Source organism: Nocardiopsis codii, assembly GCF_036327455.1.
Lineage (GTDB): Bacteria > Actinomycetota > Actinomycetes > Streptosporangiales > Streptosporangiaceae > Nocardiopsis > Nocardiopsis codii.
In genome coordinates this window covers 1-104479 of the sequence record NZ_JAUZMY010000026.1, presented here as the reverse complement: position 1 = coordinate 104479, position 104479 = coordinate 1, and the positions used below count along the sequence as shown (strand labels likewise).

The following is a 104479-nucleotide window of genomic DNA, read 5'->3' as shown; positions in this document are numbered from 1 at the left end:
GGGTGCATCAGTCCCGGCCCGGGGTCACACCCACACCCGCACCCGCACCCTCCCCGAGCACCTGCACACCCCCACCCTCCACACCGTCTACGACGTCACCGAGACCACAACCCCCAAACCCGTCCCCTACGGGGTGCACACCACCCCAGCACGGGCCATCGCCCACCGGGACCGGCTGAACACGCAGGCCTCCGCCGTCCGGGAGGCGGAGGAACAGGAGGCGCGGGAGGAGCAGGAGAAGGCGCGGGCCCGGCGTGAGAAACGGCAACGCGAGGAAGCCGACCAGGCCGCGAAGGAGCACACCGAGGAGGAGGGGCGTTGACCGTCACCCTGTACCCGTGCGGGCGCGGCCACCGCTGCGCCCAGGTCACCATCGACCCCGACACCCACGAGAAGCACCCCGCCCGCACCCCCCACACGTTCTGCGACCCGTGCGCCGGCCACATCGCGGACCGTATCCGTGACCTGCCCACCGTCTACCGGGAGCTGCGCGAGCAGTACGGCATCCAGCGCACTGCGGCTGACGACGACGTTCGGGTGCACACCTCCCGGGTCAACCCCAGCATCCCTGTCCGCGAGGACCTGGACGCGTTGCTGACCGAGATCGAGACGACCGTCGCCGCCTACGAGGACCGTGTCCGCCAGGTGTTGGGCATGGGCCCTGCCCCCCGGGTGTCGTGGGCGCACCGGGCCGCCCGTGTGGACCAGGCGTGCACCCTCCTGGCCGCGAAGGTGGTGGTGTTGACCGATCTGCCCATGGAGTGGACGGCCATCCACGGCACCCACGACGAACGCGGCGGCCTGGACGCCGGCCTGGACCTCCTTGACCTCCACCGGCGTGCCGACCGGGCCGGGGGCAAGCAGCCCGCGAAGTACGTGGTGCCGGTGGTGTGCCCGTCCTGCCACATCCCGGCGGGAGTGACCCGGGAGGCCGGGAAGGACGGGGCCACCTGCATGTGCGGGTACGTGCTGGGTGAGGACGAGTACCGGCAGTTGACCGGGGAGCTGGCTGGTGTGGCGGGCCCGCTGCTGGGGGTGGCCGGGTGAAGGTCCGCGTGGTGTTCACCGTCGACCTTCCCGATCGGGACGGGCCGGTCACGGAGGAGCTGCGCACCGACATCGCCGCCGCCGTCACCGAAGCTGTCCCCGCCGAAGTGCCCGGCGCCCGCGTCCGCTGGTCCTCGATCGGCGGCCGGGTCCCCGATGTCGTGGAGACCGCCGAGATGAACGGGGTGACGATCGCCCGCCAGCAGGAGATCGACCGGTACGGGGCGTGGGGATGATGGCCCGCACCACCACGGCGGGGCTCCGGTGGGGTGATCACGGGGACGAGGTTCGCGCGCTCCAAGAGGACCTGATGTGGGCCGGGCATGACGTGGGGTCCGGGGGTGCGGACGGTGTCTTCGGGGCGGGCACCTACCGGGCGGTGGTCATGTGGCAGACGGTGCACGACCTGCGGGCGGACGGGATGGTGGGGGCGGCCACGTGGGCGGCCATGGACCGGGTGCGGGGCCGGAGGGTGGCCGACCGGGGGAAGGCGGCCGGTCCGCGGGTGGTGTGTGACCACGCGGGTGCGGTTCCGGTGGAGACGGTCGGGACGGTGTTGGACCCGCCGGAGTTGGTGGCGTGGCTGTGCCCGGGGTGCGACACGCAGCTCCCCGCCACCTGGAACTGTCTCCTCCCGGGGTGATCCTGGTGGGGTGCGCTACTTCGAACACCGGATGCGGCAGCCCGCAGACCCGACCCTGACCCCGCACGGGCTCGACGCCTTGTCACCCGACCGGCAACGAACCCTGCTGTGGCGGATCGCCCGCGACTTCACCCGGGACGAGGCGGCTGAGCACATGCCCGAGTGGACGGCCCGGCCCTGCCCGGTCTACCCGCGCGGGCCGTCCACGTACACGGGGGCGGTCCTCGGCGACGACGGCCGCCACCACCTGTGGCACGAGAACACCGGCATCGTGTGCACCGAGGAGGCCGCCGCGTCCCCGGAGGGCGGGCCGTGGGCGCACAAGGACACCTACGTGTGGAAGACCGCGGAGAAGCGCCTGCGGCAGCGCACGGTTTCGTGGCAGGTGCAGCCGGCGGGGGAGCCGGTGCACGCTGACCTCGTGCCGTGGGCGGAACGCTGCTGGGCCCAGGATTCGATCCTTCGGTGGCCGGAGTGGGTGGACATGTCGAGCCCGAAGACCCGCGAGCGGTGGCGGGTTGCTGAGCAGGCCGGGTTCGGGTGTTCGGTATGCGGGGGTGGGGGATTGGCGTTCATGGACCATGACCCGTTCACCGGGCTGATCCGGGGGATGCTGTGCACCCACTGCAACAACAACGTGGACCTGTGTCCGCACGCGGAAGGGTGCATGTGGGGGGAGTACCTGGACGACCCGCCAGCGGTGCACCTGGGGTTGATGTACCCGAGGTTGGCGAACACGCGGGCGCGGACGTTGGAGAGGGTGGCGTTGCGGGGGTGGGACCCGGGGTTGTTCGCGGATGTGCGGGCGTGGCGGGAGCGGAATCCGGGGCAGGGCGCGTTGTGGTGAGACCCTGGTCGGGTGTGACGGCCAGCTCGCCGCACGGTGGGCGTGAGGGCCTGCTGGGTGGGGGTTTGCGGCGTATCATGGAGTCCATGAGTACTGACGTGTTCCGGGTGTCCCGCGTTGTAGGCCCCGAGGGGGCGGCGGTCGCGAAGCTGTACGGGGAGTCAGCGGGGGTGGAGTACACCCAGGAGGCCCCGTTGGAGGTGCCGGCTGGGTGGTTGACGCGGTCGGGTGTGCCGTTGGGTGAGGTGGCGGATCGGCGTTGGGCGTTGTCGCCGGCGGGTTGGGTTCCGGTGGAGCGGGTTTCGGCCTAACCCCATCTTGCAAATCGGTTATGGTTCGTGCAATAATGGTGTTCGTCGGGAAGGGAAGCCCGACACCAACCACCAGAAAGGCACCACCTTGAGCGAGACCATAGCCCGCGAGATGCACGACGACCTCCACACCACCCTCGGACTCGTCGCCGCCGCATTCGCCCGCGTCGACATCCGCATCGGCGACACCACCCACGCCGACCTCCACGCCGACATCCACCACTGGCAGGGGCGGGTCTGGAACGCGGTGGGCGACCTCGCCGACCTGGACACCGGCAACGCCTGGTCCCTCACCGTGGGACTGGAGGACGTGGCCCGCCGGTGGGTGCTGGCGGCTGACGCCTTCGCCCTCTACCGGCAGATGGCTGCCCCGTGGCGGGAGGGCGCGTTCGAGGACGCGATGGGCCCGGTCCACTCCGGGCTGAAGCGGCTGGTCGACGGGGAGCGTTGGACGGTCCGGGGTTGATCTGAGGGGCCCCGGGCGGGTGTTCGGGGCCCCACCCCCAACTTGCTAACTGGTTAGGGTTCGTGTAGTGTTGGGGGTGTTGGGAGGGAAGCCCAACACCCCGCACGAACAGGAGCACCACCACCATGAACCCCAACCCCTGGGCCGCCAGCGACCGCCACACCGACACCGAGGCCGACCGCCTCACCTGGCTCTGGGGCACCCTCTACGACACCATCCGGGACATGCTGGCCACCCTCCCCACCCCCATCCGCATCCCCCACCTCACCACCGGCACCGAGAACACCGCCGCCGACACCCTCACCGCGATCCGCGACACCGACCTGTACACCCAGAACCTCCCCGCCGACATCATCAAGATGGCCGACCAGGCCCTCACCGACGCGATCCACGGCGTGGACGGCTCCAACGCCGAACGCCGCCACTACATCACCGAATCCCAGGCCCGCACGCGCGCCGTCGTCGCGTTCATGGGCATCGGCCCCGAGGACATGGGGGTCCCCGACACCCTGGAGGAACTGACCCTCTGACCAGGCCAGATACGCGAAACGCCCGCCCCCGGAATCCGGGAGGCGGGCGTTGAAGCAGAAGCGGGGCGGCCCCTGCGACGCTAGGCGTCGAAGACCAGGCCAAGGCCCGGAAACGGGAAGAGTGGCCGCCCCTACCACCAAAACCATGACCGCTCGCTCGCGCAAACCATCAACCGTTTGGAAAGACCCATGATACAGCCCTTGACCCTCATCGACTACGCCCGCACCCTCCAACTCGACCCCGCGAACCTCCTCGCCGAGTTCGCCGACAACCCCGACGCCCTCCCCGAACCCGCCGGAACCAAGGCCGGACAACCCACCTACGACCCCGACGAGCTCGACCACGCCCGCGGCATAACCACCATCGCGGGATTCGCGAAGCTGCGCCACCTCGACGAGACGCAGGTGAGGCGTTGGATCAACCGGCACCCGGCGCTGTGGCCCGAGCCGGTTGGCCAGGCTGCGAGTCGGACGACCGGGCCCGGGGCGATGCTGTATCCGCTCGACGCCCTGGACCTGGTGCACGCCGAGGACAAGGCCCGGGTGGAAACCCCGGAGACCCCGGCCGAGAACGTGACGATGGACGAGTACGCCAAGCACATAGGGGTCTCCCCGGCCACGGTGAAGAACCGGTGGCGGGTCAAGTTCAAGGAGATCTGGCCGGACCCAGCGGTGGGGGAGGACGGGAAGCCGTTGAAGCGCGGCCGGGCGGCCCTGTTCCCGTTCGAGGGGCTGGAGAGGGTGCGTCGGGCGGCGAAGGGGTTGCCGGAGCCGGTGGGGTCTCCTCACGATCGGCTGACCCGTGAGCAGGTGAAGGCGTACCTGGGGTTGACGGAGGAGCAGCAGTGGTGGAGGGAGTACCGCGGGCACTGGCCGGCCGGGGAGGTGGTGTCGGGGCCTGGTGGTGAGGTTGAGGTGTGGGAGCGGCGCCGGGTGGAGGAGTTGCACGCTGGATTGGTGGAGCGGAAGGGGTCGCGGGGGGAGTGATGTGGTGTTGAGGGGGTTGGTCTTCGGGCCGGCCTCCTCTTTTTTCATGCCCCCGAATTTGCAGTCTGGTTAGAGTTCGTGCAATAATGGTCATGTCAGGGCGGGGAAGGGAAGCCCCACCGACACCCACCGGAAGGACCCGACATGGCCACCATGACCACCGCAGACACCACCCGCCTCGCCGTTGAGACCAAGCTGGCCACCCTCCTCGCCATCGCCCTCGGCATCCCCGTCTCTGGCGTCCAGGTCGGCTACTTCGCCGCCGCAGGCCGCGCCATCATCACCATCCCCGTCGCCACCTGCTCGGAGGTTGGGGCCGTGAGCAGCAAGGCCAGTCAGGCCCTCATCGACGCCGGGAGCGGCATCCACTTCTTCGACAACGGCGACCAGGGGCCCGCCCTGGGGCGCACCGACTACCGGGCGCGGATCGTCCTCAACGTCCGCTGATCCACCACCCCACCAACGGGGGCGCGGAAGGGAAGCCGCGCCCCCGCCACCACTACCTGAGAGACCCCACAGTGAGCAGCAAGAACAGCAGCCAGGGCAACGAGTTCGGCATGAAAATCACCCCCGACACCTCCCTGTCCACCCTGGTCCTGGTGGCCCGCCTCATGGCGGAGATGGCCGCCGAAGTGATCATCGACAAGGTCGGCACCCCCTACCGGTTCCCGACCGTGGATGAGGTGTCCTGCGGCCAGCACGCGCACATCATGGCCGACACCGAACGCTACCTGCGTCGCCGTGTTGGGAACCGGTCTCACGTGGACACGTTCGTGTGGAACTCCATGTTGGCGGCGAAGGTGGCACGCGACTATGCGGCCCGCGCGGAGCAGTCCGGGAAGTCCACGGACCGGGTGCGGGTGTGGCGGGCCTACTTGGATGCGGCGCGGTGGTCGCGTCTGGCTCGGGCGTAGCGGGGCTTTGGGGGAGGGGGAATTCCTCCCTCCCCCGACTTGCAAACTGGTTAGAGTTCGTGCAATAATAGAGACATCGCAAGGGGGAGGGAAGACCCCGAACGGACCACCAGGAGGAACCATGACCGGCATCGAGCGTCGCCCCCAGCACGACTACGAAGCCTTCTCCCGCAAGCACCGCAACAGCACCCGCCCCCGCACCGCTGGTTCCCGCACCCCCCTCAAGGCCGAGAACGCCCGCATGATGCGCCGCCGCCGCCGCGCCGAGAACCGCGCCTACCGCACCGGCCGCGCCGACTGGTAACCCGCCCGGCCGCCCCCGCCCGCCCCGGGGGCGGCCCCCACACCCCACCCCGCACCAGGAAGGCCCCACCCCATGACCACCGCCCCCGCCTACGCCCCGTCCATCGACTCCCTGCTCAACTCCACCCTCTGGACCAAGCGCGAGGGTGCCCGCTACGCCTACCTCAACGCCCACACCACGTTCCTCTGGCACCGCGCCATCTGGCGGCGCAACCCCACCCCCACCAACCGTGCCGCCTACCTCGCGGCCCGTGACGCCGAGCTGGCCGCCCTGCACAAGCACAACCAGATGGACGGCGCGGTGTTCTCCAAGCTGGCGAAGCTCGGCGTGGACGTCGACCAGCTCCCTGCCGACCGCGACGACTGCCCCCGCTGTAAGACCGAGGCGGTCGAGGGCTACGGGTGCGACTGCACGAACGTCGTCCTCGCCGTCGAACTCGGCTAACCCCCACGACCGAACACCCCGGGGGCGGGAAGGGAAGCCTGCCCCCGCCCACCAGAAAGACCCGACCGTGCCGAACACCCCCGCCGCCCACATCGAATACCCCCGCCCCGAGTTCGTTGGCCGCGATGACGAGCTGCTGAGCTTCACTGAGGCCGCCCGCCGCGCCGGAATCACCAGCGGTGCTCTGGCCAACTGGCGTCGCCGTCACGACGACTTCCCGGAGGTCGCGAAGCTGGTCCACTTCGGTCCCAAGCGGGCCCAGAAGTTCATCCCGGTAGACGAGTTCGCCGCGTTCGTGGCCCGCCAGCGGGAGGGTCGTCCCCGCCGGTACACCGGCCGCCGCAGGGACTCCGCCGAGGTCGCTTCCGAGCAGCTGCGCTACTACACGGCCCGCTTGGAAACGCTGGAAGCCCGGGAAGCCGCCCTGCTCGCGCTGCACACCGAGACCGGCCGGGCGTCCGACGCGGCGAAGCTGGCCAACACCCGTGAGGCACTGGCGACGGCCCGCGCCCGTGAGGTTGAGGCCGTTGACCGGCTCACTGCCCTGATCTTCTAACCCACCTGACCAGGGGGTGCGGACGGGAAACCGCGCCCCCACCCACCACCAGAAAGGCCCCCGCCATGAGCACCGACGACAGCATGCACGCCGAGTACACCACCATCACCCGCGACACCACCGCCACCGCCTACGCCGACCTCGACCGCGCCGCCACCGACCTCCAACTGTCCACCGAACTCGTCGTGGCCCCCGGCCCGGTGGAGGACCGAGACCAGGCCGCCGCGATCCGGGGATGGTTCGAGGCCCGCGACGACTACCGGGCCGCCGAACTGGAAGCCGCGAGGTACACGTGCCGGTTCGCGATGGAGTGCGAGGATGCCGAGCTGGAGTTCGCAGAGGAGTTCGCCGACATCACCGACCGGCCCATGGTCGATCACGCCTCGGAGGCGCCGGAGGTGCCCGAGTTCTGGCCGCCCCGTGAGGGTGACGTATGGGCGGTCCGTGATGGGAGCGTGTGGACGGTTCGGGGGCTGGTGCTGGTGTCCGAGGCGGGGGAGGAGAGGGCCCCGGCCGGGTTCGCCAGTGACGGGGTGGTGTTGGTGTGGCGGGCCGGTGGGGCGTTCCTGTGGGTGCCGGTGTTGCGGGACCGGTTTCCGGTTGGGGCGCGTGTGACGGGCCCTGTGGGGCAGTGGGGGCGCGTGACGAGCCCTCCGGTGGGGGAGGTTCGTCCGTGGGTGGTGGGCCCGTGGTGGCCGTCTGGTGGTGCGCTGGAGGGGTCGCATGTGTGGGTGGTGGTGGACGGGGAGGCGTCGGGGGTGTGGGTGCCGGTGTCGCATCTGGGGTAGATGGGGGCAGTGTGAACAGAGTCCGGTTTACCCCCCTTTCTGGCTTGCAGTCTGGTTAGAGTTCGTGTAATATTAGGGGTGTTGGAAGGGAAGGGAAGCCCGACCAACACCCACCACGAACCCTCGCCGGAAGGACTCCACCATGGCCGCCACCCTCACCGCCGCCCCGATCGCCACCATCCTCGTCGTCTTCATCGGGCTCGAAGACGACTTCTGCCCCGAGTGCGAGGAAGCACGGGCGGAAGGCTACAGCGCGTGCGGTGAGTGCGGCGCTCCCGACGAGCAGTGGGAGGTCACCACCCCCTCTGAAGCGTGGGAGGTGTAACCCCCACCCCCCGGGCCGGGGGGACGGTATCCCTTCGGCCTCGGTTTGCAATTCGGTTAGGGTTCGTGCAATAATAGAGACATCGGGAAGCGGGAAGGGAAGCCCGCCCCCACCACCAACCAGGAGGACCACATGGCCGCCACCGCCCGCGAGATCGCCAACCTCATCACCGCGGCCTTCGACCGCATCATCGACAACGCCGACCCCTACGACTGGACCGACGCCACCCGCTACAACCAGTACATCGCGTGCCTGCGCACCGGCCGAGCCCGCGCCACTGGAACCCGCACCATCACCGTCACCGTGCACGGCCACTACGGGTACAAGGCGACCACCGCGATCGACTGCGCCACCGACAACATCCCCGAGACCTACGAAAACGGCATGATCACCGAGGTCAACCCCTCCACCTACGTCTTCACCTGGTAACCCACCCACCTCGGGGGCCGGAACCCACCGGCCCCCACCCCCCGGAAAGGCCCCCATGCACAACCTCAGCTACGACGAGCGCCACGCCATCCAGGACGCCTGGCACGAGTACCTGAACTCCTGCGAACTCCTGGACCTCGCGGACGCCGACCAGGACCCCGAGCGCATCCGCACCGGCCGGTACGGGGTCGCGGACGCCCGGGAAGCCGTCGAAACCGCGTGCACGCGGGCCGGGATCGACCCCCGGGAAGCCCACACCGTCAAGACGGTCTAACCCCCAGGGCCCCGGCCCCACCCCGGTCGGGAAGGGAAGCCCGACCCCACCACCCCACCTCACCCCACAGGAGAACCCCGCCATGAACCCGCACACCGCCGACCGCATCGACCGATACAACGAGTACGCCGCCAAGGCCCGCGCCCGCGCCACTGCCGCCTTCAAGGCCGGAGACGCCCACTCCGCCCGATTCGCCGGAGGACAACCCATCCTCGTCGGCCACCACTCCGAAAAGCCCGCGCGCCGAGCCCAAGAACGGGCCGACGCCGACATGCGCCGCGCCATCAAGAACCAGGACACCGCGAAGTACTGGGAGCAGAAGGCCAAGGCCGCGAAGCGCCGGGAGGAGCAGAAGCACGACCCCGGGGTGATCCAACGCCGCATCGACCGGTTGGAGACAGAGCGGCGCCGCATCACCCGACTGCTCGCCGATGCCGAGACCGAGGGCAACACCGGCTACGTCGCCCAGCTCACCGAGCGCGCGGCCGAGGTCGCCGAACAGCTCGCGGAGAACCGGGCCGAGCTCACCGAGTCCGGGGCGAAGGTGTGGGGGAAGGCCGACTTCAAGAAGGGCGACTACGTGTTCCGCGACGGCATGTGGTGGGAGATCAAGTCGGCTAACAAGAACACGGTGACGGTGGGTGCGGTGGTCGGGTTTGATCATGCCCGCGCCCGGGTCGACGGGAAACGCGTGTACCGGTTGGCGGACAACCCCTACAGCTGGACGGACACCATCTCGTACACCGAGATCACCGGCCGCATGTCCGCCGACGACATGGCCGCCCGCCTCGCCGCGTAACTCACCCATGGGGGCCGGGACCCACTGGCCCCCACCCCGGTCCGGGAAGGATGTCAATGAGCGACAGACGCCACAAGGCCACCGTCCGCAAGGTCACCGGTTCCCCGGCTACGAAGTGGGATCGGCCCGTTCCTACGGTGTGGTGGGTGCAGTGCGACACCTGTGGGTGGGTGGTGTGCGTTGATGGAACGTTCGGGGCTCGGAACGCCCGCGCCAGGAAGGAGGAGCACGAGAACGCTCGTTGAGGCCGGCCGGGGGTGTCGGTGGGGGATGGCTTCCTCCGACACGACTTGCATTCCGGTTAGGATTCGTGCAATAATAAGGGCATCGGGGGGCGGAAGGGAAGCCGCCCCCCACCACCCCAACCGAAAGGCCCACCATGCGCAACCTCATCGCCGCCCTCGCCAACTACACGATGACCCAGAAGGAGGCGTTCCGCGGCGACGACCTCGCGTGGGACCACCTCAACGGCCTGTGGGTGGAGGTGGAGTACCACGCTCGCGCCCAGGGGCTCACTGGCCCCCAGGCCCTCAGGGCCTACATGAGGCGGTAACCCGCCCCCCGGGGGCCCGCCACGGGCCCCCTCTCCGCCCCCCAGTTCCAACCTCCGGTGTCACGGTCCACGACTTGCAAACAGGTTAGAGTTTGTGTAATAATAGAGGCAACGGAAGGCGGAAGGGAAGCCGCCCCCACCACCAGAAAGGCCCCACCATGACCCGCACCCCCGTAACCACCGCCCCCCTCACCCCCGAAGACCTCCGCACCCTCGCCGGACTCGAGATCACCACCACCCGCCGTGAACTCGCCGAAGCCCTCGCCACCGTAGGCACCGCCATCGCCAAACGCCCGGCCATCCCCGTTCTGGCCGGTGTCCACCTCGAAGGACACCAAGACGGCACCCTCACGTTGACCGGGTTCGACTACGACACCGCCATCACCGTCACCCTGGAACAGGCCGTCACGAACCCGGGCCGGTGCTTGCTCAACCACGCCGAACTCGTCGGGATGCTCGCCGCCACCGCGAAGGGCACCCCGAAGAAGAAAGCCGACACCGCGCACGTCACCGTGGCACACAACAGCGGGAAGCCGACCGTCACGGTGGACGGGTACACCCTTCCCCTCACCGACCTTCCCCGGGAGGACTACCCGCTCCCCGACATGGCGGTACCCCCCACCCTCACCGTGGACGCGGCCCGGTTCGTGTCCGAGGTCGCTCGGGTCGTACCGGCCGCCGGTGGAGCGGACGCACTCCCCGTCTTCGCGAACGTCCACCTGGTCACGGACTGGTCCGGGCTCACCATGACCGCCACCGACGGGTATCGGGCGGCGCGTGCGAAGATCCCCGGCGCCCACATCCCCGAGCAGGGCATCCGCGCCGGGCAGGCGCTCGTGGAAGCGGCCCTGTTGCGCAAGCTCGTCAAGCACCTCCCCTCGGGCACCCTCACCGTGGGTGTGCACGAGGACCGGGTGATGCTGTCCAGCGGCCCCGTCACCGTGGTCACCCGCACGAGCGACCAGGAGGTCATCGCGGTGGACAAGGTCGTCCCCGAGTCCGCGCCCATGGCGGTGACCGTGGACCGTCAGAAGTTGGCTGCCGCCATCGTCAAGGCCACGAACATCCTGGGCGCGTCGGCTGAAGGCCGCGGCATGTCGTTGAGCGTGATCGTTTCCCCGGACACGGTGGCGGTCGCCCCGAAGATCGAAAGGGTGATCGCGCCGACGTTCCCCGCTGACACGACCGGGGTGGGCGAGGGACTGGCCGTCCACTTCAACCCGAAGTTCCTCGCGGAAGCGGTCGGGGCGTTCGCTGCCGAGGACACGGTGGCGTTGCATCTGACCGCGTCGGACAAGATCGTCATGATCACCGCTGGTGGTGAGGGGATGGGGTCCGCGCCGTACTGGCACATGTTGCAGCCCGTGAGGGTCCACTAGCCCCACCCGGGGGGCGGCCCACCACCGGCCGCCCCCGAGCCCCTGGGCGGGTGTCGGACCCGCCCGGTAGCGTCACCACCACGGGGCCACCACCCGCTCATCGCCCCTCTGAGGGGTTCACCGGCCGTCCAACCCGGGCGGCCGGCCAACCACACCTTGGAGGAGAGCTATGCCTGAGACCCCGAGCGACACGGTCGTGTACTTCTACCACCAGCACGGGCCTTCCATCGGCGGAGACCGTGTCGACTGGAACCCACCGGTCGGGCTCGGTGTGCTCCACGACTACTTCGACCCGGCCCCGGAACGGGTGGACGACAAGCTCATGGCAGCCGATTCCCGCCCGGAGTTCGCCACCCCGGAAGGGCACTGGGCCCAGTGGCGGGTGATTCCCCGCGACACCGCGCCCCGCGGCAAGGACCTCGCGGGCCGGTACCCGGGTGTGCAGGTGGACATGGCCGACCACCCGGAGTTCCTGGCTCGTTTGCGTCAGGCCATGCAGTTCGGTGAGCTGTACACCGAGGACACCACGCCGGACGTGGATGAGCCGCCGCTGTACACGGCCGCGCTTGGCTGGTTGGCGGACGGTGAGACCGATCCGGTGATGTGGGCGCGGATGGTGCGTCACGCCGTCGCGTGCGGGGTCACCCACCCTCGGGTGGCCCGGGAGTTGGGGGTGGGCCTGGGCGAGGTGTACGCCGTCGTTACGGACCCGTGGCGCGAGGACCATCTGGTGAAGGCTGCGCACGATCGGGCGAACGGGTTCGTGGAGGCGGCGGAGCAGGAGGAGACGGAGGCGCGGGAGTTGGAGACCATCATGGAACCGGTGTGATCGAACACACGTTCGACATGGCCCGGTTGATCATGTAAGGTGAGTGTCAGCGGAGAAAGTATGCCCTCGACCGGAAAACGGCGGGGGCATTCGTCGTTTCGGGAGACCCCATGAACCCCCTGCCCCTGATCCACGGCGACAAGGTCGACACCGCCGACGCCGCCCGCATCCTCGGCAAGACCACATCCGCGATCTACGTGTACACGTCCCGGGGCGTCAAGCTCGCGTCGGGCGAACGGTTCTACCTTCGCCCCGCCGGACACGACCACCGGGGCCGCCACCTGTACGCCCTCGCGGACCTACGCACCATCGCGCAGGCCGTTCGGGAACGCGGCCGGTCCCACAAGCCGGTCCTCGCCGCCGCGTGACACACCCATGCGGGTAGCTCAACTGGTAGAGCACCGGTCTCCAAAACCGGCCGTTGGGGATTCAACTCCCTCCCCGTGTGCCCACGAAACAGGAACGGCCCCCTCGTCCGAAGGCAAGGGGGCCGAACCTGCACTTAGCGACTGGCCGTGAAGCCAGCCCGCCCCCTGATCTAGACGACAGGGGTCGGAACCAGATTATGAGGTCCGTTGTGTTCTAGCCGATCTCACATTAGCAGCCTTCACACGCTGTGAAGGAACGATTCCAGGAACAACCCCCGCTAGCTCAGATTGGTAGAGCAGCCGGCTCTTAACCGGCGGGCCGCAGGTTCGAGCCCTGCGCGGGGGACCACCCCGGCCCTCACTGGCCGAGGGGAACACACCGCACCCCTGAGAGGGGAAGCGGAAGCCGTAGCGGCCGAACTTCCTGGGGCAGACCAGGACTCGGCCGCCGCGCACGGCCCGCACCGCACACCCTGTCCACTAGTCCCGGCGGGACGGTGCGGGCCCCACACACTCGCCCAGCAGACCACCAGGCACACCACACCCACACCACGCGGCCTGCGCTGATGTTTGCTGGGCGCCACACGTGCCCCGGCCTCGAAGCTCCACGCTCCTCAGGGGTGAGCGCGTCGAGCTCGGCCGGGGCACCACCTACTTCCCCAAATGCTCGACCTGCGCAAGAACCTCCGCCCGCCGCCCGGCGTACTCCTCCGGAGTGATCTTCCCCTGGTCGAGCTGCTTCGCCAGAGTCGCCAACGGCTTCTGCACCAGCGGGTGATCAGCGCCCTTCGGGGTCTGCCCCTCGGACGCCTCCACCCACGTTTTCACCGGACCGCCGGCCGGGTCGAGGACCGCCTTCTCCAACTCGCGCGCCCCGGAGATCACCCGGACCGTCCGGTCGCCCCCCGCGGTGTTCAGGGTGAGTTTCCCCCGGCCGCGCTCCACCCCGGCAACGGGAAGCACCACCGAGGACGTGGAGGTGCGCCCGAACAGGCCCGCGGACACGAACAGCACCCGGCGGTTCGTCGCGATGATCGCGCACGCCTTCCCGTCGAGGTTCCCGGCGCCGGCCGCGTTCACGGTTTCGGTGGGTGCCAGTTCGGTCTCGGCGGCGGCCAACGCCTTCTGGAGGCCGACGAACCCGCCTATCGCGGTGGCCTTTTTGAGGTCTTCACGCATGGTCTTCGCCTTTCTGGCGTTTGGGGGACTCCGGTCCTCATGATTCACCACCCCGACCCCTGGAACGGACAGGAGGCCCACTGTGGCCAACCCGGACACCCCACCTGAGGGGTTCCCCTCCGACCCGCGCACCGCGTTGATGTTCAAGGCCCAGGAGGACTGGAGTACGGTCCTCACCGTGCTTCGGGGTCAGGTCGAGCAGACCCGCCAGGCGGGGTTCACCGACGTGCAGGCGCACGCGATGGTCGCTGCGGCGCTCGTGAGCGAGGTAGCGGTGTCCGCGTTCGTCGGGGCTCCGAAGAGGGACGGTGACCGGTGAGTACCGCGTCCGTGCTCGGCCGGTACCGGGATGAGCTGGTGGAGGCGGGGTTCACCCGTGAGGAGGCCCTGGACCTGGTGGGGCACGCCGCCCCGATGGGCATGACCGACCTCGACACCATCTCCACGGCCAAGCCCCGCAACATCGGCCCGGACCCGTTGCGCATCGTCGTGCTGGCCGGGAGCCGGGAAGAGGCCGAACGGTGGAAGAACGACCAGTTCATTCGGAACCGGATCGACTCCCCGGACCGGTTCATCCTCGCGGCAGGGGACAGCACCGCCCTACTGGGCCTGTCGGGTCCGCTGGCGGTAGTGGCCCTGCCGGGGTTCTACCGGCTGCCCGCCGATGAGCGCGCCGCGTTGGAGGACGCCTTCCACCGCGCGAACGCCAAGGTGTAACCGACCGTAGTTGCAAGCCCCGGTATGGCGCTGACCTACCGGGGTTTTTGTATACCCACAGTCACCAAACCCCTGGGAGGCCCCCATGCGCCCCGCTGACATCGACCACCGGTACAAGTACCACCCCTCCAACACCCCCGACGCGATCACCGCCCACGAGACCGTCCGGGGTGGCGCATTCGGCTTCGCGCACCTGATCAACACGCATGTCCCGGACGGCCCGGACAAGGACCTGGCCCTGAACGCCCTGGACGATGTCCTGTTCCGCGCGAACGCGGGGATTGCCCGCCGGGGCCGCCCGTCCGGCCCGTGCCGGTGCAACCCCCGCCTGCGCACCAAGGGCCGCGGCTTGGACGAGGACACCAGGCCGGGGGCCGGAACGTGACCGCGATCGTTGGCCTAACCCACCAGGGACGGGTCCACCTGGGCGGAGACGCCGCAGCGGTCGCCGGGTACACCCTGGAGATCCGCCGCGACCCGAAGGTGTTCACGCTCCCGCAGCGGGAGTCCGGGAAGGCGGAGACCCCGGACGTGTGGGCGATCGGGTACACCACGTCGTTTCGTATGGGGCAGATCCTTCAGTACGGGTTCACCCCGCCCACCCTTACTGATGACGTCGACCTGGACCGGGTCATGCGCACGACCTTCGTGGACGCCCTCCGTTCCGCGTTCAAGACGGCGGGGTGGGCCCGGGTCGATTCCGGGGTTGAGGAGACCGGCCAGTTCCTCGTCGGGGTGAACGGCCGCCTGTTCACCGTGGATGCCGACTACCAGGTGGGGGAGCCCGCGGACGGGTACGCCGCTGTGGGGTGCGGGCAGGGTCTCGCGACCGGGTCGATGCACACCACCCGGGACCTCGACTGGTCACCGGATGATCGTGTCCGGGCAGCATTGGAGGCCGCCGCGTACCACTCGGCCGGGGTCGCGCCCCCGTTCACGCTCGTGGCCACCCGCGATGAGTGACCGCCGTGCCCGCCGGTGGGACGGCCACACCACCCCGGAGAAGTACCGCCGCCTGTCCGCGCTCACGAACGCGTTCGCGGCCCGCACCCCTGCGAAGGACACCCCTTGACCGACACCCCGAACACCACCGCCCGCACGTTCGCCGGGTACTACCGGGAGCTGCGCGCCTCCGGCGTCCCCCGTGGTCTCGCCGAGTCGATGGTGGCCACGGCCGCCGCGAAGGACTGGGTTCTGGACGTGCACCCGGACGCCCTGGCTGCTGTCGACACCACCCGGGACAAGGCCCTGGGAAAGACCGAGCCTGCCCCGATGGGCCTCGGAGCCGGCATGGTGTTCTACCCGACGGACCCCGCCCCCGCGACGCCCGGCATCAGGAAGGGGCCGAAGCCGAAGGGCATGGGCCCGTCCGCCCGGGAGCGCCGTGGGCCACTGCTCGACGCGCCCCTTCAGGCGGCCCGCACCCGGACGGTCCACTACATCGGCCCGTTCCTCGACGGCTCCTACCTGTGGAGCCGCCCGTGACCGCCGGCCACCCCACGGTGCCCGCCGCGTGGCGCACCCCCGGCCACCTGCCGGACACCATCCGCCTCGGCCCCCGGTTCCCCATGATCCGAGTCCAGCAGGCGGACGGAACCACCAGGTACAGGCACGTCGACCCCGACAGCATCGAGTGCACCCCAGAACGCGGGTTCCGCTTCACCGCCTACGACACCGCCCCGCAACCCGAGAGCGTGAGGGAAGGCGGTGCCCCCGAGTGGGGTCCCGACCAACCCCCGGCCGAGGTCGGCCCGGAGGTCACGATGACCCTCCCCGACACGGCGAGCATCGGCCCGTTCCTCCTCACCGAGAGGGACAGCTGATGCCCAGCGTGCACCACAGCCCAGTGTGGGCAGCCCCGTTCGGCACCGGCCCGGACGAACCCGGGTGGTCATGGCTCGGCACGATCAACAGCCCGGCGCCGGAGAGAACCGGAACCGTGGACACGACCCCGCCGACCGACATCGCCACCCTGTACACCCAAGCCCCCTTCCGTACCCCCGGCATGGACTACACCCCACCCACGGTGGAGCGCTACACCGAAGGCAACTTCGGAGGAATCAGGCCCCGCTTCGACAACAACTGGCACCCGCTCTCCCGGCTTCGGTGGTCGGCGGCAGTGGCAGAGCTCGACAGCGGCCTCCGCATCCGCGTCTACCTCGACGGCGGGAGAACCTACCTCAACGGCCGGCAAGTGTTCGACGGACGCGACTTCCACGTGGTGGTCGGGAACCGGTCGCGTGGCGGACTGACCTACGACGAGACGAACGCGTACCTCGACGGTGTTGTCCGGGGGGGTACAGGTACGCGGCGCCCTTCCTACCCCCACGGAGGAGACCAACCCCTGATGGCCCGACCCCCTGAGACGTACACCGTCATCGGCCGGTTCAACGTGACCCTCGGACGCCGTCTCCTCCCGCTCCGGCTCGGCCGGTACCCGATCCGGGTCCCGCTCGTCCTGGACCCGCACCGGCCCGGTTACCTGAAACCGGGGGACCACCGGCCAGCGCTCGCGCAGGCTCTTCGTCGTATGGCGGACGACCTGGACGCTCTCGCCCGAGAGGAACCGACCTGATGGCTGACCTTCAACGCCTCCCCACTCAACCCTCCTGGGCGCTGCACCTCACCAGCAGCGAACGCATGGCCCTCTACGGCGGGCTGTGGACCGCACTCAACGACGGCACCCCGCTACACAGCCCCGAACCCGTCCGAGACCTGGTCCCCGCGATCCTGCTCGCGTTGGAGCCCGTCTACTGGAACGAACGCGCCTACCGGGAGTTGGAAAGCCTCGGCGCCCCGCTGCCCCCTGACGGGCACCGGCAGACACACGTCCTGTCGGGTGGCCCGTGCGACGGGTACCGGGTGTACGTGGACCCGGTTCTTCCCGAGGTGAAGGTGTGGTGCCTGGAACAGCTCGGCGCTGGAACCAGGCACCGGTACGTCCGCAACCCTGACAACCCGAACCGGTTCGGGTACACCCCCGAGGAGGACATGTGAGCCGCGAAGACGCCCAGCTCCACCTCACCGCAGCGACCTGCTACCTGGGGGTCTTCACCACGATCTCTCTCCTCAGCGGCAACTGGGGGTACCTGGTGGGCGGGCTGATCATGGCCCTGGTCGTGGCCCCGCTGGCGTTCCTGGCCGGGTACGTCGTGTACCGGTTCTTCGGGTGGGTGCTGGAGGTGAACCGGTGACCGCCCGGCGTGGTGCTGTGCGTGTGGCCGGCGCCCGGGACATCGAACCCGCGACCGAGACGCCTGCCCCGCCTGTGCCCGGCCGCCGGGTGGTGCTCGAAGGCGGCCCCCTCCACGGTGACGTGTACACGGTGGCGGACAGCCTGCCCACGGTGGAGTTGCCGAAGGTCCGGCGGCGCACCCTCGCGGACATCATGCGCTGCGAAGAGCCGCCCACCGTCATGTACCACCGGGACCCGCGTAGGCCCTCGGTGTTCACGCACTTCGGGTGACCGCAACCCGACCATCCCGCATGGGTGAGGGCCGCAGCACCCATTCCGGCGCTGCGACCCGTATCCTGGATTCGGATATGTAGTGCTGTTGGCACTATTACCTGATGCTGGTTGCCGCCAGTACCAGGGCTGTCACTCCTCCTCCTACGAGGATGAGGAAGGCCAGGCGGGTGGTCTTCGGTCCGCTTTCCAGTGCTCCTTGGACCACCCGCACGCACTCGTGGAGCACGGGGCCCAGCCAGTTCAAACGCGTCACCTCCTCTCTCTTCTCTTGTCCGGCCACGAAAAAAGCCGCACCTTCCAGCGAGCAGTCCGGAAACTGCTAGAGGTTCCCCGAAGGAACTCGCTGAAGATACGGCTTGTGTCTGCCTAGTGTCGGTCCTGGTTGCTTCTGCACAGGGTGTTCCGGCACCCAGCAACCCGTGTTAGCGATGGGCTTCACCAACGCGATCAGTGTAGGGAATCCCACCGGTTTCCGCTACTGGAACACGAAGGGACGGTGCCCGGTGCCTGCCCGCCCCCAGCAGCCGTGCAAGACCCCCGGGTGTAAAGGGAAAGCCCGACCGGGGAGACCGACCTGTGGGGAGTGCCGCACACGGTCGAACCGGAACCTGAGGCAGCGCCGCGGCCACTCCACCGCCCAGGGGTACGGGCACGCCCACCGGACACGGTTCCGCCCCGGGGTGTTGAAGCGCGACCGCCAGTGCCGCATCTGCAAGAAGGCCGAAGCCGTCGAAGCCGACCACTGGCCGTTGGACCGCAAGACGCTGGTGGCCATGGGCCTCGACCCCGACAACCCCGAGTACGGGCGCGGGCTGTGCCACTCCTGCCACTCCTCGGAGACCGCCCGGTATCAACCCGGGGGCTGGTACCGGCACGCCCCCTGGTAGGCCCCACCCCGGGGGTACCCCACCCACCGGGGGAGGGCACCCCACACCACCCCGCACCAACCCGGCCCGCACCCCACCGCGTTCCGCGCCCCCGGGGAGACAGGAGGGAACCCCTGTGGTGCGCCACGCCTGCCCGACCCCGGGATGCCCCAACACCACCAGCACCATAACCCAACGGTGTGACCGGTGTGCACACCGAACGGGGAGAGCCCACCGGGTCACCCTCGTGTGCGGCCCCCCATGCGCCGGCAAGAACACCTACGTCACCCAGCACGCCCGACCGGGTGACCTCGTGGTGGACCTCGACGCGTTGTACACGGCGGTCAACGCCCACCCCACCCGGGCCGACCACGACCAACCCCCAGCCCTGACCCCGTTCGCCCTCGACGCACGGGACGCCATCCTCACCCGGCTCCTCCACGGAGACCACAACCTGCGCGCCGCCTGGGTCATCCACTCCGCCCCCGAGCCGCGAACACGGGCCGAATGGAAGCAGCGAGGCGCAACGGTCGTGATGGTCACAGCACCCCATGAGGTACTGACCCACAGGGCCCGAGGGCAGAGGCCCACACCATGGGTCGACCACATCACCGACTGGCACCGCCGCTACCAACCCGGGCACGTCGACCACACCATCACCACCGGGTAACCCAACGCCACCACCCAACACACTCCGACATAACCGCAGGTCAAAGCCCGAATTGTGGGCCCCCGGCACCCCACCCAGGGGGTAGGGGGGTCTACATCGCTCTGACCTGCGGAAACGCCGGGCGCGCGGGTGACTCGCCGTATCCGCCGACGAGATAGCCGAAAAATATCCGCCCCGGGGGAGGTGCGTCCTCGTGGCCAAGCCCGGCCCCCGCCCCAAACCCACCTCCCTCAAGCTCCTCGACGGCACCCGCCCCGACCGCGTCAACACCGACGAACCCCTCCCCGGGCAAGGCACCATCGCCCCACCCGCGTGGCTGGTCGCCCTCCACAACCAGGCCGACCCCGCGTCCCCCTACGAAACCGCCCTGGACGTGTGGAACCGGCTCGCCCCCGACCTCGAAGCGAAGACCGTCCTCACCCCGTGGGACGTCGACACGTTCGCGGTGTGGTGTGACGCCGTTGTCCGCCACCGCGAAGCCGTGGACGAGCTCGCCCAGTACGGGGTGATGGTCATCGGCCAGAAGGGCGAGCGGGTCAAGAACCCCGCCGTCCAGATCGCCCGCGACTACGCGGAAACCATGACCCGTATCGGCGCCCGCTTCGGCCTCACCCCCTCGGACCGTGCCGGTCTGAAGATCGACCGGGAGGAGGTCAGGGGTGGAGCCGAACGATTCCTCTCCTGACCTGCCCGCCTGCTCCTGGACCCACGACGGCCTGACCTGCCCCGAGCACGGCAACCACTTCTGCACCCCGCGCGCGAACCACGCCCAGGGGTTCATCGAAGAGGTCCTGGTGCACACCAAGGGCACCTACGCGCGCAAGCCGTTCATCCTCACCCCGTGGCAGCGCGACGACATCATCCGGCCGCTGTTCGGGGCGGTGCGCTGGTCCGACGAGTACCAGGACTACGTCCGCCAGTACTCCACGGCGTGGATCGAGCTCGCCCGTAAGAACGGCAAGTCCGAGATCCAGGCCGCGATCATGCTGTACCTGCTCGTCGCTGACGGCGAGGAAGAAGCCGAGCTGTACGGGTGCGCCCGCGACCGCGACCAAGCCTCGCTCGTGTTCAACGTCGCGAAGCGCATGGTGCAGCTCTCCCCGGTGCTGTCGCGCCGGTTGCAGGTCAAGGACGCCAACAAGCGCATCGTCGACCCGAAGACCGCGAGCTTCTACCAGGTGATCGCCGCCGACGCGGCCGGCGCCCTGGGCTACAACCCGCACGGGGTCGCGGCAGACGAGATCCTGGCGTGGCGCAAGCGGGACCTGTGGGACGCCATGGAGACCGGTATGGGTTCGGGTGCCCGCCGCCAGCCGTTGATGATCGCGGCGACCACCGCGGGCAACGACCCCGCGTCGTTCGCGGCGAACATGCACAACGAGATGCAGAGGATTTTCGACATGCCGGGCCGGTCGTCGCACACGTTCGTGTACCTGCGCAACACCCCGGAGGACGAGGACCCGTGGGATGAGGCGACGTGGAAGATCGCGAACCCCGCCCTGGGCGACTTCCTGTCGATCGAGAAGTTCCGGCAGGCCGCGTCGGACGCGAAGAACGCCCCGGAGAAGGAGAACGCGTTCCGCCAGTTCCGGCTCAACCAGTGGGTGCGCCAGTCCACGAGGTGGATGCCCATGCACCTGTACGGGGAGAACCCCGGCACGGTGTGGGCCCACCCGGACCAGGCCCGTGAGGAACTGGCGGGCCGGGAAGCCTACGGCGGCCTCGACCTGTCCGCGAAGTTCGACCTGACCGCGTGGTGTGTGCTCCTCCCCCCGGAGGAGAAGGGCGGCCCCGTCGACGTGCTGTGGCGGTTCTGGCTCCCCGAGGACGCCCTACCGAAGCTCGATGAGGAGAACGACGGCGCGTTCACCCGGTGGGCCGAACAGGGCTGGCTGACCATCACCGAAGGCAACATCATCGACTACGAGCGGGTGTACGAGGACATCGGCGAGGACGGCGACCACTTCGCGTTCCGCGCCGCGCACTCCGACGAGTGGTCGATGTGGCCGGTCATCAACAAGGTCGCGGACCTCACCGGGTTGGACCCGGAGGAGGGCGAGATCGTCGCGTACAAGAACACCTACGACCGGATGACCCCGGGGTTGAACGAGGTCATGGCGTTGGTGAAGACCCGCCGGTTCGCGCACCACGGCAACCCGGTGGCGTCGTTCTGCTTCGACAGCGTCGAGGTGCGCCGCGCCCCGTACAACCCCGACCTGATCCGCCCCGACAAACCGGAGCGGGACAAGTCCGGGAAGCGCATCGACGGCGTTCCAGTGGCGGCCATGGCCGCTTCAGCGTGGGCGCTCAATGACGACGACGAGGACAGCGGTTCCGCCTACGAAGGCCGCGGCCTCACCGTCGCGTGACCACCCGGCCCTTGCCCTGCACCACCGAGACGAGCCCGGCCCCTTCCAACGCTGCGAAGGCGTGCCGGGCCGTCGTCCGCGACACTCCGTAGGCGCGTTGAAGGTCCGACTCGGACGGTAGCGGGTCCCCCTCGGCGAGGTCACCGCTGGTGATGCGCTCGCGCAGATCACGGGCGATCAACCGGAACGGCGCCGGCACCTTTCCGGCCGGGCGGGCCCGCTCCTCGCTGGTGGACACGACCCGGCCCACCCCGGGCACCGCCCGCACCAACCCGGCCTTCTCCAACACGGCCAACGCCCGCCGCACCACCGTGCGGGACACCCCGAACTCGCGGCCCAGCGCCGCCTCTGACGGAACCGGCCCGCCGGCCGGAAGCCGCCCATCCTCGATCCGTCCGGTCAGCTCGGCGGCCACCTGCTTGTAGGTACCCCACCCTGCCCGCTGCTTCACCGTCGCGTGACGCTCAACAGCCCCGGACCGGACACGGGCTGAGGCAGGACGAACCCGTCGACCTCCACCGTCAGCTCGACTGACTGCCCGTCCTCGGCCACCGTCGCGGCAACGACCCGCCCCTGATGCCGCCCCTCTGGCGTGTTCACGGGGATGGTCTTCCCGATCACGCCATCGAACGCGCCTTCGGCGAACCGGGAGCCCTCACCTGCGGGCTGAACGAACGACATTCTCATGCGCCCAACCTACCGGGCCGACCCACAGAAAGGGGGTGGGCCCGTGTTCGCGTGGTTCCGGCTCCTGCTCCGCCGCGAGGTCATCGTGAACCTCCACAACGGCACCGGCTTCCGCGGAGTCCTCTACCGCAAGGCCGGACGTCTGGTGGAGTTGCGCAACGCCACCCGGCTCGAACCCGGCCTGGAACCCGCCGAGTGCGACGGCGCGGTCATCCTCGAACGCTCCGAGGTCGAGTTCTGGCAGGTGATCCGGTCGTGAGCTTCATCGTGTCCGGCGGCGAACTTGAGCACGTCCGTGACCGTGGCGGGTACGACCTGCCGCAGGCTCTCCAGCTCGGCAACCAGTGGGTGGAGTTCGGGGCGATCTTCGAGGCCCAACCGCAGGTGCAGACGGTCGTCAGCTTCCTGGCCCGCAACATCGCCCAACTCACCCTGCACGCCTACGAGCGCCGGTCCGACACCGACCGGCGTCGGCTCACCAACCACCCGCTCCCCAAGCTGCTGGACACCCCTCTCCCGGGCCGCAAGATCACCCGCTACCAGCTGTTCACCCACATCATCTCCAACAGGGCCATCTACGACGACGCGTTCGTAGCGAAGATCCGCGACCCCAACAGCGGACGTGTGATCGGTCTGCTGCCGGTCCCGCGCCCATGGGTGCACCCCGAAGGGGGGTCGTGGATCGAACCAGCTGAATACGTGGTGGGTGGGAGGGTGCGGGTCCCCGCCCAGGACATGATCCACTTCCACGGGTTCGCGGTGGACTCCCTGTGGCACGGCACCTCGCCGCTGTTGGCGCTGCGGAACATCCTCCTGGAGGAGTACGAGGCCAACCGGCACCGCCAGCAGATGTGGCGCAACGGGGCCCGCACGTCCGGGTTTATTCAGCGCCCGCAGATGAAGGGCAAGGACTGGTCGGACGAGGCCCGCGAACGGTTCCAGCGCGAGTTCCGCGACCTGTACACCGGAGACGGCGCCGACGCCGGGGGAGTGCCCGTCCTCGAAGACGGGATGACCTACGTCCCCGCCGGGCTCGACCCCAAAGCGGCCCAGTACATCGAGGCCCGCAAGCTCACCCGCGAAGAGGTCGCCGCCGCGTACCACATCCCCCCGCCGCTGGTCGGCATCCTCGACCACGCCACCTTCAGCAACATTCGTGAGCAGCACAAACAGCTGTACCAGGACACGTTGGGGCCGTGGCTGGTCGACATTGACGAGTCCCTTGAGAATCAGCTGGTTCCCGAGTTGGCGGACCCCGACCTGGTGTACCTCGAATTCGACATCAAGGCGAAGATGTCCGGGTCGTTCGAGGAGCAGGCCATTGCGGCGTCCACTGCCGCTGGTGCCCCGTGGATGACCGTGAACGAGATCCGCGCCCAGAACAACCTCCAGGAGTTGGAGGGCGGCAACGAGCTCGTGGTGCCGCTGAACGTCACCCAGGGCGGGCAGGCGTCTCCGCGCGACTCGGCTCCGCCCCCCGACCTGGGGAAGGCCCGCACGAAGACGCGGACCCTGCTGATCAAAGCCGCCCCGCCGGAACGCACGGTGACGCGGGCGACCGACGAACTGTCCCGGTTCTTCGCCCGGCAAGCCCGATCCCTTGGGGCGCTGCTCGGTGCCGCGAAGGCCCGCGGGCCACTCACGAAGGACTCGGCCGCGTCCGTGAACTGGGACCGGTGGGAGACCGAACTGGCCCTGGTCCTGGGGCAGGTCAACCTGTCCACGGCCGCGGCGTCCGCGCGGGCCGCCCTGGAGGAGATGGGGGAGGACCCGGCCAACTACGACCCGGAGTCCACTGCCGTGTGGCTGATGGACAACGCGGCCGAACAGGCGCGGGCGACCACCGACACCTCCCGCATTCACGTCGAGGAAGCCCTCGAAGCGGACGACCCGGCCGAGGCGTTGAAGGCCATGTTCGCGACGTGGGCTGCGTCCCGCTCCGTTGAGCTGGCGGCCCGCCAGACCCAGCACGTCGCGGGCTACACGTCGGTGAAGGAAGCGGAGCGGGTGTTCGGTGACACCGGCCGGAAGACGTGGCGGACCACCGCCCGCAACAGCCGTGCCACCCACGCCCGGATGAACGGCCAAACGGTCCCGCTCACCGGCAAGTTCTCGAACGGCGGCCGGTGGCCCGGCGACAGCATCCTGCCCGCTCGCGAGTCCGCGAAATGCAAATGCCAGCTCAGCATCACCGGCGTCCCGCAAATCGAAGACGACCCCGGCGGCACGCCGGACGAGGAGTAACCACATGATGCGCACGAAGTCCGTGCCCGTCCAGATCAAGGCTGCGGGCGCGCACGAGGGCACCGAAGACGGTGTTGTCGAGGCGATCGTGGCGACCTACGACAAGGACAGTGTCGGGGACAAGATCGCCCCCGGCGCGTTCGAGAAGACCCTGGAGGCGTGGAAGTCCTCTGAGGACCCCATCCCGTTCATCTGGTCGCACGACTGGTCCAACCCCGACGCGCACATCGGCGTGATCGAGGAGGCCAAGGAAACCCCCGAAGGGCTGTGGATCAAGGCCCGCCTGGACCTGGAAGAGCCGTTCGCCGCGAAGGTGTACCGGCTACTGAAGGGGCGTCGGGTCAAGCAGTTCAGCTTCGGCTACGAGGTGTCCGAGGGCGCGTTCGTGGACCTGAAGAACGACGACGGTTCCCGCACCGGCTACTACGAGCTGCGGGAACTGAAGCTGTTCGAGGCCGGCCCGTGCTTGGTCGGCGCGAACCAGAACACCAGCCTCGGCACTGTCAAGACCGCTGAGGTGGGGCTGACCGAGGAGCGGGTGCGCGCGATCGTCGCTGAGGCCCTGGCCTCCAAGTCCACCGCCCCCGACGACGGCCCCGAACCCGCCCCGGACCCGGCACCCACCCCGGCCGCCGCGGACCCCGAACCGACCGAACCCCAGACCACCCCGCCCGCTGAGTGGGACGCAATCGTGTCCACGCTCGCGGCGCTCTCCGACCAGGTCAAGCACCTCACCGACCAGCTCAGCCAGCAGCCCACCCCGGCACCGGCCCCGGACGCCACCGACGACACCCCCGAGGGTAAGTCGGCCGCGGACGAACCCCCGGCCCCGGACCCGCTGCGCGCCCAGCTCGCCGACCTGACCGCCCACCTGGCCGACCTGTAACCCACCACCCAACCCGCACGTTTTTGCAGGCCACACCAGCCCCGCCACCCCAACGAGGGTGTGCCCGGCATCGGTGCCGCCTCGCTCCACTTCCACGGAACGAGGAAACACCGCATGTCCCGGAAGACCCTGGACCAGCTCAAGGACGAGCTGAAGGCCCACGCCAAGGCCGCCACCGACATCACCGACACCGCCGAGGCCGCGGGCCGCGACTTCACCGAGGACGAGCGCGCCACCGTCCAGAAGCACATCGAGGCCGGCGCTGATCTCGCGAAGCAGATCAAGACCCGGCAGGGCGACACCGCTCTCCGCGACGCCCTGAAGGGTTTCGACGGTATCGAGTTCGAGCCGTCCAACGACCAGCGGCAGGAGCCCGGGAAGGCCGTCGACCTGGGCGGTAAGTCCCTCGGTTCGCACTTCACGGACTCGGCCGAGTTCAAGGACCTGCTGTCCCAGAAGACCGGCCAGCACTTCAACTCCAACCAGCGCATCACCTCCCGCCCGGTCGCCTACAAGGACCTGCTCACCGGCGGCGACCGCACCTCGGCGGGTGGCCTGGTCCGCCCGGACTACCGGGGGCTCCAGCTCGGCCTGGACCCGTTCCTGCGCCCGCTCACCATGCGGGACCTGGTGACCGGCGCGACGACCACCTCGGACACCATCGAGTACACCTACATCGACACCGTCACGAACCGGGCCGAGTTCGTCGCGGAGTCCACGTCGGTGGAGAGCCCCGCCACGCCGTCCCCGGCGACCGGTGTCAAGCCGCTGTCCGGGTTCACCACCCGATCCGAGTCGACCACGGTCAAGACGATCGCGCACTGGTTCGCGATGACCCGCCGCGCCCTCTCCGACGTGGCGCAGGTCCGTTCCCTCGTGGACGCCCTCCTGCGCTACGGCCTGGAGGAGAAGATCGACCGGGAGATCATCAACGGCGACGGGTCCACCTCGGACTCCCTGCGCGGTATCGCCCACACCCCCGGTGTGCAGGTCCTCACCGTGGACCCCAACGGCGGCAACGCGGTCAGCGCGAACATCGAAGCGATCCGTCGCGCGAAGACCATGACCCGGCTCGGCGCCCGCGCCCAGTCCAACGGCGTCGCGGTCAACCCCCTCGACCTGGAGTCCATGGACCTGGTCAAGGACAACGAAGGCCGCTACGTGCTCGGCGGGCCGGTCGCTGCTGGTGGCACCAACACGCTGTGGAACCTGCCGGTGGTGGAGAACGAGGCCGTCCCTCAGGGTGAGCTGTTCGTGGGCGACTGGTCGAAGGCCGTCCTGTACGACCGCGAAGAGGCGAGCATTACCGTCACAGATTCGCACAGTGACTTTTTCGTGAGAAACATGGTCGCCGTTCTCGGCGAGTGCCGCGTGGCCCTGGCTGTCCTCCAGCCCAGCGCGTTCGTTCGCGTCGAGCTGGCCGCGTAGGAGGAACCCATGGCAACTGAGGGTTACATGAGCGAGTTCCAGGGGCGTCTCCGGTCGGCCGGTTCCGCAGAGGAGCTGGCCGACCTGCTCGGCGACACCGGCGGCGAGACCCCGTCGACCGTGGCGTGGTCCGCTGTCACCGGCAAGCCGTCCACGTTCCCGCCCACCATCGGCACCACCGCGTCCACGGCCGCCGCAGGCAACCACACCCACGCGAACCTCGCGACTGCGGATGCACTGTCGGCGCTCGCCGCGAGGGTGCAGGCGCTCGAAGACGCCGCGAGCTGATGTTCACCCACCGCAAGCGGGGCGTGTGCCCGGTGTGCGGCGCTGACCATGCGTCGTGCGGCACACCGGGCCAGGGCCCCAGCGTGATCACAGGAGGGAAGGGGGTGACACCAGTGCCCAACGGCAAGCTCGCCGTCTACGAGGTGACCGTGAACGGCTACCCGACGAAGATGCAGCTCACCGAGGCCGAGGCCCGCAGTCGCGGCCTCATCGCTGACGAGCCCGACACCAAGCCGACCGGCCGCCGCACCAAGGCCACCAAGCAGGAGGGGGACGAGTAGATGGACCCCTCCGACTGGCCGCCGCTCGCCACCCTAGACGACTGGCCCCGATTCACCGAGGCCCGTCAACCCGACCACGCTGAACACCTCCTCGCCGCCGCGGGCCGCAACATCCAGGACTGGTGCGGGTGGCCGATCACCCGGTACACGGCGGTGGGTGAGGAGTACGACGGCCGGGGCGGCCGGGTCCTGACCCTGCACACGATGCGCCTTCACGAGGTGGCCGAGGTGCGGGTGGACGGGGCCCCGGTCCAGTTCCGGGTGTCGCGCCGGTACGGCCAACTCGAACGGGTGGGCGGGTGCTGGCCGGTGGGGTTCGGGCGGATCGAGGTCGACTACACGGCCGGGTTCGACCCCGCCCCGCCGAACCTGACCCAGTTGTGTGTGGAGGTCGCGGCCCGGGGGTCGAACATTCCGGTGTCGGTGTCCTCGGAGACCGTGGACCGGCGCACCGTGAGGTTCCGGGCGGCCGTTGAGCTGTCGGAGTTCGACTACTCGGCGTTGTCCCGCTACCACCTCGGACCGAAACCATGACCGGCGGCATCTGGGCGGACACCGTCACCCTGATCCGCCGGGAGGTGACCGGCCGGGACCGGTACGGCAACGACGTGTACGAGGACGTCCACGAAACCCTCACCGGGTGCTCGTGGCAGCCCCTCGACTCCGCGGAACGCGCCGACCAGGTCCAAGACCAGACCGTCGCCTACTTCGACCTGTACATCCCGGGCCTCGACCTGGACATCGACGCCGTCGACGCGTTCGAGCACGCCGGCACCCGCGCCGAAGTCCACGGCCCCGCCTCCTACCACCGGTCCGCGACCGGGCTCCTCGACCACATCGCCGTCCGGCTCCAGGAGGTGCGAGGATGACCCGCCCCATGAAACCGCAGCGCCCCGGCGAGGTCGTCCGCGTCTTCTACATGGGGGTCGGTGACGCCATGCGCGAAGCCGGTATCCAGGAAGCCGCTGAACAGCGTGCCGCTGATATCGCACGCAACGCGAACGCTCTCGCCCGAGGCGTGGGGATCGACGGGACGTTCACCGTGGAAACGTCGGTCCGTAAACGCGGCAAGGGCAAGGGGCGCCCTGAAGCGCGGGTGCGCGCGGACAGCAGCCACAACCACGAGCGCGAACATCTGCTGTCGCTCCTCCAGGCCGCGGGGAGGGTCGTGTGAGTGCTCTGCTCGACCCGGACGCCCCGAACCTCCTCGCGACCGTCGTCTCCTGGCACACCCAGGAGGTTCCCGAGATTCGCACCGTCACCAAACGCCCGGCCGGCGCACGCCTGGAAGAAGCGTTGAAGGCGGGTCCGCTGCTCCGGGTCGGCCCCCAGCCCGGCGGGACCCGGTCGTGGGCCGGGGACACCACGATGATCCTCGACTGCGACTGGTACGACACGGACCTGGACGTCATCCAGGCCGCGGTCAAGGCCAGCGTGGCCGCTTTTGAGCGGCTGGCCGCCCGGTTCTGGGCCGGGGTGCTCGTGGATGACTGCGCGGTCCACCTCGAACCCGGGTCCGCCCGCCACGAGTCCGAGCACATCCTTCGCTACTACGGGGCGTTCCGGGTCAACACCCGCGCCTGACGTTCCTGCTGAGAGCCGCGCGCCCCCGCCCAGCCTCCTGGGCCCGGCCGCCTGCGCCGCCTCCCTCACCTGATCTTTGCGAGCCCCTGCCGCCCAGCGGCCCGGGGCTCCTTCCTCATGCCCAAAAGGAGGTGGCCCACCGTGGCCACTGTCGAGTCCCAGTACACCGTCGCCAAGTCGGCGGTGTTCAAGGGCCTGTTCGTCGCCGTGTTCGTCGCGGACGCCGATGTCGAGATCCCGACCGAGCTGTTCGACGAGGACGGCAACCTCAACACTCTCCCGATCGGCTGGCACCCGGTCGGCTACCTGACCGAGGACGGCATCACCCACTCCCGTGAGCGGGACATCGCGGAGACCATGGCAGCCCAGGAGGCCGCGTCGATCCGGGACGACGTGCAGACCGACACGTCCACCTCCCAGATCGTCGCCCTGGAAACCAGCCCGGTCGTCCTCGCCCTGTACGAGGGGCTGTTGTTCTCCCAGCTCGGTACCCAGCTCGGCGCCCCGCTCGCCTGGTCGAAGGACGCGGTGCCGAAGATCATCGAACGCCGGTGGCTTTTCGTTGCGGTGGACTACTCCAAGAGCACGGGCGCGGAGAAGATCCGGGCCCGCCTCTACCCGTCCGGTGCGGTCACGGAGATCGGCGACGAGACGGAGAACCGTGCGGACGCTAAGGGCTACGAGATGACGGTCAAGGCGTACAAGGACGCGGCGGTCAACACCGACGTCCTGCACTGGATGGACGGCCCCGGCTGGCGGGAGATGGCCCCCACGGACCCGGACCCGGCCCCTTCTCCCTGATGGTGACGCCCCCAACAGCAACAGTCCTCCTGGACTAAGCGTCACCGCCCACCCGCCCATCTCTCACCTGGAAAGGCGCACGCGTGGCTACCCAGCAGCTCACCGCGACGCTCACCCTCACGGACGGCACCGCCGAACCCGTCACCTCCACCGCGACGTGGACCAGCTCCGATGAGGCGGTGGCCACCGTGTCTACCGCCGGTCTGGTCACCGCTGTTGGCCCGGGGGAGTGCACGGTCACCGCCTCCCACTCCGGGCTGTCCGGCACGTCCACGATCACGGTCCCCGAGCCCACACCGGAAGCCCTCGCGGTGTCCCCGGCGTCGGCGACGGTCGACCTCGACTAACCCTCGATCCGAACCCGGCCGGTGGCCCACAGGGGTGAGCCCCACCGGCCGGGTTCTTCGCTGACCCCACCCGGGTCGGCTCGCCCCAGCGCCCACCCCACACCCCGTCAGGAGACGAACCCCATGGCCCAGAACCGCAAGACCCGCCGCACCCTGTCCGCCGTCAAGCGCAAGTTCGCCGACAAGCTCGGACTGGAGTCCGCGGAGAACCCGGTCGTCCCGTTCGAGGGCGAGGACGGCCGGACCTACACCATCCCCCACCCCCTGTTCGCGGGCGACGAGTGGTCCGATCAGGTCGACGCCGCGAAGACCACCGCCGACAAGGCGCGCGCGATCCTCGGTGACCAGTACGAGCAGTTCCGCGACCACCCCGAGCACAGCGACAACGATGTGTTCCTCATCTTCATGGACATCCAGACCAGCCTCAAGGACGAGCTGGTGGACGGCGCGGGCCCTACACAGTCCTAGACCTTCTGGGGGATTCCCCCGAGGAGGCCGAGGCGGTCGAGGCCGCACTGATCGCGGAGTACGGCGGCCGGGACTGGCTCGGTGACTACCTGGTGACCATGGACGCGGACCTATCCGGCGGTACCGAACCGCCCGCCGGACGGGTGTCCCTCCGCCAACTCCGGGTGCTGATCGAGCACCTGCCGCCCACCTCGGCGTACCACAGGGCGGCCCGGGGTCACACGTGGACCGATGACACGTACCTGCTCGCGGTGATCGCGGACGCGGTCCGGGACCACGCCACGGTCACCGTCGCCGTCAACTCCAAGAACCCGCGCCGGGTGAAACGCCCCGACCCGATGCCGCGCCCGGTGGACCACGCCGAGGAAGCCCGCAAGGCAGCTGAGGCCGAAGCCGCGGCGAAGGCGTTCAGGGGCATGGTCGGCCGACTGACCCCCGGATTCGAGCACCTATTCCAGTAGATCAAGGGGGCCCTGGTGGCGACCACCGTAGGCGCCGTATGGCTCAACGTCCTCCCCTCGATGAGGGACTTCACCAAACGCCTGACCGGGGAAGCCACCTCGGCTGCGTCCCGGGCCGCGAAGGTCGGCGGTGCCAAGCTCGGCGCGGACATGGTGGACGAGGCCTCCAAGGAGGTCCGCAAGACTTCCGCGAAGGCCGCCCGGGAAGCTGGGGAGAAGATCGCTGACGAGGCCACCAACGCCGCGACGAAGAAGCTCCCCCGGGAGATGGGCAAGGTCGGAGAAGCAGCAGGCCGGGCCCTGTCCGAATCCGCGAGTAAGGCCGCGGCCTCGTCCCTGCCCGCCGCGATGACTGCCGCGTCCACGAAGGCCGCACAGGACGCGGTGGCCGCGGTCGCGAAGACCACGGAACGCACCCTGCCCGCCGCGTTGTCGGCGCAGGCCGGGAGGGCGGGGGAGCAGGCCGGGGCCGCGATGTCCCGGGCGATGGCCCAGTCCTACCAGCCACCCACCGGGGGTTTCTCCGGGTGGGTGTCCTCCGCGACAACGGCGGCCCGCGAAGCCGGTTCGGCGGCGATGTCCTCGCTCGGCGGGGTCATGTCGGCGGCCGGGCCCGCGATCACCTCGACCCTGTCGGGTGTGGTCGGCGGTGCGATCGTCGCCGCGTCCCGTGACGGTGTGGCCCGAGCTGGTGAGGCGTGGTCGTCCGCGGGGGCGGCGATGGCGTCGGCGGGGCAGGAAACAACGACTGCTTTGTCGTTGCCGATGGCCGCATTCGGCGCGTTGACGCTGAAAACAGCAGGTGATTTCGAGCAGCAGATGAACCGGGTGCGCGCCGTTACGGGTGCGACCGGTGGCGAATTCGATTCCCTCACCGCACTCGCTCAGGAGTTGGGTGCGACCACCCAGTATTCTGCGTCTGAAGCTGCGGACGCCATGGGCTTTCTGGCCATGGCCGGTTTCGACACCGACCAGATCATGTCGGCCCTGCCCGACACCCTGAACCTGGCAGCTGCCGGTGCCATCGATCTCGGCGAAGCCGCTGATATCGCGTCGAACATTCTCACCGGTTACGGTTTCCAGGCTGAGGAACTGGGCCGTGTCAACGACATTCTCACGGAGACGTTCACTTCCTCGAACGTCAACATGCAAATGTTGGGCTACTCCTTCAAGTACATTGCCCCGGTCGCGAACTCGGCTGGTTTGCAATTCGAGGAAGTGGCCGCTGCTGTCGGAATGCTCGGCAACGCCGGTATCCAGGGCGAGCAGGCCGGCACGTCCCTGCGGGGTGCGATCAGTCGACTGCTGAAGCCCACCGGGGCGGTCGCGGACACCCTGGACGACCTGGGTGTGTCCGTCAGCGACTCGTCGGGTCAGATGCTTGGCCTCGCGGACATTTTCGAGCAGTTGGAAACCGCGGGGGCCACCACCTCCGACATGATCACCATTTTCGGGCTCGAAGCGGGTCCGGGAATGATGGCGCTCCTGGACCAGGGTTCCGGGGCGATGCGGGACTTCACTGCCGAGTTGGAGAACTCCGGTGGTGCAGCGGAAACCATCGCGGACATTCAGATGGAGGGCCTGAACGGGGCCATCCGTGAAATGAAGTCCGCGTTTGAGGGTCTGCTTTTGGCGGTCGCGGATTCGGGTTTGCTCGACGCCGTCACCGCTCGGGTTGAGTCTTTGGCGTTGGTCATCCAGGACCTTTCGGAAACCAACCCGGAACTGTTGAACACCGCCGCGTCGGTCGGAATGTTCCTGGCCGCGCTCGGCCCCATCATCTGGATCGGCGGCCGGGTCGTCGGCACCATCGGCGCGATCACCACGGCGGTCGGTGGGACAGGCAAGTTCCTGGCCGAGATGACCACCGGGTGGAAGGGCGCAGGGACGGTGTGGGCAGCGGGCACCCCGTTGGTCACCCGCCTCACCGCAGCGATCCGCACCCAGTACCTCGCGATGAAACTGGTGTGGATCACCACGGGCCGGGCCACGGCCGCGATGATCCTCCACAACACGTGGGCGAAGATCGTCCGGGTCGCGACGCTGGCGTGGCAGGGCGCCCAGTGGCTCCTCAATGCCGCGCTGAACGCGAACCCCATCGGGCTCGTGGTCATCGCGATTGCCGCGCTGGTGGGCGGGCTCCTCCTCGCCTACCGCAACGTGGACGTCTTCCGCGTGTTCGTGGACGACCTGTGGGTTTCCGCGAAGGCGCTGTTCGCCCAGCTCGAACCGCTGGTGCCGGTGTTCCTCCAGATCGCCAAGGTCACCATCGGGATCGCGTTCGCCCCGCTGATCGCCGCGTTCCTGCTGCTGCGCACCGTGGGCCGGGCCGCCTGGTCGTGGCTCCAGCCCGCGTTCGAGTGGCTGTCCGACTTCTGGACCACCGATCTTCAGCCGAAGGTGCAGGCCATCGGCGACACCTTCACCGCCGCCTGGTCCAAGGTGCAAACCGCATGGCGGCTCCTAACCGGGCTACTGTCCGGCGACGTCAGCCTCGACGAGATCGGAGCCGCGTTCCGCCGCGCCGGCACCGACATCGCGAACTGGCTGCGGGCCCGCGGCGAGGACATCGCGGACTGGGTCAAGGAACTCCCGTCACGGCTCGCTGCTGGCGCGTCCGACCTGGCCGACACCATCCGAGACTGGTTCGCACCGCTCCCGGGTGTGCTGGCCGGGGTTGGCCGGGATGTAGTGGACTGGGTCAAGGACCTGCCGCGCCTGATCTGGGAGGGCGGCACGGGGCTCGGGGAATCGTTCCTAGGCCTGCTCCGCAACCTCTCCGACCCGGCGACCCTGACTCAGATCGGGCAGGACATCGCCGGGCAGATCACCGGCGGCCTGGACTGGCTACTCGACCAGGCCGCGCTTCTCCCGTCCAAGCTCGCCCCGAAGCTCGACGCGGTCGTGTCTGCGGTCGTGGCGTGGGCGCAGGAACTCCCGGACCGGATCGAAGCGAAGGTCTCCGATCTGGCCGACCGGGTGACCGACTGGGCGTCCGAGGTGGGCCCGGCGGCCGTGGACAAGCTCCAGTCCACGGGTGAGGACATCGCCGCGTGGTTCCGGGGTCTCCCGGCCCGGGTGCGGGACTGGGTGGACATCGACGCGTTCGTGGAGTGGGCCCGTGAGATCCCGGGCCGTATCCGCGACATGGTCGATATCGACGCCGCTGTGGCGTGGGTCCTCGACATGAAGGACCGCGCGATCGTCCGGTTGGGCGAGGTCGCGGATTCCGTTATGGAATGGGCGCGGGGCCTCCCGGACAAGATCCGTGGTTGGATCGACAACGCCGCGCAGATTCAGGCGTGGTTTGTTGAGTGGGGTCCGAAGATCGTCGCGGGTCTCGGTATCGCTTTCCTTGTTGTCGCGCTCGCTATTCCTGCTCTGCTCGCTACGGTGGCTGCGTCCATCCTGTTTGTCCTTGGCGTTATCGTCATGGAACTGGGCGTGTGGATCTGGGAGCGTTTCACCGGGTTGATGGAGACCGCTGCGGCGGCCCTTCAGTCGAAGGTGAATGCGGTTGGTGCGAAGTTCCGTCAGATCCGTGATCAGGCTGTTGCGGCGATCCTGAATTTGCGTGATCGGGTTTTGGCCTATTTCACGAATTTGCGTGATCAGGCTGCTGTGCGGGTTCAGGCGTTGCGGGATCGTGTGGTCGGTGCGCTGATCAACGCCCGTGATAGGGCTGTGGCTGCGGTGCTGTCGTTGCGTGATCGCGCGGTCGGGTATTTGACGACGTTGCGTGATTGGGGTGCGTCGCGGGCTTCGGCTCTGCGGGATCGCATTGTGACGCCTTTGCAGACGATGCGGGATCGGGCCATTGAGGCTTTCCGTGCTGCGAAGGATGGTATTCAGGCGGCCTGGCGACAGGTTGAAAGTATCACCAAAAAGCCCGTCTCGTTCATTGTGAACCGTGTTTACAATGACGGAATTCGGGCCACCTGGAATAAGGTGGCCGGGCTTGTTGGAATGAATGAACTCGGTCGCATCAACGGCTTCAAAACGGGTGGCATCATGCCCGGATACACGCCCGGACGCGACCCGCACAAGTTCTTCAGCCCCACCGGCGGAAGGCTTGAACTGTCCGGCGGCGAAGCCATTATGCGCCCCGAATTCACGCGCGCTGTCGGCCCCGGCTGGGTCAACACCATCAACGCAGCAGCGCGCTCCGGCGGTATCGGCGGTGTTCAGTCCGTTCTCGGGTTCGCCAACGGCGGCGTGTACGGCGGGGTGCAGTCCTTCTCCGAGGGCGGCATCCTCGGCCGACTCGCCACCTTCGGCTCCAACCTCGGAAGCATCTTCGACGGCGACGGACTCGCCGGGGCAGCCAGCCAGGTCCTCGACCCGCTGATCGAGACCATGCGCGGCCGGTTCACCGAAGGCCGGTGGGCACAGGCCATGGTGTCCGTGCCCTCCGCCATGATCGACAAGCTCCTCGACTGGTTGAAGAACACGGTCGGCGAGAAGCTGGGCGGCAACGGCAAGGCCGTAGCGGACGCCGCACGCGGCCACCTCGGCATCAGCGGGAACCCGAACCAGTTCACGAGGGCCTTCGGAATGAACGGCCTCGCGTGGTGCGCCATGTTCGTGTCCGAGGTGATCAAGCAGGTCAAGGCGCAGGACGCGTACAGCAACATCCGGTCCGCGGCCGTCGCCTCGTTCGCGAACTCCTCGATGGACTCCGTGCGCGGGGTGGGCAATACCCGCCCTGGTGACCTCGCCGTCTACCAGGGTTCCGGCCCCGGCGGGTGGCAGCACATCAACGTCATCGTGGACGAGCACGGTGGCACGGTCGGCGGTAACGAGTCGAACGCCGTCCGGTTCTCCTCCGGCTACTCCAGCCGGGCGGCGAAGTTCATGAGGCCGCGGGCGTTCGCGGACGGCGGCCTGTGGTGGCAGGACACCGACTTCAACACCCAGGCCACCACACCGCCGCTCACCCGACTGTTGCAGGGCCTCGACACCGTCCCGACCCTGTACGACACGGGCGGATGGCTCATGCCCGGGTTGCAGCTGGTCGCCAACCAGACTGGCCGGCCCGAACCGGTGCTGACCGACCGGCAGTGGGCGGACCTGCGCGCCGCCCGTGAAGGGGTGCGTGGTCGGGAGCGTCCGAACCAGACGTTCCACATCACCGAGACCGGCGACCCGCGCATCACCGCACGCAAGGTCATGACCGCCCAGTCCGACTGGGACGCACTCCACCCGGCATGACCAGTAACAACAGCACACAGAGAGAGGGGAGGGGTGCCTGATGCCCATCGTCTACCTGCCACCCACACCACCAGGTAGGCCCGGGGTCGGGCTCCCTCCCCGCCAACCCGACTACACCACCCGCATCACCTGGACATCGGCGTCCGGCCGTACCACCACCCTCACGGACTGGGCGCGCGGCTGGACCCTGTTGGACGGGGCCCGCGGTCTGGGGATGCCTGAGTACTCGTTTTACCGGCGCGAGTCGGGGGTGCTTGACGGCGACCAGGTCGCGGGGGTGCGGGCTCTGCCCCGGGAGATTTTCCTGCCCATCAAGATCCACGGGGAGTCCCGGGCCGACATCATCGACCGGCGGCGCACGTTGGCCGCGGACTTGGACCCGATGTCCGTGAACGGCGGCGGCCGGGGAACGCTGACCGTGCAGGAGTTCGACGGCACCCGGCGGACCATCCAGGCCCACTACGAGGCCGGCGCGGAGGGGGAGATGGACCGCGACACCGAAGGGCTCCTGTGGGCGTCCTTCGGGTTGACGTTCCGGGCCGAGCAGCCGTTCTGGGAACTCACCCCGGTGGAGATCATCTACCGGGGCCCGGAGACGGACGGCCGCCGGTGGCTTCCCATCCTGCCGTTGTCGGTGCGCCGCTCGACCGCGATCGGCCCCGGCATGGGTATCCGTGTCGCCGGGTCGGTGCGCACGTGGCCGGTGTGGACGCTGCGGGGCCCGATCGCTCCCGGTGCCCGGCTGGAGAACGTCACGACGGGCCGGTGGATGGAGATCACGGCCGGGTTGGAGGCGGGGGATGAGCTGGTGATCGACACCCGGCCGCGCCGGAAGTCGGTGCGGTTGAACGGGGTTCGCGCGTACCAGCATCTTGCCCATCCGGGGTCTACGCTGTGGCCGCTGCCGCCGGGGGAGAACACGGTGGACGTGATGGCTTCGGGGTTGGTGGAGGAGTCGCGGTTGATCCTGGCATACACACCGCTCGCGCCTACCGCCTGATTTACGAGATAATTAGGTCGATCGTAGACCCGACGATAAAAAGCGATGCGGCAATTGCCTTGTATTTGAGATCCGGCCTTTCTTTATGGACCGTCTTTCCAATGCATTTCGCAGCAATGGGTCTACTCATGTCTCTGATGGTGGAGATCCAGAATCCCATCCATTTAATTTGTGCCACGGAAAGCCTGTCGACGTATAGTATTGGGGCTGCGAGTGCGGCTCCCATGGTCAGCATGACCATATTCATCACGGGCGATCCACTGTTCGCTACGATGGCAAATGTTGAGATGCAAGACAATATGATACATGTAAGCGACCATGCCCAGATTGATGAAACTGCGAGCTTGTAATTAGAATTGGATCTAATTTTAGCCATGGAAGCGTGGTGGGCAAAGTGATCAGAATTGGTGCCGGTCTTCTTTGGAGTGCTCGGTAGCCGATGGCTCCTCCAGCTGTGACCGCGCTCGATTAGGTTCGTCAATCCAGATGCCTCGATCTGGGCGGGGTGTAGATCTGTGTCATTTTCCGTTATATCTTGATGGATTGTGGATAGCCTCTTTTGGAAGTCGGAAATCTGTCCTTCGTGAGTCTCGTCGCCCCATCTCCTTAGTCGCTTCAGGTAATCGGTCCCTGCGATGTCTGCGACGATGGTCAGGCCAGCTAGGAAGAGTAGAATCTTGGCAATTCTTGCCAAGGTTTCTTTGCTCACTCCAAATATGGAATCAAGATCCCCATTCCACCAATTCATGAATGCTTCTTGCGCGTAAGGCCACAAGAAAAGTGCTAGGGCCATGATTGCTAGGGATGTCAGTTCGGCGGCTGTAAGTCGCTTAAGCATGTGCATCAGTATAGAGAAAGATCTTCCAGTAAGGGAATACTCTCGTGGAATGGACGGTTCGGGTTCGCGACCACGAACGAAACATGATCGGTGAGATCGACGACGAACAAGAGCTGGAGATCCGCGACAGGCACCTCGGCCACGGGGCGTGGAAGCTTGTCGTGGACGCCGACACCGACAGCGCCGCACTCCTCGAAGAGGGCGACGGAATCGTGTTCGAGGTCAACGGCCGCACGGTGTTCTCCGGCCCCACGAACCGGCACGTCTCCGAGGTCACCGACGACAACGCCGGAACCAACCGGCCGGGCGGCGCGGAAACCACCACCTTCACCGGCATCTCCGACACCTCTGCGTTCCGCCGCACCATCTACCCCGCCCCCGGGACCGCGATCACCGCCGCCGGGGTCAAACAGCCGGTGGACCGCACCACCCTCACCGCACCCGCCGAGACCGTCATCGGCACCCTCATCAACCAGCACGCCGGACCCGGGGCGTTGGTCGCCCGCCGCCACCCGGGCCTGATCATCCCCACCAGCCTCGGCCGCGGCCCCACCATCACCAGCGCGGAACGCTTCACCGACCTGCACGACCACACGTTCACCCTCGCGGCCGGCGCGCACCTCGGGTGGAGGGTGGTGCAGCACGGCACCAGCCTGGTCTTCGAGGTGTACGAACCGCGCGACCTCACCGGCGAGATGGGGTTCTCCGTGGAGCTCGGCAACGTCGCCGGGTACACCTACGAGCTGACCCCGCCGGAGGTCACCCACCTCATCATCGGCGCCGGGGGCGAAGGCAAGGACCGGCTGTTGTTCGAGTTCGCCCAACCCTCCCCCCTGTGGCCGGGACTGCGCATCGAGGAGTTCAAGGACTCCCGCGACCTGGCCTTGGAGCCGTCCAGCGACGACGACACCGACTGGGTACCGCCCGCGACCGCCGCCGCCCAGCAGGCCGAGGAGCGGTTCGCGGAGGCCGCGGCTGTGCAAACGGTCGCGTTCGATCTGCTGCCCACCGAGGGGCTGGTGTGGGGGGAAGACGTCGACCTCGGCGACCGGGTCAACTTCGACACCCCCCGGGGGACAGTCACCGACATCATCCGCGAGGTCGTCTACCAGCGCACCCCCGCCGAAGGCCAGCAGGTCACCCCGATCGTCGGGGACACCGTGCACATGCCCCGCACCTACCGGGCGCTCCGCCGCCTGCGCCGTGAGGTCGACCGGCTCGCCGCCACCTGACCCACTTCCCACCCACCCGGGCCCGCACCACACGGTGTCGGGCCCTTCGTCATGAAAGGGGGCTCCTAGTGGCCGAACTCTCCGGCGTCTTCGCTGATTCGCCGCTGGACGCCGCCGAAGACCTCGCCCGTCTCCTCCGCCAATTCGCACCATCCGGGGTCGTCACCACCGGGGGTATGACCGCCCCCACCGACCTCGGCCAGGAACTCACCGTCACCGCGACCGGCACCGGCCTCATCACCATCGGCACCGGATACTGCCTGGTGGGCGGCTACTGGTACCGGGTCACCGTCCCCATCACCCGCCCTGTCGTCCCGAACACGTCCGGGTCCGCACGCCGGGACCTGGTCGTGGTCCGCGCCGACCCGCTGGCCGACACCGCGACCGTGACCATCCTGCCGGGCACCCCCGGATCGGGAACCCCGCCCGCACCCACCCGTCAGGGGGCAGGGGTGTGGGACGTCGTCCTCGCGGTCATCACCATCGCCGGACAGTCCGGGGTGGTCGCCCCCGGCGACGTCGACACCCGACCCCGCGAATTTACGGCCCCGTCCGGGGCGGCCCCCTGCCTGTCCACCCACCGACCACCCACCCCGCACCGGGGCATGGTCGCCCTGGAAACGGACACCGGCACCCTGATCGTGTGGACCGGAACCAGGTGGGCGAGCATCGCCGACACCCAGTTCCCCACGGACTGGGCGGCACTCGAACTCCGCTCCGGGTACCGGACAGCGTCGCACGGGCACGCCCCGTCGTGGTGCTTCATCCGCCCCGGCCGGGTTGAGCTGCGGGGCACCATCGAGCGCAGCAACGGGGCCGCCCTGCCCTCCGGCGACTACTACGCGCGGGTGCCGGCCGCGGCCCGCCCGGGTGCGTGGCGCCGTTACCCGATCGCGTGCGAGTCGCGGTCCGGTGTGGCGGTGATGCGCATGGACGTCGTCTCCGTGAACTCGACGGGGTCGTTGCCGGGGCAGCTCGTCGGCTACTCCTCCCACAGCCCCCGGTGGATCTGTTTGGACGGGATCGAATATGACCTCTGAACTACCCACCTGGTTGATCACGGCGGGGGCGTGGGTGGGCGGGTTCGCAGTCATCGCGACGGGCCTGACTGCGATCTGTGTCGGGTTGGCGAAGCTCATCGGCCGTGTGGTGTCCGTGTTCCGGGGGGTGGCGCACTTCTTGGACGACTGGGTGGGGGAGGAAGCCCGGCCGGGTGTGGAGGCCCGCCCGGGTGTGGTGGAGCGGTTGTCGTCGCTGGAAGGCCAGGTGAAGTTGGTGCGGCACGAGGTGGAGTACAACACCGGCACGTCACTGAAGGACGCTGCCCGCCGCACGGAGGCCGCGGTCGCTGACCTCACGGACAAGGTCGACCAGTTGGCGGCCCGTGATCCGACCCCGTCTGTGGTCCAGCAGGACATCACGATCCGCAACAACCCACCCACCACCTGATGAAGCACCCGACTGGAAGAGAGCCCGCTGTGTGTGACCCCGAGACCCCGCCCGAGCCCGACTACGACGTGACCGTGTCCGGCCCGTACCGGTACGAGATGACCATGACCGACCAGTACGAAGGGTGGCTGGAACTCACCGTGAGCGACACCATGTCGCCGACCAACGCCCGGTACTCCCCAGAAACCCTGGACGCTGCGGTGCGCGCGTTCTGCCAGGTCGTCCACGCGGAGAGCCCGGTCAGGGTGGTTAAGCGGGCCAACGCGCACGCGACCCGCCCCGGGGTGTTCTTCCCCCCGGCCTGACCCTTCCCTCCTCCCCACCTCTAGGGCCCCGCACCACTCCGGTCGGGGCCCTTTTTCATGCCCACAGAAAGGGCTTCCTGTGATCCTTCGTCCCCGTTCCTATTTCGGCTGGGGAGCCTCCGGCGCGGACTACGCCAACCCGGACTCCGGCCTCGTCATCCACTACAACGGTGCCGCGACCGGCCTGAAGACGCAGGCTGACTGCGTCCGCTACTGGAAGGGCGTCCGGTCCAGCCACGTCAACGGCAACGGCTGGGCCGACCTCGGATACAGCTTCGGGGTGGCCGTGAACGGGGAGGTGTTCACCGGCCGGGGCCTCAACAAGTACCAGGCCGCGCAGGGCACCACCTCGGGTAACTCCAACTGGTACAGCGTGTCGCTGATGATCGGCGGCAACGAGCAGCCCACCCCGGCGCAGATCCAGGGGGTTCGCGACCTGCGCGCCTACCTCATGGCCCGGGGGGTGTCCGGGGCGATCCGGGGACACCGCGACTTCGTGTCCACCTCGTGCCCCGGCACCCCGCTGTACCGCATGGTCCAGGACGGCACGTTCGGCAAGAAGGGCAACGGCACCCCCAACACCGGGGGCGGCTCGGGCGAGTACCGGCCGGAGAACGGCGACGGCCTCTTCCAGCTGTACGAGTACGGCGACGCCATCAAGCCCCTCCAGGCCAAGCTCGGCGTCACCGCTGACGGCTACTACGGCCCCGGCACCGAGGCCGCCGTCCGCGCCTACCAGAAGGCCAACGGCCTGGACGTCGACGGTATCGCCGGGCCCGCGACCCTCGCCCACCTCGGACTCACCGCCCCGGCCGCGAAGCCGGACAGCGGTGTTCGCGCGTGGCCCGGCGTGTACCTCAAGGACTACACGGCCCACTCCAGCGTGCGCACCTACCAGCAGCGCATGCGCGACCGGGGCTGGTCGATCGGTGTCGACGGCCAGTACGGGCCCGCTAGCGCCCGGGTGACCCGCCAGTTCCAGCAGGAGAAGCGCCTCGGCGTCGACGGGATCGTCGGCCCCGACACCTGGGCTGCGGCATGGACCGCTCCCGTCACCTGACCCGCCGAACCCGTCCGCGCCCCGCACTGTGGGTTGCGGTCGGGTTCGCCGCCGGGGTGGCCTTGGCGTGCGCCGTCTGGGCGGGCTCGGACCTGGTTCTGTGCGCACATGGACCGGTTCTGGTTCTGCCGATCAGGTGAGAACTCGACTGTAGGACAACCGGGCCCGGAAGAACCCCCGGTTGCCCTCCCGGAACTCCAGGCATCGGCCCCCGGCCGCCCGCTCACCCCACACCGTGAGCAGGTGGTCGGGGCCGAACCCGCCTTCCCACTGCACAACCCCGGAGCCGTTCACCCACAGCAAGCCTTTGTCGAACAGGGAATGGCACTGCCCGCACGCCAACATGACATTCCACAGATCGAGTTTTTCCCGGTCGCTCTCCACATTTGCCCGAGGGTTGATGTGGGTCAGCTCCAACAGGCTGGCTGGGTACTCCTCCCGACACAACGCGCACAGTGCGTGGGTTCGACCGGCGAGCTTCCTGGCTCGGAGAAGTCCCTGTTCACCCCGCCCCTTCGTGAGGGTGGTTGGGGAGAGTTCACCGCTGAACTGCACGTACCGGCTGGCGGCCCTGGGAGCTGGCGGGGTCTTCCAACCGCGCAAAGCAATCAGATTCAGAACGGGCAGAAAATGAAGAAGGCTTTTCCCCGTTCCGGTTCTCAGGATTAAATAACTCCGCTCCGAAGGGTGGCTGGCCCTGTGGGCTTCATTGTTTAACGCAAAGTCGCGATTATCCATTTCAACCACCCGTGCGTCTATACGTCGTTAAAGCACACAAGGTAGCGCCACCCGCTGACAAGCCACCCCACACCCGGGGTGGCTTTTCCTATTCCTCCCCGAAAGGACACCAATGTCCCGTCGTATCGACCCCGCATCCATCGTCCGCACCCTGCTTCCGTACCTCGTCGGCGCCGTCGCCGCGCTCGGCGCGAAGTACGGGATCACCCTGCCCGACGTCGCCCTGGCCGCTGTGATCGAACCCGTTCTCGAGCCCGCTGTGGCGTTCGTGGTCGGCTCCGCCTACTACCTGGTCGGCCGGTTCCTGGAGACCTCCACCGGAGCCACCGCCCAGCGCATCGGCCGCCTGATCCTGTCGTTCGGGCTCACCGCCCAGAGCCCGGTGTACATCCCCGCCGCTGAGATCAACGCCGCCCGCCCGCCGCGGGCCGGGGCCTGACCCCACGAATACCCCCCACACGACAACCACATAGCGAGGAGGGGCCCGTGAGGTACTGGTACGGCGGCAGCCCTGCCGACTACGTCATCAGCCCTGGCCAACAGGTCCAACTCCCCGGGGAGGTCATCGGCTACCAAACCGTGCTCGTCCCCGGGGTGCGCCTGTGGGTGTACGACTACGACACCGGCGACCGCACCACCGACCTGCTCAACGCCGAAGGCGCGGCCGTCGACCACCTCGTCACCGCGGAGTACGGGGCCATCCCCCGGTTCCGGGGCCCGGACGAGGTGAAGCGTGTCCTGATCGGCCCTGAACCCACCACGGGGGGCGGTGACCCCGAAGACCCCACCGGGGAAACCCAGGGCCGGTGGGTCATCACCACCACCGACTGGCCGTCCATCACCGACCGGATCGACAACCGCCTCACCGCAGTGGAGAACGGTTCCGGTGGTGGGGGCGGGGAGGACCCGGGGGAGTGGATCGGGACCGCCCACCCGTTGGTGTGGTCCCTGGACGGGGACGCCGAAACCCACACGTCCCGCACCCACTACTGGAATCTCGAAGGGAAACCACAGACGGTCACCCGGGTGAGGGCGCAGGGCATCGTCACCGCCGGCACCCTGGCCGTGCACGTGCTGAAGATCGACCCGGACACCGGGGCCACCACGGTCATCGCCGCTACCCTGCTGGACTCCGCCGCACCGTGGACGATCGTCGCCCCCGAGGAGACCATCTCGGACGGGACCGGGCTGACCGTCGCTGTGGAGCTGGGCACGGACGCGGATGTGGTCTCCGACGTGGCAGTGCAGGTGATGATCCGGTGACGACCATCATCGACCCGTTCAACCGGACCGTCACGGACGGGTGGGGTCAGACAGGTTCCGGGATGCCGTGGGCACTGTCCGGCGGCACGCTGGCGGAACGATCCGTCGCACCGGGCCGGGCCCGCGTCATCCTCGCGTCGAACCCGGGCACCCTGCGCGGGTCCCGGGTGGATCGCCCGTGGGGTGACGGCGAGGTCCTGGCCCAGTTCTCTGCCGGGCAGGTGTCGACCGGTGAGGCCCTGCTGGTGGGGTTGGTGTTGCGCCGCGACCCCGCGAACCTGGGATCGTACTACCGGGCCCGTGTCGTGCTCGGGGTGGATGGGTCGGTGGGCTTGAGCGTCACCCGGGGCGGCACCCAGCTCGGGGCGGTCGTGGACACTGGCCTCACCTACACGCCCGGGGTGCGGTTGTGGGCGCGTGCCCGGGTGGACGGCCACCAGGTGCGCGCCCGGGTGTGGCGGCACGGCACCGTCGAGCCCACGGTGTGGACGATCGACCGGGCGGTCACCGCTGACACCATCCCCACGGGTGACCTGGGGGTGGCGTTCTCCGCGTTCTCGGGTAACACCAACACAGCGCCGTTCGTGGACTTTCACCGGGTGGAGCTGGTGTACCGTGCCCGGGTTCTGAACCGGCTGTCCGGGACGGTGGGCGCTACGGTGTCGAACTCGTCTCTGGCGGCCACCGCTGAGACGGGAACGGTCACCATCGCCGCGCCCGGCGCCCGAGCGGTCTACGACAGTACGTGGACGGTGTTCGGCCAACCCGCGGTGCGTGTCCAGTCCGGGCACCACCGTGCGGAAACCCCCCGCCTGCGGGTTCCTCTTCCCGCGTCGGGGCCGTGGTCGGCCCGCTGGTACACGTGGATGCCGCGCCTTCAGGACGCCGGACACGGCACGAACGAGGTGCGGTCCGTGGCGGTCATGCCCGCGTTGGCGTGGACTGTGCACGCGACGGCCGCCGGAAACGTTGGCACCAGGTTGCAGGCCCCCGATCTCGCTGCGGCCCCGCTGTCGTGGACCACGGAGACGGGTTCGGCGGTGGCCACGTCCCGGTGGTGGAGGTGCGAACTTCGGTGGGACGGGGCCGGGACTCTCACGTCGCAGGTGTTCGCGGGGCACGCCACTACCGGGTCCCGCATCCACGCCTGGGCGGGGCTATCCGATCCGGGCCGCACCTTGGACCTGACCGGGTACCGGTGGCGGCGGCGGGCCACGTTGTACTGGGGTGATCAGGGGACGGAGGTGCGTTCCCTCCAGCTCGAACTCCTCGACCTCGGGTACAACCTGGGGGCGGCCGGTGCGGACGGCGATTTCGGCGACGCCACCCACCGCGCCGTCGTGTCGTTTCAGACCTCCCGTGGTGTCACCCCTGCGGATGGGGTGCCGGGTCCGGAGACGCGTGCCGCGATCGACCTTGCGCTTGGCCGGGTGCCGCCGCCGTTGTGGCTGTCCCATGTGGCGGTTGCGGACGGGGCGTGGATTGGTCCGGCGGAGCCGCTGCCACCGCCCCCGGTTCGTCGTAACCGGCTGGTATTGGGGATGCGCCTGTGACGGTTGCTGGCCACCGATAAGTACTGTAGATTCGTACATGTGTTCGAAAGGTTGGGGAATCTCCGAACACGCCTGGCCCCCGTGTCCTTCACCGGACGCGGGGGCCCTTTTCGCATTTCAGGACCGGTCGCCCCGGCTCTGCTGCCGCCACGTCCGGGTGTCCTCCTCACGCTCCGGCTCCCGCACACCACCCGCACTCTGTGGCACCTGCGCGTAGGCCTGCCCCTCCAGCAGCTCCACGGAGTCCCGGGGCAGGTCGGCCTCCACTGCCCGCCACTGGTACGGCTCACCCGCGTACTGCTCCACCCACCACACACGCGCCTTCTCGCCGTCCTGCCCGACCCACTCCAGCAGGTACGCGAACAGGCGCACACCGTCCATGGTGACGCGCACGAGCGGCGGGGCACGGTGTGTGGGTGCGCGCATCAGAGGTCGTCGGGGTCCAGACCGAGAAGGTCCGCGATCTGGCCGGCGCCCTCCGGCCCGACCTCGGCAAGGAGCGCGGCCCACCACGCTTGGTCGTCTTCGGTCAGAGGCGGTTCGTCATCCATGCAGGTGGGTGTACCCCCACACGGTGAAACCCCCACCCGGGAGAGGGTGAGGGTTCATCCCCGCGAGGTGGGGAGCAGCTCTACGACTGGCGGACCCAGGACATCTGGCGGGGTTCATCCCCGCGTGCGCGGGGCTCACACGATCCAAGGGGCGTCATAGCCAGCCCCGCCCGGTCCATCCCCACGTGCGCGGGGCTCAAGCCATCATCCGCCAGATGGGTATTCCGGCGTTGGGGTCATCCCCGCAGCGGCAGGGAGCACTTCACCCGAAGCTACCGCCCCCGCCTCCGCCCTGTCCACCGAACCCGAATTCTCACCCAGCATCCCCAACGCCTTCCGCGCCTGCCCCTGGGTGACCCCCACCGCCACCGCCACATCCGCCCACGACACCCGGGCCGCACGCAGACGCCGCACCGCCTCACCCACCACCCCCTCATAGGCGGACCGCGCCCCGACCACCGCTTCCAACTCCGGCGACCGAGGCACCACCTCCACCTCGAACTCCCCGTCGGCATCCACCAGGAGCAGAGCAGCCCGCGCGGCCCCCGCCACATCCCGCAAAGACCTCCCCTGAACGAACACCGCCGTCCCCACCACCCGGCCCACCCACAGGCGGGTGCTCCGCTCCACCTCGACCGTGTACCCCCTCACACCGCACCCCCGAGCGAGTCGATGATGGCGTCCGCGACCGTGTCCGCCAGCTCCCCGCGCGGCACCACATACTCCTGACGGCCGATCCGGTACACGACATGGGAAGTGTTCGACCGGGCAACCGTCATCGACAACCCGGCCCCGTGCGCTGCTTCCCGCACCCGATCCAACCCCGTCTTCTCCCGGGTGCGCATCTGCGCGGTCACCGCCTGCGCCTCGTACCAGGTGTCGAACGGCACGATCTCCGGATGGGCTTTCTCCGACGACCACACCCATTCGGAGATGGGGTTGAACTGCGAGGTCTTCGACCGCTTGTTGTACACCTGGAACCCGGTGTACTTCGGCTGCCGCAGCATCGCCTTCACCCGGGCATCGGTCCACACCACCTCTACCGGATGCCGCGACGGCGCCGACTCCAACAACCTGCGGATGTCAGAGTTCTTCCACCGCTCCTCCACCCGTAGCCGAAACACTTCCCTGATGGTGTCCTGCTTCCGCCGGTCGGGGTGCAACGCCAACCGCTTCTTCGGCCGGGCGACCCCGAACCGGTTCGGGGTCACCGTCGCGTCCGGGTCGACCAGGGCCACATACCCGTAGCAGGGCGGCCCGTGCTGGTACCCGTCCGCGGCGTGCCGGCGCTGCCCGCGCATGGACATCTCCATGAGCTCGGCACGGAAGATCTCCGCTTCCATCTGCCCGCCTCGACGCACCCGCAGGCGGCCCGTTTCGGTGCCCCCCTGGGGCTCGTTCGCGCACTCCACGGGCACGCCGAGCTTCTTCAAATGGGCTTCCACCGTCAACGAGACGAGGGTGTCGCGGGCGACGCGGCTGATCCGCTCGCACACCACCCGGGTGATACCGCCCCGCTCAGCGGTATCCAGCAGCTCCTTCAGCCCGCCGTCGCGGGGCAGGGGGATACCCAGGGCGGCGTACTCGGCGTCGGTAACCTGCCCCCGGTTGTCCAGGTCGAGCATCCCCGATTCCACGTCCCACCAGTACCCGACGAAGTCCTCACCGTCGTCCAGGAGGGCGCGAGCCTCGTCGGCCTGCCCCATGATGCTGCTGCGCGGGTCCTGGTTGTCCTTCGTGGAGCAACGCCCCAGAAACGCGGTGCGCTGCGGAACAGTGGAGGCCTTGGTTTCGTAGCCGGGCAGAGACGACAAATCCCGGGGAGGGGCAAACACGTCAGGTTCCTTTCGGGCGCCCCCGCCTCGGCCGGTTCTCCCACCACGGATCGAACACGGCCGGCAACCACCGCGGCCTTTCCTCTCCCGGGTTGACGGGGGCGGGCGGGGGCGGGTGCTCGTCCGGGTTGGTGTCGTGGCGGGCCTGCGCGGCGGCGAGGGCGCGGGTGATGGCCGACTTGTGGACGCCGTGTCGGCGCGCGAGTTCGGCCTGCGTTTGGGGCCACCCGCCCTCGGGTTCGGGAACGCTCATGCCACAGATGATGGCAGGGGTGTACGCCTGGGGGCGGGTGGCAGGGCTAGTGGTAGAGGGAGGCGTGGGTTCCCGACTGGTCGGCCATGTCGTCGTAGCAGTCGGTGCGGCACGCTCGGCCGGCCGGGAGTACACCGGTTGGCGGTGGGGGGACGGTGAAGTGCGTGTAGCGCATAGGGGGTTCTCCTCAGTCCCCATGGGTTGGGGGTCTCGACACGCCTATTTTGCCCACTTTCTCCTTAATTCGCAACGAGTGTTGCTATTTTTTCCAGAGGAAAGCCGACCTGGAGGAGAGTTGTAGAGACACCCGCCAGGTCGACGCTGCCGTTGTCCCACAGAACCCGAACACCCACCCGCCCCCCCGAAATCACACGGCCGACCCGGCTCCCTCGATACGGTCGAACCGTCACGCCTGAACAGCCCGGAGGCCCCATGCAACCCGTGTCCCTCGCCCGAATCGCCGCCGCCACCGGCGGCCAGGTCACCGGCACCGACCCCGAAATCCAGGCGACCGGGGTCGCCTTCGACTCCCGCAAGGTCCGCCCCGGGGACCTGTTCATCGCCCTCCACGGCGACGGCCGAGACGGGCACGACTACGCCCCGGCCGCTCTCAAGGCCGGCGCGGTCGCGGTGCTCGCCTCCCACCCGATCGACGCCCCCGCGATCGTGGTCGATGATCCACTCACCGCGTTGGGTAGCTGGGCCCGTGCTCACGTGGAGGAGCTGCCCGGCCTGGACGTCATCGCCATCACCGGGTCGTCCGGGAAGACCTCCACCAAGGACCTCATCGCCCAGGTCCTCGAAGCCGCCGGGTCGACCGTGGCCACCCAGGGGTCGTTCAACAACGAGATCGGGTTGCCGCTCACCGCGTTGGAGGCCACCGCTGACACCAGCCACCTGGTGGTGGAGATGGGAGCCCGCGGCCAGGGCCACATCACCTACCTCACCCAGATCACCCCGCCCACGGTGGGTGTGGTCCTCAACGTCGGTACCGCGCACGCGGGCGAGTTCGGCGGCCAGGAGCTGACTGCGAAGGCCAAGGGGGAGCTGGTCGAAGCGCTCCCGTCAGCGGCTGATGGTGGTGTGGCGGTCCTCAACGCCGACGATGCCCGGGTGGCGGCGATGGCGGACCGCACCGACGCCCGGGTGGTCACCTTCGGGACCGCTTCGGGGGCGGACGTGCGCGCCGTCGACATCGTCCTCGATGAGCAGGGGCGGGCATCGTTCACCCTCCGCACCCGGGGCGGTGACGCCGAGGTGAGCCTCCAGGTCGTGGGCGAGCACCAGGTGTCCAACGCGCTCGCTGCCGCTGCGGCGGCCGGGGCGGTGGGTATGGACGTCCTCCAGGTGGGGGAGATGCTGTCGCAGGCGGTACCGGTGTCGGTGGGGCGGATGCGGGTGGTCGAGCGCGGCGACGGGCTGATGGTGGTCAACGACGCCTACAACGCCAACGCCGATTCGATGTCGGCGGCGTTGCGGGCGTTGGCGCACCTGGGCCAGGGGCGTAAGGGTCGCACGATCGCCCTGTTGGGGGAGATGCGTGAGCTGGGCGAGGACTCGGCGGAGGAACACCGCAAGATCGGGGCGTTGGCCGCCGTGCTCGGAATCCACGTGCTCGTCGCGGTGGGTGAGCGTGATGCCCGTGTGCTCGCCGCGGAGTACGGGCCGGACGGTCAGGTGGTGTCGACGAAGGCCGCCGCTGGGGAGTGGCTGGGCCGGTACCGGTTCTCGGCGGGGGACGTGGTGTTGGTCAAGGGCGCGAACTCGTTGAACCTCGGTGAGCTGGCTGACGCGCTCGCGGCCCGGTGAGTCACCGCCGGGCGGGGGTCACGACGATTCCCCGCCCGGCGAAGAACTCCGCGAAGCGTTCGGCCGGGAGGTGCGCGGTGACGGTGTCGGGCCGGTGCCCTGACGGGTTGCGGAAGTGCACCATCCCATCGTGGTGGCCGATGACGAGCACCAGGTGCCCGCCCCGGCCCGGCGCCGGGCGTTCGGGGCGGCGGATCTCCTTGTGCACGGACGCGATCACCATGCGCCCGGCGTCGAGTTCCTGGGTCAGGGCCGCGGTGTCCATACCGGTGCGCACGTGCGCGTCCAACCGGTGGGTGTCGCGCACGTACTCCACGAACGGCGCGTAGATCAACCCCTTCACCGACCCATCCGCCTGCTCGACGTACCCGCCGGCCTTCCGGACCCCGTGCAGGAGTTCGAGCAGCGGAGGAGCGTCACCGTCCCGGTGGGTGAGGACCATGCGCAGGCACGCCATCCCGCACGCGTGGCGGCACCACCGGGCGTACTCCTCGCGGGACACGGCCCCGGACACCGCCCACGCAGGGTCGGCGCCGGGGTCGTGCCCCTCATACGCGATCGCGTTGATCAGCTCGGGGGTCGCGTACTGGGTGACCGGGGTGACCGGTTCATGCAGCGTGCTCGTGTTCTCGCAGGCCCCGCACCGGGTTGCCACCGGGTTCTCCTACCATCTGGGCGAACGTGTCCCAGGTGACGTTACCGCCTGAGAGCACCACACCTACGGGGCCCTCGCCGATCTCACCCCACCGGGCGGCGAGCGCGGCCAGGGCGGTCGCCCCGGACGGTTCGACGACCATGCGCAGGTGCTCGAAGCACCACCGCATGGCGGTTCCGATCTCGGCTTCGGACACGGTGACCACCCCGGCCAGGTGTTGTTGGTTCACCGCGAAGGGCCCGGCGGGCGGGGTGGTGTGCCGCAGCCCGTCCGCGCACGTGGCCGGGGCACCGATCTGTACCCGTTCCCCGGCGACCAGGGACGCGGCGGTGTCGGCCGCGTCCTCCGGTTCCACACCGATCACCCGCACGTGCGGGGCGGCCTCCGCCAACCAGGTCGCGCACCCTGCCGCCAAGCCGCCACCGCCCACCGGCACGAGCACGGTCCGCACATCCGGGGCCTGGTCGAGGAGTTCCACAGCGAGGGTGCCGGCCCCGGCCATCACGTCAGGGTGGTCGGCGGAGGGCACGATGGTGTACCCGTGCCGGTCTGCCAGTTCCGCGACGAGCGCGTCCCGGTCCTGGGTGTGCCGGTCGTAGAACACCACCTGCGCCCCCAGGGAGCGGGCCCGGTCGGCTTTCACCTCGGGCACGTCAGCGGGCAGCACCACGGTCACGGGCACCCCGAGTTCGTGACCGGCCAACGCCAACGCACCGCCGTGGTTGCCCGAGGACGCCCCGACCACACCACGGGCACGGCGAGCGTCGGACAGACCCAGCAGGGCGTGCAACGCCCCCCGGAACTTGAACGCCCCGCCGTGTTGCAGGTTCTCGGCCTTGCACACCACCGGAGCGCCTACCGTCCGGGTCAACGCAGGCGAGGACACCACGGGGGTACGCACCACGGCCCCGGTCAGTCGGCGGGCCGCCGCGTCCACATCACTGGCTGACAGCACCGGCGGCACCTTCCTTCCGCACTCGGGCCAGGGTGGGGCGCAGGATGAGCGCTACCAGCTGGTCGTAGTCGATGCCCGCGACCTGAGCCATGGTCGCCATGTTCCCGGTCGGGGACAGGCCGGGCAGGGTGTTGACCTCCAACCACACGATGGCCCCATCCTCATCGACCATGAAGTCCGACCGGGAGTAGGTGGAGCAGCCCAACGCCTCGTGGGTGATGATCGCGTAAGTGTGCAACAGGTCGCGGGTGGCCGCGGGCACCCGGGCGGGACACACGTACTCGTGCAACGCCGGGTTCCGTTTGGCCTCGTAGGAGTAGAACCCGGTGGTGGGGGTGCGGGCCTCCAGCGGCGGCAGCGCCACCAAGGAACCCTCGTTCTCGATCACGCCCACGGTCACCGACAGGCCGGGGTGCAGGCGTTCCACCAGCAGATCATCGGTACTGGCCTTGACGATCGCGGCCAGCTCGGTTTCGTCCCGGGCGATGGCCATCCCCACCGACCCGCCCTCGGAGACCGGCTTGACGATCACCGGCCACCCCAGGTCATCCCAGGCGAACGACGTGGTCCCCGCGGAGACGAGTTCGCCGTCCGCGACCGGCACCCCCTCGGCCGCCACCACGGTTTTCGCAGTCGGCTTGTGCATCCCGATCGCGCTGGCCAACACCCCCGACCCGGTGTAGGGCACACCGAGGGTGTCCAAGACCCCTTGGAGGAGCCCGTCTTCAGCGCCGGTTCCGGCGATCGCGAGGAACGCGCACGACGCACCTCGGAGCTGGCCGGGCAGGTCGGGGCCGGCCGGGTCTACGAGGTAGTGGGGGATGCGGTGGCGGGTCAGGGACGCGGCGACGGCCGCACCGGAGAGGAGGGACCGGTCTCGTTCGCGGCTGGTGCCGCCTGTGATGACGGCGACCGGCCCGGGTATCTCGTCGGGGGTCAGGGGGGCGATGTTCACGTGTTCCTCGTTTCGGTGGTGGTTATGGGGGAGGGGAGGGCCGCCCGCCCAGACGGGAGCGGGCGGCCCCTACGTGAAGGGCACGTCAACGGCAGCCCGGGGTCTCCAGTCCCGGGCGTGCCGTCATCCAGCCGGTTCCCTCACGGATCTGGTGCCCGGGTCACAACCCCGGGATCAGCTGTAGCGAGGCCAGGTCACAGGTGTGCCGGGGCGAAGGTCTTACCGCTGTCCTTGCTGGTAAGCGGACAGTGGCACCGCTTCCTCCCACAGCCGCCCCCACTCCTCGACCCACTGCTGGACGTCGTCAGAGGCCACGAAATAGGTGTCTCCGGCCTCGATCCACACCCTCCCGGCCCGGATGGTGAAACCGGTCGGGTCGGTCAGGACCACCCTGGCCGGGCGGACCCGGATGTCGATGTGGCCGAGCTGGTCCAGGTCGGCCAGGTGGGCGCGCTGGGCGTCCATCAGCGGCGTGTGCGGGTCGAGGTCGTGCACGGCGGCGCCGACGATGAACTGGTGGCGCAGGTGCGTGCACTCGCGGACCTGCCGGCCGCGCGCCATCCGCAACCGGATGTGGTCCTCACGGTCGTCGCTGAGGTGGGGCAGGGCGTTCGCGACTTCGGTCGCGTAGTCGAGGGTCTGGAGCAGTCCGGGGACGGTGCCGGGCGAGTACTGCCGGGTCGCGTGGACGGCTTCCTGCGCCATGAGGGCCTTCTGGCCGCCGGTGAAGACTTCAGGGGCGGTCGTGGTCATGGGTGCCTTTCTCGGTGGAGGTGTGGTGTGGGGCCCGTGCGTCACCCCCGGAACGCACGGGCCCTGGCTCATGTGGTGACGAGGTCGTGCCACTGGCGGACCGCGACCCCCAGGTGCAAGGTGTCGGCGGCGTCGACCTGTTTCCGGGCGGCTTCCAGGCGGGCCTTCGCGGTGTCGAACTCCTGCTGGGCGGCGATCTGTTCCAGGCGGGCCAGCCCGGCGGCGGCGTCCGCAGCGGCCCGTTCCCGGGCTGCCATCACTCCGGGGGCGACGGTCTCCGCGTAGGCCATGTACCGGGGAATGAGCGGGGTCCCGTCATTGGCATACGGGGGCCTCGTCTGGATGGTCACCGGGCTCTCCTCTTACAGGCCGTGCTTGGTGCGGGCGGCGGTGACTGCTGCGGCGAGTTCTTCGGGGGTGTCCGCTTCCACCAGGACGTCGCCGGGGTGTTGCGCCCACAGGCCGTCCAGGTGGGTGACCGGGACATGGCGGTGGAGGAACCCGGCGAACCAGCCCGGATTGTCGGCCTCGACCGCCTCCAGGGCGTGAAGGTCGGTACGCACCCGGTCGGGGTCCAGGACGCGGATGGTGGTGGGCTCTTTGTCCCAGGGGCGTTGGAACTCGACGGCGGGGTGCCCGTCCACGTCGGTGGGGGTGATCTTCCAGGTGGGGGTCATCGGGGCTCCCGGGTGCGGAGGGTGGTGATCAGGGCGGCGATGTGATCGGCGGCGGAGTAGTTGGCGGAGTCGGCGGCCAACCCCCGGGCGAGCTCTAACGCTCGGAGGACCGGGCCGTCACCTTGGCGGAGGAGGTCGTTGATCTGCGCCTTCGAGAACCGGCGGTGCCCGCCGAGGGTTTTGATGGACTGGAGGCGGCCTTCCTTGGCCCATGCGGTGACGGTCTTGGGGTCCACCCGGAACAGGCGGGCGACCTCGCCGGGGGAGAGCAGGTCGTCGGGGTTCGGCGGTCCGGGTTGAGGGGCGGGCACCGGGGTCTCCATCTAGCAGTTGGCGGGTCGGGGCCGGTCCGGGGAAGTACGACCGGCCCCGAGAGGGTGGGGCGGGGCCACCAGCCCCCTCGCTGGTGGCCCCGCGGTCTGGTGACGTCTCACCAGCGGGGGAAGGTCATTTCGGTGGTGGCATTGGTGTGTCGTGGGGGCAGGTCACGACCATGCGGCCCCAGGCGTCGCAGAACCAGTACATGCAGGTCTCCTTGTGTGGTCGTGGGACCCGGGCCCTGGCGGGTCATCAGCCAGGGCCCGGGTGTGGTGCGGCGGCGGAATCCTCCCGGGAGCAGGGGGAGGTGCGTCATCGCCGCACCGTCCGCCGGGTGTGTGTGACCCGGCGGGGCTTCATCGGAGGTGGCCCTTGGCCAGCTCCTTGAGGGTGGACTTCATCCGCTTGGCCAGGTCGGCGGGGTCCGTGGACCTGAGCGGGGCCACCGTGGCGGGGCCGGTGAAGTAGGCCTCCCACCAGCGATTGGGGTAGGACCACCGCACCCACCAGTACGGCAGATGGTCACGGGTGAGAGCAGCGGCCACACGCTGTTGCCCACGGTCGTGGGCGCGGTTCCACGTCATGGGTTCTCCACCACCGCGCGGATCGTGAGTGGACCCATCGTGGTGCCCTTCCACTCCCAGTCCCAGTCCCAGCAGATGGCGAGCTGTTCGACCAGGTGCAGACCGGGCAGGGGCGAGAGTCGGAGGGAACCCGACCGGGGGTAGGGGATGACGGTGTCCCGGCGGGGGCCGTTGTCGGTCACAGCGACCCGGATCAGGAACGGGTCGATACCGATGACCACCCGCACGTTCCCGCCCGGGTCCCCGGACCGGGTGTGCCTGTGGGCGTTCGACACGAGAGCGACCGCGATCTGCTCGACCCGTTTCGCCACCGGGCCGGGGACCACGGCGTGCACCCAGTTGACGAGGTGGGTGGTGTCGGGTTCATGGCCGAGGATGATGCCGTGGCGGCCGGGTTCCTCGAACCGAATGCGGTGGGGGTACGGGACACCGGTCTCAGGGGTGGGGTCTGGATTCGGTGCTGTGGTGCGGGTAGGCTTCATTCGTCTCACCTCACGTCTTTGCGGGACAGGTGGGGCTTAAGCCTCGGAGGTCGTTAACGGCGACCACCGGGGCCTTTTCATGTCTGGATGAGTGCAATGTCCCGTTTGTGTTCACGAGGGCAAAACGGCACTCGCCTCCCGCTCCGAGGGGGCGGAAAGTTCCTTCACCACGAACCTTGCCAACTCGACCACCCCCCGGTCTATGATTACCTCTAAAGAAGGTAAAGAAACTATGACCGGCGGTACCGATAGATAGGTGGGTGGTGAGATGAAGAAAACGGAGGAGAGTGAGGAAGCTGCGCGACTTCGCTTCGGAAGGCTGCTCAGGAAACTCCGAGGTCAGGCAGGTCTCTCGCAGCAGGAGATAGCTGCGCTGGCCACCGTTTCCCAAAGCCTAGTTAGCGATTTGGAACTGGGGAAAAAAGGGACACGGAGGGACCCAGTGGTTCGTCTCGATCGGGCTCTTACCGCGCGGGGTGTGCTCGTGGACGCTTGGGACGCAGCGTTCTCCGGCACGGGCATGACCGCGTACTTCCGCGAAGCCGCAGAGGCCGAGCAGACCGCGGTCAAGATCCGTGACTACTCCCACGGGCTGGTGCCTGGTCTGATCCAGGTCGAAGACTACGCGCGGGTCATCGGTGAACTTTCAAAGCCCGAGGCCAGCACGGAAGTCATCGACCAGATCGTCAAGGCTCGAAAGCATCGGCAGCAGATCCTCAGCAGGCCTCACCCGCCCACTCTCACGGTGCTCCTGGATGAGGTGGTGTTGTTGAGGCGGTTCCGAGACCGGCAGGTGATGGTCTCCCAGATCGACCATCTCCTTGACCTGTCCTACCGCCCTCGGACGACCATCCAGATCGTTCCGATTGCCACCGAGGGACACGCTGGTCTGGGTGGGTCGTTTACGCTGATGGAAGTACCTGATTCCGGCACATTCGCCTATGTCGAGAGTCAGGAGACGGGTGTGTCACTCAAGCAGGCTGAGGTTGTGGCAAGCTACGACCGAATATTCGGGGACCTCAGGAGTGCCGCACTGCCGGTGCCCGCATCACGAACCCGCATGGAAGAGATTCGAGGCAGCATCACATGATGACCGAGGACTGGAACAAGTCCACCTACAGCAACGGTAACGGCGGCCACTGCGTGGAGGCTCGCCGCGATCAGGCCGCCGTCCTGGTGCGCGACACCCAGAACCGGCCGCTCGGTCACCTGGAGGCTTCGGCCCCCGAGTGGGCCGCTCTGCTCGCTGTGGTGCGCGGCAAGTAGGCTGCGAGCAGAACCGGACCCCGCCAGCGATATTGGCGGGGTCCGGTTCCGTGTTCAGCGGGTTCAGGCTACCCCGGGGGCAGGACACACCACCAGGACCAAAGACCCCACCCACACACAAGATCGGCAATCACGTAATTCACTGCCGCCGCACATGAGATGATTAACCCCCACCCCCCCAGAAGGAGCCACATGGGATTCCTGTCCCCTCGTTCTGTGATCAGTCTGCTCGCGGCCAACATCGCGGCCAGCGGCTGGACCTGCATGTTCTGCAACTACTTGAACCGCGCCGCCGCCACCGAGTGCGAGAGCCCCATGTACTGCAAGGGCCGAGGGAATTAACACCCCCACCCCCTTTGAGGGAAATGTCCGAATGCCCAGAGGGAAGCGCCCGGCAGCCTAAGAAAGGCACACCTGTGAGCCCCCACCCCCCTTCACCGAACCACCTCCCACACCCGGTCGAAGAGGCCCCCACCACCCCGCCGCCCATCCGCGTCATGGTCGTGGACGACCACGCCCTGTTCCGCCGCGGCCTCGTGTCCGTCCTGGACGAAGAGGAGGACATCAACGTGGTCGGGGAGGCCGGGCGCGGGTCGGACGCCGTCCAGCTCGCCACCTACGCCCGCCCCGACGTGGTCCTCATGGACGTGTGGATGCCCGGGTCGTCCGGAATCGACGCGTGCACCCAGATCCGCCAGAAGGCCCCGCACACCAGGTTCATCATGCTCACCATGAGCGACGACAACTCCGACCTGTTCGACGCTCTGAAGGCCGGCGCGACCGGGTACCTGTTGAAGGAGATCGCGGTCACCGATATCGCTCGTGCGGTGCGGGTGATCGCGGGCGGGCAGTCGTTCATCAACCCGAGGATGGCGACGAAGCTCATCGGGGAGTTCGCGGAGCTGGCGAAGCAGGACGCGGCCCCGGCGTCGGCTCCGATGATCCCGGATCTGACCCCGCGTGAGACTGAGGTGTTGCGGCTGTTGGCGCGGTCGTTGAACAACCGGGAGATCGGGGAGCGGTTGTTCATCACGGAGAACACGGTGAAGAACCATGTGCGGAACATCCTGGAGAAGTTGCAGGTGCACTCCCGGACGGAGGCGGCTATCTACGCGGTGCGTGCCGAGTATGTGACCTGACAGTGTGTCGGGGATGTCCTCGCCCCCACCCCCGGGGATGTGGGGTGGGGTAGCGGGTCACACGGTCGCCCCGCAGGCGACGATCAGGGAGGCCACGAACCCCCACCCCACATGCCACGATTGGTCCAGCGCATACGCCCCGGTCCCCAACGAAGGGTTGTCGTCACGCCCGGCCCGGGGTGAACCGAACCGGTAGAACTCGCCCCGCCCCAACCGGTCCGCCAGCCGCGCCAACGGCGCTCTTCTGTCCGCCCAGTAGTGCGACACGGCATCCACGCCCAGGCCAGCCGCCACCGCTACCGGGTGCACGTCCATCCCGGACAGCAGCACCACCGGCGCCAGAAACGCCACCTTGACGGCGGCGAGCGACGTGACGTGGCGGGCGCACGCGGCGCGACCAGACCACCCCGCGTCGCCCTTCTCGGCGGCCTGGCAGGACGTCTGTGCCCAGTGGTCGCCCACCTGGTGGCCGGCGAACAGGGCCGCGAATACGGCGGCGAACACGGTCGGGTCCATGGGGGTTCCTCTCGTCCGGTTATCCCAGCCTGACCGCGAACCCTCGGGGGGACTGTCCAGAACCGGACTCTGCGGAGTGGCGGCAGTCACGCACACAAGGACGGCCGCCCCCACCCCGACAGGGGCGAGAGCGGCCGTCAACGGCGTCTACGCAGGCGGGAGAGGGATCGCCCCGTCCCCAACCGGGCGGCGAACGGGCGGCTCCTCCCGCACCTCCGTCGCGATCACGGTCGGGTCCACCTCCACCGTCAGATACCGCCTCACCCCGGGGTCCCTCCGGTTCGGGCGGTCCCCCGACGAGCGGACGATGCGCACACCCGGGGTGTTCTCCAGGACGGCCACGAACGCGTCGATCTCCTCGCTCGGGCCGGACGGTCGGATGTCGAGTGCCACAGCAGTACCTTCCTCAGGGTTGTCAGAACAGGGCGGCGGGGGCGGTCGTGTCGGTTCCGGCGGCCTGGGTCTCCTTCGCCTTCCGGATCACGGCCTGCCGCCACAGCCGGTTGTCCTTGTTGACCCCGTTGAGCTCGCACAGCTTCCGGCCGGACAGAGGCTCGCCCGTGCGTTCGCTGTCCAGGTACAGGTCCACGGCGGCCTGGAACGCGGGCTCTCCGGGCTTCGGGGCGATCTGTCGGCCCCGCTCGTCCACGGGCAGGGTGGGAATGACCCAGGTGTCGAGGAGGGTCTTGGCGGCGGCGGGTTCGGGGACGATCAGGGAGGTGCGGGCGCCGGGGGTGGGGGCGGGCCGGTTCTCGAACGGGTCTTCGTCCCACGGTTCGACGTTGTCTTCGGCGGCCGGGGCGGTCTTCTTGGCGTCGGTGCCGAACCGCTCCCACGGGTCCACGTACTCCTCCTGGTCCGCGCTGGGCTCCCAGTCCTTCAGGTTCTCCAGGACGGGGGCCTCGACAGCCGGGGCGGGGGCCGGGGTCACCTCGGCGGCCGGGGCCGGGGCGGGAACCTGCGGGGAGTCCTTCTGGGCGGGCAGGGGCGGAACCGTACCGGCGGGGACCGGGTGAACCAGCTTCATCTCGTCCAGGGTCTCCGCGCCTTCCTCGGGCTGGGCGTCCCGGGCGTAGTCGTCGAACATCCCGATCAGGTGCGCCGTGACGGCAGCACCGATCGGGCCGAGGGACTTCGCGACGATCGCAGCAGCCGCGTCGGCTCCCCACACGGTGGGCCAGACGGGCAGCACGGACAGGGCCAGCGACACCAGGAGGGCGGCACCCATCACGACCAAGGCTCGACGGTCCACGTCGCCCCCGGCGGTGCGCAGGATCGACCGCCCGATGATGACGGCAGCGACAACGGTGATCAGCCCCGGCTCCACGACCCATGCGGCCCACCAGGACAGTGTCCCGGGGGTGAGAGCGAGCGCGGTCACGACACCGTCGTGCACACCCGACGTGGACCACAAGCCGAAGCCGAGGAGTACGGGGATGCCGACCCTGAGGGTCCACGTCCTGACTGCCTGGACACGCAGACGGCGGGCCTCAGCGGACTGGCTGATCTGGAAGGCAAGGCGGGCGCGGGCCCCGTTCACGCGAGCGTGACGGAACACGCTCCCGATCTTGGTCTGCTCGGCGCGGTCGGCAGCCCGCTCGGCGCGCTCGTGCTCGGCGGCGCGGGCGGTCTCGTCCACGTCGCGGAGCGCCTGGCGGTACTCGGCGGCGGCCCGGCGGCGCTTCACGGCGTCCTCGCGGCGGGCCTTGCGGAGCTTCCGACGTTCCTTCAACCGGCCCGGGAGGCTGCCGGGGGACTGGTGCTTGGTCGCGGCGGGGGCGGGTTCGGTGGTGGCAGGTGGGGTGGGGGTACGATCGGCCATGGCTCGATCTCCTGTGTCGTTGAGGTCAACAGGGGGTTGAGGGCCCTGGCCGGTGTGTCATCACCGACCAGGGCTTTTTCGCTGGTTCCTGGGGCGGCTGTGGGGCAGTTTTGGGGCGGCAGCTCTCCAAACCCGCGCACCTGACTGCATCGGACAGCACCGAATCGAAGCGATCTGCAAGACCCTCATAGGGGAAGTGAACGCATGACCGTCATCAAAAAAGTCGCCGATTTCGCAGGTCAGTGGTTTGCACTGCTGGTCCTGGTCGCGGGGGTCGTCGGTCTACTCGCCCCTGGGCAGGCCGCCCCGTTGGCCCCGTACACACCGATAATGCTCGGCGTCATCATGTTCGGGGTGATCATGCCGGTGGGGTACTTTGCCAGTTCAGGGCGGCTATCTACACCAGATTATACCCCGCGTGGGGCACTTATGGGGCAGTTTTAGCCACTACTTTGCCCGCAGCATCCGATCCAGAATCGGCACCTGAGACGACCTTCCGAGCTTCTTCCGCTCCGCCACCATCTCCCACCACGCAGCCTCAAGGTCCGCGAGAAGCTTCGCCCGAGACGACTCCGTGGGGTGCGTGTACACGCCCGCGATCGACGAATCCGTGTGGCCCATCCGCTCATTCGCGACCGCGTTCGGCACCCCCAGATCCGACAGCAACGTCCGATGCCAGTGCCGACAGGTGTGCAACGACCCCTCCGGCACGAACCCCGACCAGCACGCCGTGGACGCCTTCGAGCTCTTCCGGTACACCTGCCCCATGAACGGGTCCGGGTCCGCATCCCGCAGGTGAACCGGAACCGCCTTCCTTCCCGCGCGCATACTCCGCCCTCGGAACGCGGGGAGGAAGTAGGAGTCGCTGAATCGGTTGTCCCGCCAGTGCGGTTTGGTGGGGGTGGGGGAGTCGAACAGGGTGTCTCCGGCCGGGTGCCGGAACTCGTCCTCCAGGCCCTCCCCGCACGGGCACCAGTCGGCCCCAGGGGTGCGCCGCGGCAAGGTTGCGAACATGTCCAGGAGGAAATCCGGCACACCGACCTGGCGGTAGCTGCCCGCCTTGGGGGGTTTGCAGCAGAACGCAGGCCCCTCGAAGTACAGCTGCCGGTCAACGGACAGCACGCCCCCTGAGGGCGGTCGCAGAGCGATCAGCTCCGACCAACGCACCCCCGTGAAGAACTTCGTGACGACCAGAATGAAATCTTCGTCGCGCCCGGACAGGATGCCTACGCGCTCCGCGGTGATGAGCGCCTGAAGGTGGTTGGGCAAGATCTTCCTCTCCTCGTTGATACGCGCCAGCCGGCGCGGAGCGATCGCTCCCCGGTTGCGTGTGCGTGCTGCTGGGTTGCGGTTGGTGTGGACCTTCGTGGCGTCCTTCATGATCGTGCTGAACAGCGACGCGATGCCGTTGACGGTGTTGCGTGCGTAGTGCTTTCCCAGGAACCCGTACCAGGCGGCGATCTGGTGGTCTGCACCTTCGAGTTCGGCGAGGGTGCGCGCCCCCCACTTGGGGAGGAGGTGGTTCTGGATGATGCTCTTGTAGTTGCGCAGGCTGTTGCGGTCTACCTGTTGGGCGGCGAACCAGTCGTTGACGAACGCCTCGAAGGTCTGCCCGGGGTTGGCGCCGGTGGGGCGTCGCTTCCGCTCGGCCTTGAGCTTCTGGCGTTCTTCCTTCTCCTGTTTCTCGACCTTGTCGGCGTGCCGCTTCGCGGAGGCTTCGGTGCGGAACCGGAAGTCGGTGCCGTCCTTGCCTCCGTGCCGGTCGCGCCACCGTCCGCGCCACTTCCCATCAGCGGCGCGTTGTTCTGCCCAGGCCATATCTCCATCCTTAATTAGCGCTAATTAGCGCTCATGGGGTACGGTTGTTCGTATGGATGAGGAGCTGTTGGATGACGCCCAGGTCGCTCAGATGTTGGGGGCGTCCCAGCGGTGGGTTGCGGACCAGGCCCGGCAGGGGGTGTTCCCGCACTACCGGTTCGGGCGGTCTCGCAGGTACGGCCGGGAGCACGTGGAGGTGATCAAGCGGCTGTCGGAACAGCCTGCCCTTGCGGGGTCTGCCACGAGCCGCCCGCGGCCTCGGCCGGTGGGGAGGGGGGGTCCGGTGGAGGGGCGGCGGCTCGTGGCGAAAACGCCGAGGCGTCTACAGCAGGTGCGGGGTGGGGAACAGTAGGACCGGGTCGGCTTCGTGTCCGTGGACGATCGAGTCGGGGCCGCCTACGTACATTCCGAGGAGGTCATGGGGGTCGCACTGGCACAGCAGTGCCCAGTTGCGGTACTCCTCGGGGGAGAGGTCGTTTTGGCGGATGTCCTCGATGTAGGGGTAGGCGTCACGGACGGTGATCCCGGTGCAGAACAGGATGAGCGGCTTCCGGAGCCCCTTCACTACCGATACGGGGACGTCCCAGTTGGGTGAGGGTACCACCCAAACGAGGCCCTTCTTCGGTGTGATGAGGGATGGGGGTTCAAGCGTCGCTGTCATTGGTTTCCTCCTTGCGGACAACAATATGTCATTTCAGAGTTGTCCGCGACGTTTGCCCTCCTCAGTGACCACTAGTTCCATGCTTGACGCTTGAACCAACCTACGGTTTACAGAGATATCTAAACTTCTTATCAAACTTTAAGGCTCGAAGTTCGCCGCTTGATCGCGAGGAGCTTCGCCTGCATCGCCTCCCGCCCCTCACCGTCCAGGTCGGCGATGCGCAGGTCCACCTCCTGGCCGCCGATCTCGAACGTCAGGTAGTAGTCGGTGACCCCGTCGGGGCGCTCCGCCCAGCGGAACCCCTTGCCCGGGGGAGGGGCGGGTTCGTTGGTTATCGGGGCCTGCTCGGGGGCGGGTTCGCCGTTGTAGATGGCGAGCACGGTGCCCGCTGACCAGCCGAAATGGCTCTCCAAGCCGTGGATGGTCTTGACCTGGGGCATCGCTCCGGTCGCGCGGATGTGGCGCAGGGTGGGTTCGGAAACGCGCGCGCCGGCGGCGATCTCGGACCACTTCTCGCCTCGTATCCCCCTTGCTCGGTTGAGGGCTGCGCTGATGCGCTGGGCGCGAACCGTGGCGGGTACGTCCCGCTCGGTCTGTGCGTGGGTGTACGCCTCGTGTTGGGCGTCGGGTGGGGAAGTCTCCATGCCTCTGAGAGTACACGGAGACCCTAATATTAGCGCCTTTTGGCGCGAGCTGTAACCGGGAAGCTACACAGAACTAGCGCCAAGCAGCGCCGTCGGCGCAGGTCCCCACACTTGCGATGAGCGCTAATTAGCGCTAATTTAGGACGTAGCGAAACCTCGTGAACCTGGTGGATCTCATGGCCTAAACCATGCCACCTCCCTCCGACATTCGAGCCTCAAGCGTCCAAAACCTTTTGCGCGCATTGTCAGCACCCAGAAAGCACCCCATGCCCCTCCGCTTTGTCGACACCCTCCCCGCCGCGAAGATCGGCCGCCCCCACTCCGACACCCCGTCCTGGGGTGCCCAGTACATCCCCGAGCTGATGGACAACCCCGGCACGTGGGCCGAGCTCACCGAAGCCGTTGACCTGACGAAGAACCAGCTCACCCGCCACGCCGCGCACATCAACCGCCGCCAGAGGTCGTGGGCGGACCCCGAGAACGGAGGCCGGTTCCGCGCGGCCATGCGCACCGTGGACGGCAGGCCCCGACTGTTCGTCCGCTACGAGACCCGCGCCCACGCCCCGGCAACGGCCTGACACCCCGTGTCCTCCTCCGGCTCCGGGCCCTCGGACATCGCTGGCTTCCTCGGCCTGCTCGGCCTACTCCTCATCGCCCTCAAGCTCACCGGCGTCATCGACTGGTCGTGGTGGTGGGTGACGGCCCCCCTGTGGGTCGGGGCCCTCCTGGCCTTGACCCTCATCGCGTTCGTGATCGGCGCGGCCGTGCTCATCGCGATCGTCACCCGCGACTAACCCCTAACCCCTGAAAGAGAGAACCCCATGACCACGCCCCTCCCCGCCGCGTCCGGACCGTTCACCATCACCCCCGAGGTCGCCCGCGCCTGGCTTCGCGACCGCAACAAGGGCAACCGGACCCTGTCCCTGCACGCCGCCCAGGAGTACGCCGACACCATGCGCGACGGCCGGTGGCAGCTCACCCACCAGGGCATCGCTTTTGACACCGAAGGGCTGATCCTCGACGGCCAGCACCGGTTGCTCGCCGTCACCCTCGCCGACACCACCGTGGACATGATGGTGTTCGTCGGCATGGAGCGGGCCACCTTCACCGTCCTGGACGTTGGCCGCCGCCGCCAGGCCGGGCACCTCATCCAGTCCACCCCCTACGGTCTGGTCGCCGCAGCAGCCTCCCGATACCTCGGCGTGGTCGATGGCACGTTCCAGGCCGGGCGCAGCAGCTACGTCACTGGCAAGGGAGACAACGACGCTCTCCTGAAGGTGTTCGCGAACTGGGAGAAGGAACTGGTCCGGTGGGCGAGGCCCGTCAACGAGACCCGGAAGACGTCCCGTGTGATGCCCGCCCCGCACCTCGCCGTTCTCGCTCAGGCGGCCCGCACCCAGCACGCGCACCTGATCGAACCCTGGCTGGACGGGTTGAAGACCGGCGCGGGCCTAGAGGCCACGGACGCCCGGTTGCATCTGCGGAACCGGTTCATCGCGGACAAGAAGTCGTTCCTGGGCATCACCGGCCGCGACCAGGCGTACCGGCTGATCGTGAAGGCGTGGAACTCGCACGCCGAGGGCAAGCCGATGCGTCTGCTCAAGCTCACGGAACGCGAGCAGATCCCGACCGTCGTCCAGTAGTCCCGCCCGGCCGGGGCTCCCGCTGCCCCGGCTCCCTTCCTCCCCTTCTTTCCCCGCTCACGAAGGGCCCCCGTTGTCCACACCCGAGAACACCCGCCGGGTCACCCACCTGGCAGACCTGTCCCGCGAACTCGACCAGGCCGTCATGGACCTCGGTCGCTACGAGGACATGGCGGTGGAAGCCGAAGCGGACTACAAGCTCGCCCACTCCCACGCCATGAAGGACGCGGCGGGCCCGATGGACCTCCGCAAGGCCGAAGCGACCATCCAGTGCGACGAACTGTTCCGCACCTGCGGAAAGGCCGCCGCGCTGGTCACCATGCAGAGGGCGCACATCAAGGCCCTGCACACCCGTATCGACGTGGGCCGCACTCTCCAGGCGACCGCCCGCGCGGAGGTCAACCTCACCGGGCTCGGCACGTGACCCCCCTCCAGCGGTACGAAGCCGCAGACCGGTTGCTGGACGAGTACTCCCTGACCGGGAACCCGCATCTCCTCGCCGAAGCCCGCCGCCACGCCGCCCGCGCGGAAGCCCACCGGCTCGCCTGCCCCAACACGGCAACGGGGGTGACGCCCCGTGGCCCCCGACCGTGACCAGCTCGCCCTCGACATCGAGCCCGTCAACCCAGGGATCGCCGACACCCTGCGCGTCACCTCCGCGGACTGGTGGTCGCGGGCATCCCGCGCGGTCGCCCAGCTCGCCCGCGAAGGCCGCCCGTTCCAGGCATACGACGTCGTCACCCGGTTCGGTGTCGAGGAGCCCGACAACGGGGCCAAGCAGTGGGGCGCCCTGTTCTCCGCCATGCGTAAGGCCGGGGTGATCGTCCACCACGGCTACACCACGTCGGCGCGGCCGACCGCGAACAGCTCGGCGTGCCGCCAGTGGATCGGCGCGGCCACCCCCATCCCCTCCACTCCTGAAAGGCCCGCAGCGTGAACACTGTCCTGCTGTCCGGGATCGTCGGGTCCACCGCCTACGGGCTGGCCCGCCCCGATTCCGACGTCGACCGGCTGGGTGTGTTCGCTGCCCCCACCACGGCCGTGCTCGGCCTGGACCCCGTCAAGGAGTCCGTGGTCACGACCCGCCCCGACTCGACCATGCACGAGGCCGGCCACTACGCCGGGCTGCTCCTGGGCGGGAACCCGTCGTTGACCGAACTGCTGTGGCTCCCCGAGGACCTGTACGAGACGGTCACCCCGTTGGGGGAGGAGCTGATCGGCGTGCGGGGCGCGTTCCTGTGCCGTCGCCGGGTCCGTGACTCCTACCTCGGGTTCGCCCGGCAGCAGCTCGGCCGCATCAACAAGGCGCTGAAGAACCCGGCGAAGCTCGGCAACCCCGCCGGGGCGGTCGCGAAGTCGGCCCGGCACATGGCCCGCCTGCTCCACCAGGGCCGGGAGCTGTACACCACCGGCCAGTTGACGGTGCGCCTAGACGCGGACACCGCTACCGGGATTCACGAGTTCGGTCGGGGGGTGGCGGCCGGGGACACCGAGCGTGCGGCGGCGCTGCTCGCGGAGATCGACCGGGCGATGCCGATGGGCGGCGGCGTGCTGCCCACCACCCCTGACAAGTCGCGTGTGCAGGACTGGATTCTGCGTGTGCGCGAAGCCCACTGGACCCCCCAGGAGATTTCCGCATGAGCCCCCTGTTCCTCACCGACCTGTTCGCCCATGGCGACCTCGACGCCGCCATCGCGGACGGTTGGGTGCGCCCTCAGGACCACCCGACGTTGCCGCTGCGCATCCTCAACTACACCGAGAAGACCCAGTTCGCGCAGAACTGGACCCCGGTGACCGAGCAGTGCCGGGGCCTGATCTACGACACCACCACCGGCCGTGTCGTGGCCCGCCCGTTCCGCAAGTTCCACAACTACGGCAGCCCCCAGGCCGGGGTGTTGGACCTGACCGCCCCGGTGGCCGCGCTCGACAAGGCGGACGGCAGCCTGGGCATCCTCTACCCGACCGGTCGTGGCACGTGGGCGGTCGCCACCCGGGGTTCGTTCACCTCCGACCAGGCGGTGCACGCCACCCGTGTGTGGCAGGAGAAGTACGCCAACCGTGTCGCCCCCTACGAGGGTGAGACGTGGTTGTTCGAGATCGTGTACCCGGCTAACCGGATCGTCCTGGACTACGGCGGCATGGACGACCTGGTGCTCCTCGGCGCGGTCGCCAACCACACCGGGCGGGTCATTTCCCCGTCCGCTCTGTACCGGTGGCCCGGCCCGCGCGTGTTCGAGTTCGACCACAAGACCCTCGCCGACGCGGTCGCCGCCCCGCCGCGCCCGAACGCGGAGGGCCTGGTGGTGCGGTTCGGTGACGGCCGGATGGTGAAGCTGAAGCAGGAGGACTACGTTCTGCTCCACCGGACCCTGTTCGGGCTGAACGCCCGGGTGGTGTGGGAGCGGCTGGGTTCCGGTGCGACGGCCGCAGACATCTGCGACGGGCTCCCGGACGAGTTCCACCCGTGGGTGAAGGCCACCGTGGACGGTCTCCTTCGGGACTACGCGAAGGTCCTCGCGGGGGCGTGGGCCGAGCACACCCACATCACCATCTCTCTCCCTGAGGGGTGGGAGCGCCGCGACTACGCCCAGCGGGCGGCGAAGTCGAAGTTCCGGCCGTGGCTGTTCATGATCCTCGACGACAAGGACCCGCGCCCCGCGATCTGGAAGACGCTGCGCCCGTCCGCCGACAACCGCCCCACGACCACCACGGTTGCGGAGGTCGCGGCGTGAGCACCCTGTACGCCACCCGGGGCCTGCCCGGGTCCGGAAAGTCCACCCTGGCGCGCGCATGGGTCGCTGAGGACCCCACCTCGCGCGCCCGCGTGAACGGAGACGACCTCCGCCAGATGCTCACCGGCGGGTACGTGAAGGCCGCCGAGCACCGCGCCGGAATGGTGCGCGACAGCGCGGCCCTGTCCCTGCTCCGGTCCGGGGTGGACGTGGTCGTGGACAACACCCACCTGCGCGCCCGCGCCCTGCGGGGCCTCGCCGAGGTGGCACGCCGGGCCGGGGCCGAGTTCGAGGTGTGGGACCTGACCGACGTCGACGTGGAGGAGTGCATCCGCCGCGACGCCGCCCGCCCCGAACCGGTGGGGGAGGACGTCATCCGGGGGATGCACCAGCGGTTCCTCAAGGGCCGCACCCTGCCGCTCCCGGCGCCCACCCTCGGAGACCTGCCCGTGGTGGCTGCCCCGTACCGGCCGGCACCGGGTACGCCCCGCGCGGTGCTGGTGGATGTGGACGGCACGGTGGCGTTGATGGGCGACCGGGGCCCCTACGACTGGGGTCGGGTGGGGGAGGACGCTCCGAACCGTTCGGTGATCGACGTGGCGGTCGCCCTGCACACCGACGGGCACGTCCTGGTGGTGATGTCGGGCCGGTCCGAGGTGTGCCGTGACGCGACGGTGGCGTGGCTGAGTGAACACCTGCGGTCCCCGTTCGTCGGGCCGTTCATGCGCGCCGAAGGCGACCACCGCAAGGACTCCGTGGTGAAGGCCGAGCTGTTCGACGCCCATGTCCGCGACCACTACGACATCACCGCTGTGCTGGACGACCGCCGCCAGGTCGTGGACATGTGGCGGTCCATGGGCCTGGTCACGTTGCAGGTCGCCGAGGGGGAGTTCTGATGCGCGCTCGGAAGACGGCGGCCGGGGCCGTCCTGGTCGTGGCCGCCGTCGCCGGGTGCGCCCCGGAGTCGGGTGAGGTCGTGGGTCGGGACTACACCGCCCCGTACACGTGGGTGGAGCAGCAGTGCACGACGGTCACTCAGCCGAACGGCGGGAGCGCGGCGCAGGTGTGTACGCCGGTCACCCGGTACGAGGACGAGTCGTACAGCCTGCGCCTGGACGACGGCGAGTCCGCGGGGTGGCGTGAGGTGTCCGAGCACGACCACGCGGTGTGTCACGTCGGTGACCTGTACCCGGCGTGCGCCCGGGAGCGGGGTGGCCGGTGACCGTGTACACGCTGGCGCTCCCGGTCGGGCTGCCGATGATGAACGCCAACCACCGCCTCCACTTCGCGAAGCGGGCCGGGCAGACCAAGGAGATCCGGGACGCCGCGGCCGACACGGCTCGGAGTGCTGGTGTTCCCGCTCTGCCCGGGGCGTGGGTCATGGGGTACGTGCACCCGCCGAAGAACTACGCGGTGTGGGACCCGGCGAACTACCACCCCATGGCGAAGGCCGCTTTGGACGGGTTGGTCGACGCCGGGGTGTTCACCGACGACTCCTACCAGTTCGTCGCGGGCCCGGACATGAGGCCTGCCCCGAAGGTCCCCGGCGGGCAGCTCGTCCTCGTGGTCATGCCGGACGCGTGGCGGTGCCGGTGCGGTCACGACGTCATCGAGCACCTGGAGGGCGGGGTGTTGGAGCGGTGCCGGCGTCCCGTGTGCGGGTGCCTGCGGTACCGGGAACCCGACCCCACCCCGGGCAACCCGGCTGGTGGGGTGTCCGCCCCGGGGGGTGGGGTGTGAAACCCCGGTCTGTGCGGTGGGGCGAGTGTGCGTGCTGCGGTGCGGTGGGTCGGTTGACCGGGCGTGGTTTGCGTGCGTGGTGCCATGCCCGGTTCCGGTCCGCGGGTCGGTTGGGGGAGTGGCCGACTCGGGAGGAGTTGGTGGTGGAGGACATGCGGATGGTGTTGGCGACGGGCGCCCCGTTGTGTGTGGTTGCGGTCCGGTGCGGGGTGTCGGAGGACACGGTGCGCCGGTTCGTGCGGGGTGGGGTGCGGGTGGGTTCGTCTGGGTTGGAGGCCGCGGCGTGAGGTCATCCCTTGGTGATGCGCCGGCCGGTGCCTCCGCGCTTCAGGGGCGGGATGCCGCCGAGGCGGGCGATCTCGCGGACCTTGGGCACGCTGACGTCGGCGATTTTTGCCAGTTCCTCGCGGTCCCTTTGGGGGTCCTGTTTGAGGAGTTCGAGGATCAGGCGGTCTATGTCGTTGCGGGCTTCGGCTGCGCCTTTGTCGTGTTCCTGGCGGCGTTGTACGGCTTCGCGGAGGTCTTCCACGGGGTTGGTGTCCTTTCGCATGAGGGGAGTGTCCCACAGGTCCGATAGTAGCTTACGAAATCAGCTTTCGAAAGCGACTTGCGAAAGCAGCTTTCGTAACCTAGTGTCGAGTCATCGGCAGGGTGCATCGCCCCGCCACCACCCGAAGGGACACCCCCGTGAAGCTCTCGGAAACCATGAAGGCCGCGCTCGTGCGACTGCTTGACGCACAGGAGGAAGGCACCTCGCGCGTCGCCACCAAGAAGGCACCCACCACCGCAGCTCTGGCCCGTCGCGGCCTGGTCGCGTACAGCACCGTCGCGTTCGGCACCTCCTACGCGCTGACCCTCACCGACGACGGCCGCGAGGAAGCGGAGCGCATCCGTGCGGAGGACACGGCAGAGGAAGCCCGCAAGGACGCGGAGCCGGAGCCGATGCACATGCGGAACCTGGGCGGCACCCTGTGCGGGGAGCCCGGCCCGGACACGGCCGGGACCGGTCACGTGGACTGCGAGGGCTGCCGCGAGCTGCTGGCCGCCGAGGCGGAGCGCATCGCGCGGGGCATCTACCTGTGCCCGGTGTGGGAGGTGCCCACCGACGAATGCGAGTGCTCCGACTGCGAGGACCTGCACGCGGACAACCAGGCGGAGGCTGGCGAGGAGCCCCCGGCCCCGTTGCCGCGCCGTGAGCGCGCGACCCGCATCGAGGACGCCATCGACCGCCACCACGGCGTGGACCTCGACAAGGCCCGCAAGATCGCCGCTCACCTCGGCACCGCCGGACTGTCCGTCCTCCAGTCGGCTGATGAGGACGGGTACCTCACCGCCGGGCACCCCGCGTCCCTGGCGTCCATGGCTGGCAAGGAGCTCGTGAAGCAGGCCGAGCACCCGGCGGCCGGTGGCGGCCCGCGCACCTACCGCATCACCCGCCTCGGACAGACGGTGGCCCGCATGAAGGCCGCCGCGCTGGACCGAACCGCCTGACCCGGAAATGACGACGGCGGGGCCGGTCTCAACTCCAGTGAGACCGGTCCCGCCACCCCCCAACCTACAACCCCGAAAGGCCCTCCCATGTCCCGCTACACCCAGTTCATCACCGCCCGCCTAGACGAGGGCACCAACCCCCTCCCCGCCCCCGTGACGGCCGCCCTACTCTCCATCGCCGCCATGCACGCCGGACCCGACGAGTGCACCGGGTGCGGGCACACCGCCTACGAGGAGACCACCCCCGCCGAGCAGTGCGAGCAGGCCCACGAGATCGCAGCGATCTGGGCGGACCACCCCGACTACCCGGGCCGCCCCACCCACCGCGCCCTTCTCCTGAACGCGGACGACGACGGCAGCGTGTACCGCAGCGGCTCCGAGGCGCTGATCGCCGCCGGGCTGGCCCGCCGCACCCCGGCCGGGGTGTACCTGACCCCGCGCGGCCGGGCGCTACTCCCCGCCGACCACAAGGCCGCCGGGCGCGCGTCCGTCCTCGTCTTCGACTGGGGCCGCGACCCGTTCCCGTACCCGGCCCCCGCAGTGCCGACCGTCGCGGACGTCCGCTCCTACCCCACCTTCTACATCTGCGGACCCGGCCGGGAGCTAGCGGAGAACACCCGCTGCCCGCACGAGTACTTCCTCACGGACTCGTGCCCCGGCTGCGCCGCCGACGAGTAACCCGCCCCGGCCCCGGGGCAACCCACCCGCCCCGGGGCCACCCCACCCCGCCCCAACCGCTGGGGTGCGCCACCCCACCCCAGCCCACCCGCGCACCACAAGGAACACCATGGCCCGCACCGGCTACGCCAAGATCTACACCAGGATCTGGTCCGACAAGGACTTCATCGCCCTCCCCGAGCAGCTGCAACGCGGCTTCCTCATGCTCATGTCCCAGGGCAACCTCAACGCCGCCGGGATCATCGCCCTCCAGCCCCGCCGATGGGCCCGCTTCGCCGCCGACTCCACCCCCGAGTCGGTCACCGCGGTCGTCAACGAGCTGGAGGCCCGCCGGTACGTGTACGCGGACTGGGACACCGAGGAGCTGTTGGTGCGCTCCTACATCCGCGTGGACGAGCTGTGGAAGCAGCCCAACGTCATCAAGGGGTCTTTCGACGACATCGAGGCGACCCTGTCCGACCGGCTCAAGGGCGTGCTCCGCACGGAGCTGGAGCGCATCCCGTGGGGGGCGTTGACGGGGAAGATGGCGGCCGAGACGCAGGCGCGCGCGGCCGAGGTCATCGCGTCCCTGCCGGCGCTGGGGGAGGCGGGCGGGGAGGCCCCAAAAGGGCTGGGTGAACCCTCCGTCGAAGGGGTCGGGGAACCCTTCGTCGAACCCTTCCGGGAAGGGTTCCCGGAACCCTCCGGAGAACCCTCCGAGGGAGGGTCTGTGAACCCCTCCCCGGAACCCTCCGGCGAACCCATCGCGGAACCCCCGGTTGTGGTTGCGGTAGCGGTAGGGGTTGAGGTTGGTACTCCAGAAGGTTCTTTCAAGAAGACTTCGTCTTCTTCGTCCGAGACGAATCTCGGACCCGGGACCGGTGACGAGGATGAGCCGGACGAGGACACGCCCGGGGTGTGCGAGGACCCCGAGGGCGAGGACGCCGATCCTCAGGAGGACGCGCCCGATCCCGACGAGGACCAGGACGACGACGGCGAACCCGACGAGGACCAGGAGCCCGAACCGGTTCGCGACGACGTCGAACGCGTCTGCACCCACCTCCGCCAGCGCGTCATCGAGGGCGGGAAACCCGCTCACCGGGTCAACATCACCAAGGGATGGCGCACCTCGGCCCGGCTGCTCATCGACCGCGACGGGGTCACCGAAGAGCAGATCATCCGCGCGATCGACTGGGTCCAGAAGGACGCGTTCTGGCGGACCAACGTCCGCTCGATGCCCAAGCTCCGGGAGAAGTTCTTCGAGTTGCGGGACCGCGCCACCGAGGAGCGCCGCAAGGCCGCCGCACCCGCCCGCCGCCCCCACAACGCCGCCCTGCCCTCCGCGGACGGCACCACCGTGTTCGACCGCGCCCGCCAGCGCCTCACAGAACAGGAACCCCAGTGAACGCCGAAGAGGCCATCGCCGTTGCCGAACTCGTGTCGAGCATCTGCCCCGCCCAACGGTTCAACGAGCGCACCCCCGACACGTGGGCGGTGCTCCTGGAAGACGTCGACCTCATCGAAGCCCAGGGCGCGTTGAAGGTCCTCGGCAAGACCCACGAGTTCATCGCGCCGAAGAACATCATCGAGCAGGTCAACCGCGATCGGCGGCGGCGTCGCACCGGGTACGTGGCTCCGGCCCCGGCCAACCCGGACGACGAGGCCGGGTACCGGGCCCAGCTGTACAGGGCGAACCGGGCCGCGTCCCGGCCGCCGATGAACCCGAACCGGTTGGCGTTGACGGCGGGGGACGATGTGGCACGCCGCCGGGCGGCCGAGCTGCGGGCCGCCGATGGGGGGCGGGTTGTGGATGCGAGGACCGCGCCGAAGTACACCCCGGCGCCGGTGCGTGACGCGCTCGCTCAGGTGCGCCGCCAGTGCCAGGAGGCGTCCCGGGGACGGTGGGGGGACGAGGGTCCGCGGGGCCGGTGGCGTCCTCCGGCGGAACCGCCGCGCGGGGAGGGCGACCCTGCCCCGTTGACAGGGGTGGTCCTGCGGGAGGCCGTACAGGCCCGTGGGAAGCCGCCAGAGCGCCGCTGATCCTCGAACGCCTGTTCCTCCAGCCCCTCACCTCACCATCCCGAAAGGAGCCCCCAGTGGCCCCCTGGACCTCACAGGCCGCGTGCCGAGGCAAAGCCGGTGCCCTGTTCACCGTCCCCGCCCCCGGCACCCGCGCACAGAACACCCGCAACAAGGCCCTCACCATCTGCCGACGCTGCCCCGTCCAACGGCCCTGCCTCGAAACCGCCCTCGCCAACCCCGACCAGGTATGGAACCGGGTCGCCGGCGGCCTCACCCACGAGCAGCGCACCCACGTCGCCGCCGCCCGCGACCGCGCCCAGGTGCGGTTGACCAAACCGCAGGTGGCCGCCGCGTACACGGAGCTGTGGGAGGGCCGCACCCTCACCGGCGCCCCCACCCAGGACCCCGCCCGCAAGGAGGCGGCCCGGCACATGGCCCAGGACCAGGCCGCCGCCCGCATGATCGGCCAGGGCCGCCTGGTCGAGGAGACCGCCCGCTGCTCTGGGCCCGTGCTGCGGGACGCGCTCGCCGCCGGGGACGCCGCTGCCGTCCGGCAGGTCCTCGACGGGCTCCCGGCCGAGCACCGGTCCGCGCTGCTGGTGGAGTTCGCCGCGGAGCTGGGAGCCGCCGCGTGACCGCCGACACGATCCCGCACGGCACCCTCCGAGGGCACATGCACTACCGGTGCCGGTGCGACCTATGTGAACCGGTTCGCCGCGCTTACGGCCAGAAGGTGTCCCGGCAGAAGGCATACGGACAGTGGAACCCCTACGGGGACTTGCCCCAGGTGCTCGACCACATCACCCACCTGCGCAAGGGCGGATGGTCGGTAGCGCAGATCGCAGACGCCGCCGGCACGTCACCGTCTGGTCTGTACAAGCTCATCAACGGGGATGTTGGGCGGGTGCGCACCAAGACCGCGGCGGCGCTGCTTGCCCTATCTGGCCCGCCTCCTCTCAGCCAATCGGTGTCGAAGCGCCCAATTTTCGGTGCCCAGCGCAGGGTGCGGGCGTTGATCGCACTGGGGTGGTCTCAGAGGGCCATTGCTGAACGGTCGGGCCTGTCTGTGGAAGTCATGTACCTGGTTCGGCGCGGGGGCCGGGCGATGATCACGTCCACGACGCATCACGCGATTGCCCAGGCGTACCAGGAGCTGTCCCGCGCAGCCCCGGAGAACCCTTCGGCGGCGATGGTGCAGTTGGCGAAGGCCGAGGGTTGGCCTCCTCCGGCGGGGTGGGACGACGAGTGGTTGGACCTGCCGGAAGCCGAGTTGGCGGCAGAGCTGGCCCGGTTGGTGGGGCTGATGGACACCGACGAGAAACGGGATTGCAAGACCGCGTTCGAGGTGCACAAGGACATGTCTCCGCTGGTTGTGGCGGCGGCGAGGACGTACCGGAGGGAACTCCGGACCAAGGTGGAGGTAGCGGCGTGAGTAAGCGCAGGGCGACGGGGCCGACCGCGGCGACGAGGCGGATCGTGTGGGAGCGGGACGGGGGTGCGTGCGCTCTGTGCGGCGGCACGGTGTGGGAGGGCGACCACTCGTTGCAGCATCGGCGGGCGCGGGGGATGGGCGGTACGAGGCGGGCGGAGTCGAACGGTCCGGCGAACCTGGTGTTGGTGCACGGGTCCGCGACGACGGGTTGCCATGGGTGGATCGAGTCGCACCCGGAGGAGGCGGCGCGGAGGGGTTTTCGGCTTGGGCAGTGGGCGGACCCGGCGGATGTGCCGGTGTTGTACGCGGGGCGGGTGTGGGTGCGGTTGGGGCATGACGGGGGCTGGGCGGCGGTGAGTGGGCCGCTGCCGGGGGAGGAGGAGCGGGGGGTTATCGGGGTGTGAATCTACGTCTTAAAGGTGTCTGGTCTGCGCTAACTGGCGCTAATTTTTTCGCCCTGGGAGCGCTAATTAGCGCTAATTTGCGGTATGATGGGGGTACCCCAACAGGGAGGGAAACCTTCCGGGGTAGCGGGTTTGACCTGCGAAAAGGCACTTCCGGATGCTGTCCGGCCCTAAGGAAACGAGATACCCCGCATGACCCTCCCCGCTATCAACGGTGCGTTCCGTCTCATCGACGCTCCCGAACTCACTTTCGCGAACTCCGGCACCCCCATCCTCAAGGTCCGGCTCGCCGCGAACTCCCGCCGCCTCAACAAGGACACCAACGAGTGGGAGGACGCCGACAAGGTCTTCCTGAACGGCGTCATGTTCGGTGACCGCGCCGAGGCCATCGCTGAGGCGAACCTGTCCAAGGGGCAGGAGGTGTACGTAGCTGGGCGTCTCAAGACCTCTGAGTGGGAGACCAAGGAGGGCGAGAAGCGGTCCGCGCCGGAGCTTCTGATCGACACGGTCGCGCCGACGATCCGGCCCCCGCGCCGTGACGGCAACCAGCAGGGCGGACAGCAGGGCGGCGGTTACGGCAGGAACGGCGGCCGCCAGACGGGCCAGCGCACCCAGGCGGACGACCCGTGGGGTGGTGGCCAGCAGGGAGGCGGGTTCGGTGGTGGCCCCGCCAACGGAGAGCCCCCGTTCTGACAACTCGGGGCGGGACCAATCGGCTTCGTCTCTCCCGCCCCGCCCGGGGCTGGCACGCACCCCAGTGCAGCCCGCCCCACCCCCCGGGGCCGACCCGCACCCGCTCGCAGGTCGGCCCCACCCCACCCCACCCCACCCCACCGAGCAGTACACCGCCACCCGCTACGTGCCCGTCTAACCCACCCCACCCCGCCGGGGCGGCCGACCCCACGGCCGCCCCACCCCCTCCACCCCGCTCCCTGGAGACCCCCATGACCCACTTCGCCCTCATCGCCGCCGTCAAGCACCCCGACGACCTTGACACCGCGCTCGCCCCGTTCGACGAGAACAAGGAAGTCGCCCCATACCGCGACTACTTCGAGGACTGGGAGAAGACGTACTCCCGCGCCCTCGGCTTCTACAAGGAGTGCCCCGAGGACAAGCCCGCCGGGCTGGACGAGAAGAACGTCCCCGAGGTCCTGTCCGACTACGAGGACATGGAGGTTCACGAGGACACCACCGGCGACAAGGTCCGCTACTACACCGTGGTCACCTACAACCCCAACTCGAAGTGGGACTGGTGGATCATCGGCGGCCGGTACGCCGGGAAGTGGGCCACCAACAGCCCCGGGCACCCCGACCTTCTCACCGCCACCCCGGCGTGGAACACCCCCCGGGACATGCTCACCGGCACGGTCAACGGCGGCCCGAAGAAGCTCCTCGACCTGGACGAGTCCCGAACCCGAGTCAGCTCCCAGGCCGCCACCGAATGGGACGCCTTCCACCGCATCGCGGACAAGCACCCCGGGTCGTTCGGGTGGTCGCACTTCTACGGGAAGGTCTCCGACACCTACCCGATCGACCAGGCCCGCACCGACTACCGGGAACAGCCGCTCTGGTCCGCGCTGGAAGGCACCGAGTTCGACCTGCGGATGGGCTGCCCGGTCGATGAGTACGCGGTGGACCGGGCCGTGTACATCGACCGTCACCGGGCGCGCGCGAACGTCGGCTACGCCCTCCTCACTCTCGACGGCGAGTGGATCGCCCCCGGCGACATGGGCTGGTTCGGGATGTCCTCCGACGACCAGTCGGACCGCGACGCCTACTACGAGCGCGCGAACGCCTACATCGACAGCCTCGACGGCGACACGTACCTGATCGTCGTGGACTGCCACATCTGACCCCCTTCAGCGGCCCGGACACCCCGGGTTCGGGCCGCCCCCACCCCCGCTCCCTGGAGAAACCGTGTCCCAGTACCCCGTTGACCAGATCATCGCCACCATCCGCGCGAACACCGCCGCCCTCCGCACCAAGGCCGAACGCCTCCAGAAGGAAGAGACCCAGTCCTACCGGGACATCATCGCTGAACTCGACGCCGACGCCCCGGAGTTAGCGAAGGTCCTCACCCGCGCGGCGAAGAACCTGCGGGAACACAACTACCCCGACGCCTACCGGCAGGTGACCCAGGTCGCCAACGCGCTCCCGTGGAAGGCCCGCAAGCCCGCACCGGACGAGTCCACGGACGTGCGCCGACTGCGAGACGCCGCCGCCGACGCCGAACGGCTCCTCGCCCTCCTGGAGAAGATCCGGGACACCCACGTGTCCACGTCCGAGCTGGAGCGGCTGGGCCTGCTCCGGTTCCTGCGGGTGTAACCCGTGCCCGCCCGCACACACACCCGGCCGCGCCATTCACGGTCCGGCCGGGTCACCCGAACAGCGTTCACCCACTGCCTGGCCTGCGGGAAGCTCGCGTTCTCCTGCCGCCGCCACGCCAAACGCGCCGCCCGAACCGGGTTCCCGAACGACCGCATGTCGGTCTACCGGTGCCGCGAGCTGGACGGCCAAGGGTGGCACTTCGGCCACTCCACCTGGTGGCGGTGGGAACGCGACCACCTCAACGCCGCCTAACCCCCACCCCTGAACAGGAGAACCACCATGCCGCAAACACCCGAGCTTGGCGTCACGGTCGTCACCCCCGGCGAGTACGCGCTACTGATCCTGGTCGACAACAACGGCCGGGCGTCCATGCAGAGCGGCGGCGTTGACCACCAGTTCGTGGGTGACCTCCTCGTCCGCCTCACTGGCCGATTCCACCAGACCAACGAACTCCCGATGCTGGTCACCGACGACCTCGCCGTGATGCTCACCAACTCCGGGTGGGCACCCCCGTTCAACCCGGCCGACCACGAACTCTCCCCCCGCGACTGGCTGGAACTCGTCGCGTTCGACGGCGACTGCCTGAACGAGGGGTTCGGCGTCATCGCCGTCGAGTACCCGCCCCGGTTCGAGAGCGAGGAGCTGACGGCCGCGATCAGTCACGGACCTCTCGACCGACTCAACGCCTTGCGGGAGCACTACCGCGACTCCGTCTACGCGTGGGCGCGGAAACCGGGAAACCGGCAGCGGCTGACGGCCTACGAAGACACGCGCCCCGACCGCGACGGCATCGAGGAGTAACCCCCGTACCGCCTGCCGTGGCCGTGACCACCTGCCCGGCCACGGCAGGCCCCACCCCCCAGGAAGGACACCCACCATGGGACTACTCCTCGACCTCCTCGCTGACGAGTTCCCCCACCTACGTCGCGAACAAGAGATCACCGCCGCTGTCGCCAAGGCGACGACCCCTGTCGAGGTAGCCCGCGCCACGGTCACCACCAATCCGGACGGGACCCGCACTGCGCACCCGTCCGCCGTGCTCACCGTGCCCGCTCTGCTGGACGAGATCGACCGGCTCAACGCCGCGCTGCCCGACCGGGGAGACAAGATCGCTGCGTGGCTCAAAGCCGAGCGCGACGAGCACCCCAAGAGCACCGTCCACTGGACGGCCCTTGACGAACTGCTGGACCTCTACCGGCTGCACGCCGACACCGGGACCCGGCTCGACCAGCACGCGTGCGAAGGCCGGTGCTGCGCCGACTGCGCGAGCGGACCCGACCGTGGATGAGGCCACCGGGTGCGGCACCTACCCCGGGGCTCGCCGCCACCGCCGTCACCACACCCCCCTGTGCGATCCGTGCAAGGACGCGGAACGCCGGTACAAGAGCAGGTGGCGGCGGGCGAGCGGTGTCTCCCCGGCCCACACGAAGCCCCCCCGACGCCCGGTGTGCGTGTGCGCGCCGTGCTGCTGCGACCACGGCGGCGAGTACTGCCGTCAGGCCGGATGCCGGGCGTGTGCCCCACCCGCGCCCGTGCCCGCCGCCCTGTAACCCGTTGGGGCCGCCCCACCGCCCGGTGCGGACACCCCACCCGACCCCACCCCCGCCGACCAGCACACACGGAGAGGAGTCCCCGGTGCGCTTCTACCTCGGAACCCACCAACCCGACTGGCTCAGCCACCTCAACCACCAGTGGTTCGAGGCCGACCAGGTCCCCCTGTTCGTGTCCCACCGCCGCCTCCAGGACCGTCGCACCCTGTTTCCCGCGAACACCCCGTGGGCTCTCGACAGTGGCGGGTTCACCGAGATCAGCATGTACGGCCGGTGGGTGACCAGCCCGGACACCTACGCCCACGACGTCCGCCGGTACGTGGACGAGATCGGCCGCCTGGAGTTCGCCGCCCCGCAGGACTGGATGTGCGAACCGGTGATGCTCTCCAAGACCGGTCTGACCGTGGCCGACCACCAGGCGCGTACCACCGCGAACCTCCTGGAACTGCGGCATATCGCCCCCGACCTGCCGTGGGCTCCCGTGTTGCAGGGGTGGGAGCCGGACGACTACCGGCGCCACGCCGACCTGTATGAGGCCGCCGGGATCGACCTCACCGCCGAGCCTGTCGTCGGCCTGGGCAGTGTGTGCCGCCGCCAGTCCACCGCGCCCGTGCACCGCCTGGTCGAGGAACTGGCCGCCGCCGGCCTCCGCCTGCACGGGTTCGGGTTCAAGACCCTCGGCCTCCGCAAGGTCGGACATCTGCTCGCCTCGGCGGACTCCCTCGCCTGGTCCCTGAACGCCCGCAAACGCCCCGCCATGGCCGAGTGCTTCGACGCTCACGAGCACTGCGGGAACTGCCCCAGGTTCGCCACCCGGTGGCGCCGCCAGCTTCTCGACTCCCTCACCCCGCCCCCGGCACCCTCCGCCTACGCGGCCTGACCCGAACAGGACCCCGATGGACTCCCTCAGCCTCGCCGACCGCATGAAGCAGTACGAGCAGGCCACCCGCCACACCCTCCCCGCCCGCACCTACACGATCCTCCGCGTCGACGGGCGGGCGTTCCACAGCTTCCTCCGCCACGCCGACCGGCCGTTCGACGGCGCGGTCATGGCCGCCATGGACGCCACCGCCGCCGCCCTGTGCGCGGACATCTCCGGGGCGGTGTTCGCCTACACCCAGTCCGACGAGATCAGCGTCCTGATCACGGACTTCGGGTCCGCGGGTACCCAGCAGTGGTTCGGCGGGGTCGTCCAGAAGATCGCGTCGGTCTCCGCGTCCGTGGCCACCATGGCGTTCAACGCCGAGTACGGGCACCACTACGACGGCGCGACCGCCACATTCGACGCCCGCGTGTTCACCCTCCCCACCCCAACCGAGGTCGCGAACTACTTCGTGTGGCGGCAACGCGACGCGATCCGCAACGCCATCTCCATGGCGGCCCGCGCCGAGTTCTCCCACCGGGAACTTCACCAGGTCAGCACCGCCACCGCCCGCGCCCTCCTCCTCGAACGCGGCATCCACTTCGACACCTACCCGGCCGGGGCCCGCCACGGGCGGCTGTGCACCCGCACCACCCGCGAGGAAGACGTGACGTACACCGACCGGCGCACCGGTACCGAGCGCACCATCCGCGCGGCGCGCTCCCGGTGGGAGACCGGCCCCGCCCCCCTGTTCACCGCGGACCCGGACGGTCCCCTGATCGAGTCCATCCCCGCTCCCGGCCCCCGCGCCGCCTGACCGAACGGAACCCCTTGGCCACCCACACCCACCGCACCGTCACCACCACCCGCCACGAATGGGAGGTGCCCGCGAACCCGGCCGGCAACTCCCAGATCGGGGACTTCTGCCGGGCGTTCGACGCCGCCGCCACCCAGTACCGGCGCGAGCACGGCATACACGCCGACGACCCGCTGTCCGACGACGCCCTCCAGGTGACCGGTCAGGAGGACGGGGCTGTGGTCATCAGCTACGAGGCCCGTACCGCCCTCGCCGCATCGCGCTAACCCCACCCAGAGAACAGGACCCCACCGATGACCCACCCCACCCCCACCGACGCGTTCGGCCGCCCCATCCACGTAGGCGACACCGTCGTGGTGTCCGCCCGCTCCCACACCACCAGCCCCGGCCTCATCAACGCCACCGTCACCGGGTTCGGGCGGGGCGGGGAACTCGTGCACCTGGTCGTGGCCGCCGTGGGCCGCGAACAGGGCCGTGCCTCCAACGAGGAGGGGCAGCAGTTCCGGCGCCAGACCGGCCGTGTCCAGGTGATCGTGTCCGCCGCGCAGGCCGCCGACAACGCCCGGGTCCTAGCGGAGGCCGCGGCGGCTGGACTGGTCCCTGAGGCGGTCGCCCAGTGACCGCCCTCGAACCCCAACAGGACGCCGCCCGCATCCTCGCTGACATCCGCGCCCGGGTCGCCGCCGACCTTGTCTCTGACGGACCGCTCACCCAGGAGCAGCGCGACCGCTTCCACCTCCTGGACATGTTCGACCAGCTCACCCAGCGCGCCCACGACTACGGGGCTCAGACTGCGACCGACATGCGCGAGCAGATCGCCGAGTGGGCGGACACCTCCCGCCTGTACGGGAAGCGCGCCGGTACGTACATCCGGTCCATGCTGCTGCCCCCTGCCTCCAAGCCGCCGGTGGCGACGTTCACCCTCACGGCCGAGCACGTCACCCTCCTCCAGGCCAAGGACGACCACGACCCGGATGCGAAGCGCCCCTACGGGAACAGCGACGTACCGGTGGACGTGGCCGACCTCCTCGGCTGGGACGTCGACGTGTGGGAGGACGCTGCTGCGCGGGACCGGGCCCGGGAACTCCACCACGAAACAGGTACCGCCCTACAGGTCATCCTGTCCGCCGGAACCACCACCCCCGGCGTCTACCACCAGGACCAAGACGACAACTGGACCCCGGCTGGGGCCACCCCGTGACCGCCCCCGCCCGAGTCCAGCGCTCCCGCACCCGCGGGTGGAAAGCCCCGGCCGGTACCCGGTACGTCGGGCGGCCCACCCGGTGGGGCAACCCGTTCGTGGTCCGCCCGGTCGGGGACGTGTGGATCGTCGTGGACACCGGCCGCGGCCCTGCCCGGGAACGGTCGGTGCGCGTGTCGGGGGAGCCCGGTGTGCACCACACGGTGGTGGATGCCCGTCGTGCTGCCGCTGACCTGTACGCCCTGCACATCGGTCCCATGGGCTTGTACGAGTTCGGTGCCGAGGACCTGGCCGTCCTCCGGGCCGAGCTCGGCGGCCGGGACCTCATGTGCTGGTGTCCGCCGGGCCCGTGCCACGCCGACACCCTTCTCACCCTCGCCAACCCCACCTGAACCCAGGAGAACCCCACGATGCCCCACCCCACCCCGCACCCTGCCACGCTCGAAGTCCTCCTCATCGCGTCCACCCAGGTCCACACCACCCCCCAGCTCGAACGCCGGACCCCGTTTGACGCCGAGCACCTGGCCGAGTTCGCGGGCCGTTCCTGCTACCTGTCGTGGGAGCGGCCCAACCCCGCGACTGCGCACACCAGCGACTACCTCGCCAACATCATCCGCCAGGGCCACCTTTCGGTGTTGGAGCACGCCACGGCCACGTTCTACATCACGGGCGTGTCCCGGTCGCTCACCCACGAACTCATCCGCCACCGGCTCCTGTCCTACTCGCAGGTGTCCCAACGGTTCGTGGACTTCTCCCACGCCGAACTGATCACCCCACCGGCGGCCCGCGGCGATCGGGCGGCGTGGGAGATCCTGGAGGACGTCACGGCTTTCTCCCGCGACGCCTACCGGAAGCTCGTCGACCTCTTCACGGAGCGGGGTTACGGCCGTAAGCAGGCTAGGGAGGCGGCGCGCGCGGTCCTGCCCGGTGGCACGGCCACGGCCATCGTGGTGACCGGTAACCACAGGGCGTGGCGGGAGATGATCGCCAAGCGCAACGCCCCCGGCGCGGACGCGGAGATCCGCGAACTCGCGCAGGAGCTGCTTCGTCGCCTGTCCGGGTTGGCCCCCGCCATCTACGCCGACATGGTCAAGGGCCCCCAGTGACCCGCCGGAACCGGCGCCCGGCAGCCGACCACCCCGACCTCATGGCCGTTCTCGGACTCGACACCCCACCGGCCGAGGGCATGGTGGACGCCCGGCCGGCACGCGAGCACGCCCGTCGTCTCCTCGACGCGAAGTGGGGGACCCGCAGTATCGCGCTCCGGGCCCAGGTGTCCCGCCACACGGTGCAGGCCCTCGTGAAGGGCCGCACCACGAGGGACGCGCCGACGCGCCAGGTACGGCCGAGCACGGCCGCGCGAATCCTCGAGATCAGCTTGGAGGAGGTGCCGCCGTGCCGCCCGAAGCATTCGTGACCGGGGTGGTGGTCGTGCTCCTGGCCGTGGTCGTGGTCCTCATACTCAGGTCCCCATGACCGTCCGCCGGGTCGTGTACCAGGGGCAGGCGGTGTACGTGCTCACCTGCTTCCGATGCGGGACCGCGCACCTCCCGCCCGCCCCTCCCGCCTACGCATCCACGGCGCGCGCCGCCGGGCGGGACGACGGGTGGCAAGCAGACCGGCGCACCCAGGAACGGAAGCCGGACCTGTGCCCTCCATGCCAGAACACCACGAAGGAGCACCCGGGCGATGCCAGCGAGTGAGAAGGCCGGCGTTCTACCCCTCCGCGGTTTTGCGGTTGGACTCGCCGAGCTTCCGGCCGCGGTTCTTCTTCCGCTCCTCCATCTCGGCGTCGGCGCGGGCGACTATGGCGCGCTCCTCGGGAGTGCCGTGTTCGGCGAAGGCGTCGCGGATGAGCTGGTTGAGGTACGCAGCTCGGGCGCCCTTGGTGTTTATGCCGGTGACGCGTTTGGCGATGGGGTCGAAGGCTTCCCAGACGTCGAAGTGTTCGCGGAACTGGCGGGGCTGGTTGGGGTTTTCGTCGGTGGCCATGGGGCTCTCCTGGGTTCGTTGTGTAGCTACACATCATGCCATGCCAAATGTTGTGTAGCTACAGTACGTCTGATAAACTGTAGCTACAGAACATCGGGAAGGGAAGCCCGATGATCACCACCAGAAAGGCCCACCATGACCGTCGCCCTCGCCCCCGCCCCGACCGTCATCCTCCCCCTTCCCGAGGTCATCGACCTCCCCGGCCACATCACCGGCACCGAGGCCAAGTGCCCCGAGTGCGGGGAGGGCTGGGAACTCGACAGCCTTCTCGTGGTCCTCCCGTCCCTCGCGGACGTGGACGCCGAACTGGCCGCCGTGCTGGACGAGCACCACGCCGAGAACCGGCGGTGCGCACTGGCCGCCTGACGGCCCCGGCCGCCCCCACCCCGCCCGGGGGCGGCCCCCTACCACCCACCTATCCATCCCGCTCATGGAACAGGATCACGCTTTGACCGTTGCCATTCCCGAACCGGCCCCGACCCCCGTCATGGATGGGCTCGCCGCCCAGCTTCACAACCAACGGGCCGGAACGATCGACCTCACGGACAGGCAGGTTGCCTACCTGCTCGGCGAACTCCGACAGGACCGTGTTCGCGTCCACCAGGGCAACAGCTACCTGGAAGGGTGGGACGTCCGCCGTACCCTCACTCGCATCTTCGGGTTCGGCGGGTGGGAGCTGACCACCACCGAACTGAAGTGCATCCGCGAATACAGCGTGCCCAGCGGCACCGACAAGAAGAAGTTCCGGTGGTGGGCTTCCTACCGGGCGCAGGTCCGGTTGACCGTGTACGCCCCGGATGGCCGCAAGATCGCGCACTTCGAGGACGGTTCCGCTGGCGAGTCCGCGAACCAGCCTTCCCACGGCGACTGCCACGACATGGCCATGAAGACGGCCCTCACCGGCGCGCTGAAGCGGTGCGCGGTCAACCTTGGTGACCAGCTCGGGTTGTCGCTGTACCGCAACGGCGACACGGAACCCGTGGTGCTCGGAAGCCTTCCCCACGTGAAGGACAGGACCACCACGGAGGTAGCCGAGGGGCCGGGCGTGGCGGAGGAACCGGCGGACATGTCCGAGGTGGGCGGAACCCAGGAAGCACAGGAGGAGGAGCGGCCCGCCGATCAGCCCCCGGCCGCTGTCGCCACCCCCGCGCCGGACCCGGCCGCCCCTCCGGCCCCGGAGATCACCCCGGAGGAGTGGGCGAAGAAGTTCACCGCCGCCCTTCCTGACGCGGACCTGGACAAGCTCGGCGTCATGCAGGCCGACCTGTCCGAACGCCTCAAGGCGAAGTGGATTGCGGTGCCGGTGGCGCGCAACCTCATGACGGAGCTGAACCGTCGCCGTGGTGAGGCGAAGAAGGCCGCACAGGCGGGGGGTGCTGGTGACGCCGCGTGACCTGCGGCTGTTCCTGATCCTGGCGAAGGTCGTCGGCAAGGAGATCAAGAAGGCCGACGACCTTCACCGGGCGGAACTGCTCGAAGACGAAGCGGCTGCGGACCCCGACGACGCCATGGCCCCGGGGGAGCGCCGGGCGGTGCACGTTCGGGGTGCGGACGGCAGCCGGGTTGTGGTGGGCCATGTGCGGGCCGATGCGGCCCCGGTGACGGCCCGTGTGGTGGACGAGGAAGCGTTCACCGAGTGGGTTTCGGAGGTGGCGCCGGATGAGGTTGTGGTCCGTGTGCAGGTACGCGAGTCGTTCACTGCGGCTGTGTTGAAGCAGCTTCGCCACCAGGGGAAGGCCGTGGACCCGTCGACGGGGGAGCTGGTGGACGTGCCCGGGACCGAGTTGGAGTTGGGGGACCCGGTGATTGTGGCGACCCCGGTGAAGGGTGCGGCTGAGGTGCTGGAGGACGCCCATCGGAGGGGGGTGTTGCCGCAGTTGGCGGGGTTCATGCGGCAGATCGGGCCGGGGGAGCCTCCCCCTGAAACCTGATGTTGTGTAGCTACAGAACATCTGATAAAGTGTAGCTACACAACGGGGAACGCCCCGAAGTGAGGCGGGGGGCACGCGACCCAACCACGACTCGCTCCCCCCGCCACCCACGCACCACCAGAAAGGGCCCCACGATGACCGCCACCGCCCAGCAGACCCCCAATGTCTTCGGCATCAAGCCCGGCGACATCGTCTCGACCGCCAACCCGTGGGCGGGAGAGACCACCGTCATCGTCACCGAAACGTTCGAGCATGACGGCGCGATGTACCTCACCAACCCGGACGGGTGGGACCACACCCTCTACCCCGGCGACGAGTTCCGGTACATCCACCAGGCCCGCCGCTAACACCCCCCGGGCCCCGACCCCCGGGGCCCCACTCCCCGCCCCTACCAGAAAGGCCACACCATGCCCCAGACCGCCGACTCCCTCCAGGACATCAGCCACGCCGTCGCCGCCGCGATCGACGCTGAAGCCGCCGACGAGGCGTGCCACTGGGCGCAGGATGGCCTTCACCGGCAGGGCTTCAACGCCGCCGTGATCCCCCTCCCTGAGGCCGCCCCCAGCACCGACGCCGCGATGGACCACGCCCAGTTTGACAAGGGCACATGGCCGTACACCGGCACGTTCTATGCCAACCCCACCCCCGCCGGGATCGAGGTGTGGCAGTTCGGCGACCTACCTGACGAGGATCATCCCCGCCTGATCATTCCTTGGGATGACGCTGTCGGCCTCCTCCCTCAGCTCGCCCGCCTGGTCCAGGACCACAAGGCCGAGCAGGCCGCCACCCGGGAGAAGAAGATCGCGGAGTACGCCGCCCGGATGCACGCCGACCCGAACGTCTGCCCCCTGTTCGACGCGGAACTGTGCGAATTCTGCAAGCGCGCCGCCACCTACGCCGTGGACAACCCCCCGGCCTGACCCCCACCCGGTGGGGTGCCCACCCCGGGCACCCCACCACCCACCCCACCACCCACCCCACCCTCACCCCGCTACCCGGATCGGACCCACCATGACCCACACCCCCAGCCACAGCCACGGTCTCGCCCTCGAAGGCATCAACGACCTGATGGACCACTCCGAAACCCTCCTGAAGCAGGCCCAGGAACTCGCAGCTGACTTCTCCTGCGTGGGAGGTGGTGACTGCGGACTCCTGGACAGCGACCTGTCCGACATGGAAACGCACCTCGCGTCCGGGCTGCTGGCCGTCGCGGACGTCCGCCGGATCACGGAGCTGGGCATCGGCCGGGAGATCGACAGCACCCACCGCGACGAGGCCGCGAAGCTGCGGGCGGAGAACGCGGAACTGCGCGCCCAGTTGGCCGCCCGCGCCGCCTGACCCACCCCCAACAGGGGGTCGGGAAGGGAAGCCCGGCCCCCACCACCCACCAACCAGAAGGAACCCCTAATGAGCACCATCCCCGAGACCACCCTGAACAAGGTCCGCGCCCTGCTGGCCAAGGCCGAAGCCGCGTCCACCGACGCCGAACGCTTCGCCTACACCGCGAAGGCCAACGAGCTCATGGCCCGCTACAGCATCGACGCTGCCCTCCTCGCCGCCAAGCAGGGCACCACCGACACCCCCATCATGAAGTCGTTCACGATCACCAACCCCCGCGCCCTGGCCAAGGCCAGGCTGCTGATGTCCATCGCGAACAACGTGCGCTGCAAGGCCCTGCGAAGCAAGCTCCTCAAGGGCCGCGTCTTCGTGGACGTCTACGGGTACCCGACCGACATCGAGCGCGTGGAGATCCTGTACACGTCCCTCCTCCTCCAGATGGCCAACGGCCTCGAAAGCACCCTGGTGCCGTACTCGGTGGACGCCCGGAGTTTCCGCCGGTCCTGGCTCATCGGGTTCGCCCTTCAGGTCGGGAAGCGTCTCGCGGAGATCGAGCAGGCTGCCGAGGACGACACCACCCCCACCGAAGGCCAGTCCACCGCCCTCGTGCTGCGGGACCGGTCCAAGGCCCTGATCGACCTGGTCAACGGCAACGTCCCGAAGACCAACATCCCGAAGCGCGCCCCCGTCGACCCGCACGGATACAAGGCCGGGAAGGACGCCGCCGACCAGGCGGACCTCGGCCAGACCCGGGTGACCACCGGCCATCTCGCCCTCACCTCGTAACCCACACCCCCGAGGGGCGGCCCCACACCAGGGCCGCCCCACCCCCTGAGGAGAACCACACACATGACCCCCGAACAGCTCACCCGCCAGTACATCGCCGACTGCTACAAGGAAGAACGCTCCTACGAGAACCACCGCGTCCAGCTCCTCACCAACTGGGAAACCAAGGGGCACACCATCGTCAGCGGCCACTACAACGGCAGCAACGACAGCTGGAACATCACCGACTACCGCAACGGCAAGCTCCTCGCCGAGGGCACCGGTCACGACGAGTACAACGCCGTGTGGGACAGCCGCGGCGCCCAGTGGGTGGACTACGACCACGCCACCCGCCCCCTGGACGACCACCTCACCTACCCGGAACGCCCCGAGGGGCTACCGGACTCGTTGTGCGACGCGCTCGCCCAGTGGGTGGACAACAACCCCGAGGACGCCGCGGCATTCCTCCTGGACCTCTGACACGCCGGTGGGAGCCCACAGCAGGCCAGACCCCCGCCTGGCCGCCGCGACCTTCCGCGCAACCAGACGCAACACGAACCTGAAGCCGTGCAGCCGCCGCCTCATGGAGGACCTGCGGCGAACCCCCGCGCCGGCCCCGTACACCGCCCGCCACGCACGACAGGAGAGCACCACCGATGAGCAGCAGTAACGACCCGATCAGCATCGAACAGTTCCGGGAACGCCACGAGCTCCCCGTCGGAACCGCGCTCGCCCTCACCCCCGGGGGCCGCCGCGACTGCGCCGTGTGGATTCCCGACGACATCGCCATCCCGCACGGGTGGGTGTCCACCGGGAACCTCACCAGCCAGTACCGCAAGATCCGCCCCCACGAGTACAGGTCCGCCGGGCAGGCCGCGTTCGACGACCTCAACCGGATGGAAGCCCCGGCCCCGGAGGTCATCAACGCCACCAGCACTCCGGACATGGAGACCGCGTACATGGTGCTCGCCGCCGCCGAACGCATGGGCCCGATCGAGGTCACCCGGCACGACGGAACCACAGTCGTGTTCACCCCCGCCCCCACGAAAGGCCCGCGCCGATGACCCCCACCGCGACAACCCTGGAACGCGAAGCGTTCGACCGCCGCCGCCTGGTCGATGAGTACCGCGGCCATTGGGTGGTGGACCCCGCCACGGTGGACCACACCCCCACGGGTCGGTGCCCCCTGTGCGGAGCCCCGCAGGCGGACCGTGACGTGTGGGCCGAGCACATGGCAGCGCACAACGGACCGGCCCTGTCCTGGCTGGCCCGGTGGCAGGACACCCACGCTGACGCCTGACGCCCGAGCGCGAAACGGGGCCCGCCCGGGGCGAGTGAGACGCCCCGGGTGGACCCCACCCCCCACCGTACCGAGGAAGGAACCCCCCATGCCGCCCACCAACCCCCCGGCCGGCCGCCCCCACCCGGACATCATCCAGGCCGCCAGCTACCACGCCGACGAGATCGGCCAGCACCTCCGCGCGCTGGACGAGGCCCTGTCCGCCGCCGACGAGTTCGAGGAGACAGGCACCGGTTTGGAGCCCGCGGTGGTGGAGCTGGACCGGCTCATCGCTGCGGCTCGCGCGGCGAAGGCCGCCCTGTCCGCCCGTCCCCGTCTGACCGTCGCTGCCTGAAAGGACCCCGCTGTGGATCGTCACATCGCCGCGTTTGGCCTGTTCATCCTCGCCCCCACCGTTGTCGCCTTCAACATCTGGCTCGCCGTCAACGGCGGGTTCTGACCCTCCCAGAAGGATCACACCATGCCGACTTACACCGTCACCGCCATCACATGGGCGAACACCACCCACACTGTCACCGCCGCCACCCCCGAGGAAGCCACCGAACACGCCCTGGGCGACGCCCCCAACCTGTGTCACCAGTGCACCGGCGGCCGTCACGGGACCCCGGGCCTTGAGGTCGGCGATGACCTGGAGGTCACCGGTATCCACGACGAGGACGGCAACGAGTACCCGGTGGAGGACACCGAGCTGGACCGTTTGCGCGCTGAGGTGAAGGAACTGCGCGCCCGCCTCGCCGACATGGAGGGCCCCTCCACCACCTACCGGGTTCGTGCCCAGGGGTGCGACGGCACCAACGACGCCCTCGTGGACCTCTCCCCGGCCGGGGCTGCTGCCGCCCGGCAGGTGTGCGACTCCCTCACCGCCGCGTCCCGCTCCGCATGTGAGCCGACCCTGTCCATGGTGGACGCCTCCACCCTCCGCCCGGACGAGCTGCCCGACACGGACGAGTCGTGACCCGCCGCCGCCCGGCCGCCAGCCAGATGACCATCGGCCACGCCGACCCCTCCTACGAGGAAGTACGCCGGACCGTTCTCGCTCAGGTGGTGGAGGCATGGGAGGAGCTGGAGGAGGCCCGCCGGTGGGCACAGTACGACCGCCGTGACTACGGGGCCAAGGACCGGCTTGCCCGCGCCCGGGTGCGGTGGGCGATCGTCACCGACCAGCCCCCCGACCCTGTCGAGCTGGCCATGGGGTACCGGCACGGGTGGATCGAGGACCTGCTTCACCGCGCCCCACCCAACCCCGCACGTGCCGCCCCCTCCCCGATCAACCCGACCATCGCCCGCGCCATGCAGTACCTCGAAGACGCCGAAGGAGCCACATCATGAGCCCGAAGCCCGCCCACGTCACCGCCGCGGAATCCGTGGTCGACCAGCTCGACCTCTACAACAACCGAGGGTTCGTCCGCGAGTTCGTGGGCCCGACCGGGGTGGCGTGGGAGCAGCTGGCCGCCGCCCTCCTCGACCAGGACACCGCCCCGTTCACCGGCCGCCAGTGGGCACGCAACGTCGCTGACACCGACCGGGGCGTCCTGCTCTTTGCCGCGGACCTGGCCCTCAACCGGTGGGGGGTCGACCAGTGGGACGGACCCACCCTTGCCCTCGCCCGGGTCGCGTTGCGGGTTGCTGCCGCCTGCCCTGTTCGTCGCGCCCACACGCAGATGGGAACCGTGAACGTCGCTGTCGGAAACCACACTGGGACTCTCGTCCAGGCCGGGATCGTCCACGGCGGCTTCAACCTCTGACCCCGCCCGGTGGGGTGCCCCCGCCCCGGGGTACCCCACCCCCTCTGACAGGAGAAACCCATGATCCCGATGACCGGCCTCGACCTCGAAACCACCGGCACAGACCCCGAGGACGCCCGCATCGTCCAGTACGCGGTCGTCGGCACCACCCCCGACCTGGCCGACGTGCAACAGCTCGTCAACCCCGGCGTGGACGTCCCCGACGAAGCCGCCGCCATCCACGGGCTCACCACCGACATGGTCCAGGCGGAGGGTATCCCCGCGCTTCGGGCGGTCGCTGAGATCGTCGCGCACATCGCCGCTGGCGTGGCCGCCGGACGCCCTCTGGTGGGGCACAACATCAGCTACGACCTGACCGTCATCGACAGGGAGTGCCGGCGACATCTCGGCCAGGGGTTGGAGGAGCTGGTGGGGGCCCCGGTCCGCCCGGTCGTGGACACGGTGGTGTTGTCGAAGAAGGTCGACCCGTACCGGAAGCGGGTGTCGGAGACGCAGGGGGCGCACGCGCTGCGGACGTGTGTGGAACACCTGGTCACCCCCCGGTGGCCTTCGGTGGTGTGGGACGAAGAGCAGGCGCACGGCGCCCGGTACGACTGCCGCATGTCCCTGTACGTGGCCGCGGCCGTGTTGTCCCGCCCGGCCCTGTCCCGGCACACCCCGGAGAGTTTGCACGACGCCCAGGTGGGGTGGAGGGCTACCCAGTGTGCGTCTCTCCAGGCGTACTTCCGGAACCCGGGGAAGGCCGGGGAGAACCACGACCCGCACTCGGTGGTGGACGGGCGGTGGCCGATCATCCCGGCCGAGCCGAGGCAGGAGACGCTGATCCCCTAACGGGGGGCGGGCGCTGGGGCTCCGCAAAATTTCGCGGGAGAACCCTGCCCTCAGACCGCTAATTAGCGCTAATTTGCGGTATAGTTGAGGCAGGAAGTCACCCCCTGAAAACCCCTGGAGTTTCGGTGCCCGCCTTTCCTCGTGCGTACTGTTCGCACTGCCGCAAAGACGTTGCGGTAAATCGTGACGGTCGGTACCGGACTCATGGGCGTCTGCCCTACGACGGGTGTTCCGGCTCCGGCGCTTACGCCCGGCCGTTGCTCTTTCTCGACGTGGATGGGCCACTCAACCCGCACTACATGGGTCGGAACAAGGCTCGCCGGTTGGGCTACCAGCGGGACTGGATCAACGGGTTCGACGTCCGCCTGAACCCCTCCCACGGCCCCGCCCTCCTCGACCTACCGGTCGACCTGGTGTGGGGAACCACGTGGGAGCACGACGCCAACAAGATGATCGGGCCCCGAATTGGGTTGCCCGAACTGCCGGTGTGCGAATGGTCGAAGACCGAACCGCAGGGTATCGACCGGCGGGTCTATTTCAAAACCCCGGACCTTGTCGATTACGCCGAAGACGCGCGCCGCCCGTGGATCTGGGTGGACGACGAGATCACCGACGCGGACCGCGAATACGTCGACGGGACCGCGACCGTCCCCGCACTCCTCCACCACGTGAACCCCCGCGAAGGGCTCACCGCCGACGACTTCACCGCGATCACCGCGTGGGTCACCAACCTCAATCCCTGAAAGCAACCCCATGCCCATTCTCTCCAAGTGGCTTCACACGCACATCAACTCCGCGACCCAGTACCCCAAGATCCCCACGTTCCAGAAGCTGGGGGAGAAGGGGGTCCTCACCAACGAGCACAACACCGTGTTCCCCACTGATCAGACCGTGATCGTCACGGAGAAGGTCGACGGCACCAACGCCCGCGTGATCGTGGACGCCTCCGGGGATCTGTTCATCGGCTCCCGGGAGCACCTGCTGTACGCACGCGGTGACCGCATCCCCAACCCTGCCGAAAACATCGTCCACACCCTCCGCCCCCTCACCTGGGGCCTTCCCCGCCCTGACGACGGCCTGGCCGTCTACTACCTGGAGGTGTACGGCAGCCACATCGGGTCCGCGTGGAAGCAGTACACCGGCCACCCGGGCGAGTTCGGGGCCCGCCTGTTCGACGTCGCGTACATCCCCATTGAGGCGTTGGACGGCCCGGTCGAGCGCATCGCCGCGTGGCGCAAGAACGGCGGCCAGCAGTTCGCGAACGAGGCACAGCTCGCCCAGCTCTCCCACGCGTCCGGCCTCCCCCTCACCCCCCGCCTGGACATCATCCCCGGCTCCTGTCTGCCCACCACCGTGGCGGAGACGCACCCGTACCTGTGCGCGATCGCCGGGGAGACCCGGGTCGCGTTGGACGAGGACGCCCACGGCAACGCCGAAGGGATCGTGATCCGCACCCCGGACCGGTCCCACATCGCGAAGGTCCGGTTCAAGGACTACGAGCGCACCGCCCGGAAGGTTGCGGAGGCCCGCGCTAAGGCCGCTTGACCCCCACCCCCCAGCGGGGCGGCCGGGAGGGAAGCCCGGCCGCCCCACCACCCCGAACCGAAAGAGCACCGTCCGTGATCACCATGGCTGACTACTTCTGTGGCGCCGGAGGCAGCAGCACAGGCGCTATCCAGGTACCCGGCGTGACCATCGAGATGGCCGCGAACCACTGGCCGATGGCCGTCGACACCCACAACCGCAACCACCCCCACACGCGGCACGACTGCGCGGACCTGTCCCAGGTCGACCCCCGCCGGCACCCCACCACCGACATCGGCTGGTTCTCCCCTGAGTGCACGAAGCAGACCAGGGCGCAGGGCGTCAAGAGGTCCGCCCGCCAGCAGTTCGACCTCTTCACCAGCAACGACGAGATGGACAGCGCCGAGCGCAGCAGAGCCACCATGTGGGACGTCATCCGATTCGCGGAGTTCCACCAGTACCGGTACGTGATCGTGGAGAACGTCATCGATATCCGGGGCTGGGCGCTGTGGCCCGCCTGGGCGATGTCGCTCAGCTGCCTCGAATACGAGTTCCGGTTCATCAGCCTCAACAGCATGTTCGCGTCTGCGCTCGGCGACCCGGCGGCCCAGTCCCGCAACCGCGGCTACATCGTGGCGTGGCGCAGGGGCGAGACCGCCCCCGACTTCGACGCGTGGCTGCGGCCCTTCGCGGACTGCCCCACCCACGGGCGTGTGCAGGCCGTGAAGAGCTGGAAGAACGGGAAGACCTACGGCGAGTACGGCCCCCAGTACATCTGGCGGTGCCCCCGTGTGGAGTGCCGCAACACCCAGGTCCACCCCCGGGTTCGCCCGGCCGTCGACATCATCGACTGGACGGTCCCGGCGCTGCGCATCGGGGACCGCACCACCCCGCTCGTGCCCAACACCATGCGCCGCATCCGATCCGGGGTCGCCGCCTACGGCCGCCCGGTCGAGGACGGCACCCATGTGAAGCCCTGGATCACTGAGCTGCGCGGCGGCGGCTCCAAACACCGGCCGATGGCGCACCCCCTGTCCACGGTGACCGCCGGAGGAAATCACCACGCCGTCACCATTCCGGACCTCATCTACCCGTATTACGGGAAGTCGGCGCTGCGCCCCGCTGGTCGGCCGCTGCCCACGGTCACGACGGTGGACACGTGCGCGCTGCTGGAGGGCGGAACGATCCGGGACGTTGATGACCTGCGGTACCGGATGTTGAAGCCCCACGAGTACGCGGCGGCCCAGCAGTTCCCCGCGGACTACCAGTGGCCCAAGACCAAGAGCGAGTACTTGGTGCGGATGGCCGGGAACGCCGTGTCGACGAACGCCGCCCGGGACCTGGTGGGCATGGTTGCCGCGCAGATGGACCCGAGCATCGTCCCGACGTGGAGTCTGGGGGCGGCGGCATGAAGCTTGTGCTGGTGACCGGTGGCCGAGACTACGGCGACCAGGACCGGGTGAATGCAGCCCTCGAACAGGCCCACGACATCCTGTGCGGCGACGGTGAGCCGCCCATGCTGATCCACGGCGGAGCTTCCGGAGCGGACGCCCTCGCGGCGAAGTACGCACATGCGCACTACTGGCCGACGACCGTGTTCCCGGCCAACTGGTGGCGGCACGGGAAGGCGGCCGGGCCGCGCCGCAACCAGCAGATGGCGAACACGACGGCGGACTTGATGGCCGACCCCGGGGACGCTGTGTGTGTGGTGTTCCCCGGTGGGCGTGGGACCGCTGACATGGTGCGTCGTGCGGAGGCCGCAGGTATCCGTGTCGTGTTCGCGGGGGAGCGGTGAGTACCTCGCTGCCGGGGATGCCCACCCCCCTCGACGGGATGCCCACCCCCGCCTTCCGCCCGGCGCGCGCTTGGTCCGACTACCCGAACCGCATCCGCGTGTACGGCGGCCGGAACCCGCACGCCGCCCGCGAGGAGCCACCGGGCCGGGGCCGGTACCGGCAGTGGACCCACCGCACCGCGTGCGACCGGGTGTCCGATGCCGGGATGGGCCGCCGAATGAGTGACCACCTGCTTCCCGACACCACCCCCGTGGCCTGCCGAGCCTGCCTCGACGCCCTTGGACTTAAGGAGACCTGACTCATGGGCCGTGAAGTGCGCCGTGTCCCCCTCGACTTCGACTGGGAGATCGGGAAGGTGTGGGACGGTTTCCTCCTCCCCAAGAGCCTGCACGAGGACTCGTGCCCTGACTGCGAATCCGGGTACTCCGAGCGCGGCGAGTACCTGCACAAGCTGTGGTACGGCAACGTGCCGTTCCGGCCGGAGGACAACGGGTCGACGCCGTTCACCGTGGACACCCCGGCCGTGCGCGCGTTCGCGGAACGCAATGTCTCCCGCTCCCCCGAGTTCTACGGGATCGGTACCGGCCCCGACCTGACCGGGCGCGGTGACGCTGCTGTACTCCGCGAAGCCCACCGTCTCGCCGACCACTGGAACAGCGGGTGGGGTCACCACCTCAACCAGGACGACGTGGACGCCCTCGTAGCCGCCGGACGGCTCATGGACTTCACCCACACCTGCAAGCCGGGGGAGGGGTGGAAGCCCATCGAGCCGACACCCCGCCCGACTGCCGCCGAGGTGAACGAGTGGTCGCTGCGCGGGTTCGGCCACGACTCCCTCAACGCCCACGTCGCGATCGAAGCCCGGTGCGCACGGGAAGGCGTCCCCGCCACCTGCCCGACCTGCGACGGCCACGCCACCGTCGAGGCGTACACCGGCCAGCGCGCCGACGCCGAAGCGTGGGAACCCACCCCACCGCCGACCGGCGACGGCTACCAGCTCTGGTCCACCACCACCAAGGGGCACCCGGTCTCGCCGGTGTTCGACACCCCGGTCGGGCTCGCCCGGTGGATGACCACCAAGGCTGAAGGGTGGTCCCGGGCTTCCTCGGTGGAGGCCGCTCTGCGGTTCATCAACGCCGGATGGGCGCCGTCCATGGTCGTGTCGGCCGCTGGGGTGCAGCCCGGGGTGGAGGTCATGGGTGCACGACGTGAAGCCTGATCAGGTCCCTAACCGGCTGCCAATGTTCTCCATCAGCGATTCCCACGGCGACGAGATCAGGGTCATCCCGGGCGGGGCAGGGTTCTCCGGCCTGTTCGTGGTCGTCAACAACTCACGGGACGGGTGCGCCTACTCCCTCAACCGGGAGGAAACCGTCCGGCTGCGGGACTGGCTGGACACCCACCTGGCAACCCACACCGGACCCAACGAACCCGCGTCACGGGATGACCGGTGTGGGTGGTGCGGACACGATCACCTCGCCGAGATGGGGATGGACACGAACGTTCGGGACGAGTCCGTTGCCGATCCGTCCTGAGAACCGGGACCGGTACCCGGACGACTGGCCGGACATCTCCCACCGGATCAGGTTCGACCGGGCCAAGGGCCGGTGCGAGTGCGACGGCCGGTGCGGGCGCGGAACCCACACCGGCCGCTGCCCCAACCGCCACGGCGGCACCGCCTACGGCACCGGGTCCCGCGTCGTCCTGACCGTCGCCCACCTCGACCACACCCCGGAGAACTGCGAAGACGACAACCTCATGGCCGCCTGTCAGGGCTGCCACCTGCACTACGACAAGGCCCACCACGCCGAAACCCGGGCCCGCACCCGGGCCGCTGAACTCCTGGCCGCTGGCCAGCACCCCCTCTTCACCCTGGAGACCCCATGACCACCACCCGCGTCACCCTCGCCCCCGTCACGGTGACCGCCGTCCGGCACACCGGCCCCGGCACGGCCGAGGAGATTCGCGCCCTGGCCGAAGCCAGCACCACCCGACGTCCCGCGTTCCTGCCCCCGCAGGGCTTCGACCGGGCCCGCGTGTACCTGGACGACCAGCGGGCGATGGTGCCCGTCCCGGAAGGGCATTGGGTGGTCGTGGTTCCGTCCTGCGCCCTGGTGGTGCTGTCCCCGGACGCGCTGGCCAGCATCCGCCCCGCCGCCGCCTCCTACGACCAGTACGACCACATCCGCCCCGGCCGCAAGTTCCGTGACCTGAACCCGATGTCGTCCACGGTCCTCAAGGTGCGGGGGTACGTGGACCCGCACACCGGCCGGGTCAGGGTCAGCGACGTGCACGGGAAGCGGGAGCGGCCGATCAAGGCGTCGTCGCTGCGCCCGTCCGCGACCAAGCCGAACGGCGGCCGGTACGTGTCCGGGTTCGCCCCGGTGGACAGCGCGGACCTGGACTGATGCTGACTACCACCCACCGCGCCCGGAAGGCCCGCACCTGCGACCGGCAGGAGTGCACCTCCCAGATCCGCCCCGGCGACCTGATCGTCCGCACCACCACCCCGCCCGGCCGCCACCACCTGTACGGCGAAACGGGCTGGGTGCGGTCCGTCACCCACGCCGGCCGGTGCCCGGTCGAGGGGCCGACCGTGGCCGAGTGGAACGCCGCCCACCCGGTCGGTACGCCCGTGCTCGCGTGGCCCGGCGCCCTTACCGACGAGCCGCTGCGCACCCGCACCCGCAGCCGCGCGTGGGTGCTCGACTCCGGTTACCCCGTGGCCATGGTGGACGGCTACGCGGGCGGCATCCTCCTCACCCACCTCACACCTCTGGAAACCCCGTGACCCCCGACGAGCGCACCGCCCGCCAAGGCGAAGAACGCGACCTGATCCGCCGCACCATCGCACACCTCCGCGCCACCGCTGATGGTGCACCGCGCGGCCCGTACACCCTCGACCCGCACACCCAGAAGGACGGCACCCGCCTCCTCCTGGCCGACGACGGCGCCCCCATCGCCCACGTCCGCTACTGGGCCGGTGGCCTACACGACGACACCGGAAGCGAGGAACAGACCGGCCAGCACCTCGCCCTGTGGACCCGCCGGGCCGCGTACACCACCGCGCGCCTACTCGACTACACCGACCAGGCCATGGGGGACGCGGCCCCCTACCCGCCCCACACCCCGGACGGCACCGTGTGGAACGAGACCGTGGCCCTGTGCCGGACGCTCCTCAACGAACACCGCAGGAAGGCTGACCAGTGAGCGACGACGAAGTCCGCCAGCTCCTCGTGCACCCCGTCCTGTGGCCGCACCTCACCGACTGGCTGAACAGCCGCGGCCTGGACATCACCCAGTTGAGCGCGGCCGGTGAGGACCTGGCCACGTACACCGTCAGCCCTCGCACCCTGGGGACGGCGGTGTGCCGGTCGTCGTTCTGCTCCCGGTCGGGGGTGAACGCGGCGGGGTTCTGCTGTCACGGATGCGCGGCCCACTCCCGGTTCGGTCGGGAACTACTGCACGGGCCCTGGTGCGACGACGCGAACCCCGGGGTGGAGAACGCCCCCACCTCCCGCGAGAACCGCGCTACCCAGAAGGACATCCCTTGACGACCCCTGACCCCGCGAAGGTCGACGAGTACATGCGGACCGCTGAGAAGCAGCTCCGCAACACCGACTTCCACCGCGGCGACGCGCCCGCCCGTGCCGCTGTCGCCCGCGTGTGGTTGGACATGGCCCGGCTCCAGCACGACCGCGTCCGCGACTACGCGGCCCTCACGAAGGAGAGCCCGACCGATGGCTGACCCCACCCTCCGCGCCCGGATTGCCGCCGCAGCGCTCACCGTGCCCATCCGGCTCGGCCCGGCCACCATCCGCAACGCCCAGGCCGGACACACCATCACCCGCCTGTCCGGCAGCGAAGCAGACCACATCTCCCACGTCGTCATGGACGTCTTCGCGAACCGGGTCGACACACCAGCCGAGGGGTACGACCCGCGGGCCGAGGTCGAAGCGCACTGGGGTGGTGACCCGGAACAGCTCATCGCCGCGTGGGAGGACGACCAGGCACAGTGGAGGGCCCGCGTGAAGGAGCTGGAGGACGCCCTGTTCGAGTGCGGGAAGGCCGCCGAAGCCGACGACGCCCCCAAGGACACCGAGCACCTGGCCGGTTGGGCGACCGCCGCTGTGAGCGCATACGTCCAGAAGACGGAAGCTGACCGGGTGCGTCGCCTCGCGTACACCGAACGCCGTGTCGAGCTGGCGCGTGGGGCCGAAGCCAAGACGTGGAAGCGGCGGATGCGGGAGGAGAGGGAAGCCTTCGACGCGGAGATCGCCGGGCAGGACCAGGAAATCCGGGGCCTGACCGCCGACAACGCCCGCCTCCAGCGGCTCTCCGATCGGCGGTGGGTGGGGTGGAGGTCCGCGTGCGCCCGCGCTGTTGACGCCCGCGAGGACGCGAAGACCGAACGCTTCTTCGCCCACGCCGCCGAGGAGGAACTGGTGAAGTTCCGCCGAGCCCACAAGTCCCTCCAGAACACCGCCACCCGCTACCGGACTGACCGCGACGACGCCTGGCACACCCTGGAAAACCAGGAGGACGAGGACGTGATCCGAGAGGAAGGCCGGCGGGAAGGTATCGCCGAACTGGTGGCGCACCTGGAGAACGTGGCTGCCGAGGCCCGCACCGGCCGGGACACCGGATACCCGGAAGAGTCCGAGGGGTTGGGCCCCACCCGGTGGTGTCTGCTCACCGACCGCGCTCACTGGCTTGCCCGGAAGTACGCGGATGGGCGAGGGGCGCCGGTGCCGGACGCGACCGCCCGCGCGCAGGCGTTGGAGAAGGAGCTGGAGCGGGTGCAGGGACGCCACGCCTGTGAGGTGGTAGGGCTCCGCAGGGAAGTCGCAGACTGGAAGCGCTGCTACCACGCCCGGGAGCGGTGGGCCTACGAACTTCAGGCCGAACTCCACGAGGTGCGCACCACCACCCGCCGCCGGGAACTCGTCCTCGCGGACCGGCTACGCCGCCGTGGTGAACGCCTCCGGCACGTGGAAACCCGCTACGCGCTGTCCGAACTCGGCGCGAACCACGTCAACCAGCTGTTGGAACTCGCGACCCGGTTCCAGGACGGCCCGGTCACGGTCACCCCACACGGGGAGGGGAAGGGGTGGCGGTGCTCGTGGCCGGCCCCTGACTGGCCGGGCAACCCGGGGCAGGGCCCCACACTCACGGAGGACCACGTGGATCGTTTCGATGCGCTCGCCCGCGCTTCACAGATCAGCGCCCAGGCCGAGGCGGACGCTGCCCTTCGGTGACTCCGTGCTGTCCGGGGCCCTCATCAGCCCCGGGCTTCACCGTTCAGTAGAAGGTCACCGGATCATGCGGCCACGGAACTGCCGCGAGCGGGTGCCGGCGCTCCTTCACCCGCCGGCCCCGGAGCTTGGGATGGTACCGGGGCCCATCCGACTAGTAGTAGGTGAACGGTTCACGCGGCCACGGAATCGTTGCTAGTGGATGGCCGCGTTCCTTCACCCATTGGCCCTGAGTACGCACGAGCCGGAACTTCCACCACCCCTCCCCGTCCCGCCGCCGTGGCCGGAGGCTCCTCCAGTGCCAACGCCAGTTCTCGTACTCGTGGTTTCTGCGTAGGCCGATGCGGTGACCGTGTTCCCGCAAAGGCCGGAGCGTAATCCATCTAACTTCCAGGTACGGATCTTCCTTTTGGTGATTGAGGGGTGGAACTACGAACTTTACTTCCAGTGGATCATTGCCCTGAGTGATCAACGATCGGCGCAAGCTTTTGTCGCCGTTCGGTGCCTCTATTCGGTGGACTCCCACGGGGTACACGCGCACGTGGCGTGCTGCCCTGTCGCCCACGAACCGAACCGTTACTGACATGTTGAAGGCTTCGGTCTCATAGTCGATCTTCTCGAATTTAGTAACATTTGGCGGTACCTTTTGTTCCTTCAATTTGCTGCGTCCGACATCGAAAACCCAGCGTTGTTTTGGCCGGTCTAGCCATTCCCAGCGGGCCACGATGACGCCCGCGACGGCAGCGATGACAGAGAAGGCCAACGCTCCCACGTTCACCGTGTCCATGTTGATGTCCATGGGTGAACGGTAGCCGCCGGTATGGACACCCGAGCACCACCCTTTCACCTGAACACGCGCACCCCCGAAACGCCTGTTTGGCCTCTGACCTGCGGGAATGTTGAATATGCGGGGGTCGGGTGGAAGCATCGAACTCATGGACGAAACACCCCCTGAGAGCAGGCAGCTCACCCCTGTCCCGGTCCCCGCGCGCATGCCCCAACCCGGCGGGTTCGTGCACGGGCTGCGCCGGTTCACCGCGTGGCTGCTCGGCATGGGCGCCCCCGCCCTGTGGATGGTCGGGATCTGGCATGCGGACTGGATGTACCTGTGGCTGTCCCTGCCGTTGGTCGTCGCCGCGGTCCTGACCGACCCCGGTCGGGGTGTGTGACATGGCCGCCCTGGTGAGGTGGATGTGGTCGCGATGTCGCCGGGTGCGGGTGCGGGTGTGGGTGTGACCCCGGGCCGGGACTGATGCACCGGGTCGTGGAGGTGACGGTGCCGGGGGACATGGCCGTGTTCCAGCGCGCCCTTTCCGGCGCCGGGTTCACCCCACCCCACGGTCGTCCCGGGAGCGTGTTCGCCACCCCGGGGTGGGGTCACGTCGGCCCCGTCACCGCCCGGACCGTGTTCGCGTACCGGTGGGGGCCCCGGCTGGCAGACGCCGCCCACCCCACCGTGTTCCACCCCCACCGGAGCGGGGAATCGCGTCTCACCCCACCCGAACCCGGGGCGGAACCCACGGCCGGGTTCGAGCCGGGGTGTGACCGGCGCGGGGCCCTCGAACACCTGGGGTGGGCAGTGTGGCCGGACGGGAGCCGGTCCCTGCTGTGCCCCGACCACCAGGTGGCGGAGAGGGAGCGCGCTTACGCCCGCCGCATGGCCGAGTGGGGGGTGCGTTCCGACTTCCGCCGGTTCGTCTCCGCTCTCCCCCCGCACGCCTACCTGTACCTGCCCGACATCCGCTAGGAGCACCGCGTTGAGAGTCCGCTACCTGTGCCCCATCGACTCGTGCCCGTGGGAGCACGCCGAGGACTACGGTCCCGAGACGGTGGCCATGGTCAACCTGATGGCGTCCACCTCGCAGCAGTACCGCATGGTCGAGTTCGAGCTGGCGGCCCACCTCGGCTCCCACCCGGTAGAGACCTGGGCCGGGGAGGTGGCCCGCCTGAAGAGGGAGCTGCGGGCGGCCCGGCAGACGCGCACGTTCGCCGGGTTCCGCCTGGAAACCTCTGACCAGGTCCCGCCCGGCGCCGTGCTCGTGCTCCCCCCGCGGGTTCCGTCCGCTGACCAAGACCCTGACGTCGAGCATGTGGACGGCCGGCCGGTGTCGGGGATGGCTGTGATCCGGGTTGGTGGCCGGTGACCATCGTGGAGTTCATCCGGGCCCGCCTGGACGAGGACGAGACCGCGGCCCGAGCCGCCACCCCCGGCCCGTGGGAGGCGGTGATCCACCGGGCGTCCCCGGAGCAGATGCGGCGCTGGCGCGCTGGGGCCGCGCTCCTCGGCGGGGCCGTCTCCGATGTCGTCAGGGTCGAGGTGCTTCCTGCGATCGAGCTGGAGGGCAACGGGGACGGTGGGGTGGGGTCGGTCGAGGACGGTGTTCACATCGCCCGCTGGGACCCGGAACGGGGGCTGCGGGAGGTTGCGGCGAAGCGGGCCATCCTCGCCGAGCACGAGAACGGGTTCCCGGGCCTCGACTACTGCACTTCCTGCCGGTACGGCCATGAAGTCGCCCCGTGGCCGTGCCCGACCGTCCGCGCGTTGGCCGCCCCCTGGTCCGACCACCCCGACTACAACCCCCAGTGGAGCCCCCAGTGAACCCCCGCCCCTGCCTCCTCACCACCTGCACCCACACCCACACCCCCCGCACACCCACCCGCGACACCACCGAATCCCGGGTCACCGCTATCGTCCTCACCGCCCGCGACCACAGCAAGCACCTGGACACCCACACCCCCGACGAGTTCGCGACGGAACTCCTCCGCCTCGACCCCGGCCCGGCCATCCGCGCGACCCGCATGGGCGCCCCTGTGGTGTTCAACTGCCCGGTCCGGGGTTGTGGTTGGGAGCGGACCGTGGACACCCGCCCGCACGGGTTCTGGTGGACGCTGATGGTCGGGGGCCTTCTGAAGCGGGTGACGGCCGGGCACGAGGCCCGGGAACGGCACGTGCGCAAGCACCTCCGGGCCGAGCTGGTGGTGGAACTGGCCACCCGCGCAACCGTCGCCCTCACGGGCGGTCCGAAATGAGCTGGAAGGCCGGCGGCATCACCTTCCTCGTGCTCGTTGGCGGGACCGGGTTCTTCGCCGCCTGGTCGCTGCTGGCCGCCGCCGCGATCCGCCACGGCGACCCGCTGCTCGCCCTGGTCGCGGTGTGCGGGCCGATCATCGTCGCCGTGTCCCTGCTCGCCGCAGTGCTGTTCGCGGGAGCCGAACCGTGACCCCGCCCCCGCCCCCACCTTC

Annotated in this window: 160 protein-coding genes, 2 tRNA genes and 1 pseudogene; 134 read left to right on the top strand and 29 right to left on the bottom strand. The window is 69.2% G+C overall.

What is annotated here, in order from left to right; translation table 11 throughout:
• From Q8791_RS23715 to Q8791_RS23600, 24 genes are all read left to right on the top strand, one after another.
• A partial coding sequence (locus Q8791_RS23715) for a hypothetical protein (RefSeq protein ID WP_330093997.1) occupies positions 1-322 on the top strand: 322 nt, incomplete at its 5' end.
• The gene (locus tag Q8791_RS23710) at positions 319-1047 is read left to right on the top strand and encodes a hypothetical protein (protein WP_330093996.1); all 729 of its coding nucleotides are present in this window, start codon (positions 319-321) and stop codon (positions 1045-1047) included. The genes Q8791_RS23715 and Q8791_RS23710, both read left to right, overlap by 4 nt.
• Positions 1044-1283 (top strand): hypothetical protein, encoded by a 240-nt coding sequence (locus Q8791_RS23705; RefSeq protein WP_330093995.1) that lies wholly within the window; start codon positions 1044-1046, stop codon positions 1281-1283. The genes Q8791_RS23710 and Q8791_RS23705 overlap by 4 nt, the downstream gene beginning before the upstream one ends.
• Positions 1280-1690, top strand: a complete 411-nt coding sequence (locus tag Q8791_RS23700) for a peptidoglycan-binding domain-containing protein (RefSeq protein ID WP_330093994.1) — start codon at positions 1280-1282, stop codon at positions 1688-1690. The genes Q8791_RS23705 and Q8791_RS23700 overlap by 4 nt, the downstream gene beginning before the upstream one ends.
• A gap of 10 nt (positions 1691-1700) precedes the next feature.
• Positions 1701-2537 carry an endonuclease domain-containing protein gene (locus tag Q8791_RS23695; RefSeq protein ID WP_330093993.1) on the top strand — a complete coding sequence of 279 codons (837 nt, stop codon included), beginning with the start codon at positions 1701-1703 and terminating at the stop codon, positions 2535-2537.
• A 399-nt stretch (positions 2538-2936) separates the two neighbouring features.
• Positions 2937-3314, top strand: a complete 378-nt coding sequence (locus Q8791_RS23690) for a hypothetical protein (protein ID WP_330093992.1) — start codon at positions 2937-2939, stop codon at positions 3312-3314.
• Positions 3315-3439: 125 nt separating this feature from the next.
• Complete coding sequence (locus Q8791_RS23685) at positions 3440-3844, top strand: hypothetical protein (RefSeq protein WP_330093991.1); 405 nt, start codon at positions 3440-3442, stop codon at positions 3842-3844.
• Positions 3845-4033: 189 nt separating this feature from the next.
• Entirely contained in the window at positions 4034-4831 is a 798-nt protein-coding gene (locus Q8791_RS23680; RefSeq protein WP_330093990.1) for a hypothetical protein, read from the top strand.
• Positions 4832-4975: 144 nt separating this feature from the next.
• Positions 4976-5278, top strand: coding sequence for a hypothetical protein (locus Q8791_RS23675; protein ID WP_330093989.1), 303 nt, complete (start codon positions 4976-4978; stop codon positions 5276-5278).
• Positions 5279-5349: 71 nt separating this feature from the next.
• Positions 5350-5745, top strand: a complete 396-nt coding sequence (locus Q8791_RS23670) for a hypothetical protein (protein ID WP_330093988.1) — start codon at positions 5350-5352, stop codon at positions 5743-5745.
• A gap of 121 nt (positions 5746-5866) precedes the next feature.
• On the top strand, positions 5867-6049 hold the full coding sequence (locus Q8791_RS23665; RefSeq protein WP_330093987.1) for a hypothetical protein: 183 nt from the start codon (positions 5867-5869) through the stop codon (positions 6047-6049).
• Positions 6050-6121: 72 nt separating this feature from the next.
• Positions 6122-6493, top strand: coding sequence for a hypothetical protein (locus Q8791_RS23660; protein ID WP_330093986.1), 372 nt, complete (start codon positions 6122-6124; stop codon positions 6491-6493).
• Positions 6494-6560: 67 nt separating this feature from the next.
• Positions 6561-7049, top strand: coding sequence for a hypothetical protein (locus tag Q8791_RS23655; protein WP_330093985.1), 489 nt, complete (start codon positions 6561-6563; stop codon positions 7047-7049).
• A 65-nt stretch (positions 7050-7114) separates the two neighbouring features.
• Positions 7115-7837: a hypothetical protein gene (locus Q8791_RS23650; RefSeq protein ID WP_330093984.1), complete on the top strand. Its 723-nt coding sequence runs from the start codon at positions 7115-7117 to the stop codon at positions 7835-7837.
• A 142-nt stretch (positions 7838-7979) separates the two neighbouring features.
• Entirely contained in the window at positions 7980-8162 is a 183-nt protein-coding gene (locus Q8791_RS23645) for a hypothetical protein (protein ID WP_330093983.1), read from the top strand.
• A gap of 132 nt (positions 8163-8294) precedes the next feature.
• A complete protein-coding gene (locus Q8791_RS23640; RefSeq protein WP_330093982.1) occupies positions 8295-8591 on the top strand; it encodes a hypothetical protein in 297 nt (98 codons plus the stop codon).
• Positions 8592-8646: 55 nt separating this feature from the next.
• Positions 8647-8865, top strand: a complete 219-nt coding sequence (locus Q8791_RS23635) for a hypothetical protein (protein WP_330093981.1) — start codon at positions 8647-8649, stop codon at positions 8863-8865.
• An 82-nt stretch (positions 8866-8947) separates the two neighbouring features.
• Positions 8948-9664: a DUF3560 domain-containing protein gene (locus tag Q8791_RS23630; protein WP_330093980.1), complete on the top strand. Its 717-nt coding sequence runs from the start codon at positions 8948-8950 to the stop codon at positions 9662-9664.
• Positions 9665-10043: 379 nt separating this feature from the next.
• Complete coding sequence (locus Q8791_RS23625) at positions 10044-10217, top strand: hypothetical protein (RefSeq protein ID WP_330093979.1); 174 nt, start codon at positions 10044-10046, stop codon at positions 10215-10217.
• Positions 10218-10375: 158 nt separating this feature from the next.
• Entirely contained in the window at positions 10376-11596 is a 1221-nt protein-coding gene (locus Q8791_RS23620; protein ID WP_330093978.1) for a DNA polymerase III subunit beta, read from the top strand.
• A gap of 169 nt (positions 11597-11765) precedes the next feature.
• On the top strand, positions 11766-12425 hold the full coding sequence (locus tag Q8791_RS23615) for a hypothetical protein (RefSeq protein WP_330093977.1): 660 nt from the start codon (positions 11766-11768) through the stop codon (positions 12423-12425).
• Positions 12426-12535: 110 nt separating this feature from the next.
• Positions 12536-12793, top strand: a complete 258-nt coding sequence (locus Q8791_RS23610; RefSeq protein ID WP_330093976.1) for a hypothetical protein — start codon at positions 12536-12538, stop codon at positions 12791-12793.
• A 7-nt stretch (positions 12794-12800) separates the two neighbouring features.
• Positions 12801-12873, top strand: a tRNA-Trp gene (locus Q8791_RS23605).
• Positions 12874-13065: 192 nt separating this feature from the next.
• Positions 13066-13142 (top strand) — tRNA-Lys (locus Q8791_RS23600).
• Positions 13143-13444: 302 nt separating this feature from the next.
• Here the strand turns inward: Q8791_RS23600 and Q8791_RS23595 are convergent.
• Entirely contained in the window at positions 13445-13972 is a 528-nt protein-coding gene (locus Q8791_RS23595; protein ID WP_330093975.1) for a gas vesicle protein GvpG, read from the bottom strand.
• Positions 13973-14054: 82 nt separating this feature from the next.
• Between Q8791_RS23595 and Q8791_RS23590 the strand changes: the two genes are divergently transcribed.
• The 10 genes from Q8791_RS23590 to Q8791_RS23545 all read left to right on the top strand — a co-directional run bounded on the left by Q8791_RS23590 (position 14055) and on the right by Q8791_RS23545 (position 18155).
• Complete coding sequence (locus tag Q8791_RS23590; RefSeq protein ID WP_330093974.1) at positions 14055-14291, top strand: hypothetical protein; 237 nt, start codon at positions 14055-14057, stop codon at positions 14289-14291.
• Positions 14288-14689, top strand: a complete 402-nt coding sequence (locus tag Q8791_RS23585) for a hypothetical protein (protein WP_330093973.1) — start codon at positions 14288-14290, stop codon at positions 14687-14689. Before Q8791_RS23590 ends, Q8791_RS23585 begins: the two co-directional genes overlap by 4 nt.
• An 85-nt stretch (positions 14690-14774) precedes the next feature.
• Complete coding sequence (locus Q8791_RS23580; RefSeq protein WP_330093972.1) at positions 14775-15074, top strand: Acb2/Tad1 domain-containing protein; 300 nt, start codon at positions 14775-14777, stop codon at positions 15072-15074.
• Positions 15071-15652, top strand: a complete 582-nt coding sequence (locus tag Q8791_RS23575) for a hypothetical protein (RefSeq protein ID WP_330093971.1) — start codon at positions 15071-15073, stop codon at positions 15650-15652. The genes Q8791_RS23580 and Q8791_RS23575 overlap by 4 nt, the downstream gene beginning before the upstream one ends.
• Positions 15653-15757: 105 nt before the next feature.
• On the top strand, positions 15758-16174 hold the full coding sequence (locus Q8791_RS23570; protein ID WP_330093970.1) for a hypothetical protein: 417 nt from the start codon (positions 15758-15760) through the stop codon (positions 16172-16174).
• The gene (locus tag Q8791_RS23565; protein ID WP_330093969.1) at positions 16171-16512 is read left to right on the top strand and encodes a hypothetical protein; all 342 of its coding nucleotides are present in this window, start codon (positions 16171-16173) and stop codon (positions 16510-16512) included. Before Q8791_RS23570 ends, Q8791_RS23565 begins: the two co-directional genes overlap by 4 nt.
• Entirely contained in the window at positions 16512-17264 is a 753-nt protein-coding gene (locus tag Q8791_RS23560; RefSeq protein ID WP_330093968.1) for a hypothetical protein, read from the top strand. Before Q8791_RS23565 ends, Q8791_RS23560 begins: the two co-directional genes overlap by 1 nt.
• A complete protein-coding gene (locus tag Q8791_RS23555; RefSeq protein WP_330093967.1) occupies positions 17264-17686 on the top strand; it encodes a hypothetical protein in 423 nt (140 codons plus the stop codon). The genes Q8791_RS23560 and Q8791_RS23555 overlap by 1 nt, the downstream gene beginning before the upstream one ends.
• The gene (locus tag Q8791_RS23550; protein WP_330093966.1) at positions 17683-17883 is read left to right on the top strand and encodes a hypothetical protein; all 201 of its coding nucleotides are present in this window, start codon (positions 17683-17685) and stop codon (positions 17881-17883) included. Before Q8791_RS23555 ends, Q8791_RS23550 begins: the two co-directional genes overlap by 4 nt.
• Positions 17880-18155, top strand: a complete 276-nt coding sequence (locus tag Q8791_RS23545) for a hypothetical protein (RefSeq protein ID WP_330093965.1) — start codon at positions 17880-17882, stop codon at positions 18153-18155. The genes Q8791_RS23550 and Q8791_RS23545 overlap by 4 nt, the downstream gene beginning before the upstream one ends.
• 97 nt (positions 18156-18252) lie before the next feature.
• On the opposite strand, the gene Q8791_RS23540 is transcribed toward Q8791_RS23545, so the two are convergent.
• Positions 18253-18411, bottom strand: a complete 159-nt coding sequence (locus Q8791_RS23540; RefSeq protein WP_330093964.1) for a hypothetical protein — start codon at positions 18409-18411, stop codon at positions 18253-18255.
• 427 nt (positions 18412-18838) lie between these two features.
• Between Q8791_RS23540 and Q8791_RS23535 the strand changes: the two genes are divergently transcribed.
• The 4 genes from Q8791_RS23535 to Q8791_RS23520 all read left to right on the top strand — a co-directional run bounded on the left by Q8791_RS23535 (position 18839) and on the right by Q8791_RS23520 (position 22063).
• The gene (locus tag Q8791_RS23535; RefSeq protein ID WP_330093963.1) at positions 18839-19045 is read left to right on the top strand and encodes a hypothetical protein; all 207 of its coding nucleotides are present in this window, start codon (positions 18839-18841) and stop codon (positions 19043-19045) included.
• Positions 19046-19271: 226 nt separating this feature from the next.
• Positions 19272-19694, top strand: coding sequence for a hypothetical protein (locus Q8791_RS23530; RefSeq protein WP_330093962.1), 423 nt, complete (start codon positions 19272-19274; stop codon positions 19692-19694).
• Between the two features lie 193 nt (positions 19695-19887).
• Entirely contained in the window at positions 19888-20379 is a 492-nt protein-coding gene (locus tag Q8791_RS23525; protein ID WP_330093961.1) for a phage terminase small subunit P27 family, read from the top strand.
• Positions 20354-22063, top strand: coding sequence for a terminase large subunit (locus Q8791_RS23520; RefSeq protein ID WP_330093960.1), 1710 nt, complete (start codon positions 20354-20356; stop codon positions 22061-22063). Before Q8791_RS23525 ends, Q8791_RS23520 begins: the two co-directional genes overlap by 26 nt.
• Here Q8791_RS23520 and Q8791_RS23515 read toward each other — a convergent pair.
• A complete protein-coding gene (locus Q8791_RS23515; RefSeq protein ID WP_330093959.1) occupies positions 22050-22514 on the bottom strand; it encodes a GntR family transcriptional regulator in 465 nt (154 codons plus the stop codon). The two genes, Q8791_RS23520 and Q8791_RS23515, sit on opposite strands and share 14 nt — an antisense overlap.
• A complete protein-coding gene (locus tag Q8791_RS23510) occupies positions 22511-22750 on the bottom strand; it encodes a hypothetical protein (RefSeq protein ID WP_330093958.1) in 240 nt (79 codons plus the stop codon). Before Q8791_RS23510 ends, Q8791_RS23515 begins: the two co-directional genes overlap by 4 nt.
• Positions 22751-22793: 43 nt before the next feature.
• On the opposite strand from Q8791_RS23510, the gene Q8791_RS23505 reads away from it, so the two are divergent.
• The 16 genes from Q8791_RS23505 (at position 22794) to Q8791_RS23430 (ending at position 37749) form a co-directional block, all read left to right on the top strand.
• Positions 22794-23009 (top strand): hypothetical protein, encoded by a 216-nt coding sequence (locus tag Q8791_RS23505; RefSeq protein WP_330093957.1) that lies wholly within the window; start codon positions 22794-22796, stop codon positions 23007-23009.
• Positions 23006-24994: a phage portal protein gene (locus Q8791_RS23500; protein ID WP_330093956.1), complete on the top strand. Its 1989-nt coding sequence runs from the start codon at positions 23006-23008 to the stop codon at positions 24992-24994. Before Q8791_RS23505 ends, Q8791_RS23500 begins: the two co-directional genes overlap by 4 nt.
• Positions 24995-24998: 4 nt before the next feature.
• On the top strand, positions 24999-25880 hold the full coding sequence (locus tag Q8791_RS23495; RefSeq protein WP_330093955.1) for an HK97 family phage prohead protease: 882 nt from the start codon (positions 24999-25001) through the stop codon (positions 25878-25880).
• 114 nt (positions 25881-25994) lie between these two features.
• On the top strand, positions 25995-27308 hold the full coding sequence (locus tag Q8791_RS23490) for a phage major capsid protein (protein ID WP_330093954.1): 1314 nt from the start codon (positions 25995-25997) through the stop codon (positions 27306-27308).
• A 9-nt stretch (positions 27309-27317) separates the two neighbouring features.
• Positions 27318-27596 (top strand): hypothetical protein, encoded by a 279-nt coding sequence (locus Q8791_RS23485; protein WP_330093953.1) that lies wholly within the window; start codon positions 27318-27320, stop codon positions 27594-27596.
• Between the two features lie 104 nt (positions 27597-27700).
• A complete protein-coding gene (locus Q8791_RS23480) occupies positions 27701-27877 on the top strand; it encodes a hypothetical protein (RefSeq protein WP_330093952.1) in 177 nt (58 codons plus the stop codon).
• Positions 27878-28411, top strand: a complete 534-nt coding sequence (locus tag Q8791_RS23475) for a hypothetical protein (RefSeq protein WP_330093951.1) — start codon at positions 27878-27880, stop codon at positions 28409-28411.
• A complete protein-coding gene (locus Q8791_RS23470; protein ID WP_330093950.1) occupies positions 28408-28746 on the top strand; it encodes a hypothetical protein in 339 nt (112 codons plus the stop codon). Before Q8791_RS23475 ends, Q8791_RS23470 begins: the two co-directional genes overlap by 4 nt.
• A gap of 8 nt (positions 28747-28754) precedes the next feature.
• Entirely contained in the window at positions 28755-29051 is a 297-nt protein-coding gene (locus tag Q8791_RS23465; protein WP_330093949.1) for a hypothetical protein, read from the top strand.
• Positions 29048-29461 carry a hypothetical protein gene (locus Q8791_RS23460; protein WP_330093948.1) on the top strand — a complete coding sequence of 138 codons (414 nt, stop codon included), beginning with the start codon at positions 29048-29050 and terminating at the stop codon, positions 29459-29461. The genes Q8791_RS23465 and Q8791_RS23460 overlap by 4 nt, the downstream gene beginning before the upstream one ends.
• A 141-nt stretch (positions 29462-29602) precedes the next feature.
• Entirely contained in the window at positions 29603-30262 is a 660-nt protein-coding gene (locus tag Q8791_RS23455) for a phage tail tube protein (protein ID WP_330093947.1), read from the top strand.
• 83 nt (positions 30263-30345) lie between these two features.
• Positions 30346-30609, top strand: coding sequence for an Ig-like domain-containing protein (locus Q8791_RS23450; RefSeq protein WP_330093946.1), 264 nt, complete (start codon positions 30346-30348; stop codon positions 30607-30609).
• A 123-nt stretch (positions 30610-30732) separates the two neighbouring features.
• The gene (locus Q8791_RS23445; RefSeq protein ID WP_330093945.1) at positions 30733-31077 is read left to right on the top strand and encodes a hypothetical protein; all 345 of its coding nucleotides are present in this window, start codon (positions 30733-30735) and stop codon (positions 31075-31077) included.
• A 98-nt stretch (positions 31078-31175) separates the two neighbouring features.
• Positions 31176-31538 (top strand): hypothetical protein, encoded by a 363-nt coding sequence (locus Q8791_RS23440; protein WP_330093944.1) that lies wholly within the window; start codon positions 31176-31178, stop codon positions 31536-31538.
• Between the two features lie 15 nt (positions 31539-31553).
• Entirely contained in the window at positions 31554-36749 is a 5196-nt protein-coding gene (locus tag Q8791_RS23435; protein ID WP_330093943.1) for a phage tail tape measure protein, read from the top strand.
• A 40-nt stretch (positions 36750-36789) separates the two neighbouring features.
• A complete protein-coding gene (locus Q8791_RS23430) occupies positions 36790-37749 on the top strand; it encodes a phage distal tail protein (RefSeq protein ID WP_330093942.1) in 960 nt (319 codons plus the stop codon).
• 1 nt (position 37750) lies between these two features.
• On the opposite strand, the gene Q8791_RS23425 is transcribed toward Q8791_RS23430, so the two are convergent.
• The gene (locus Q8791_RS23425) at positions 37751-38587 is read right to left on the bottom strand and encodes a hypothetical protein (protein ID WP_330093941.1); all 837 of its coding nucleotides are present in this window, start codon (positions 38585-38587) and stop codon (positions 37751-37753) included.
• 44 nt (positions 38588-38631) lie between these two features.
• Here Q8791_RS23425 and Q8791_RS23420 point away from each other — a divergent pair, with 44 nt between their 5' ends.
• The 5 genes from Q8791_RS23420 (at position 38632) to Q8791_RS23400 (ending at position 42633) form a co-directional block, all read left to right on the top strand.
• The gene (locus Q8791_RS23420) at positions 38632-39819 is read left to right on the top strand and encodes a Gp37-like protein (protein ID WP_456238153.1); all 1188 of its coding nucleotides are present in this window, start codon (positions 38632-38634) and stop codon (positions 39817-39819) included.
• A gap of 176 nt (positions 39820-39995) precedes the next feature.
• Positions 39996-40859 carry a hypothetical protein gene (locus tag Q8791_RS23415; RefSeq protein ID WP_330093939.1) on the top strand — a complete coding sequence of 288 codons (864 nt, stop codon included), beginning with the start codon at positions 39996-39998 and terminating at the stop codon, positions 40857-40859.
• On the top strand, positions 40849-41268 hold the full coding sequence (locus tag Q8791_RS23410; protein ID WP_330093938.1) for a hypothetical protein: 420 nt from the start codon (positions 40849-40851) through the stop codon (positions 41266-41268). Before Q8791_RS23415 ends, Q8791_RS23410 begins: the two co-directional genes overlap by 11 nt.
• A 29-nt stretch (positions 41269-41297) precedes the next feature.
• Complete coding sequence (locus Q8791_RS23405) at positions 41298-41573, top strand: hypothetical protein (RefSeq protein ID WP_330093937.1); 276 nt, start codon at positions 41298-41300, stop codon at positions 41571-41573.
• Positions 41574-41652: 79 nt separating this feature from the next.
• Entirely contained in the window at positions 41653-42633 is a 981-nt protein-coding gene (locus Q8791_RS23400) for a peptidoglycan recognition protein family protein (protein WP_330093936.1), read from the top strand.
• 132 nt (positions 42634-42765) lie between these two features.
• Here Q8791_RS23400 and Q8791_RS23395 read toward each other — a convergent pair whose 3' ends face one another.
• Positions 42766-43371, bottom strand: a complete 606-nt coding sequence (locus tag Q8791_RS23395) for an HNH endonuclease signature motif containing protein (RefSeq protein ID WP_330093999.1) — start codon at positions 43369-43371, stop codon at positions 42766-42768.
• 112 nt (positions 43372-43483) lie between these two features.
• Between Q8791_RS23395 and Q8791_RS23390 the strand changes: the two genes are divergently transcribed.
• The 3 genes from Q8791_RS23390 to Q8791_RS23380 are packed head-to-tail and all read left to right on the top strand — an operon-like array spanning position 43484 to position 46187.
• Positions 43484-43810 carry a hypothetical protein gene (locus tag Q8791_RS23390; RefSeq protein WP_330093935.1) on the top strand — a complete coding sequence of 109 codons (327 nt, stop codon included), beginning with the start codon at positions 43484-43486 and terminating at the stop codon, positions 43808-43810.
• 47 nt (positions 43811-43857) lie between these two features.
• Positions 43858-44634, top strand: coding sequence for a hypothetical protein (locus Q8791_RS23385; RefSeq protein WP_330093934.1), 777 nt, complete (start codon positions 43858-43860; stop codon positions 44632-44634).
• On the top strand, positions 44631-46187 hold the full coding sequence (locus Q8791_RS23380; protein ID WP_330093933.1) for a peptidoglycan-binding domain-containing protein: 1557 nt from the start codon (positions 44631-44633) through the stop codon (positions 46185-46187). Before Q8791_RS23385 ends, Q8791_RS23380 begins: the two co-directional genes overlap by 4 nt.
• A 117-nt stretch (positions 46188-46304) precedes the next feature.
• Here Q8791_RS23380 and Q8791_RS23375 read toward each other — a convergent pair whose 3' ends face one another.
• From Q8791_RS23375 to Q8791_RS23355, 5 genes are all read right to left on the bottom strand, one after another.
• Entirely contained in the window at positions 46305-46613 is a 309-nt protein-coding gene (locus tag Q8791_RS23375) for a hypothetical protein (protein WP_330093932.1), read from the bottom strand.
• The gene (locus tag Q8791_RS23370; RefSeq protein ID WP_330093931.1) at positions 46613-46738 is read right to left on the bottom strand and encodes a hypothetical protein; all 126 of its coding nucleotides are present in this window, start codon (positions 46736-46738) and stop codon (positions 46613-46615) included. The genes Q8791_RS23375 and Q8791_RS23370 overlap by 1 nt, the downstream gene beginning before the upstream one ends.
• A 647-nt stretch (positions 46739-47385) precedes the next feature.
• Complete coding sequence (locus Q8791_RS23365; RefSeq protein ID WP_330093930.1) at positions 47386-48573, bottom strand: recombinase family protein; 1188 nt, start codon at positions 48571-48573, stop codon at positions 47386-47388.
• 1 nt (position 48574) lies between these two features.
• Complete coding sequence (locus Q8791_RS23360) at positions 48575-48826, bottom strand: hypothetical protein (RefSeq protein ID WP_330093929.1); 252 nt, start codon at positions 48824-48826, stop codon at positions 48575-48577.
• A gap of 46 nt (positions 48827-48872) precedes the next feature.
• Positions 48873-49001 (bottom strand): hypothetical protein, encoded by a 129-nt coding sequence (locus tag Q8791_RS23355; RefSeq protein ID WP_330093928.1) that lies wholly within the window; start codon positions 48999-49001, stop codon positions 48873-48875.
• Positions 49002-49258: 257 nt separating this feature from the next.
• Here Q8791_RS23355 and Q8791_RS23350 point away from each other — a divergent pair, with 257 nt between their 5' ends.
• Positions 49259-50635 carry a UDP-N-acetylmuramoyl-tripeptide--D-alanyl-D-alanine ligase gene (locus Q8791_RS23350; RefSeq protein WP_330093927.1) on the top strand — a complete coding sequence of 459 codons (1377 nt, stop codon included), beginning with the start codon at positions 49259-49261 and terminating at the stop codon, positions 50633-50635.
• A gap of 1 nt (position 50636) precedes the next feature.
• Here the strand turns inward: Q8791_RS23350 and Q8791_RS23345 are convergent, their stop codons facing one another.
• The 9 genes and pseudogenes from Q8791_RS23345 to Q8791_RS23305 form a co-directional block, all read right to left on the bottom strand.
• Positions 50637-51290, bottom strand: coding sequence for a C39 family peptidase (locus Q8791_RS23345; RefSeq protein WP_330093926.1), 654 nt, complete (start codon positions 51288-51290; stop codon positions 50637-50639).
• Positions 51244-52245 carry a threonine ammonia-lyase gene (locus Q8791_RS23340; protein WP_330093925.1) on the bottom strand — a complete coding sequence of 334 codons (1002 nt, stop codon included), beginning with the start codon at positions 52243-52245 and terminating at the stop codon, positions 51244-51246. The genes Q8791_RS23345 and Q8791_RS23340 overlap by 47 nt, the downstream gene beginning before the upstream one ends.
• Positions 52229-53200: a D-alanine--D-alanine ligase family protein gene (locus Q8791_RS23335; protein ID WP_330093924.1), complete on the bottom strand. Its 972-nt coding sequence runs from the start codon at positions 53198-53200 to the stop codon at positions 52229-52231. Before Q8791_RS23335 ends, Q8791_RS23340 begins: the two co-directional genes overlap by 17 nt.
• A gap of 219 nt (positions 53201-53419) precedes the next feature.
• A complete protein-coding gene (locus tag Q8791_RS23330) occupies positions 53420-53953 on the bottom strand; it encodes a Scr1 family TA system antitoxin-like transcriptional regulator (protein ID WP_330093923.1) in 534 nt (177 codons plus the stop codon).
• Positions 53954-54021: 68 nt separating this feature from the next.
• Complete coding sequence (locus tag Q8791_RS23325; protein WP_330093922.1) at positions 54022-54303, bottom strand: hypothetical protein; 282 nt, start codon at positions 54301-54303, stop codon at positions 54022-54024.
• Positions 54304-54315: 12 nt separating this feature from the next.
• A complete protein-coding gene (locus tag Q8791_RS23320; protein WP_330093921.1) occupies positions 54316-54630 on the bottom strand; it encodes a hypothetical protein in 315 nt (104 codons plus the stop codon).
• 128 nt (positions 54631-54758) lie between these two features.
• Positions 54759-54953: pseudogene (locus Q8791_RS23315) on the bottom strand (BldC family transcriptional regulator); the annotation flags it as partial.
• A 351-nt stretch (positions 54954-55304) separates the two neighbouring features.
• Positions 55305-55532, bottom strand: a complete 228-nt coding sequence (locus Q8791_RS23310) for a hypothetical protein (protein WP_330093920.1) — start codon at positions 55530-55532, stop codon at positions 55305-55307.
• On the bottom strand, positions 55529-56014 hold the full coding sequence (locus Q8791_RS23305) for an ATP-binding protein (protein ID WP_330093919.1): 486 nt from the start codon (positions 56012-56014) through the stop codon (positions 55529-55531). Before Q8791_RS23305 ends, Q8791_RS23310 begins: the two co-directional genes overlap by 4 nt.
• A gap of 256 nt (positions 56015-56270) precedes the next feature.
• On the opposite strand from Q8791_RS23305, the gene Q8791_RS23300 reads away from it, so the two are divergent.
• The 3 genes from Q8791_RS23300 to Q8791_RS23290 all read left to right on the top strand — a co-directional run bounded on the left by Q8791_RS23300 (position 56271) and on the right by Q8791_RS23290 (position 58419).
• Positions 56271-57104 carry a helix-turn-helix domain-containing protein gene (locus Q8791_RS23300; RefSeq protein WP_330093918.1) on the top strand — a complete coding sequence of 278 codons (834 nt, stop codon included), beginning with the start codon at positions 56271-56273 and terminating at the stop codon, positions 57102-57104.
• Positions 57101-57280, top strand: coding sequence for a DUF397 domain-containing protein (locus Q8791_RS23295; RefSeq protein ID WP_330093917.1), 180 nt, complete (start codon positions 57101-57103; stop codon positions 57278-57280). The genes Q8791_RS23300 and Q8791_RS23295 overlap by 4 nt, the downstream gene beginning before the upstream one ends.
• A gap of 416 nt (positions 57281-57696) precedes the next feature.
• Positions 57697-58419, top strand: coding sequence for a response regulator transcription factor (locus Q8791_RS23290; RefSeq protein ID WP_330093916.1), 723 nt, complete (start codon positions 57697-57699; stop codon positions 58417-58419).
• A 57-nt stretch (positions 58420-58476) separates the two neighbouring features.
• Here Q8791_RS23290 and Q8791_RS23285 read toward each other — a convergent pair whose 3' ends face one another.
• The 3 genes from Q8791_RS23285 to Q8791_RS23275 all read right to left on the bottom strand — a co-directional run bounded on the left by Q8791_RS23285 (position 58477) and on the right by Q8791_RS23275 (position 60757).
• The gene (locus tag Q8791_RS23285; protein ID WP_330093915.1) at positions 58477-58935 is read right to left on the bottom strand and encodes a transcriptional regulator; all 459 of its coding nucleotides are present in this window, start codon (positions 58933-58935) and stop codon (positions 58477-58479) included.
• Positions 58936-59082: 147 nt separating this feature from the next.
• Positions 59083-59328, bottom strand: a complete 246-nt coding sequence (locus tag Q8791_RS23280; protein WP_330093914.1) for a hypothetical protein — start codon at positions 59326-59328, stop codon at positions 59083-59085.
• Positions 59329-59350: 22 nt separating this feature from the next.
• The gene (locus Q8791_RS23275; RefSeq protein WP_330093913.1) at positions 59351-60757 is read right to left on the bottom strand and encodes a hypothetical protein; all 1407 of its coding nucleotides are present in this window, start codon (positions 60755-60757) and stop codon (positions 59351-59353) included.
• Between the two features lie 204 nt (positions 60758-60961).
• Here Q8791_RS23275 and Q8791_RS23270 point away from each other — a divergent pair, with 204 nt between their 5' ends.
• The gene (locus Q8791_RS23270; RefSeq protein WP_330093912.1) at positions 60962-61201 is read left to right on the top strand and encodes a hypothetical protein; all 240 of its coding nucleotides are present in this window, start codon (positions 60962-60964) and stop codon (positions 61199-61201) included.
• 3 nt (positions 61202-61204) lie between these two features.
• On the opposite strand, the gene Q8791_RS23265 is transcribed toward Q8791_RS23270, so the two are convergent.
• Entirely contained in the window at positions 61205-62575 is a 1371-nt protein-coding gene (locus Q8791_RS23265; RefSeq protein ID WP_330093911.1) for a tyrosine-type recombinase/integrase, read from the bottom strand.
• A 52-nt stretch (positions 62576-62627) separates the two neighbouring features.
• Between Q8791_RS23265 and Q8791_RS31870 the strand changes: the two genes are divergently transcribed.
• Complete coding sequence (locus tag Q8791_RS31870) at positions 62628-62927, top strand: helix-turn-helix domain-containing protein (protein WP_407942041.1); 300 nt, start codon at positions 62628-62630, stop codon at positions 62925-62927.
• Here the strand turns inward: Q8791_RS31870 and Q8791_RS23260 are convergent.
• Both Q8791_RS23260 and Q8791_RS23255 read right to left on the bottom strand, forming a co-directional pair.
• Entirely contained in the window at positions 62898-63140 is a 243-nt protein-coding gene (locus Q8791_RS23260; RefSeq protein WP_330093910.1) for a hypothetical protein, read from the bottom strand. The genes Q8791_RS31870 and Q8791_RS23260 overlap by 30 nt on opposite strands.
• A gap of 227 nt (positions 63141-63367) precedes the next feature.
• A complete protein-coding gene (locus Q8791_RS23255) occupies positions 63368-63880 on the bottom strand; it encodes a hypothetical protein (protein ID WP_330093909.1) in 513 nt (170 codons plus the stop codon).
• 266 nt (positions 63881-64146) lie between these two features.
• On the opposite strand from Q8791_RS23255, the gene Q8791_RS23250 reads away from it, so the two are divergent.
• The 10 genes from Q8791_RS23250 (at position 64147) to Q8791_RS23205 (ending at position 69995) form a co-directional block, all read left to right on the top strand.
• Complete coding sequence (locus tag Q8791_RS23250; protein WP_330093908.1) at positions 64147-64458, top strand: hypothetical protein; 312 nt, start codon at positions 64147-64149, stop codon at positions 64456-64458.
• A 6-nt stretch (positions 64459-64464) separates the two neighbouring features.
• Positions 64465-64674: a hypothetical protein gene (locus Q8791_RS23245; RefSeq protein WP_330093907.1), complete on the top strand. Its 210-nt coding sequence runs from the start codon at positions 64465-64467 to the stop codon at positions 64672-64674.
• 27 nt (positions 64675-64701) lie between these two features.
• Positions 64702-65523 carry a hypothetical protein gene (locus Q8791_RS23240; RefSeq protein ID WP_330093906.1) on the top strand — a complete coding sequence of 274 codons (822 nt, stop codon included), beginning with the start codon at positions 64702-64704 and terminating at the stop codon, positions 65521-65523.
• Between the two features lie 73 nt (positions 65524-65596).
• Positions 65597-65947 carry a hypothetical protein gene (locus Q8791_RS23235; RefSeq protein ID WP_330093905.1) on the top strand — a complete coding sequence of 117 codons (351 nt, stop codon included), beginning with the start codon at positions 65597-65599 and terminating at the stop codon, positions 65945-65947.
• A 153-nt stretch (positions 65948-66100) separates the two neighbouring features.
• Positions 66101-66460: a hypothetical protein gene (locus tag Q8791_RS23230; protein ID WP_330093904.1), complete on the top strand. Its 360-nt coding sequence runs from the start codon at positions 66101-66103 to the stop codon at positions 66458-66460.
• Positions 66457-67164 carry a nucleotidyltransferase domain-containing protein gene (locus Q8791_RS23225; RefSeq protein WP_330093903.1) on the top strand — a complete coding sequence of 236 codons (708 nt, stop codon included), beginning with the start codon at positions 66457-66459 and terminating at the stop codon, positions 67162-67164. The genes Q8791_RS23230 and Q8791_RS23225 overlap by 4 nt, the downstream gene beginning before the upstream one ends.
• A complete protein-coding gene (locus tag Q8791_RS23220) occupies positions 67161-68255 on the top strand; it encodes an RNA ligase (RefSeq protein WP_330093902.1) in 1095 nt (364 codons plus the stop codon). Before Q8791_RS23225 ends, Q8791_RS23220 begins: the two co-directional genes overlap by 4 nt.
• Entirely contained in the window at positions 68252-69151 is a 900-nt protein-coding gene (locus tag Q8791_RS23215; RefSeq protein WP_330093901.1) for a phosphatase domain-containing protein, read from the top strand. Before Q8791_RS23220 ends, Q8791_RS23215 begins: the two co-directional genes overlap by 4 nt.
• Entirely contained in the window at positions 69151-69477 is a 327-nt protein-coding gene (locus Q8791_RS23210; protein ID WP_330093900.1) for a hypothetical protein, read from the top strand. Before Q8791_RS23215 ends, Q8791_RS23210 begins: the two co-directional genes overlap by 1 nt.
• Positions 69474-69995, top strand: coding sequence for a RusA family crossover junction endodeoxyribonuclease (locus Q8791_RS23205; protein ID WP_330093899.1), 522 nt, complete (start codon positions 69474-69476; stop codon positions 69993-69995). Before Q8791_RS23210 ends, Q8791_RS23205 begins: the two co-directional genes overlap by 4 nt.
• A gap of 289 nt (positions 69996-70284) precedes the next feature.
• Here Q8791_RS23205 and Q8791_RS23200 read toward each other — a convergent pair whose 3' ends face one another.
• Positions 70285-70545 carry a hypothetical protein gene (locus Q8791_RS23200; protein ID WP_330093898.1) on the bottom strand — a complete coding sequence of 87 codons (261 nt, stop codon included), beginning with the start codon at positions 70543-70545 and terminating at the stop codon, positions 70285-70287.
• A 137-nt stretch (positions 70546-70682) separates the two neighbouring features.
• Between Q8791_RS23200 and Q8791_RS23195 the strand changes: the two genes are divergently transcribed.
• The 21 genes from Q8791_RS23195 (at position 70683) to Q8791_RS23095 (ending at position 84462) form a co-directional block, all read left to right on the top strand.
• A complete protein-coding gene (locus tag Q8791_RS23195) occupies positions 70683-71486 on the top strand; it encodes a hypothetical protein (protein WP_330093897.1) in 804 nt (267 codons plus the stop codon).
• 87 nt (positions 71487-71573) lie between these two features.
• The gene (locus Q8791_RS23190) at positions 71574-72164 is read left to right on the top strand and encodes a hypothetical protein (RefSeq protein WP_330093896.1); all 591 of its coding nucleotides are present in this window, start codon (positions 71574-71576) and stop codon (positions 72162-72164) included.
• A 109-nt stretch (positions 72165-72273) separates the two neighbouring features.
• Positions 72274-73548: a hypothetical protein gene (locus tag Q8791_RS23185; protein ID WP_330093895.1), complete on the top strand. Its 1275-nt coding sequence runs from the start codon at positions 72274-72276 to the stop codon at positions 73546-73548.
• The gene (locus tag Q8791_RS23180) at positions 73545-74183 is read left to right on the top strand and encodes a hypothetical protein (RefSeq protein WP_330093894.1); all 639 of its coding nucleotides are present in this window, start codon (positions 73545-73547) and stop codon (positions 74181-74183) included. The genes Q8791_RS23185 and Q8791_RS23180 overlap by 4 nt, the downstream gene beginning before the upstream one ends.
• Positions 74184-74239: 56 nt before the next feature.
• Complete coding sequence (locus Q8791_RS23175) at positions 74240-74800, top strand: WhiB family transcriptional regulator (protein WP_330093893.1); 561 nt, start codon at positions 74240-74242, stop codon at positions 74798-74800.
• A gap of 152 nt (positions 74801-74952) precedes the next feature.
• Positions 74953-75597 (top strand): hypothetical protein, encoded by a 645-nt coding sequence (locus tag Q8791_RS23170; RefSeq protein WP_330093892.1) that lies wholly within the window; start codon positions 74953-74955, stop codon positions 75595-75597.
• 596 nt (positions 75598-76193) lie between these two features.
• Positions 76194-76694: a single-stranded DNA-binding protein gene (locus tag Q8791_RS23165; protein ID WP_330093891.1), complete on the top strand. Its 501-nt coding sequence runs from the start codon at positions 76194-76196 to the stop codon at positions 76692-76694.
• A gap of 251 nt (positions 76695-76945) precedes the next feature.
• A complete protein-coding gene (locus Q8791_RS23160) occupies positions 76946-77854 on the top strand; it encodes a hypothetical protein (protein ID WP_330093890.1) in 909 nt (302 codons plus the stop codon).
• 64 nt (positions 77855-77918) lie between these two features.
• Positions 77919-78326: a hypothetical protein gene (locus Q8791_RS23155; RefSeq protein WP_330093889.1), complete on the top strand. Its 408-nt coding sequence runs from the start codon at positions 77919-77921 to the stop codon at positions 78324-78326.
• A 3-nt stretch (positions 78327-78329) separates the two neighbouring features.
• Positions 78330-78581 (top strand): hypothetical protein, encoded by a 252-nt coding sequence (locus Q8791_RS23150; protein WP_330093888.1) that lies wholly within the window; start codon positions 78330-78332, stop codon positions 78579-78581.
• Between the two features lie 27 nt (positions 78582-78608).
• The gene (locus Q8791_RS23145) at positions 78609-79130 is read left to right on the top strand and encodes a hypothetical protein (RefSeq protein ID WP_330093887.1); all 522 of its coding nucleotides are present in this window, start codon (positions 78609-78611) and stop codon (positions 79128-79130) included.
• Positions 79131-79206: 76 nt separating this feature from the next.
• Positions 79207-79617, top strand: coding sequence for a hypothetical protein (locus Q8791_RS23140; protein ID WP_330093886.1), 411 nt, complete (start codon positions 79207-79209; stop codon positions 79615-79617).
• 347 nt (positions 79618-79964) lie between these two features.
• On the top strand, positions 79965-80759 hold the full coding sequence (locus Q8791_RS23135) for a deazapurine DNA modification protein DpdA family protein (protein WP_330093885.1): 795 nt from the start codon (positions 79965-79967) through the stop codon (positions 80757-80759).
• 16 nt (positions 80760-80775) lie between these two features.
• Positions 80776-81558, top strand: a complete 783-nt coding sequence (locus Q8791_RS23130; protein ID WP_330093884.1) for a tRNA(His) guanylyltransferase Thg1 family protein — start codon at positions 80776-80778, stop codon at positions 81556-81558.
• A 14-nt stretch (positions 81559-81572) separates the two neighbouring features.
• Positions 81573-81824, top strand: coding sequence for a hypothetical protein (locus Q8791_RS23125; protein ID WP_330093883.1), 252 nt, complete (start codon positions 81573-81575; stop codon positions 81822-81824).
• A gap of 27 nt (positions 81825-81851) precedes the next feature.
• Positions 81852-82178 carry a hypothetical protein gene (locus Q8791_RS23120; RefSeq protein ID WP_330093882.1) on the top strand — a complete coding sequence of 109 codons (327 nt, stop codon included), beginning with the start codon at positions 81852-81854 and terminating at the stop codon, positions 82176-82178.
• Entirely contained in the window at positions 82175-82759 is a 585-nt protein-coding gene (locus tag Q8791_RS23115; RefSeq protein WP_330093881.1) for a hypothetical protein, read from the top strand. Before Q8791_RS23120 ends, Q8791_RS23115 begins: the two co-directional genes overlap by 4 nt.
• Positions 82756-83151 (top strand): DUF4326 domain-containing protein, encoded by a 396-nt coding sequence (locus tag Q8791_RS23110; protein WP_330093880.1) that lies wholly within the window; start codon positions 82756-82758, stop codon positions 83149-83151. The genes Q8791_RS23115 and Q8791_RS23110 overlap by 4 nt, the downstream gene beginning before the upstream one ends.
• A gap of 18 nt (positions 83152-83169) precedes the next feature.
• Positions 83170-83865, top strand: coding sequence for an FAD-dependent thymidylate synthase (thyX, locus tag Q8791_RS23105; protein WP_330093879.1), 696 nt, complete (start codon positions 83170-83172; stop codon positions 83863-83865).
• Positions 83862-84176, top strand: a complete 315-nt coding sequence (locus Q8791_RS23100; protein ID WP_330093878.1) for a hypothetical protein — start codon at positions 83862-83864, stop codon at positions 84174-84176. Before thyX ends, Q8791_RS23100 begins: the two co-directional genes overlap by 4 nt.
• Before the next feature lie 55 nt (positions 84177-84231).
• A complete protein-coding gene (locus tag Q8791_RS23095) occupies positions 84232-84462 on the top strand; it encodes a hypothetical protein (protein ID WP_330093877.1) in 231 nt (76 codons plus the stop codon).
• Between the two features lie 13 nt (positions 84463-84475).
• On the opposite strand, the gene Q8791_RS23090 is transcribed toward Q8791_RS23095, so the two are convergent.
• A complete protein-coding gene (locus Q8791_RS23090) occupies positions 84476-84751 on the bottom strand; it encodes a hypothetical protein (protein WP_330093876.1) in 276 nt (91 codons plus the stop codon).
• A 135-nt stretch (positions 84752-84886) separates the two neighbouring features.
• On the opposite strand from Q8791_RS23090, the gene Q8791_RS23085 reads away from it, so the two are divergent.
• From Q8791_RS23085 to Q8791_RS22945, 29 genes are all read left to right on the top strand, one after another.
• Entirely contained in the window at positions 84887-85117 is a 231-nt protein-coding gene (locus tag Q8791_RS23085; RefSeq protein ID WP_330093875.1) for a hypothetical protein, read from the top strand.
• 82 nt (positions 85118-85199) lie between these two features.
• Positions 85200-86144 (top strand): Rad52/Rad22 family DNA repair protein, encoded by a 945-nt coding sequence (locus Q8791_RS23080; protein WP_330093874.1) that lies wholly within the window; start codon positions 85200-85202, stop codon positions 86142-86144.
• A complete protein-coding gene (locus Q8791_RS23075; RefSeq protein WP_330093873.1) occupies positions 86131-86682 on the top strand; it encodes a hypothetical protein in 552 nt (183 codons plus the stop codon). The genes Q8791_RS23080 and Q8791_RS23075 overlap by 14 nt, the downstream gene beginning before the upstream one ends.
• A gap of 134 nt (positions 86683-86816) precedes the next feature.
• Positions 86817-87029: a hypothetical protein gene (locus tag Q8791_RS23070; RefSeq protein WP_330093872.1), complete on the top strand. Its 213-nt coding sequence runs from the start codon at positions 86817-86819 to the stop codon at positions 87027-87029.
• A 60-nt stretch (positions 87030-87089) separates the two neighbouring features.
• On the top strand, positions 87090-87602 hold the full coding sequence (locus Q8791_RS23065; protein ID WP_330093871.1) for a hypothetical protein: 513 nt from the start codon (positions 87090-87092) through the stop codon (positions 87600-87602).
• Between the two features lie 91 nt (positions 87603-87693).
• Positions 87694-88020, top strand: coding sequence for a hypothetical protein (locus Q8791_RS23060; RefSeq protein WP_330093870.1), 327 nt, complete (start codon positions 87694-87696; stop codon positions 88018-88020).
• 69 nt (positions 88021-88089) lie between these two features.
• Entirely contained in the window at positions 88090-88806 is a 717-nt protein-coding gene (locus tag Q8791_RS23055) for a DUF2786 domain-containing protein (protein WP_330093869.1), read from the top strand.
• 63 nt (positions 88807-88869) lie between these two features.
• Positions 88870-89265: a hypothetical protein gene (locus tag Q8791_RS23050; protein WP_330093868.1), complete on the top strand. Its 396-nt coding sequence runs from the start codon at positions 88870-88872 to the stop codon at positions 89263-89265.
• Positions 89266-89441: 176 nt separating this feature from the next.
• The gene (locus Q8791_RS23045) at positions 89442-89849 is read left to right on the top strand and encodes a hypothetical protein (protein ID WP_330093867.1); all 408 of its coding nucleotides are present in this window, start codon (positions 89442-89444) and stop codon (positions 89847-89849) included.
• Complete coding sequence (locus tag Q8791_RS23040; RefSeq protein WP_330093866.1) at positions 89846-90085, top strand: hypothetical protein; 240 nt, start codon at positions 89846-89848, stop codon at positions 90083-90085. The genes Q8791_RS23045 and Q8791_RS23040 overlap by 4 nt, the downstream gene beginning before the upstream one ends.
• Before the next feature lie 88 nt (positions 90086-90173).
• Entirely contained in the window at positions 90174-90419 is a 246-nt protein-coding gene (locus tag Q8791_RS23035) for a hypothetical protein (protein ID WP_330093865.1), read from the top strand.
• A 126-nt stretch (positions 90420-90545) separates the two neighbouring features.
• Positions 90546-91040, top strand: a complete 495-nt coding sequence (locus Q8791_RS23030) for a hypothetical protein (RefSeq protein WP_330093864.1) — start codon at positions 90546-90548, stop codon at positions 91038-91040.
• A complete protein-coding gene (locus tag Q8791_RS23025) occupies positions 91037-91414 on the top strand; it encodes a hypothetical protein (protein ID WP_330093863.1) in 378 nt (125 codons plus the stop codon). The genes Q8791_RS23030 and Q8791_RS23025 overlap by 4 nt, the downstream gene beginning before the upstream one ends.
• Positions 91411-91830 (top strand): hypothetical protein, encoded by a 420-nt coding sequence (locus Q8791_RS23020; protein WP_330093862.1) that lies wholly within the window; start codon positions 91411-91413, stop codon positions 91828-91830. Before Q8791_RS23025 ends, Q8791_RS23020 begins: the two co-directional genes overlap by 4 nt.
• Before the next feature lie 60 nt (positions 91831-91890).
• Positions 91891-92661, top strand: a complete 771-nt coding sequence (locus Q8791_RS23015; protein WP_330093861.1) for an exonuclease domain-containing protein — start codon at positions 91891-91893, stop codon at positions 92659-92661.
• A 299-nt stretch (positions 92662-92960) separates the two neighbouring features.
• Positions 92961-93404 carry a hypothetical protein gene (locus Q8791_RS23010; protein WP_407942040.1) on the top strand — a complete coding sequence of 148 codons (444 nt, stop codon included), beginning with the start codon at positions 92961-92963 and terminating at the stop codon, positions 93402-93404.
• Positions 93405-93414: 10 nt separating this feature from the next.
• Positions 93415-94206 carry an RNA ligase family protein gene (locus tag Q8791_RS23005; RefSeq protein WP_330093859.1) on the top strand — a complete coding sequence of 264 codons (792 nt, stop codon included), beginning with the start codon at positions 93415-93417 and terminating at the stop codon, positions 94204-94206.
• A gap of 83 nt (positions 94207-94289) precedes the next feature.
• A complete protein-coding gene (locus Q8791_RS23000) occupies positions 94290-95597 on the top strand; it encodes a DNA cytosine methyltransferase (protein WP_330093998.1) in 1308 nt (435 codons plus the stop codon).
• Between the two features lie 11 nt (positions 95598-95608).
• Positions 95609-95980 (top strand): DUF2493 domain-containing protein, encoded by a 372-nt coding sequence (locus Q8791_RS22995; RefSeq protein WP_330093858.1) that lies wholly within the window; start codon positions 95609-95611, stop codon positions 95978-95980.
• Positions 95977-96279 (top strand): hypothetical protein, encoded by a 303-nt coding sequence (locus Q8791_RS22990; protein ID WP_330093857.1) that lies wholly within the window; start codon positions 95977-95979, stop codon positions 96277-96279. Before Q8791_RS22995 ends, Q8791_RS22990 begins: the two co-directional genes overlap by 4 nt.
• Positions 96280-96282: 3 nt before the next feature.
• Entirely contained in the window at positions 96283-97200 is a 918-nt protein-coding gene (locus tag Q8791_RS22985) for a hypothetical protein (RefSeq protein WP_330093856.1), read from the top strand.
• Positions 97181-97516, top strand: coding sequence for a hypothetical protein (locus Q8791_RS22980; protein ID WP_330093855.1), 336 nt, complete (start codon positions 97181-97183; stop codon positions 97514-97516). Before Q8791_RS22985 ends, Q8791_RS22980 begins: the two co-directional genes overlap by 20 nt.
• On the top strand, positions 97500-97868 hold the full coding sequence (locus Q8791_RS22975) for a hypothetical protein (RefSeq protein WP_330093854.1): 369 nt from the start codon (positions 97500-97502) through the stop codon (positions 97866-97868). The genes Q8791_RS22980 and Q8791_RS22975 overlap by 17 nt, the downstream gene beginning before the upstream one ends.
• Entirely contained in the window at positions 97865-98389 is a 525-nt protein-coding gene (locus Q8791_RS22970) for a hypothetical protein (protein WP_330093853.1), read from the top strand. The genes Q8791_RS22975 and Q8791_RS22970 overlap by 4 nt, the downstream gene beginning before the upstream one ends.
• Complete coding sequence (locus Q8791_RS22965; protein ID WP_330093852.1) at positions 98389-98772, top strand: hypothetical protein; 384 nt, start codon at positions 98389-98391, stop codon at positions 98770-98772. The genes Q8791_RS22970 and Q8791_RS22965 overlap by 1 nt, the downstream gene beginning before the upstream one ends.
• On the top strand, positions 98769-99191 hold the full coding sequence (locus Q8791_RS22960; RefSeq protein WP_330093851.1) for a hypothetical protein: 423 nt from the start codon (positions 98769-98771) through the stop codon (positions 99189-99191). The genes Q8791_RS22965 and Q8791_RS22960 overlap by 4 nt, the downstream gene beginning before the upstream one ends.
• Positions 99188-99535, top strand: coding sequence for a hypothetical protein (locus Q8791_RS22955; protein ID WP_330093850.1), 348 nt, complete (start codon positions 99188-99190; stop codon positions 99533-99535). The genes Q8791_RS22960 and Q8791_RS22955 overlap by 4 nt, the downstream gene beginning before the upstream one ends.
• Entirely contained in the window at positions 99532-99729 is a 198-nt protein-coding gene (locus tag Q8791_RS22950) for a hypothetical protein (protein WP_330093849.1), read from the top strand. Before Q8791_RS22955 ends, Q8791_RS22950 begins: the two co-directional genes overlap by 4 nt.
• Positions 99722-101239, top strand: coding sequence for a hypothetical protein (locus Q8791_RS22945; RefSeq protein WP_330093848.1), 1518 nt, complete (start codon positions 99722-99724; stop codon positions 101237-101239). Before Q8791_RS22950 ends, Q8791_RS22945 begins: the two co-directional genes overlap by 8 nt.
• 151 nt (positions 101240-101390) lie before the next feature.
• On the opposite strand, the gene Q8791_RS22940 is transcribed toward Q8791_RS22945, so the two are convergent.
• Positions 101391-102035: a hypothetical protein gene (locus Q8791_RS22940; RefSeq protein ID WP_330093847.1), complete on the bottom strand. Its 645-nt coding sequence runs from the start codon at positions 102033-102035 to the stop codon at positions 101391-101393.
• A gap of 136 nt (positions 102036-102171) precedes the next feature.
• Between Q8791_RS22940 and Q8791_RS22935 the strand changes: the two genes are divergently transcribed.
• The 6 genes from Q8791_RS22935 (at position 102172) to Q8791_RS22910 (ending at position 104457) form a co-directional block, all read left to right on the top strand.
• Positions 102172-102405, top strand: a complete 234-nt coding sequence (locus Q8791_RS22935) for a hypothetical protein (protein ID WP_330093846.1) — start codon at positions 102172-102174, stop codon at positions 102403-102405.
• Between the two features lie 83 nt (positions 102406-102488).
• On the top strand, positions 102489-102983 hold the full coding sequence (locus Q8791_RS22930; protein WP_330093845.1) for a hypothetical protein: 495 nt from the start codon (positions 102489-102491) through the stop codon (positions 102981-102983).
• A 10-nt stretch (positions 102984-102993) separates the two neighbouring features.
• Positions 102994-103380 (top strand): hypothetical protein, encoded by a 387-nt coding sequence (locus Q8791_RS22925; RefSeq protein ID WP_330093844.1) that lies wholly within the window; start codon positions 102994-102996, stop codon positions 103378-103380.
• On the top strand, positions 103377-103835 hold the full coding sequence (locus Q8791_RS22920; RefSeq protein WP_330093843.1) for a DUF6221 family protein: 459 nt from the start codon (positions 103377-103379) through the stop codon (positions 103833-103835). Before Q8791_RS22925 ends, Q8791_RS22920 begins: the two co-directional genes overlap by 4 nt.
• Positions 103832-104266 (top strand): hypothetical protein, encoded by a 435-nt coding sequence (locus Q8791_RS22915; protein WP_330093842.1) that lies wholly within the window; start codon positions 103832-103834, stop codon positions 104264-104266. Before Q8791_RS22920 ends, Q8791_RS22915 begins: the two co-directional genes overlap by 4 nt.
• Positions 104263-104457: a hypothetical protein gene (locus Q8791_RS22910; RefSeq protein WP_330093841.1), complete on the top strand. Its 195-nt coding sequence runs from the start codon at positions 104263-104265 to the stop codon at positions 104455-104457. Before Q8791_RS22915 ends, Q8791_RS22910 begins: the two co-directional genes overlap by 4 nt.
• Positions 104458-104479: the final 22 nt, after the last annotated feature.

Coding starts and splice junctions, on each gene's coding strand:
- Q8791_RS23010 (WP_407942040.1), top strand. CDS start 92,961: ATGGGTCGGAACAAGGCTCGCCGGTTGGGCTACCAGCGGGACTGGATC.
- Q8791_RS23615 (WP_330093977.1), top strand. CDS start 11,766: ATGCCTGAGACCCCGAGCGACACGGTCGTGTACTTCTACCACCAGCAC.
- Q8791_RS22985 (WP_330093856.1), top strand. CDS start 96,283: ATGGGCCGTGAAGTGCGCCGTGTCCCCCTCGACTTCGACTGGGAGATC.
- Q8791_RS23140 (WP_330093886.1), top strand. CDS start 79,207: ATGGGACTACTCCTCGACCTCCTCGCTGACGAGTTCCCCCACCTACGT.
- thyX (WP_330093879.1), top strand. CDS start 83,170: ATGCCCCACCCCACCCCGCACCCTGCCACGCTCGAAGTCCTCCTCATC.
- Q8791_RS23510 (WP_330093958.1), bottom strand. CDS start 22,750: ATGAGAATGTCGTTCGTTCAGCCCGCAGGTGAGGGCTCCCGGTTCGCC.
- Q8791_RS23640 (WP_330093982.1), top strand. CDS start 8,295: ATGGCCGCCACCGCCCGCGAGATCGCCAACCTCATCACCGCGGCCTTC.
- Q8791_RS23595 (WP_330093975.1), bottom strand. CDS start 13,972: ATGCGTGAAGACCTCAAAAAGGCCACCGCGATAGGCGGGTTCGTCGGC.
- Q8791_RS23620 (WP_330093978.1), top strand. CDS start 10,376: ATGACCCGCACCCCCGTAACCACCGCCCCCCTCACCCCCGAAGACCTC.
- Q8791_RS23430 (WP_330093942.1), top strand. CDS start 36,790: ATGCCCATCGTCTACCTGCCACCCACACCACCAGGTAGGCCCGGGGTC.
- Q8791_RS23145 (WP_330093887.1), top strand. CDS start 78,609: ATGCCGCAAACACCCGAGCTTGGCGTCACGGTCGTCACCCCCGGCGAG.
- Q8791_RS23440 (WP_330093944.1), top strand. CDS start 31,176: ATGGACGCGGACCTATCCGGCGGTACCGAACCGCCCGCCGGACGGGTG.
- Q8791_RS23390 (WP_330093935.1), top strand. CDS start 43,484: ATGTCCCGTCGTATCGACCCCGCATCCATCGTCCGCACCCTGCTTCCG.
- Q8791_RS23330 (WP_330093923.1), bottom strand. CDS start 53,953: ATGACCACGACCGCCCCTGAAGTCTTCACCGGCGGCCAGAAGGCCCTC.
- Q8791_RS23220 (WP_330093902.1), top strand. CDS start 67,161: ATGAGCCCCCTGTTCCTCACCGACCTGTTCGCCCATGGCGACCTCGAC.
- Q8791_RS23555 (WP_330093967.1), top strand. CDS start 17,264: ATGGCTGACCTTCAACGCCTCCCCACTCAACCCTCCTGGGCGCTGCAC.
- Q8791_RS23495 (WP_330093955.1), top strand. CDS start 24,999: ATGATGCGCACGAAGTCCGTGCCCGTCCAGATCAAGGCTGCGGGCGCG.
- Q8791_RS23360 (WP_330093929.1), bottom strand. CDS start 48,826: ATGAGCGTTCCCGAACCCGAGGGCGGGTGGCCCCAAACGCAGGCCGAA.
- Q8791_RS23120 (WP_330093882.1), top strand. CDS start 81,852: ATGACCCACCCCACCCCCACCGACGCGTTCGGCCGCCCCATCCACGTA.
- Q8791_RS23645 (WP_330093983.1), top strand. CDS start 7,980: ATGGCCGCCACCCTCACCGCCGCCCCGATCGCCACCATCCTCGTCGTC.
- Q8791_RS23425 (WP_330093941.1), bottom strand. CDS start 38,587: ATGCTTAAGCGACTTACAGCCGCCGAACTGACATCCCTAGCAATCATG.
- Q8791_RS23490 (WP_330093954.1), top strand. CDS start 25,995: ATGTCCCGGAAGACCCTGGACCAGCTCAAGGACGAGCTGAAGGCCCAC.
- Q8791_RS23350 (WP_330093927.1), top strand. CDS start 49,259: ATGCAACCCGTGTCCCTCGCCCGAATCGCCGCCGCCACCGGCGGCCAG.
- Q8791_RS23610 (WP_330093976.1), top strand. CDS start 12,536: ATGAACCCCCTGCCCCTGATCCACGGCGACAAGGTCGACACCGCCGAC.
- Q8791_RS23485 (WP_330093953.1), top strand. CDS start 27,318: ATGGCAACTGAGGGTTACATGAGCGAGTTCCAGGGGCGTCTCCGGTCG.
- Q8791_RS22935 (WP_330093846.1), top strand. CDS start 102,172: ATGGACGAAACACCCCCTGAGAGCAGGCAGCTCACCCCTGTCCCGGTC.
- Q8791_RS23355 (WP_330093928.1), bottom strand. CDS start 49,001: ATGCGCTACACGCACTTCACCGTCCCCCCACCGCCAACCGGTGTACTC.
- Q8791_RS23635 (WP_330093981.1), top strand. CDS start 8,647: ATGCACAACCTCAGCTACGACGAGCGCCACGCCATCCAGGACGCCTGG.
- Q8791_RS23035 (WP_330093865.1), top strand. CDS start 90,174: ATGCCGCCCACCAACCCCCCGGCCGGCCGCCCCCACCCGGACATCATC.
- Q8791_RS23625 (WP_330093979.1), top strand. CDS start 10,044: ATGCGCAACCTCATCGCCGCCCTCGCCAACTACACGATGACCCAGAAG.
- Q8791_RS22965 (WP_330093852.1), top strand. CDS start 98,389: ATGCTGACTACCACCCACCGCGCCCGGAAGGCCCGCACCTGCGACCGG.
- Q8791_RS23165 (WP_330093891.1), top strand. CDS start 76,194: ATGACCCTCCCCGCTATCAACGGTGCGTTCCGTCTCATCGACGCTCCC.
- Q8791_RS23445 (WP_330093945.1), top strand. CDS start 30,733: ATGGCCCAGAACCGCAAGACCCGCCGCACCCTGTCCGCCGTCAAGCGC.
- Q8791_RS23660 (WP_330093986.1), top strand. CDS start 6,122: ATGACCACCGCCCCCGCCTACGCCCCGTCCATCGACTCCCTGCTCAAC.
- Q8791_RS23030 (WP_330093864.1), top strand. CDS start 90,546: ATGCCGACTTACACCGTCACCGCCATCACATGGGCGAACACCACCCAC.
- Q8791_RS22930 (WP_330093845.1), top strand. CDS start 102,489: ATGCACCGGGTCGTGGAGGTGACGGTGCCGGGGGACATGGCCGTGTTC.
- Q8791_RS23210 (WP_330093900.1), top strand. CDS start 69,151: ATGCGCGCTCGGAAGACGGCGGCCGGGGCCGTCCTGGTCGTGGCCGCC.
- Q8791_RS23065 (WP_330093871.1), top strand. CDS start 87,090: ATGCCCCAGACCGCCGACTCCCTCCAGGACATCAGCCACGCCGTCGCC.
- Q8791_RS23415 (WP_330093939.1), top strand. CDS start 39,996: ATGACCGCCCCCACCGACCTCGGCCAGGAACTCACCGTCACCGCGACC.
- Q8791_RS23680 (WP_330093990.1), top strand. CDS start 4,034: ATGATACAGCCCTTGACCCTCATCGACTACGCCCGCACCCTCCAACTC.
- Q8791_RS23275 (WP_330093913.1), bottom strand. CDS start 60,757: ATGGCCGATCGTACCCCCACCCCACCTGCCACCACCGAACCCGCCCCC.
- Q8791_RS23095 (WP_330093877.1), top strand. CDS start 84,232: ATGACCGTCCGCCGGGTCGTGTACCAGGGGCAGGCGGTGTACGTGCTC.
- Q8791_RS23470 (WP_330093950.1), top strand. CDS start 28,408: ATGACCGGCGGCATCTGGGCGGACACCGTCACCCTGATCCGCCGGGAG.
- Q8791_RS23685 (WP_330093991.1), top strand. CDS start 3,440: ATGAACCCCAACCCCTGGGCCGCCAGCGACCGCCACACCGACACCGAG.
- Q8791_RS22940 (WP_330093847.1), bottom strand. CDS start 102,035: ATGGACATCAACATGGACACGGTGAACGTGGGAGCGTTGGCCTTCTCT.
- Q8791_RS23320 (WP_330093921.1), bottom strand. CDS start 54,630: ATGACCCCCACCTGGAAGATCACCCCCACCGACGTGGACGGGCACCCC.
- Q8791_RS23050 (WP_330093868.1), top strand. CDS start 88,870: ATGACCCCCGAACAGCTCACCCGCCAGTACATCGCCGACTGCTACAAG.
- Q8791_RS23240 (WP_330093906.1), top strand. CDS start 64,702: ATGACCACGCCCCTCCCCGCCGCGTCCGGACCGTTCACCATCACCCCC.
- Q8791_RS23005 (WP_330093859.1), top strand. CDS start 93,415: ATGCCCATTCTCTCCAAGTGGCTTCACACGCACATCAACTCCGCGACC.
- Q8791_RS23410 (WP_330093938.1), top strand. CDS start 40,849: ATGACCTCTGAACTACCCACCTGGTTGATCACGGCGGGGGCGTGGGTG.
- Q8791_RS23000 (WP_330093998.1), top strand. CDS start 94,290: ATGGCTGACTACTTCTGTGGCGCCGGAGGCAGCAGCACAGGCGCTATC.
- Q8791_RS23305 (WP_330093919.1), bottom strand. CDS start 56,014: ATGAAGCCTACCCGCACCACAGCACCGAATCCAGACCCCACCCCTGAG.
- Q8791_RS22910 (WP_330093841.1), top strand. CDS start 104,263: ATGAGCTGGAAGGCCGGCGGCATCACCTTCCTCGTGCTCGTTGGCGGG.
- Q8791_RS23370 (WP_330093931.1), bottom strand. CDS start 46,738: ATGGATGACGAACCGCCTCTGACCGAAGACGACCAAGCGTGGTGGGCC.
- Q8791_RS23375 (WP_330093932.1), bottom strand. CDS start 46,613: ATGCGCGCACCCACACACCGTGCCCCGCCGCTCGTGCGCGTCACCATG.
- Q8791_RS23475 (WP_330093951.1), top strand. CDS start 27,878: ATGGACCCCTCCGACTGGCCGCCGCTCGCCACCCTAGACGACTGGCCC.
- Q8791_RS23045 (WP_330093867.1), top strand. CDS start 89,442: ATGAGCAGCAGTAACGACCCGATCAGCATCGAACAGTTCCGGGAACGC.
- Q8791_RS23295 (WP_330093917.1), top strand. CDS start 57,101: ATGATGACCGAGGACTGGAACAAGTCCACCTACAGCAACGGTAACGGC.
- Q8791_RS23185 (WP_330093895.1), top strand. CDS start 72,274: ATGGCCCGCACCGGCTACGCCAAGATCTACACCAGGATCTGGTCCGAC.
- Q8791_RS31870 (WP_407942041.1), top strand. CDS start 62,628: ATGGATGAGGAGCTGTTGGATGACGCCCAGGTCGCTCAGATGTTGGGG.
- Q8791_RS23130 (WP_330093884.1), top strand. CDS start 80,776: ATGGACTCCCTCAGCCTCGCCGACCGCATGAAGCAGTACGAGCAGGCC.
- Q8791_RS23015 (WP_330093861.1), top strand. CDS start 91,891: ATGATCCCGATGACCGGCCTCGACCTCGAAACCACCGGCACAGACCCC.
- Q8791_RS23060 (WP_330093870.1), top strand. CDS start 87,694: ATGACCCACACCCCCAGCCACAGCCACGGTCTCGCCCTCGAAGGCATC.
- Q8791_RS23040 (WP_330093866.1), top strand. CDS start 89,846: ATGACCCCCACCGCGACAACCCTGGAACGCGAAGCGTTCGACCGCCGC.
- Q8791_RS23160 (WP_330093890.1), top strand. CDS start 76,946: ATGACCCACTTCGCCCTCATCGCCGCCGTCAAGCACCCCGACGACCTT.
- Q8791_RS23700 (WP_330093994.1), top strand. CDS start 1,280: ATGATGGCCCGCACCACCACGGCGGGGCTCCGGTGGGGTGATCACGGG.
- Q8791_RS22970 (WP_330093853.1), top strand. CDS start 97,865: ATGACCACCACCCGCGTCACCCTCGCCCCCGTCACGGTGACCGCCGTC.
- Q8791_RS23200 (WP_330093898.1), bottom strand. CDS start 70,545: ATGCGAAAGGACACCAACCCCGTGGAAGACCTCCGCGAAGCCGTACAA.
- Q8791_RS23310 (WP_330093920.1), bottom strand. CDS start 55,532: ATGACGTGGAACCGCGCCCACGACCGTGGGCAACAGCGTGTGGCCGCT.
- Q8791_RS23255 (WP_330093909.1), bottom strand. CDS start 63,880: ATGGAGACTTCCCCACCCGACGCCCAACACGAGGCGTACACCCACGCA.
- Q8791_RS23675 (WP_330093989.1), top strand. CDS start 4,976: ATGGCCACCATGACCACCGCAGACACCACCCGCCTCGCCGTTGAGACC.
- Q8791_RS23020 (WP_330093862.1), top strand. CDS start 91,411: ATGAGCCCGAAGCCCGCCCACGTCACCGCCGCGGAATCCGTGGTCGAC.
- Q8791_RS23630 (WP_330093980.1), top strand. CDS start 8,948: ATGAACCCGCACACCGCCGACCGCATCGACCGATACAACGAGTACGCC.
- Q8791_RS23265 (WP_330093911.1), bottom strand. CDS start 62,575: ATGGCCTGGGCAGAACAACGCGCCGCTGATGGGAAGTGGCGCGGACGG.
- Q8791_RS23560 (WP_330093968.1), top strand. CDS start 16,512: ATGCCCAGCGTGCACCACAGCCCAGTGTGGGCAGCCCCGTTCGGCACC.
- Q8791_RS23190 (WP_330093896.1), top strand. CDS start 71,574: ATGTCCCGCTACACCCAGTTCATCACCGCCCGCCTAGACGAGGGCACC.
- Q8791_RS23250 (WP_330093908.1), top strand. CDS start 64,147: ATGCCCCTCCGCTTTGTCGACACCCTCCCCGCCGCGAAGATCGGCCGC.
- Q8791_RS23085 (WP_330093875.1), top strand. CDS start 84,887: ATGACCGTCGCCCTCGCCCCCGCCCCGACCGTCATCCTCCCCCTTCCC.
- Q8791_RS23270 (WP_330093912.1), top strand. CDS start 60,962: ATGACCGTCATCAAAAAAGTCGCCGATTTCGCAGGTCAGTGGTTTGCA.
- Q8791_RS23090 (WP_330093876.1), bottom strand. CDS start 84,751: ATGGCCACCGACGAAAACCCCAACCAGCCCCGCCAGTTCCGCGAACAC.
- Q8791_RS23580 (WP_330093972.1), top strand. CDS start 14,775: ATGCGCCCCGCTGACATCGACCACCGGTACAAGTACCACCCCTCCAAC.
- Q8791_RS22945 (WP_330093848.1), top strand. CDS start 99,722: ATGGCTGACCCCACCCTCCGCGCCCGGATTGCCGCCGCAGCGCTCACC.
- Q8791_RS23055 (WP_330093869.1), top strand. CDS start 88,090: ATGAGCACCATCCCCGAGACCACCCTGAACAAGGTCCGCGCCCTGCTG.
- Q8791_RS23070 (WP_330093872.1), top strand. CDS start 86,817: ATGACCGCCACCGCCCAGCAGACCCCCAATGTCTTCGGCATCAAGCCC.
- Q8791_RS23285 (WP_330093915.1), bottom strand. CDS start 58,935: ATGGACCCGACCGTGTTCGCCGCCGTATTCGCGGCCCTGTTCGCCGGC.
- Q8791_RS23665 (WP_330093987.1), top strand. CDS start 5,867: ATGACCGGCATCGAGCGTCGCCCCCAGCACGACTACGAAGCCTTCTCC.
- Q8791_RS23465 (WP_330093949.1), top strand. CDS start 28,755: ATGAAACCGCAGCGCCCCGGCGAGGTCGTCCGCGTCTTCTACATGGGG.
- Q8791_RS23650 (WP_330093984.1), top strand. CDS start 7,115: ATGAGCACCGACGACAGCATGCACGCCGAGTACACCACCATCACCCGC.
- Q8791_RS23395 (WP_330093999.1), bottom strand. CDS start 43,371: ATGGATAATCGCGACTTTGCGTTAAACAATGAAGCCCACAGGGCCAGC.